At 40.4% G+C, this 92,568-nt stretch carries 76 protein-coding genes, 2 pseudogenes and 1 riboswitch (1 of these 79 cut by a window edge); of the genes and pseudogenes, 21 read left to right on the top strand and 57 right to left on the bottom strand.

Translation table 11 applies throughout. The features are described from left to right. The 7 genes from ACQKEZ_RS16865 to ACQKEZ_RS16835 form a co-directional block, all read right to left on the bottom strand. Positions 1–7,913, bottom strand: a 7,913-nt coding sequence (locus ACQKEZ_RS16865; RefSeq protein WP_427302744.1) for an amino acid adenylation domain-containing protein, incomplete at its 3' end; no start/stop codon positions are given. Positions 7,914–8,055: 142 nt separating this feature from the next. Beyond that, positions 8,056–8,140: riboswitch (cyclic di-GMP riboswitch) on the bottom strand. A 370-nt stretch (positions 8,141–8,510) separates the two neighbouring features. Continuing rightward, positions 8,511–9,314, bottom strand: a complete 804-nt coding sequence (locus ACQKEZ_RS16860; protein WP_427302742.1) for an ABC transporter permease — start codon at positions 9,312–9,314, stop codon at positions 8,511–8,513. Beyond that, positions 9,307–10,176, bottom strand: a complete 870-nt coding sequence (locus tag ACQKEZ_RS16855; protein ID WP_427302772.1) for an ABC transporter permease — start codon at positions 10,174–10,176, stop codon at positions 9,307–9,309. The genes ACQKEZ_RS16860 and ACQKEZ_RS16855 overlap by 8 nt, the downstream gene beginning before the upstream one ends. Continuing rightward, positions 10,176–11,273, bottom strand: a complete 1,098-nt coding sequence (locus ACQKEZ_RS16850) for an ABC transporter ATP-binding protein (protein ID WP_427302740.1) — start codon at positions 11,271–11,273, stop codon at positions 10,176–10,178. The genes ACQKEZ_RS16855 and ACQKEZ_RS16850 overlap by 1 nt, the downstream gene beginning before the upstream one ends. Before the next feature lie 8 nt (positions 11,274–11,281). Next, a complete protein-coding gene (locus ACQKEZ_RS16845) occupies positions 11,282–12,367 on the bottom strand; it encodes an ABC transporter substrate-binding protein (protein ID WP_427302770.1) in 1,086 nt (361 codons plus the stop codon). A 3-nt stretch (positions 12,368–12,370) separates the two neighbouring features. Beyond that, on the bottom strand, positions 12,371–14,356 hold the full coding sequence (locus ACQKEZ_RS16840; protein ID WP_427302738.1) for a hydantoinase B/oxoprolinase family protein: 1,986 nt from the start codon (positions 14,354–14,356) through the stop codon (positions 12,371–12,373). Next, positions 14,346–16,415 (bottom strand): hydantoinase/oxoprolinase family protein, encoded by a 2,070-nt coding sequence (locus tag ACQKEZ_RS16835; RefSeq protein WP_427302737.1) that lies wholly within the window; start codon positions 16,413–16,415, stop codon positions 14,346–14,348. The genes ACQKEZ_RS16840 and ACQKEZ_RS16835 overlap by 11 nt, the downstream gene beginning before the upstream one ends. A gap of 376 nt (positions 16,416–16,791) precedes the next feature. On the opposite strand from ACQKEZ_RS16835, the gene ACQKEZ_RS16830 reads away from it, so the two are divergent. The 3 genes from ACQKEZ_RS16830 to comJ all read left to right on the top strand — a co-directional run bounded on the left by ACQKEZ_RS16830 (position 16,792) and on the right by comJ (position 19,544). After that, positions 16,792–17,217 carry a NucA/NucB deoxyribonuclease domain-containing protein gene (locus ACQKEZ_RS16830; protein ID WP_427302735.1) on the top strand — a complete coding sequence of 142 codons (426 nt, stop codon included), beginning with the start codon at positions 16,792–16,794 and terminating at the stop codon, positions 17,215–17,217. Positions 17,218–17,341: 124 nt separating this feature from the next. Continuing rightward, the gene (locus ACQKEZ_RS16825) at positions 17,342–19,039 is read left to right on the top strand and encodes a methyl-accepting chemotaxis protein (RefSeq protein WP_427302733.1); all 1,698 of its coding nucleotides are present in this window, start codon (positions 17,342–17,344) and stop codon (positions 19,037–19,039) included. Between the two features lie 118 nt (positions 19,040–19,157). Then, the gene (comJ, locus tag ACQKEZ_RS16820; RefSeq protein ID WP_427302731.1) at positions 19,158–19,544 is read left to right on the top strand and encodes a competence protein ComJ; all 387 of its coding nucleotides are present in this window, start codon (positions 19,158–19,160) and stop codon (positions 19,542–19,544) included. 30 nt (positions 19,545–19,574) lie between these two features. Here the strand turns inward: comJ and ACQKEZ_RS16815 are convergent, their stop codons facing one another. Continuing rightward, complete coding sequence (locus ACQKEZ_RS16815; RefSeq protein ID WP_427302729.1) at positions 19,575–20,381, bottom strand: aminoglycoside N(3)-acetyltransferase; 807 nt, start codon at positions 20,379–20,381, stop codon at positions 19,575–19,577. Positions 20,382–20,411: 30 nt separating this feature from the next. Then, the gene (locus ACQKEZ_RS16810; protein ID WP_427302727.1) at positions 20,412–20,828 is read right to left on the bottom strand and encodes an Lrp/AsnC family transcriptional regulator; all 417 of its coding nucleotides are present in this window, start codon (positions 20,826–20,828) and stop codon (positions 20,412–20,414) included. Positions 20,829–20,946: 118 nt separating this feature from the next. On the opposite strand from ACQKEZ_RS16810, the gene ACQKEZ_RS16805 reads away from it, so the two are divergent. Then, positions 20,947–21,711, top strand: a complete 765-nt coding sequence (locus ACQKEZ_RS16805; protein WP_427302725.1) for an MBL fold metallo-hydrolase — start codon at positions 20,947–20,949, stop codon at positions 21,709–21,711. A gap of 146 nt (positions 21,712–21,857) precedes the next feature. On the opposite strand, the gene ACQKEZ_RS16800 is transcribed toward ACQKEZ_RS16805, so the two are convergent. After that, a complete protein-coding gene (locus ACQKEZ_RS16800; protein WP_427302769.1) occupies positions 21,858–22,169 on the bottom strand; it encodes a YckD family protein in 312 nt (103 codons plus the stop codon). Positions 22,170–22,432: 263 nt separating this feature from the next. On the opposite strand from ACQKEZ_RS16800, the gene ACQKEZ_RS16795 reads away from it, so the two are divergent. Then, positions 22,433–23,251, top strand: a complete 819-nt coding sequence (locus ACQKEZ_RS16795) for a transporter substrate-binding domain-containing protein (RefSeq protein ID WP_427302767.1) — start codon at positions 22,433–22,435, stop codon at positions 23,249–23,251. 11 nt (positions 23,252–23,262) lie between these two features. Continuing rightward, positions 23,263–23,940 (top strand): amino acid ABC transporter permease, encoded by a 678-nt coding sequence (locus ACQKEZ_RS16790; protein ID WP_427302723.1) that lies wholly within the window; start codon positions 23,263–23,265, stop codon positions 23,938–23,940. Between the two features lie 163 nt (positions 23,941–24,103). Here ACQKEZ_RS16790 and ACQKEZ_RS16785 read toward each other — a convergent pair whose 3' ends face one another. The 4 genes from ACQKEZ_RS16785 to ACQKEZ_RS16770 form a co-directional block, all read right to left on the bottom strand. Continuing rightward, positions 24,104–25,336 (bottom strand): PucR family transcriptional regulator, encoded by a 1,233-nt coding sequence (locus ACQKEZ_RS16785; RefSeq protein ID WP_427302721.1) that lies wholly within the window; start codon positions 25,334–25,336, stop codon positions 24,104–24,106. A gap of 392 nt (positions 25,337–25,728) precedes the next feature. Then, entirely contained in the window at positions 25,729–27,276 is a 1,548-nt protein-coding gene (gene pruA / locus ACQKEZ_RS16780) for an L-glutamate gamma-semialdehyde dehydrogenase (protein WP_427302719.1), read from the bottom strand. Between the two features lie 23 nt (positions 27,277–27,299). Then, positions 27,300–28,217: a proline dehydrogenase family protein gene (locus ACQKEZ_RS16775; protein WP_427302717.1), complete on the bottom strand. Its 918-nt coding sequence runs from the start codon at positions 28,215–28,217 to the stop codon at positions 27,300–27,302. A gap of 160 nt (positions 28,218–28,377) precedes the next feature. Beyond that, positions 28,378–29,148 (bottom strand): nucleotidyltransferase domain-containing protein, encoded by a 771-nt coding sequence (locus tag ACQKEZ_RS16770; RefSeq protein ID WP_427302715.1) that lies wholly within the window; start codon positions 29,146–29,148, stop codon positions 28,378–28,380. A 92-nt stretch (positions 29,149–29,240) separates the two neighbouring features. On the opposite strand from ACQKEZ_RS16770, the gene ACQKEZ_RS16765 reads away from it, so the two are divergent. After that, the gene (locus ACQKEZ_RS16765; protein ID WP_427302713.1) at positions 29,241–29,555 is read left to right on the top strand and encodes a hypothetical protein; all 315 of its coding nucleotides are present in this window, start codon (positions 29,241–29,243) and stop codon (positions 29,553–29,555) included. Positions 29,556–29,592: 37 nt separating this feature from the next. On the opposite strand, the gene ACQKEZ_RS16760 is transcribed toward ACQKEZ_RS16765, so the two are convergent. Then, the gene (locus ACQKEZ_RS16760) at positions 29,593–30,549 is read right to left on the bottom strand and encodes an acetylxylan esterase (RefSeq protein WP_427302711.1); all 957 of its coding nucleotides are present in this window, start codon (positions 30,547–30,549) and stop codon (positions 29,593–29,595) included. Positions 30,550–30,827: 278 nt separating this feature from the next. Here ACQKEZ_RS16760 and ACQKEZ_RS16755 point away from each other — a divergent pair, with 278 nt between their 5' ends. Further along, the gene (locus ACQKEZ_RS16755) at positions 30,828–31,613 is read left to right on the top strand and encodes a carbon-nitrogen family hydrolase (RefSeq protein ID WP_427302709.1); all 786 of its coding nucleotides are present in this window, start codon (positions 30,828–30,830) and stop codon (positions 31,611–31,613) included. A 58-nt stretch (positions 31,614–31,671) separates the two neighbouring features. Here ACQKEZ_RS16755 and ACQKEZ_RS16750 read toward each other — a convergent pair whose 3' ends face one another. The 3 genes from ACQKEZ_RS16750 to ACQKEZ_RS16740 form a co-directional block, all read right to left on the bottom strand. Then, complete coding sequence (locus ACQKEZ_RS16750; protein WP_427302766.1) at positions 31,672–31,908, bottom strand: LysR family transcriptional regulator substrate-binding protein; 237 nt, start codon at positions 31,906–31,908, stop codon at positions 31,672–31,674. Between the two features lie 70 nt (positions 31,909–31,978). Further along, positions 31,979–32,536, bottom strand: a complete 558-nt coding sequence (locus ACQKEZ_RS16745) for a shikimate kinase (RefSeq protein WP_427302707.1) — start codon at positions 32,534–32,536, stop codon at positions 31,979–31,981. 85 nt (positions 32,537–32,621) lie between these two features. Further along, entirely contained in the window at positions 32,622–33,395 is a 774-nt protein-coding gene (locus ACQKEZ_RS16740; protein WP_427302705.1) for an IclR family transcriptional regulator, read from the bottom strand. A gap of 186 nt (positions 33,396–33,581) precedes the next feature. Between ACQKEZ_RS16740 and ACQKEZ_RS16735 the strand changes: the two genes are divergently transcribed. After that, positions 33,582–34,940, top strand: coding sequence for a hypothetical protein (locus ACQKEZ_RS16735; RefSeq protein ID WP_427302703.1), 1,359 nt, complete (start codon positions 33,582–33,584; stop codon positions 34,938–34,940). A gap of 40 nt (positions 34,941–34,980) precedes the next feature. On the opposite strand, the gene ACQKEZ_RS16730 is transcribed toward ACQKEZ_RS16735, so the two are convergent. From ACQKEZ_RS16730 to ACQKEZ_RS16690, 9 genes are all read right to left on the bottom strand, one after another. Continuing rightward, the gene (locus ACQKEZ_RS16730; RefSeq protein WP_427302702.1) at positions 34,981–36,294 is read right to left on the bottom strand and encodes an MFS transporter; all 1,314 of its coding nucleotides are present in this window, start codon (positions 36,292–36,294) and stop codon (positions 34,981–34,983) included. A gap of 97 nt (positions 36,295–36,391) precedes the next feature. Beyond that, complete coding sequence (locus tag ACQKEZ_RS16725) at positions 36,392–37,591, bottom strand: CaiB/BaiF CoA transferase family protein (RefSeq protein ID WP_427302700.1); 1,200 nt, start codon at positions 37,589–37,591, stop codon at positions 36,392–36,394. 66 nt (positions 37,592–37,657) lie between these two features. After that, positions 37,658–38,038, bottom strand: a complete 381-nt coding sequence (locus tag ACQKEZ_RS16720; protein WP_427302699.1) for a cupin domain-containing protein — start codon at positions 38,036–38,038, stop codon at positions 37,658–37,660. A gap of 20 nt (positions 38,039–38,058) precedes the next feature. Continuing rightward, complete coding sequence (locus tag ACQKEZ_RS16715; RefSeq protein ID WP_427302697.1) at positions 38,059–39,819, bottom strand: thiamine pyrophosphate-binding protein; 1,761 nt, start codon at positions 39,817–39,819, stop codon at positions 38,059–38,061. Positions 39,820–39,981: 162 nt separating this feature from the next. After that, a complete protein-coding gene (gene aroD / locus ACQKEZ_RS16710) occupies positions 39,982–40,761 on the bottom strand; it encodes a type I 3-dehydroquinate dehydratase (RefSeq protein ID WP_427302695.1) in 780 nt (259 codons plus the stop codon). Positions 40,762–40,774: 13 nt separating this feature from the next. Further along, positions 40,775–42,208 (bottom strand): aldehyde dehydrogenase family protein, encoded by a 1,434-nt coding sequence (locus ACQKEZ_RS16705; RefSeq protein ID WP_427302693.1) that lies wholly within the window; start codon positions 42,206–42,208, stop codon positions 40,775–40,777. Next, positions 42,205–43,062, bottom strand: coding sequence for a citryl-CoA lyase (locus ACQKEZ_RS16700; protein ID WP_427302691.1), 858 nt, complete (start codon positions 43,060–43,062; stop codon positions 42,205–42,207). The genes ACQKEZ_RS16705 and ACQKEZ_RS16700 overlap by 4 nt, the downstream gene beginning before the upstream one ends. Positions 43,063–43,382: 320 nt before the next feature. Next, positions 43,383–44,204 carry an ammonia-dependent NAD(+) synthetase gene (gene nadE / locus ACQKEZ_RS16695; RefSeq protein ID WP_427302689.1) on the bottom strand — a complete coding sequence of 274 codons (822 nt, stop codon included), beginning with the start codon at positions 44,202–44,204 and terminating at the stop codon, positions 43,383–43,385. 223 nt (positions 44,205–44,427) lie between these two features. Beyond that, on the bottom strand, positions 44,428–45,024 hold the full coding sequence (locus ACQKEZ_RS16690; RefSeq protein WP_427302687.1) for a DUF1989 domain-containing protein: 597 nt from the start codon (positions 45,022–45,024) through the stop codon (positions 44,428–44,430). 78 nt (positions 45,025–45,102) lie between these two features. Here ACQKEZ_RS16690 and ACQKEZ_RS16685 point away from each other — a divergent pair, with 78 nt between their 5' ends. Continuing rightward, entirely contained in the window at positions 45,103–46,446 is a 1,344-nt protein-coding gene (locus ACQKEZ_RS16685; RefSeq protein WP_427302686.1) for an amino acid permease, read from the top strand. Here ACQKEZ_RS16685 and ACQKEZ_RS16680 read toward each other — a convergent pair. The 3 genes from ACQKEZ_RS16680 to ACQKEZ_RS16670 form a co-directional block, all read right to left on the bottom strand. Then, positions 46,441–47,199, bottom strand: coding sequence for a YqcI/YcgG family protein (locus ACQKEZ_RS16680; protein ID WP_427302684.1), 759 nt, complete (start codon positions 47,197–47,199; stop codon positions 46,441–46,443). The two genes, ACQKEZ_RS16685 and ACQKEZ_RS16680, sit on opposite strands and share 6 nt — an antisense overlap. Positions 47,200–47,273: 74 nt before the next feature. Then, complete coding sequence (locus ACQKEZ_RS16675) at positions 47,274–47,903, bottom strand: LysE family translocator (protein WP_427302682.1); 630 nt, start codon at positions 47,901–47,903, stop codon at positions 47,274–47,276. Between the two features lie 157 nt (positions 47,904–48,060). Then, positions 48,061–48,582: a hypothetical protein gene (locus tag ACQKEZ_RS16670; RefSeq protein ID WP_427302680.1), complete on the bottom strand. Its 522-nt coding sequence runs from the start codon at positions 48,580–48,582 to the stop codon at positions 48,061–48,063. 398 nt (positions 48,583–48,980) lie between these two features. Here ACQKEZ_RS16670 and ACQKEZ_RS16665 point away from each other — a divergent pair, with 398 nt between their 5' ends. Further along, positions 48,981–49,970, top strand: a complete 990-nt coding sequence (locus ACQKEZ_RS16665; RefSeq protein WP_427302679.1) for a LacI family DNA-binding transcriptional regulator — start codon at positions 48,981–48,983, stop codon at positions 49,968–49,970. Positions 49,971–50,123: 153 nt separating this feature from the next. Here the strand turns inward: ACQKEZ_RS16665 and ACQKEZ_RS16660 are convergent, their stop codons facing one another. The 16 genes from ACQKEZ_RS16660 to ACQKEZ_RS16585 all read right to left on the bottom strand — a co-directional run bounded on the left by ACQKEZ_RS16660 (position 50,124) and on the right by ACQKEZ_RS16585 (position 67,415). Further along, positions 50,124–51,743, bottom strand: coding sequence for an L-lactate permease (locus ACQKEZ_RS16660; RefSeq protein WP_427302678.1), 1,620 nt, complete (start codon positions 51,741–51,743; stop codon positions 50,124–50,126). A 45-nt stretch (positions 51,744–51,788) separates the two neighbouring features. Then, on the bottom strand, positions 51,789–52,736 hold the full coding sequence (locus ACQKEZ_RS16655; RefSeq protein WP_427302676.1) for an L-lactate dehydrogenase: 948 nt from the start codon (positions 52,734–52,736) through the stop codon (positions 51,789–51,791). A 292-nt stretch (positions 52,737–53,028) separates the two neighbouring features. Then, complete coding sequence (locus tag ACQKEZ_RS16650) at positions 53,029–53,790, bottom strand: alpha/beta fold hydrolase (protein WP_427302674.1); 762 nt, start codon at positions 53,788–53,790, stop codon at positions 53,029–53,031. A gap of 106 nt (positions 53,791–53,896) precedes the next feature. Next, a complete protein-coding gene (locus ACQKEZ_RS16645) occupies positions 53,897–54,778 on the bottom strand; it encodes a glycine betaine ABC transporter substrate-binding protein (RefSeq protein ID WP_427302672.1) in 882 nt (293 codons plus the stop codon). Beyond that, positions 54,778–55,623, bottom strand: a complete 846-nt coding sequence (opuAB, locus tag ACQKEZ_RS16640) for a glycine/proline betaine ABC transporter permease subunit OpuAB (protein WP_427302764.1) — start codon at positions 55,621–55,623, stop codon at positions 54,778–54,780. The genes ACQKEZ_RS16645 and opuAB overlap by 1 nt, the downstream gene beginning before the upstream one ends. A gap of 10 nt (positions 55,624–55,633) precedes the next feature. Continuing rightward, the gene (gene opuAA / locus ACQKEZ_RS16635; RefSeq protein WP_427302670.1) at positions 55,634–56,899 is read right to left on the bottom strand and encodes a glycine/proline betaine ABC transporter ATP-binding protein OpuAA; all 1,266 of its coding nucleotides are present in this window, start codon (positions 56,897–56,899) and stop codon (positions 55,634–55,636) included. A 418-nt stretch (positions 56,900–57,317) separates the two neighbouring features. After that, positions 57,318–58,412, bottom strand: coding sequence for a toxic anion resistance protein (locus ACQKEZ_RS16630; protein ID WP_427302669.1), 1,095 nt, complete (start codon positions 58,410–58,412; stop codon positions 57,318–57,320). Between the two features lie 14 nt (positions 58,413–58,426). Next, entirely contained in the window at positions 58,427–60,043 is a 1,617-nt protein-coding gene (locus tag ACQKEZ_RS16625; RefSeq protein ID WP_427302667.1) for a YceG family protein, read from the bottom strand. A gap of 106 nt (positions 60,044–60,149) precedes the next feature. Next, positions 60,150–60,953 carry an HAD family hydrolase gene (locus tag ACQKEZ_RS16620; protein WP_427302665.1) on the bottom strand — a complete coding sequence of 268 codons (804 nt, stop codon included), beginning with the start codon at positions 60,951–60,953 and terminating at the stop codon, positions 60,150–60,152. Next, a complete protein-coding gene (locus tag ACQKEZ_RS16615; protein ID WP_427302663.1) occupies positions 60,950–62,059 on the bottom strand; it encodes a cysteine protease StiP family protein in 1,110 nt (369 codons plus the stop codon). Before ACQKEZ_RS16615 ends, ACQKEZ_RS16620 begins: the two co-directional genes overlap by 4 nt. Next, complete coding sequence (locus ACQKEZ_RS16610; protein ID WP_427302762.1) at positions 62,052–63,383, bottom strand: phosphoribosyltransferase family protein; 1,332 nt, start codon at positions 63,381–63,383, stop codon at positions 62,052–62,054. Before ACQKEZ_RS16610 ends, ACQKEZ_RS16615 begins: the two co-directional genes overlap by 8 nt. Then, positions 63,373–64,554 (bottom strand): HpcH/HpaI aldolase/citrate lyase family protein, encoded by a 1,182-nt coding sequence (locus tag ACQKEZ_RS16605; protein WP_427302661.1) that lies wholly within the window; start codon positions 64,552–64,554, stop codon positions 63,373–63,375. The genes ACQKEZ_RS16610 and ACQKEZ_RS16605 overlap by 11 nt, the downstream gene beginning before the upstream one ends. Positions 64,555–64,674: 120 nt before the next feature. After that, the gene (locus ACQKEZ_RS16600; RefSeq protein ID WP_427302760.1) at positions 64,675–65,436 is read right to left on the bottom strand and encodes a TerC family protein; all 762 of its coding nucleotides are present in this window, start codon (positions 65,434–65,436) and stop codon (positions 64,675–64,677) included. Between the two features lie 156 nt (positions 65,437–65,592). Then, positions 65,593–66,171, bottom strand: coding sequence for a TerD family protein (locus ACQKEZ_RS16595; RefSeq protein ID WP_427302758.1), 579 nt, complete (start codon positions 66,169–66,171; stop codon positions 65,593–65,595). Positions 66,172–66,213: 42 nt separating this feature from the next. Next, positions 66,214–66,795: a TerD family protein gene (locus ACQKEZ_RS16590; RefSeq protein ID WP_427302659.1), complete on the bottom strand. Its 582-nt coding sequence runs from the start codon at positions 66,793–66,795 to the stop codon at positions 66,214–66,216. A gap of 20 nt (positions 66,796–66,815) precedes the next feature. Beyond that, positions 66,816–67,415 carry a TerD family protein gene (locus ACQKEZ_RS16585; RefSeq protein WP_427302657.1) on the bottom strand — a complete coding sequence of 200 codons (600 nt, stop codon included), beginning with the start codon at positions 67,413–67,415 and terminating at the stop codon, positions 66,816–66,818. Between the two features lie 452 nt (positions 67,416–67,867). Here ACQKEZ_RS16585 and ACQKEZ_RS16580 point away from each other — a divergent pair, with 452 nt between their 5' ends. Beyond that, entirely contained in the window at positions 67,868–68,863 is a 996-nt protein-coding gene (locus tag ACQKEZ_RS16580) for an LLM class flavin-dependent oxidoreductase (RefSeq protein WP_427302655.1), read from the top strand. A gap of 214 nt (positions 68,864–69,077) precedes the next feature. After that, the gene (locus ACQKEZ_RS16575) at positions 69,078–70,112 is read left to right on the top strand and encodes an acyltransferase family protein (RefSeq protein ID WP_427302654.1); all 1,035 of its coding nucleotides are present in this window, start codon (positions 69,078–69,080) and stop codon (positions 70,110–70,112) included. A 29-nt stretch (positions 70,113–70,141) separates the two neighbouring features. Here ACQKEZ_RS16575 and ACQKEZ_RS16570 read toward each other — a convergent pair. From ACQKEZ_RS16570 to ACQKEZ_RS16560, 3 genes and pseudogenes are all read right to left on the bottom strand, one after another. Further along, positions 70,142–70,234, bottom strand: a pseudogene (locus ACQKEZ_RS16570) (glucose-1-dehydrogenase); the annotation flags it as partial. A 260-nt stretch (positions 70,235–70,494) separates the two neighbouring features. After that, positions 70,495–70,815 carry a hypothetical protein gene (locus ACQKEZ_RS16565; RefSeq protein WP_427302652.1) on the bottom strand — a complete coding sequence of 107 codons (321 nt, stop codon included), beginning with the start codon at positions 70,813–70,815 and terminating at the stop codon, positions 70,495–70,497. An 838-nt stretch (positions 70,816–71,653) separates the two neighbouring features. Next, entirely contained in the window at positions 71,654–72,082 is a 429-nt protein-coding gene (locus tag ACQKEZ_RS16560) for a cell wall hydrolase (RefSeq protein ID WP_427302650.1), read from the bottom strand. Between the two features lie 585 nt (positions 72,083–72,667). On the opposite strand from ACQKEZ_RS16560, the gene ACQKEZ_RS16555 reads away from it, so the two are divergent. Next, entirely contained in the window at positions 72,668–73,729 is a 1,062-nt protein-coding gene (locus ACQKEZ_RS16555; RefSeq protein ID WP_427302648.1) for a DUF5105 domain-containing protein, read from the top strand. A 28-nt stretch (positions 73,730–73,757) separates the two neighbouring features. Here the strand turns inward: ACQKEZ_RS16555 and ACQKEZ_RS16550 are convergent, their stop codons facing one another. Next, complete coding sequence (locus tag ACQKEZ_RS16550) at positions 73,758–74,924, bottom strand: ABC transporter permease (protein WP_427302647.1); 1,167 nt, start codon at positions 74,922–74,924, stop codon at positions 73,758–73,760. Then, on the bottom strand, positions 74,924–75,664 hold the full coding sequence (locus tag ACQKEZ_RS16545) for an ATP-binding cassette domain-containing protein (protein ID WP_427302645.1): 741 nt from the start codon (positions 75,662–75,664) through the stop codon (positions 74,924–74,926). The genes ACQKEZ_RS16550 and ACQKEZ_RS16545 overlap by 1 nt, the downstream gene beginning before the upstream one ends. Before the next feature lie 162 nt (positions 75,665–75,826). Between ACQKEZ_RS16545 and ACQKEZ_RS16540 the strand changes: the two genes are divergently transcribed. The 4 genes from ACQKEZ_RS16540 to ACQKEZ_RS16525 all read left to right on the top strand — a co-directional run bounded on the left by ACQKEZ_RS16540 (position 75,827) and on the right by ACQKEZ_RS16525 (position 81,171). After that, entirely contained in the window at positions 75,827–76,528 is a 702-nt protein-coding gene (locus ACQKEZ_RS16540) for a LytR/AlgR family response regulator transcription factor (protein ID WP_427302643.1), read from the top strand. A gap of 12 nt (positions 76,529–76,540) precedes the next feature. Further along, positions 76,541–77,506 carry a sensor histidine kinase gene (locus tag ACQKEZ_RS16535; RefSeq protein WP_427302641.1) on the top strand — a complete coding sequence of 322 codons (966 nt, stop codon included), beginning with the start codon at positions 76,541–76,543 and terminating at the stop codon, positions 77,504–77,506. Between the two features lie 793 nt (positions 77,507–78,299). Next, entirely contained in the window at positions 78,300–79,838 is a 1,539-nt protein-coding gene (locus ACQKEZ_RS16530) for a glycoside hydrolase family 43 protein (protein ID WP_427302639.1), read from the top strand. Between the two features lie 61 nt (positions 79,839–79,899). Beyond that, entirely contained in the window at positions 79,900–81,171 is a 1,272-nt protein-coding gene (locus ACQKEZ_RS16525) for a glucuronoxylanase (protein WP_427302637.1), read from the top strand. 642 nt (positions 81,172–81,813) lie between these two features. On the opposite strand, the gene ACQKEZ_RS16520 is transcribed toward ACQKEZ_RS16525, so the two are convergent. Next, a complete protein-coding gene (locus ACQKEZ_RS16520) occupies positions 81,814–82,752 on the bottom strand; it encodes an aldo/keto reductase (RefSeq protein ID WP_427302636.1) in 939 nt (312 codons plus the stop codon). 447 nt (positions 82,753–83,199) lie between these two features. Here ACQKEZ_RS16520 and ACQKEZ_RS16515 point away from each other — a divergent pair, with 447 nt between their 5' ends. Beyond that, positions 83,200–84,270 (top strand): DUF5105 domain-containing protein, encoded by a 1,071-nt coding sequence (locus tag ACQKEZ_RS16515; protein ID WP_427302634.1) that lies wholly within the window; start codon positions 83,200–83,202, stop codon positions 84,268–84,270. An 83-nt stretch (positions 84,271–84,353) separates the two neighbouring features. Here the strand turns inward: ACQKEZ_RS16515 and ACQKEZ_RS16510 are convergent, their stop codons facing one another. The 3 genes from ACQKEZ_RS16510 to ACQKEZ_RS16500 form a co-directional block, all read right to left on the bottom strand. Next, positions 84,354–85,439, bottom strand: a complete 1,086-nt coding sequence (locus tag ACQKEZ_RS16510; RefSeq protein ID WP_427302632.1) for an SEC-C metal-binding domain-containing protein — start codon at positions 85,437–85,439, stop codon at positions 84,354–84,356. Between the two features lie 204 nt (positions 85,440–85,643). Beyond that, complete coding sequence (locus ACQKEZ_RS16505) at positions 85,644–86,582, bottom strand: response regulator (protein WP_427302630.1); 939 nt, start codon at positions 86,580–86,582, stop codon at positions 85,644–85,646. A 4-nt stretch (positions 86,583–86,586) separates the two neighbouring features. Beyond that, complete coding sequence (locus tag ACQKEZ_RS16500; RefSeq protein ID WP_427302628.1) at positions 86,587–87,873, bottom strand: ATP-binding protein; 1,287 nt, start codon at positions 87,871–87,873, stop codon at positions 86,587–86,589. Between the two features lie 520 nt (positions 87,874–88,393). Between ACQKEZ_RS16500 and ACQKEZ_RS16495 the strand changes: the two genes are divergently transcribed. Beyond that, positions 88,394–89,374 carry a glutaminase gene (locus ACQKEZ_RS16495; protein ID WP_427302627.1) on the top strand — a complete coding sequence of 327 codons (981 nt, stop codon included), beginning with the start codon at positions 88,394–88,396 and terminating at the stop codon, positions 89,372–89,374. Positions 89,375–89,437: 63 nt separating this feature from the next. After that, positions 89,438–90,850 (top strand): alanine/glycine:cation symporter family protein, encoded by a 1,413-nt coding sequence (locus ACQKEZ_RS16490; protein ID WP_427302756.1) that lies wholly within the window; start codon positions 89,438–89,440, stop codon positions 90,848–90,850. Between the two features lie 490 nt (positions 90,851–91,340). On the opposite strand, the pseudogene arr reads toward ACQKEZ_RS16490, so the two are convergent. Beyond that, a pseudogene (gene arr / locus ACQKEZ_RS16485) lies at positions 91,341–91,668 on the bottom strand (NAD(+)--rifampin ADP-ribosyltransferase); the annotation flags it as partial. 399 nt (positions 91,669–92,067) lie between these two features. Continuing rightward, a protein-coding gene (locus ACQKEZ_RS16480) for an FtsW/RodA/SpoVE family cell cycle protein (RefSeq protein WP_427302625.1) crosses the window boundary here: on the bottom strand, positions 92,068–92,568 show its 3' end. It continues 759 nt past the right edge of the window; the window shows 501 of its 1,260 coding nt (coding positions 760–1,260); the start codon falls outside the window, past its right edge; its stop codon occupies positions 92,068–92,070.

Genomic DNA, 92,568 nt, shown 5'->3' with positions numbered 1-92,568 from the left:
CCGCAGTCTTCTAGTATATAAGCGATACGTTGTTCCGGATAATCAGGATCAATGGGCACAAATGCCGCGCCAGCTTTTAGCACACCTAGCACAGCAGCGGTCATTTCAAGGGATGGATGTGTGAGGATTCCTACACGATCTCCCTGCGTGATGCCGAGTGTGAGTAACTGATTCGCTATTTGATTTGCCTTCGCATTTAGCTCCTCATAGGACCAACTGATGCCATTGAAGGAAACAGCTTTGCCAAATGGTGCACGGGCAACCTGTTGTTCAAAGAGGGCATGAACTGTTTCGGTTGTTGGGACGTCAAGCACAGGTCCATTCCATTCAGCAAGGAGATGAGCCTGTTTTTCTTTCGGTAATAATTGCGCTTCCGCCAATTTCACATGAGGATCAGTGAGAACTTGCGCTAGCAAGTGAAGAAAATACGCTTTCCATCTCATCACCGTCTCTTTTTTGAAAATGGACGTATTAAAATCAAAGACAAACTCAATTTGATCCGTTGTCTCCAAACCTGTTAAGGTCAAATCAAACTTAGCTGTTTTTTCTTCGTACAACTGAGGCAGGATTTGAAGCCCATCCATCTTCACATCTCGCAAATCAGCATTTTCCATCGAGAACACAACATCAAAGATGGGGTTTCGACTTGTATCTCGTACCGTTTGAACCTGATCTACAAGCTGTTCAAATGGATACGACTGATTTTCATAAGCTTCTAACACGATTTGTTTCACATGTTCTACAAAACCAGCAAACGTTGCACTGCCTTTTGGTTTTGTTCGGATCGCTAATGTATTCACAAACATGCCAATCACAGGTTGGACTTGCGAATGTACTCGTCCAACAATTGGTGAACCAATGATAATATCCTCTTGTCTGCTCAGCTTACTTAATAACGTACTGTAGCAAGCGAGTAGCAATGTATATGCCGTACTATTTAAAGATCGCGCCACATGATCCAAGCGTTGTTTTAACTCACCATCAATGGCGAACTGGAGACGATCTCCTTCAAACGTTTGAACACTTGGTCTCGGTTTATCTTCTGGTAATGCAAGCACAGGCAGCTCACCATTCAAATGCTCCAGCCAAAATGCCTCTTGTTTCTTTTGCTGGGCAAACTGTTCACCGTTATTTGTCCAAACAGCATAATCCTTATATTGAATCGGTAAAGACGGTAGCTGTTTCCCGCTATAAAGCTCTGATAGCTCATCAATTAAAATGCTGACAGAAGCACCATCAGAAATAATATGGTGCATATCAATGAACAAGTAATGGACCTCCGCTGATTTCCGCATAAGACCGATTCGGATTAGAGGCGCTTTTGCTAAATCAAATGGGCGTATAAATTGCGCCATCAGTTGATCAATGTCTGCATCTACTTGTGTGATATGCTCAATTTCAACCTTGACTTGCTCTTCAATACGTTGAACAATTTCACCGTCTATTAAATCAAAGGATGTACGCAAAGCTTCGTGTCGCTTCACAAGCTGATCCAACACTCCAGCAAATCGATGTTCATCAAATAATCCTTCAAGTCTCAAAATAGCTGGCATATTATAGCTCTTTTGTGCATGCTCTAATTGCTGAAGAACAAACAATCTTTTCTGCCCAGATGTGACAGGATAAAATGCTTGCTTAGGCACTTGTGGAATGGTCGAGACTTCTCCTTGCTCTGCTCGATCAATGAGTTTAGCAAAAGCCTCCAACGTTGGTGCCTGGAACAAGGCTTTTAAAGACAATTCCACTTGAAGTTGCTCATACAGCATATTCAACATCTTCATTCCACTTAACGAGTGACCCCCACTGTCAAAGAAATGATCATGTTTGCTGATCTTCGGTATTTCAAGAACCTCCGTCCAAATTGAAGCTAACACCCGTTCTGTCTCTGTTTGCGGTGCTTTATATTCCTTTTGATTCAATAAATTGTGATCTGGTGCAGGCAGTGCACGCCTGTCTACCTTTCCATTCCCTGTCAATGGAAGCTCCTCCAATTGTATAAACACAGATGGAACCATATATGACGGTAAATCAAGGGATGTATGCTCACGTAATTCACTATGTGACAACTCCCGATCTGCTGTTACATAAGCACAAAGAGCATCAAGTGAAATAGCTAGAACGACAGCTTCTTTTATATGTGGATGACGCAATAACTGATGCTCAATTTCACCAAGCTCAATACGCTGTCCACGAATCTTCACCTGATGATCCAATCTCCCAATAAATTCAATCCGTCCATCTAACAGCCACCTTGCCAAATCACCCGTTCTATACATTTTCTCACCTGGACGGAAAGGATGATCGACAAATTTCTCTTCTGTCAGCTCAGGCTGTCCATAGTAGCCTTTGACAAGTCCCTCTCCTGAAACACATAGTTCACCTGCTACACCCGGTGGCTGAACATGCCCAGCTTCATTTAAAATATAAACAGCCGTTTGGCTGACTGGCTTTCCAATTGGAATAGATACAGTATTTTCCTCTATATCATCTACCGGATAATAGGTAGTAAAAATAGTACTCTCAGACGGCCCATACATATGAAGCAGTCTGCCTTTTCCTATCTCAGAAAGTGCCGTTGTCACATGGGGAACAGAAGCACGCTCTCCACCAAAAAGAACCTTTCTCACGTTCTTGAGGCTATCCTTTTTCATATCAATTAATAAATGGAAAAGTGCCGTTGTAATCATTAGGATACTTACTTGCTCTTCCTCAATCGCATGAGTCAGTACATTCATATTCAGTACATCATCTTTAGGCAAGACGACGAGCTTCGCCCCATTCAATAAAGCACCAAAGAGATCAAACATAAAAGCATCAAACACATAATTGGATATACTCATCACCGTATCGTCTTTTGTGATGGTTAAATAATTAGACTGCTTGACTGTTCTTATAATGTTGCGATGAGTGACCATGTTGCCTTTTGGCATTCCTGTAGTACCCGACGTATACGTTAAATTCGCCAGATCTTCAGAGAAAAGATTTACATCTATATTGGTCATCGCTTCTTGAGAAATAGCTAATGACCCCGTCTCAATTATGGTGCCATGAAATGCCGCTAATACCGAGCGCTGACGTAGTGGTTCATGAGTAAGCAAGAACTGCGCACCACTATCAGTGAAAAAGTGTTTCACACGCTCTTCAGGGTAATCAGGATCAATCGGTACATATGCACCTCCTGCTTTGAGAGCCGCGAGAACAGAAATGACCATGTCTTCAGATCGTTCGAAGAATAAGGCTGCCTTCATCCCTTTTTCAAATCCAGCCGCTTGTAAATGTCTTGCTAGCTGATTCACGCGTTGATTCAGCTCTTGATAGGAGAGTACCGTACTCTTGAATTGAAGAGCTGGCTCAGTCAAATGCTGTTCAACCTGTGCTTCAAATTGCTGGACGATGGTCTCTTCCTTCGGATAAGGGGTAGGTAACGGATTCCACAACTGTAATTGTGCCGTTGCATCCTCTTCAGATAACAATCGATAAGAACGAAGCATTTCATTTGGCGCTGTCGCAATTTGCTCTAACAAATAAACATAATGTGATAGGATTTGCTCCGCAGTACCACGCTTAAACAGTGCTGTACTGTAATCTAGCATGAAGGACAGATGATCGCTTGATTCTACTGCTTGCAGGGTTAAATCAAATTTGGCAATATGAAAATTTGTTTCTTCCACCGCCACTTTCATATCGCCAATATACTGAACAGGCTGATCATCACTCATTATCGTAAACACAGTGTCGAAAAGTGGATTTCGACTAAAGTCTCTCTGAACATGTAGTTGTTCAATTAATCGCTCAAATGGATATTGCTGATTGTCAAATGCCTGCACGGTCGTTTCTTTCACTTGATCCAATAACTGGACAAAAGATGCATCCTGATGGACCTGTGACCGAAGTGCCAGTGTATTCACAAACATCCCTAGCATCTCATGTAAATCTGGATGAACACGTCCCGCTACAGGTGTACCAACAACAAAGTCTTCTTGTCCCGTGTATTTCGCGAGCAAGGTATAGTAGGCAGACAGTAATACCGTATAAAGCGTGGTATGTTGCCGTTTAGCGAGCTCTTGCAACCGTTGTTTAAGTGCACCGTCCACCATTTCTGTTACACGGTCTCCTTCAAAGGATTGAACTGCTGGACGCTGGAAATCTGTTAACAACTGCAAAACAGGTATTTCCCCAGAAAATTGATCGATCCAATACGTTTCCTCTTTTTTATAGCCCCCATCAGCCTGTTGCTGTTGCCATACCGCATAATCTTGATATTGCAATGGCGGTGCTTTTCTCTGATGACCTTGATAATCATCTGAAAGCTCACTTAACATGAGATCAATCGACATGCCATCTGAGATCAAATGGTGCATATCAAAAAATAACAGATGCTCTTGGTCAGACATTTGTCTCATCCCAATACGAAGAAGAGGCGCTCTCTCAAGGTCAAATGGACGGACAAATTGGGTCATGCTTTCTTCTATCGTGCCCCCCTGCATCAATTCCATCTCAAATTGGACGGATTGAGCCACACGCTGACGAGGAATTCCCTTGATCGTCAAAAATGATGTTCGCAACACATCGTGACGGGCAATCAGCTGATGGAAAGCATGAGCAAGCTGTTCATGCTGTAATTCACCCTCAATACGTACAACAGCAGGCATATTGTATGCAGTACTATGATCAAATTGACTCACCATGTATACTCGCTGTTGAGCAGGTGATAATGGATAATCATTGGCATTCGGCGCCTTTTCAATCTGATTATCACTTATAGAATCAGCATGATCGATATAGTCAGCAAGTGCTGCAACCGTCTGCTGTTCAAATAAAAATGATAGTGGGACATCTATATGAAACGTACGCTGAATGCTCGTCAGTAATTTCATTGCCTTTAACGAATGTCCACCAAGATCAAAAAACGAGTCATATACGCCAATTCGTTCATGATCAAGCACCTCTGTCCATATATGAATGAGCTGTGCTTCTGTCTCATTTCTCGGTGCAACATATGCAGTGGTAGATATTTTCTCTACTTTTAGTGTAGCAAGCGCATGCCGATCCACTTTCCCACTGATGGTTAGCGGAAACGTATCAACCTCTGTAAAATACAGTGGCATCATATATTCTGGAAGCTGGCTTTTCACCTGTGCTTGTAAGGTTTGAACAGAGACACCTTGGTCGTTTGCTTGGTAATAAGCACGAATCGCTTTTTCACCATCAGCCTCATCCAACACAAGTACAATTGCCTTCTCAACCCCATCCACTTGCTCAAGCACCGCTTCAATTTCACCCGTTTCAATCCGGTAGCCTCTCACCTTGACTTGATCATCTTTTCTCCCGAGATAATCAATCGTTCCATCTGGAAGCCACCTCGCGAGGTCACCCGTTCGATACATCCGTTCATTTGATACAAACGGATCAGTAGTGAAAGCCTCTTTTGTCAAATCAGGCTGATGTAAATATCCGCGCCCAACCCCTTTACCTGCAATGCATAATTCCCCAACTACCCCTTCTGCTTGCAATTGATCATATTCATTAAGGATATAAATGCGATGATGACCAAGAGGCTGACCAATAGACACATAACGTTGCTCTGACGCCTGCTGAAGCTCATTCAAATCAACGCGATGAACAGTTGCATCTACACATGTTTCTGTCGGACCGTACACATTGAATAATGTAAAGTTAGGCTGTTTTACATGAACTGCCTCAATGAGAGAGCACGCAGCTTTTTTCGGCAAAGCCTCTCCACCAATGAGCATATGCGTCAAAGCAAGACCTTCAAAGCTTTCTGCCGCTAGTAACAGCTGTACATGTGCTGGTGTGCCATCAGTTGCTTCAATTTGATGCTCTCTGAAATATGCCGCAAGATGAACACCATTTTTTGTTACCTCCCTTGGCACAATGTATAAAGTGTGTCCATACAAAAGAGCAACAAAAATTTGTTTAACAGAAGCATCAAAATGGAATGGTGCCAAAACTGCCATGTTTAGATGACTTGCCCCTGCATACACTTCATGATGTAACGCATGAACAAGATGATGAAGCTGACAATGCTCAATCATGACCCCCTTCGGCTTACCAGTTGTACCAGATGTATAAATCATATAAGCCAAGTCATGATGAGACACGTCATGTGTCAGCTCTGGAAGTGACAGCTCTGTGGTCAGCACATCTTCTAACACAAGGGCTTTATTTGCTAGAAATGGGTAACGACGAGCCGTTAACCCATCTGTCAAGACAGCAAGAGCACCTGAATCCTGTAAAATATACTGAATTCGCTCTTCAGGTAATGCCGGATCAATTGGCACGTAGGCTCCACCTGCTTTTAATACACCGAAAATGGCGATCATCGCATCCACACTTCTGTCCGTTAAAATAGCGACTGGTACGCCTGGGGCAACCCCTTTTGACTGAAGAAGACGAGCCAGCATCGTTGCATCTGCATGTAATTGACCGTATGTCCGTTTACCGTCATCAGCAACTACTGCCAAACGGTCCGAATGCTGAGCTGCAATATCATCAAACAAATGATGGACAACTTGCGTTGGCGGAAGTGAAAATGGTTGTTTCTTTGAAAAATGTAAAACCTGAGCTTTTTCATTCTCTGTTAAAAATGACAATGTTCCAATGGATCGATTCGGATGGGCCACTGCATCCTCCATCAGAAGGGTTAATCGCTCAAACATGAGGGCCATCTCTTCATGACTGAAAAGATCCGTTCGATAATCAAGATCAATCGTTAAAGTGTCCGTATCCCAGCGATCCTTCACATGAATCGATATATCATTCATTCCACTGCCACCGAAAATGGGCTCAGTGATAAACGACAAATTCTCTTTCTTCTGCCATTGCATCACCTGATATTCTAAAGAAATATCGAATAGTCGACTCGTATATCCCTCTCTTTCACGTAAATCATTCATAAGCAGGTTATACGGATATTTCTGATGACGAAGCACCCTCATTTGATCTGCCATGACCTCTTTCACAAAGCTGATAAAACAGTTTGAACCATCAAGTTTCGCCCGCATCGGAATCGTCGAAACAAACATGCCAACCATTTTCTTCTCCTTGGCATTTGTCCGATTTCCCATGAACGTCCCAAGCACAACATCATCTCGACCAGTCAAACGATATAAATAGATATACAGAGCTGACAAAAAGAATGCCAACATACTGATGTTCTGCTCCTCACAAAAATCTCGAAGCCTTTCTTTAAGAGAAGTTGATATATTTTTGGAAAATCTCTCTGCATTCAGACTCAGTTGATAGTCTTGATGTGGTTTCAAAGATGAATTTTCTGGTATTTCTGCAAATTGACGATTCCAAAAAGCTTTATCCTTTTGGAATCGTTTAGAAGACTCATAGGTCTCTTCGCTCACAATATGATCAACAAAAGAGATTTGTTCTAATTCAGAGACTTCAACGCCATGTAGCATCTCATGATATAAATTCATTAAGTTATTGCCCATGAGGATAATAGAAATGCCATCGGCAATAATATGATGAGCCTTGCAGAACAACCAGCACTCCTCATCGCTCATTTGGAAGACAGTGAATTCAATGAGACAGCTCTCGATTAATTCCATAGGCTGGCGAATTTGTTCATTCGCCCAAGCTGTGACATCGTCTTTGCTCCATCCTTTAACAATTTGAATGGGCATCTTTTCATATGCCTTAATATATTGAACAGGTTCCTCTTCAGCATCGCGATAGACGAGCCTCAAACGAAGAGAGTCAGTTCGGCGAACATACTCCTGAAAAACGTCAACGATCAGGGAAGGCTTTAGACCAGATTCTGACCTTAATTTCGCAAATCCACCTAAATTGGAAACGCTCGTACCAGGGTAAAATCTTTCTGTATAGAATACTCGTTTTTGTGCATGTGTTAAGGGATAATAAACAGTATCCATTCTCATCCTCCTGCCTCTTCTATGTTTTCTGCACCCCTGACGCCCAACACCCTCTATTCCAAAAGAACCAAGTCTATTTCATTAAAATAGACGAGACATTACCAAAAGAAGCCCACCCCGAATAAAACGGAGGGACTCCTGTTTCATATTCGGTAGCCTGCCGACCTTAGCAAATTTCACCTTAGGACATGGCTTTGCGTCTCTATGTTTCCATAGATTTGCCTTTTTCTTCTTTTCTTTTAGATATTTTCTATTTACGTTCACTTTATATGAAATTATTGTTTTTTTCACCGAAAAATGGGTGTAAAGATTCATGCGTTATCCCGAAATTATACTGGGTATATTTATGACAATTACCGAAAATAACTAAAAATAGTTGCGTTCAACCGAAATAAAACGACGAAATACCGCAAAAATTGCATGTTTTTTCTCTATTTACTTTATTTAGGCAAAGTATTTAGGCAAGAGGTCTCCTTTAAAAGACATCAAATTCTTAAATCTTTAGAACTATATTCCACGCCTTCTTGATATTTTTACCATTATTTTTTTATAAAAAAAGTGCCATCATTTAAAAATGATGGCACCTAGTTTCTTCATTATAATTTATATAACCTTAGACAAACCTATGGTCTTTTCAATAATAAGCAACGCAATGATAGAAATGATGATAAATATGACAGATATCGCATTGACACTTGGGTCAAATGTCTGCTCGATGTAATGAAATGTCCGCACAGGGATGGTGACCGTTTGCGGTGAAGAGACAAACAAGCTGATTGAAATTTCACCAAATGACGTAACCGCAGAAAACACACCCCCTGCAATAATACCTGGCTTTATCAAAGGAAGGGTCACACGGAAAAACGTCCGTATTGGTCCTGCACCAAGATTCATGGAAGCAAGCTCAAGCCGTGGATCCAAATTTGAAACACTCACGCCAACTGTGCGGACAACATACGGAAAGCCAATGATCATATGACCTATCACAAGTGCCCACAGTGACCCTGTAAAGCCCATGGCAGTAAACAAATAAAGCATCGCAATACCAAGAACAACTTGTGGAATCATTAAAGGCGATAGAATAAAGGCTTGAATCGCTTCTTTTCCTTTAAAAGAAAGTCGAGCCAACGCATAAGAAGCCATCGTTCCCAAGATCACTGTGAAAGGTGTAACGATGAAAAGCAGAATTAGACTAATTCGCAAAGATTCCATCCACTCAGGATTTGCCACAACTTCACTGAACCAACGAAATGACATAGAAGTTGGCGGGAATTCCGGAAAAGCATGAGGACTAAAAGCAGACAGCATGATGACCAAAACAGGGATGGTCAAAAATAGATAAACGAGTGAACCAGAAGTCCAGATTACAAACGAAAGCAAGCGGTCACTCAGCGATCGTTTACGCATGCATTCTCGCCTCCCATCTCTTCAAGAGATAACTAAGAATACTAACCACAACTAGAACACAAAGAAGCAACGTAAAGGACATGGCCGCTGCCAAAGGCAAATTATACACTTGCATCACTTGCTGATAAATAGAGAGTGGGAGCAGAGGTTGCATACGCCCCCCTACTAATAACGGTGTAATATAACTCCCTGCTGCTAAGGAAAAAACGATAATGGCACCAGTAATCATTCCCGGAATCGTTAACGGCAACGTAACACAGAAAAAAGTACGCACCCTCCCTGCTCCAAGACTCATTGATGCCTGTCTTAGATTCCGATTCATATCAGTTAAGCTAGTCGCAATAGGCAGGACTGCAAAAGGCAGCATTACCTGAACATAAGCGATGATCACTGCATTCATGTTCCATAGCATAGATAGTGGTTCTTGAATGAAATGAAGGTCTAATAAGATTCCATTAATCAAACCGTTTTGTGATAGAAGAACAATCCACGCAAACGTTCTGATGACCACACTTGTCAGTAAGGGAGAGACGAGCAAAATATATAAAAAAGCCCGCAATCGTCTACTCGGCGCCCTTACAAGTAGGTAGGCGGCAGGATACGCCATTAATAAGCAAAGCACTGTCGTCTGAATAGCAACCCATATCGTACTCCCAATCGCCTTCACATAAGCACCTGTTGTAAACACATGAACATATTGCGACAAGCTATACGACTGTAACGTGTTCATCATAGAATCCACATCTCGAAAACTAAGCACAAACACCATCACCAATGGAACAAGCAAAAAGACAATGAGAAATAGCAATGCTGGCAGCAACATAAACCAATGAAAGCGACGATTGCTTTTTCTAGAGCGCATCATGTACACTCCTTTGAATCAAGGAATACTAAGTCCTCAGACTTCCACTTTACATGAAGAGTGTCACCTATCGTAGGCAATTTCGAGAAAGCCGAATCAGACGCATGCACCACTAGTTCACCTACATCAAAACCCACAGTTAATCTTAAAGAATGACCAATGTAACTAACATCCTTTAACATCCCTGTAGCATGATTCACCTGTTTTTTGTTTGACTCTGTTAAAATTTCAACCCGCTCAGGACGTAGCATCAATAACACTTTCTGCCCTTCTTCTTTTATTCTTTTTTCTTGAGCCTGCAACTGAATCGCTTGACCATTTGCTTGTTTGAGCTGCGGGACACTCCACTGATCTGTTGATGAATCATACTCAGCCTCAAACAAATTCACTTGTCCAATAAATTCGGCAACAAACCGATTTCTTGGCTGACGATATACTTCAAGCGGTGTTCCAATCTGCTGGATCTTTCCTTCACCAAGGATGCCAATGCGATCAGAAAGACTCAACGCCTCTTCTTGATCATGTGTGACCAGAACAGTCGTAATCCCAACACTTTTTTGAATATTGCGGAGTTCTGTCTGCATATTTTTTCTTAACTTTGCATCGAGATTGCTTAACGGTTCATCAAGTAAAAGGACGGTAGGTTGAATAGCCAATGCTCTTGCAATCGCAACTCTCTGCTGTTGTCCTCCACTCAGTTGATGGGGCATACGCTTTGCATACCCCTCTAATTGAACAAGTGAAAGACTCTCCATGACTCGCGTCTCAATCTCTGCTTTTTTCTTTTTTTTCACCTTTAAACCATAGGCAACATTATCGAACACTGTCAAATGAGGAAACAGCGCATAGTTTTGGAAAACCATTCCCGTTTTTCTATGGTATGGAGGCAAACTCGTTACATTTTTTTCTCCTATATATACAACGCCAGCCGTCGGTTCTAGAAAACCCCCAATGATATTTAATAATGTTGATTTACCACAACCACTTGGGCCAAGGAGAGAGAAAAACTCTCCCTCCTTAACGATTAAGCTGACATCATCAATAGCAATATGTTCTCCAAAATGCTGACTGATATGATCTAGTTTAATTCCACTCATGTGATCACCTAGTTCCCTCCACCTAACACTTCATTCCATCGGTTTGTCCAACTACCGAGCTCCGAAGCTGCAGTTTCATAATCGACCCAAGTTAGTTTGCTATAATAATTTTCTCCAACCTTTACCTTTCCTTTGATTTTGTCATTATATTTTACGTCTGAATTCGACATTCCATAATAAGATTTTTCAGAGAATGCCTCCTGTGCTTCCTTGCCACTTAAATAGTTTAATAGTTCATAAGCAGTGTCTTGATGCTCACTGCCTTTTGTGAGAGTCCAGCTAGCAACTGCAGCAACTGCACCTTCTTTTGGATAGGCAAAACCAATATCTAGTCCTTCCTCTTCAAGTGCAAATACACGACCATCCCAATATGGAACTGCTAAAACATCGCCCCGTTCTAGCAATGTTTGAATAGAACCCGAATTGTCAGGAAAAGCGGCCACTTGTCCTTTTAACTGGGCAAGGCTCTTAAATGCTTTCTCTATATCTTTTGGATTTGACTCCGTGCCTCCTTGTGCATGAACAAGTGCAGAGAAAAATTGAAGTCCAGCAGAGTATGTCGGAGAAGAAATGGCAACTTTCCCTTTCAGCTGTTTACTCCATAAATCTGTCCAACTATTTGGCTCCTGTTTGATAAGATCCTTTCTATAAGCAATCCCAAGCTGTCCCATACTGAATCCTGCTGCGTATTGTTTTCCATCAACTGTTAATTTCTTTTGTACAGAGGAGTATAGATTTTTTACGTTCGGCGCTTTTTCTTCATTGATCGGCTCAATGACATTTGCAGCAATTCCTCTTTGAATCGTGTCAGGCTGTAAAATTAATAAATCGTAAGGTGGATTTTTTCCATTCGATGCTTTCAATTTTGTAAACCACTCAGAATCAGCTCCTGATACAGTTTGCACTTTAATTCCTGTGTCTTTTTCAAATTTTTGCAGGATAGGTTTAATGTTTTTCTCCCAATCGCCTCCATACACTCCAACGACAACCGTTTTCTGTTGTTTTTTGCTATCCTGTCCGTTTCCTCCGCACGCAGTAAGTAAAAGCACTGCCGATACAACGGTCATAAAAATTGCCAATAATCTTTTTTTCATCATTCATTTCCCCCTTTTTTTGATTTCAATTGCTCGAAGTGCCTCAGTTACATCTTCTCTCGTTAATGGGTCAACTCTTTTGATAAAATAAGCATGAACGGCATGTTTATAATGTGAACGCTCACTTGCTGGGTATGTTCTTAGACGAACCGCAAGCTCACTGCTGGCCTCGTCAGTCCATATCTTTTCATAAGCTTCTCTTTCATCACCAAAATCCCAAAATGAGGAAAAATCCATTTTCTCCTTTCCCTGTCGCATTTCATCTGTCTTCTCAACATCAATGAAAAATCCATCATCACTATTTCCATTTATAACGACTCCGTATTGTTGCAAGGCTCTCTTTTGACTTAGAAGTCCCGCCTCAACTTCATGAAGAACAAGTTCTTTCTGTCTAAGAAATGGGTCACCCCAACCTCCCCCACTAGGTGAAATGATTTTAACAACATCACCCTTTTCAAGACGAAGGACATCTATTTTAGGCTGCCTCTCTTCTTTTCCAAGTGCATCTAACCGACTCACCTGTCCAACCGTACCAGCTTTTCCACCATTCAGTCCCCAAGGTTGAAATCTCAAACGCTCCATACCACGTGCCGTTACCATTGATTCTGGCTTTAAAATTTCAAATGCCAAACCAATTGCATGTCCGCCTCTTTTTTTTCCAGCGCCTCCGGTATCAGGGATTATTTCATATCGATGTACATAAATATCAATATGCTGTTCCAAGCTTTCAATCGGTGTATTTTTTAAAAAACCTGATGCATGATCAATTCCATCAACACCATCCATATCCATTTGGGCACCGCCACCGCCACCCAAAGGTTCAACAACAGACATTTTTCTTCCGCCAGTTTGATCATCTGGCACTGATAGCACAACAATTGCTGATTGACCTGCACCTGCGGCTGGAACAGCATCAGGCAACAGTTTTCCAATCGCCCCGAGCACAACATTATAAAGCCTCATAGTAATCGAATGTCGAATTCCCACAGATGCTGGATATTCCGGATGTACAAGTGTTCCTTTTGGCGATATTACTTGTATTGGTGCAGTTATCCCTCCATTTATCGGGATAAATGGGTCTTTACTGATGATGTAGTTGATTAATCCTTGATATAAAAAAGAATGTTTAGAACCATTTGTCACAAGATTAAAAGCGGTTTTCACTTGTGGATCACATTCAGAGAAATCCAATATCAGCTCTCTTCCCTTTACAGTTAAAGCTACTTTGAGCCTAATTGGGACATTGGAAATCATGTCATCATCTAAATAATCAGCAAACTCGCTCGTACCATCTGGAATAGCGTCAATTACCTTTCCAGCACGATCTTCCGCTTGTTTCATTAGGTCATTCATCCCTTGCCTTACTTCACTTTTCCCAAACTTCCCAATCATTTCTTTCAAACGGGTTTCAGCAGTATTAACAGCAGCTATCATTGCATTGATATCTCCATCATTCAAATGACTTGCCCGGCTGTTTGCTCTGATTAAAGTACGAACTACTTTGTTTTCTTGACCTGCCTCGTAAATTTTTACAGGTGGTATTCTTAGACCTTCTTGATGAACATCTGTGGCAGTTGGTGAGATACTAGATGGCACAAGTCCGCCAACATCGCTCACATGCACAAATGCCCATGCGTAACTGATAATCTCTCCATCCATAAAAATCGGTTTGAATACATGAACATCGGGAAGATGTGTCGCCAAGCCATCTGTTGAATAAGGATCATTCGTAATGATGATGTCACCAGGTTGCATTGAACCGCTCTCTTCAATTGCTTTCTTTAAACTAAGACCTAAAAAAATCGTCACTCCAACGGACTTAGGATAAACATAGAAATCCCCTGTTGGTGTCGCCAATGCTGTTGCAAAATCAGCTGACTCTTTTACAAATGTCGTGAATGAAGTACGCTCAATCACATGACCCATTCCTGAAGCAATCGCATTAAAGTAACTGCGCATGATCTCAAGCTTTGCCGGATCAGTTGTCATAAGATCCCTCCTTTCGAGAAATGATCAGATTACCTGATGAGTCTATCTCACCATACCAATTCGGTAATACCAAAATGGTTGTATCACCTTGTTCAACAATCGCTGGACCTTCAAAATAAGAACCAAATGATAAGTCATTACGATGATAAATAGATGCTTCATATTGTTCTTCCTCTATGAATATCCTTCTTTTATGAGATGGAATTGCTTGTTGAATGATTGTCTCAGCAGATTCTTCGAATGGTAGCTGCGGCGTTTCACCTATCACTCGAACTCGTAAATGAGTAAACTCAATTTGTGCTTGATCATCTCTATGACCATATTGCCGTTGATGAACATGATGAAACGCATCTATGATTTTTTTTACATCTTTTTCATGTTGAAGCCAATCTACTGATAAAGGCAGCTCGATCTCAAAAGCCTGTCCTTGATAACGTGCATCTGCCAAAAATAAAATCGATGTCTTTTGAATAGGATGAACATCTTGATTGTTTAACCAATCACTCGCTTTTTTCGAGAGAGCATCAAAATCTTGTTTTAATTGTTCAATTGAGTATTCTTGAAGTAATATTTTTTTAGATAATACAGCATCATGTATGAAGTCAGCTGTTAATGCACCTAAAGCACATAATGTTCCAGGACTCGGTGGGATCACGATATTTTTTGCATGTATTTCTCTAGCAAGAAAGTTCGCAACGACAGGACCCGCCCCGCCAAATGCCAACAAACTAAAGTCTCTAGGATCAAAACCTTGTTGTTCCATTACATTACTAAGTTCAGTATACATATTCGCAACAGCGACTTGAATGAGTCGATCAGCAGATTCTTGAACTGATTTTTCAAGTTGTTCAGCTATCGGATGAAATGCCTTCTCAGCATTAGTGATGTGAAGTCTCAAATGTCCACCTGCAAAACTTTCTTCATTTAAGTATCCACAAAGTAGAAAAGCGTCTGTTAGCGCTGCTTTTGTTCCCCTTCCATACGATGCTGGGCCAGGATGTGATCCGACTGATTCAGGACCTGCCTTTAATAGACCACCCTGATCAATCCAAGCAACCGATCCGCCACCAGCCCCTATTGAGTACATAGCAACGGAAGGCAGAATAAGTGGGAAACCTGATAATTGATTAGACTGTGCCATTGAAGGCTTCCCACCTTGGATAATAGAAATATCAGCACTCGTTCCACCTACATCAAAAGTGATCATATTTGATTCTTTTGCAGATGCTGCAATTCTCGCTGCACCAATTACACCTGCAGCGGGTCCGGAAAAAAGCGTTTTAACTGGTGCTGAAGCAGCACTTTCAACATCCATTAATCCACCATTTGATTGCGTAATGTATGGTGCAATGTGTACACCCTCTTTTTCCAATCTACTTCTCAGTGTTTGAAGATACTGTTTCACCTTTGGCTGTATATATAGATTAACGACAGCCATAATCGTCCGCTCGTACTCTCGCATTTGTGGCCATAACTCAGATGATGTGATCACTACAAGGTGTGGATATTTGCTTTTTATATAAGCTTTTGCTTGTAATTCATGATGAGGATTTTGATAGCTATGTAAAAAAGAAATAACGATACCTTCTAACTTTTGTGATACTACCTGTTGAACGGCTTGATCTAATTGCTGAAGTTGGAGGCTTTTTTTCACACTGCCATCATGCAACATTCTTTCTGCAATTGGAAAGACATGCTTTCGTTCAATCAATGGCTCTGGTAAACGTGATTGAAAATCGTAAGGAACGGGAAGACGCAATCGTTGCAATGACAAAATATCTTGAAACCCTTCAGTAACAAAAAGTGCTATATATGCACCTTTTCTTTGCAATAATGTGTTAAGGCCTATTGTCATACCATGAACAAGATATTGGATCTGCCCTGGGTTTATACCTCTTTGTTTCAATACAGATAAACCATTGATAATTCCTTGAGCTGGATCGTCTGTAATAGTAGGTGTTTTTAGCTCTATTAATTCCCCAGTTGCTTCGTTTATTAATGATAAGTCGGTAAATGTCCCACCTATATCTATTCCGAGTCGATAAGAGACATCCGTCATTTGTACTTCCTCCCCACAGTGTAAAATGGCTCATATTTTGATAATTTACGACAATTTTTGATATTTTACTCCATATTAATAAAGCATATCGGTTTAGTCAATTTTATTTTTTCGAATTTTCTGTGTGTTAAAATCTCGAAATTAGCTAATTAAGCTGATAAACACTTATTTCCTTAGACTATCTTGTGTTTTTGAAACCTTAAAATGCAATTTTTTATTATTTTATAAAAATGATCAGGAAAACATAAATCTCGCATTTCACTTAAAATATGATTTTCATATTTTAAAATGCAATTTTTCAAATTCAGGGGAAATTGGCAAGTAATTCTGCTATACTTCTTTTTACTAACGCAACAAGAAAGAGAGCGAAACTTCAATGAAATTTCTCAAAACCATTCTAGTGCTTCTATTAATTATCATCGGTTTGGCTACTGGATACATTCAATTAGATAACAGTAAGAAAGAGGCGAATCCTTCCTATGATGAAACACTTCATTTTCCATCTGATCGTTATCCTGAAACAGCAAAACATATAGAGGGAGCCATAACTGAAGGTCATTCTTCGGTTTGCACGATTGATCGAAAAAATGCTGATAACCAACGTGATCAATCTCTACAGAGTATTCCGACTAAAAGAGGTTATGATCGTGATGAATGGCCTATGGCGATGTGTGAAGAAGGAGGAAAAGGAGCTTCAATAGAGTATATTAGTCCATCTGATAATAGAGGAGCTGGTTCATGGGTCAGCCATCAACTAACCGACTATCCTGATGGAACTAGAGTGAAATTTATCATTGAGTAAAGGTGCTTTCCTTTATTTAATTAAAAATCTATCCAACAGTCTCAAGCTATTTCAAACACTTTTTTCACGCCGATAATCTCATAGGAGGGATGACCCTACCTTAAATCTAAAAGGAGAGAAGAGCATGAAAAAAAGGTGGAAACTGAGGCTTGGTGCAAAAATTTTACTCATTTTTCTATTTGTACTTATCGTCTTTTCAACCATTGTTGGCTTTGTCGTCAATAATGAGATGACGAATAATATAAAGTCGATGGCGACGGAAAAGGCAAAAGGTGACTTGAAGCTAGGCTACATCTATATTGAAGAAGCGATTAATGGTACATGGCAAGTGAAAGATGGGAAACTGTACAAGGGTGACACGTTAATTAATAATAATTCAACTTTGGTTGATAAAATTGCTAAGCAAACTGGCGATACGATCACGATTTTTCAAGGTAATGTGCGTGTAGCCACAAATGTAGTATTAAATGGAAAACGCGCTGTTGGAACTGAAGTTTCACCTGAGGTAAAGTCTACTGTTCTGGATGAAAGTAAAAATTATTATGGAACTGCGAATGTGGCGGGGAAAGATTATCAAACAGCTTATATGCCTATTAAAAATAAATCTGGTGAAACGATTGGTATTTTTTATACAGGTGCAAACCAAAGCATGATCACTAGTATGCTACAATCCTTCTTTATACAATTTGCTATTGTCCTTACATTGAGTTTACTGGTTTCAGTTATTATCATTTCTATTTTTACAAAGCGACTTCAAAATCGGCTCAATCACATTGCTTCTGCCATTAAGAACGCTGGTGACGGTGACCTTACCGTTGTCGTGTCAGATCACAAAGGTGATGAGCTTTCAGATCTTGCAGAACACTTCAATAAAATGCGGGAGAAATTAAATCAAACCATTCATAATGTAATGGATACCGCTGATCTAGTAGCTACTTCTTCTGATCAATTATCATCAAGTGCAGAAGAAACAAGTGCAGCATCAGAAAGAATCACAGATTCCATTCAGCAAGTCGCACAATCTTCAGAACAACAATCATCTCAAATGATTGTTAGTAAACAAAAGATGGTACAAGTATCACAGGAGCTCACAAACATTTCCGAAAATGCTCAAAGCATGACTGAAGAAAGCCATTTTGCACAAGAAAAAGCAAGAAAAGGTATGCAAAATATCGAAGAAGTCAATCATCAAATGGGTTCCATCACACGCTCTATAGAAGAGAACGGAGCAGCCATTCAAGCTCTTGATACCCGCTCACAAGAAATTGATCACATTTCAAAAGTGATTACAGACATTGCAAATCAAACAAACCTTCTTGCTCTTAATGCAGCAATTGAGGCAGCACGTGCAGGTGAGCATGGCAAAGGCTTTGCTGTTGTAGCAGATGAAGTAAGGAAACTAGCAGAAGAGTCTCAAAAATCTTCTCACATGATTTCGCATCTTATTTCAGAAATTCAAAAAGAGATGGTCCATTCTACAAAAGCAATTAAACATGTGAAAGAAGAGGCGTTTCAAGGAACTGTTTTAATTGCAAATACTGAAGAAACATTTTTGGATATTCAACAATCAATGGAAGAAATCGCAAATGGCATCAAACATTTATCAAATGCATCGCAGAAAATCACTGCTTACACCGATGATACAAAACAATCATTTAGTTCCATCACAGAAGATGTTAAGCTCACAACAGAGAATTCCCAGCAAGTAGCAGGCTTAACTGAGGAACAATTTGCTGCAATGGAAGAAGTCACCGCATCATCTGCTTCTCTTGCGAAACTAGCAGGAGACTTAAAGGAAATGGTTGCACAATTTAAAATTTAGAAACCTCTCACATCTTAAGCAAGACGATGAAAATCGTCTTGCTGTCAATAACATCGTTTACAACTAGGACACAAAGCAAATAACCCCAATCAACTTAACTAAGGAAGGAGTTTTTTCATTGAATGATTTACAGATACCTCACCTTCTATCAATTTCTTATCATCAATTAACTGTCTATCCAGAGAATTCTGCTCCACCAATTCTCGATTGGACAGATGAAGCCATTAAACAAGGTTTTGCTGTCGCTGAAGATGGTGTTTCGTTCGAAGGAGTTCGCAATGGCAAAGCAGTAATTGTTGTGATGCTCAACGGTCAAAAACCTGTTCAAACAGCTAATCGAATCGTGAGTGTTCCTTTCACAAATACCAAACAACATATTCATATCACAAGTGTCATGTCTCAAATACTTACTTTTCCAATCCCTAAAGGAAACTATGAATTAACTTGCTCTACCTTACTTCAAGATGAACAGGATATGTATCTTCTTCACTTTAAAAACATTTGAAAACTTTATGCAATAGAGGGCTTTTTCGCTTTATTGCTCATCATATGCCTCCAGCCACTTCCCAGCATAATCTACCGAATCTTTCATGGAAAACAAAAATGAGATAGCTGAACCAATGTTTCCAGACTGATATGTATATCCTGCTTTCAAGAAATCTGATCCAATAAGGTGAAATAGCTCTTCTCTTGTAATGATATCTTGATACTCTTTCCAAATCCGCCATCCGTTTTCTAAAATCGGAGCTCCTCTTGTCATCAAATCACGATTAGGGATTTGATATTCCGCCAAATGAAAGGCAGTGTTGCTATCAAATTGTGTGCCCAGAAGGAGGACATAAGCATTTTTTTCATACATCCTTCCAAGTGGAGAATGTTCACCAAGGCCAAAAGAAAGAGCATGATGCCGGATAATTTCTTCTCTATTCTTTCCCCATGCAGTGAAAGAAAAATTCGGATGACTGCTTCGAATGACATCAGGAAAATTCCAAAATGTTTCGGCAATTTTACCCATAGCCGTTGGAGGTGTATACGCAGGATCATAGGCAGGCATCGTATCCTTGATAGGTTTCCACCATGACTTTGGCACAGATGGATTAATCCAATCAGCTGGGTCTGAGAGCTCTAGTGATTGTGCAGGCATGACAATCGTTCCGTCTTCAGTGATCACTTCCATTAATGCTTGAATAACAGCAACAGCCCCACCGTTCACCCAGCCAATAGATGAAAGAGACGAATGCACACATAGTGTCATCCCCTTTTTCACACCTAGTAGAATCAATTCTTCTTTTATTTGTTCCTTTGTTACCGGTTCAGTTTGTCCATGCATTAATTTTTGCATTTGCCTGTTTTCCCCTACAATCCATAGATTTTATTCATGTATGATACGCTTTACAACAATCGATAATTTATAATTTGCATACTGGCTCAAATCTGTTAAAAAATGATCCAGCTCATCGTGTGATGAAAAATAGCATTCCGCCATATAACAGCCTTCACCACTTATTTTATACAATTTTTTCATTTCTTCTGCTCCATCTAGAAAAGAAAGGAGTGGCTTGTGGTTATAGCTCGTTGTAAAAATGTGAATAAATGTTTGAATGAGTTGTTCAGCATGCCAATCAATAGAAATCGTATACTTTTGAATAATGCCTTCATCTTCTAATTTCATCACACGGTTCGCGGCTGCTTGTCCTGTTAAATGCACTTTCTCTCCGAGCGCTTTCATTGTCATTCTGCTATTTTTAGATAGCTCTTTTAAAATGTTCATATCTGTCTGATCAAGCAATTGCCCCACCTCTTTCAAAAATCAACTCATTGCTCATAAATACTTTCATTATTCTCTGTAGCTCGAATCTCTTTTAATATACTGTATACGTACCGAGAAAAAAAGGAGGAGTTTTTCTATGCATATGACTCTCATTCGCAATGCTACCCTTACCCTTCACTATGGCGGCGTACAATTTTTAATCGACCCTTTTCTTGCAGATAAAGGAACATATCCGCCGTTTCCAAATTCAGAAAATCAGCATCTTAAAAACCCACTTGTTTCTCTCCCTTCTCAGATCAATATGAAGGATGTTTTGAATCCAGATGTGGTATTACTCACACACTTACATTTAGATCACTTTGATGATACGGCAAAAAAGCAACTAGATCATAGCATACCAGTGTTCACCCAATCTGATCATGACGCAAAAGCTGTAATTGAAGCGGGTTTTAATCATGTCACTGCAATTCATGAGGTGGTTGAAATTCAAGGAGTTCGTATCCACCGAACAAGCGGTCAACATGGTACAGGTGAGATTGCGAAACAAATGGGACAAGTAAGCGGCCTTGTCTTTTCTCATCCAGATGAACCAGTTCTTTATTTAGCAGGAGATACAATTTGGTGTGATGATCCTAAAATGGCAATTCATCAGTATAAACCAGATGTCATTGTTGTGAATAGTGGTAGTGCACAGTTTTTACAAGGTGATCCGATTACCATGACAAAAGAAGATGTACTGGCTGTCCATCATGCAAGAAAACAAGCAAAAATTGTCGCCTGCCACATGGAAGCAGTTAATCATTGTCTGTTAACAAGGGATGAACTAAAAAAATATATACGTGAACATCATGTAGAAGATCAAATATACGTCCCTCATGATGGAGACACCCTTTCTTTTTGATTATAAAAAAGAGAGGGGCATCCCCCTCTCGCTCTTCACTCAAACAAACACTTCAACTTTAATTTCCCAATTCCCCCTTGTTACACTGTTATTCTCCTTTAAAAACAGAAAAAAACGACGTTAATCTGCTGCCGGTTTTTTCGTTATCATGGATGGGTATGCTGTGGCTTTTTTAGTAGCGGAACGAATCCATTATTTTTTAATTGATTGTAATGTTCATCCATGCGTTTGGTAATATGAACTCCTTGCCCTTTCGTTAACACACCATACTGCACATATTTTTGAATGACTTCTTTTCGTTTTGTGAGAATTTGTTGCTCAAGCATTTCAATTTGTTTTTGTTGCTCAGTCGGCAGCTTGACTTGGTGTGTGACGGGACGCTTTTCCATTTGAGGAGTCTCTGCATGAATCGGTGTTACAGCTAGACTAAAAAGTGTGATCATCATCAACATGATCATGTTACGCCATTTGTTCGTCATCATATTGTTGCCTCCTTTTTTGTTTCCATTTTATTCTTTGTGACCTCTCCTTTTTTATGCATCATTTCACTATTTGAATTGTACACAAAATTCTTACTTTTTTACTTTTCTTCTGAAACCGTTGTCCGAACATGAAAAGCGTGCTATGTTTTGTTTTGTATAAAAAATAGAGGAGGATTCTTTCAATGAGTCGTTTTTATCATAGAAAACCATTATGGATGATGGTTGTTATTACTGCTTTGATGCTTGTGATTTCAGCTTGCAGTCAATCTGGGTCATCCACATCATCTGATGTCACTGCATGGGACAAAATAAAAAAGAAAGGTAAAATCGTCGTAGCAACTTCAGGTACCCTTTACCCTACTTCTTATCACGACACGTCAAATGGGAAAGATCAATTGACTGGATATGAAGTTGAAATTGTCAAAGAAGCCTTCAAACGTCTTGACCTAAAAGTAGAATTTAAAGAAATGGGCTATGACGGAATGCTAAGCGCTATCAATTCTGGTCAAGTTGATGCTGCTGCAAATGACATTGACATTACAGATGATCGAAAAGATAAGTTTGCTTTCTCTACCCCTTACAAATACTCGTATGGAACAGCAATCGTTCGTAAAGGTGATTTATCTGGCATTAAGACATTAAAAGATTTAAAAGGCAAAAAAGCCGCTGGTGCTGCAACAACTATCTATATGGACGTGGCTCGTAAATTTGGTGCAAAGGAAGTCATCTACGATAATGCAACAAATGAGCAGTATTTAAAGGATGTGGCAAACGGTCGAACTGATGTCATTTTAAATGACTATTACTTGCAAACGCTGGCACTTGCTGCTTTCCCTAAATTAAACATCACCATCCACCCTGACCTGAAATACATGCCAAACGAACAAGGATTTGTCATGAAAAGGGATAATACCGGGCTTCAAAAAGAGCTAAATCATGTGCTTAAAGAAATGAAGAAAGACGGAACGACTAAAAAGATTTCCAAGAAGTTCTTTAATCAAGCGGACGTTTCAAAAAAAATTGATGTTGATGTCGAAGACGTCGACATTTCGAAATAAGGAGACGTCCTGTGGGAGATATTCATTTAGAATATATTTTTAATCCTGCACTCGCAAAGGCATCGTTCCCCTTTGTCATCAAGGGCATTTGGCTGACCCTTCTTATTTCCTTTGTCAGCATGTTTTTTGGAACGATCCTCGGCTTCTTTATTGCGCTTGCAAGAATGGCACATTCATGGGCTCTCCGTTTTCCAGCAAGGCTTTATATCTCGTTTATGCGTGGTGTTCCCATCCTTGTCATCTTGTTTATTCTGTATTTTGGTTTTCCTTATGTCGGAATTGAATTCACCGCTGTCACTGCTGCGATTATTGGATTTAGTTTCAACAGTGCCGCTTATATTGCAGAAATTAATCGTGCGGCGCTTTCTTCAGTTCCAAATGGGCAACTCGAAGCGGCGAAGTCTCTTGGTCTTAGCTACTGGCAAACGATGCGTGGTGTGATTTTGCCTCAATCTGTGCGAATTGCTCTTCCGCCACTCACAAATGTCATGCTGGATTTAATTAAAGCTTCTTCACTCGCAGCAATGATTACGGTTCCAGAGCTATTTCAACAAGCTAAAATTGTAGGCGGACGGGAATTTGATTACATGACCATGTATATTTTGGTCGCCCTCATTTATTGGGGAATTTGTAGTGTCGTCTCCTTATTTCAAGACTATTTGGAAAAGCGATACGCCAAATACTTATGAAAAAAGAGCAGATCAAGGAGTCTGCTCTTTTTCTTAAAGTCAGTTGGAATTGTTCTTCTAAAATATGTCCACAACCTACAACAAAAGCAAGAGTTGTATGCATACATGATATGCTGACATCACAAAAGCCGCAGATGCTCAAAGGCCACTGCGGATTGTTCAATTATGAATCCTTTTTCATGAGCATCAATTCAATAAATAACTGACAGCGTTGACTAAAATCATTCAAATTGATTGATGTCATGTCGAGAATTTGTTTCATTCGATAGTTTAGCGTATTTTGGTGAATAAACAATTGTTCAGCGGAAGGCTTTAATTTACAGTTATTCATTAAGTACACTTCAAGGGTTTTTAAAAACGATGTTTGACTGTCTCTATCCTTTTCTCTTAACAGCAAAAGGTCTTGGTTCACATCATTTTTCTTTTTTTGATGACTGTAAATGCTATCCAAATACCGAAAGACACCTAGTTTGTCATATTCGTATGGGATCAGCTCCCCGCTTCCAACGATTTTGGCAGCTTTGACTACTTCAATCGCTTCAAATCGACTTGTGCTCATTTTCAAGACATCGCGGTACTCTCGCCCAATCCCAATAAAGAGTGGGGTCTGATTTGAATGCGTTTTCATCATAAGGTGGTCAATGACATCTCTCGCTGTTGCCTTTGCAGAATGTCTATCTGAAAGACTACCCAGAATGACCACAATATCTGCTTGGACGGAATATACATGATTGACTTTGTCCTCTAGCTGCAAGTATGTTCTGATCAAGTCCTTTACGTCTTCTGCTGTCTCACTTTTGTTATCTGCGGCATGTACCACCATAACGGTAAAGACGGCTGGCAGCGGGATACTTAAATTTTCAGCCTCCCACTTCAGTTCCTCTTCCGTATAAAAGTGATCATCCATGACCTTTTTGAAGAACTCTTCAATCTTGCCTTCTTTCTTCTCTAGCTGCTTTTTGTTCTTATAAATGACCTTTCCAACTTGAAAGGACGCTTCATGCAGAAATATCAGCTCATCCTCTGAAAGGGATTCCTCAATATCTTGCACCCAAATGAAACCTACCACTTCTTGTTTGTGTTTGGCACTGACCGCAACACGCCTGTTAAACCCCATATCTTTATGACCTTCCACATAAAATGGATTCACATCCGTATTGAGTCTTTCAATGACACCTGTTTTCTTTAACCAATCTACAACTGCACCTGGACATTCCTTCGAGAAGATGGTCTGCTGATTGACTGGATCAAATTGTTGAATACTGTATGAATTGTAGGCAAGCAATTGACACTCTGTGCTTTCTAAAATGACTGGCTTTTTCAAATAGCCGCTAATAAACGCGATCAATTTGTCGACATCAAAAAATGTGTGAAGCTTTTCTAATATCTCTTCCATCCTGATTGCTCCCTGCATTAGAATACTTTTATCATACTGCTTTCAAGTGAGCTTTGTATAGAAACAAGCATTTGACTCACATCAAAAAGAGCAGGGATCTGTCCTGCTCCTATTGCTGTACATATTTGTCCTTATGGAGATGAGTAATGAGCGGGCATGTGGTGAGCAAAAGAAAATATGCGTACTTGGCAGAATGAGATGTAAACGTACGAAGAACATCATGACAGAAAACAGGCAATATAGATGTAGCACACTCTTCGCTTGTCAAAAAGGCATCATGCAAGGTCACTATATTGGACAACAACTCTTTGAATTAAAATCGCATCGTTGGTGCCACTGACAAACAAAAAAGACATGAATCCGGATCAATACCGGATTCATGCTTTTTTCTATTAAAACATTTCACTAATCGTTTTTGCTTGCATATGAAGTGCAAGGTAATCCGGGCCACCTGCTTTAGAGTTTGTTCCAGACATTTTAAACCCGCCAAATGGATGATACCCAACAATTGCACCCGTACAGTTACGGTTAAAATATAGGTTACCGACATGGAATTCATGTTTTGCACGATTAATATGATCACGATTGTTTGTAATCACTGCTCCTGTCAAGCCATACTCTGTATTGTTTGCGACTTCAAGCGCCTCATCAAAGTTCGCCACTTTAGAAAATGCAAGCACAGGACCAAAGATCTCTTCCTGCATCAAACGGGAGGTTGGCGCAAGATCTGCAAAAATGGTAGGCGCAATGAAATATCCTTCTGAATCATCACTAGTGCCTCCAATTACTAAGCGTCCTTCTAGTTTTCCCACTTCAATATATTCTGTGATTTTGTTGAAAGAAGCCTGATCAATGACAGGTCCCATATATACATCTGCTGATAGTGGATTTGCTGTTGTTTTTGTTTCAGTGATTTCTTTTACACGCTGAACCACTTGATCATATACTTTCTCATGTACAACTGCACGTGAGCCAGCTGAGCATTTTTGTCCTGCAAATCCAAACGCTGATGCGAAAATTGATTGTGCGGCAAGCTCAATATCTGCATCCTCATCTACAACCACGGTATCCTTACCACCCATCTCTGCAATGACACGCTTCAAATGCTGTTGACCAGGCTGTACCTTCGCTGCACGTTCAAAAATACGTGTGCCAACTTCTCTTGAACCAGTGAACGTAATGAGACTTGTTTTCGGATGATCCACTAAGTAGTCACCGACCTCTGCTCCGCTTCCTGGCACAAAGTTTACGACACCCTTTGGCAGTCCCGCTTGTTCAAGCTCCTCAACAAAACGAGCAGCGATAATCGGTGTTGCACTTGCAGGTTTTAAAACAACTGTATTTCCTGTCACAATTGGTGCAACCGTCGTTCCTGCCATGATTGCAAATAAGAAGTTCCAAGGCGGAATGACGAGTGTCACACCAGTTGGCGTATAAATATATTGGTTTCGTTCACCCTCACGGCTATTCACAGGCTTTCCTTTGGCAAGCTCTAGCATTTGGCGTGCATAGTATTCAAGGAAATCAATCGCTTCAGCTGTATCTGCATCGGCTTCATTCCAAGGCTTACCTGCTTCTTTTACAAGTAGAGCAGAATACTCATGCTTTTTGCGGCGAATACTTGCAGCAGCGCGGAATAAAACTCCTGCTCTTTCCTCTGGAGACGTGTAACGCCATGTTTCAAATGCGTTTGCTGCAGCTTGAATTGCTTTTTCCGCTTCCTCTTTGCCTGCTTTTGATACAATGCCCACTACTTCATCTTTTTTTGCCGGGTTGATCGATACAATTTTTTGTTCTGTCTCAACTCTCTCGCCATTGATTACAAGCGGATAAGTTTGACCGAGTGATTCTGTTACTTTTGCTAACGCTTGTTCAAATGCTTTGCAATTTTTCTCGATTGTAAAGTCTGTGAATGGTTCATGTTTGTAAGGTGTTGTCATGAATGTCACGCTCCCGTTTTAAATTATTTTTTCGTCATCCCTTTTAAGGCAAAGGCAATATTCGCCGGTCGTTCTGCAAGTCGTCTCATGTAGTAGCCGTACCACTCTCTTCCGTACGGTGTATAGACTCTCATTTGATAGCCTTCTTTCACAAGAGTGGTTTGAGTTTCAGATCTCATCCCATATAGCATTTGAAACTCAAATTGACTCGTCTTAATATGATGTTTTTTCACAATATTTTTTGTGAATTCAATCATCTGGTCATCATGTGTTGCGATTCCTGTATAATTCCCTGTCAGAAGTTGTTTTTCAATCAGCTTTTTGTAGTTGTCATCCACATCTTTCTTGTTTGGATATGCCACTTCTGCTGATTCCTTATAGGCACCCTTTACAAGCCGTAAAAACGGCTGGAATTGATTCAGGTCATCAAGATCCTTCTCTGTTCTGTACAGATAAGCCTGAAGAACCGTACTCACATACTCATATTGTGATTTCACTTCTTTAAAGAGATCCAGCGTTTTTTGACAGCGCTGTTCGTCTTCCATATCAATCGTGACCATAATTTTATGCTTTTCAGCAGTATCAAGAATTCGTCTCATATTCCGATACACAAGGTCATCATCAATATCGAGACCAAGTGAAGTCATCTTGAGTGAAACGTGAGAATTCAGCTTTTCCTCTGCAATGCGCTCAATTGTTTTTACGCATTCATCTGTCCGTTCGTTAGCGATTTCAGCCTTTGTGACAAACTCGCCGAGATGGTCGACTGTGACTGCCATTCCTTGATCATTCAGACGCTGAATGACAGGGATGGCACTCTCAAAGTCTTTCCCTCCTATGATTTTCTTTGATGCAACAGAACTTCCCCAATTGCGAGCAATATGGTTCAGAAGATTGCTTTTAGACAAAAATAAGAAAAAATTTCTTGTGACCGATTCCATAAAGGGCACCCCCCACTCTTTGTAAGCTATGTCTTTATTGTATAGGTCATGAGCTGTCCGCTACAATATTTGAAGATGACAAAAATTTAGACTTTTTTTGTGGTTTTATCACAATCAGGTAAAAATAAAAACCAACCGATCATCGGTTGGCATCATCCCTCTACGCCCATACCTCATCAAGGGTAACCCTTAATAAGTGATTCAGCTCAAGGTTTAAATTCTCTTTTGCTTGATTGTAGTTTTTCACCAATACGTTCATTCGATCGAGTTCTTTTTCAATAAATAGATGAATATGAGTCAGTCGTGGCTCCATATCCATCTCCGCTCCACTGATTTTCCACTCTAGTAAATCGTTTATTTCAGCTAAAAGAGCGCCTTCTTCTACAAGTTTACCGAGCAGTTCGTGAAAGTCCATAGGCGGCACTGTGCAATACCGTTCGATCCACTGACAAGCAAGTAAAGGACGGAGCACGTAGAAATATTTCTTGATACGTATTTGATTTCCTTTTAAATATTGGTCTTTATTTCGCTTCGCCATGTTTAAATAATGGTATATTAAGGCAACTGGCGAAAATGCGCGGTCTTTTAGCTCCCGAAGCTGCCCTGCAAGTGAAAATGCTTCATAATAAACAATGTCAGATGATAGCCATTCAAGGATGGAAGGGTTGGACTTGCTAAATAAGCGTAGCGCTTTTCTCATTTCCCATCCACTTATGTCTAGCTCGTCGTCAATTGGTCTTTCAATAACATCACGATGGTCCTCAATAGATAAATACCATTCCTTTCTTGGCACGTATAAGAATCTTACGTCATAATCACTGTCTGTTGAGGGAAAACCCCATGCACGACTGCCTGATTCCACCGCATAGCAAATCTTCACATCATACGCATCTTCAATCGCTTTTAACTCATGTACGATTCTCTCTTTCATCAGACATCAGCTCTTTCTATTTTATTTCTGCATGACTTCGACTTCTTTAGGGAAAATACTGATAAGCCACTTTTACAAAGGAGATGACCAACTTGTCGATATCTCGCATTCTCAAATGGATTACAGGTATTTTTGAAGCATGTCTCGCCATCCCAGTGATAGGAGGGATTTTCGTCATCAGTCATGGGTACTCACCGCTCATGTTCATGCTCATTTTGCATATTATAACATTGATTTTATCTAAAAAAGACACCGGATTTTCCATCGGAAGTATTTTTGGCATTGTGACTTCCTGTCTTGCTTGGATTCCTATTCTTGGGTTTATCCTTCATATTGTGACCGCCGTTACGCTCATTCTGACTGCTGCCATTCCTGATGAAGAAACAAGGCGACATACCAGCTACTAAAAAAAAGCGCAGGCTCATGTGTAAGAGCCTGCGCTTTTTATACTTGTAGATGCTTTTGTAAAAATGCCAACTTCTCCATTTGAAAAGCTGGAATGAATTCGTGCCCGAAATATCGATACACTTTGATTTCTTTTTCCGTTTCTAAATGATTGTATGTCGCAAAGACTGTAGAAGGCGGTGTAACCTCATCCACAAGTCCAATGGCAATCAGTGTCGGTTGTTTGACCCATGCTGCCAAGTTGATTAAATCGAAATAGCTCAATGTCTCTAGCGCCATCTTCTCTACTTGCGGATCGCTATTTCTTCTAAAATAAGAGTTAATCTCTAAATAAGGCTCCTGCAAGGCGACATCAATCGCACGTTCAAAGTTTGACAAGTATGGATAATCTGCAACAACGACTTTCGGAATATCGGACAATGCCGCAGCAGCAAGAGCTAACGCTCCACCTTGGCTACCGCCAATCACACCGATGCGACCGTTATCAGTTTCAGAAAAAGAGCGAATAACTTCTAATGCACGAACCGCGTCTAAATATACACCTCGATAGTAATACGTTTCTTTGGAAAGGATTCCTTTCGTCATCCAGCCGAGCGCATGGCCTCCTGGTGTCACCGTCGTGTCTTCACTTCCACCCTGTCCGCGCACGAGCATACCAAATGTGGCGTAACCATGAAGTGCCCAATTCACAATGTCGTGAATGGCTCCATCATAGCTTCCATCATAGCCATGAAATCTCACAAGTGCAGGGTGTGGGCCTTCTTGATCAGGCACCGCATACCAGCCTTCAATCCGTGAATCGCCATAGCTTTTATAGGTTAACCGATATACGTTTACACCTTTTGCTGGATATGGAAAAGGATCAAGTATAGGCTCAGCTTCTACCTCAGCAAGTGCTTCAAGTGATTTTCTCCAAAATTCAGAAAAATCACGGCGTGCTGTTTTCTCTGGTTTGTATGTTTTGAGTTGTTCAAGTGGCAAGTCGAATAACGGCATATCATATTATTCCCCTTTGATTTGTATGTTATAACTTAAATTCCTTCTATCATATCACTTTTTTCCTTTTGGAGAAAGGCGTTTTGCCCTGTCATGAAAAATGACAGATGTATCCCTTGTCAGTTTTACGATAAACCTTTTTTTGCTCTACATTCATAGAATTGATAGAATGAGAGAAATCGTTTGGAATATCCATACATGGATATGGTGACTTTTCAGATGAGAATAACTGAATCAACCAAAAAAATGCTTATCTTTAAGAAAAGGAGGCAAGTCAAGTGAAAATAGCCCTTGTTCAAATGGATGTCGAGATCGGAAATCCAGATGTGAATTTTGCAAAAGCAGCAGGTTTTTTAGAAGAAGCCATAAAAGAAAGCCCTGATTTGATCATCCTCCCCGAAATGTGGAATACAGGATATGCCTTAGCAGAAGCTGACCAACTCGCTGACCGAGATGGTGAACGTACAAAGCAGCTCTTCTCTTCATTTGCTAAAAAGCATGGCGTGTCCTTAATTGCTGGGAGTGTGCTAAATAAACGATCAGAAAACAATGCCACCACAAATACAATGTACGTGTTTAATCAACAAGGCGAGCTTGTCCTTAGCTACGATAAGATTCATTTGTTTCGTTTGATGGATGAGGATCAATATTTAACCGCTGGTCATCAATTTGGACTATTCAACTACGATGACGAGCTAATAATTGGCACAATGATTTGCTATGACCTACGCTTCCCGCAGTTATCAAGAGCCCTTGTGAACAAAGGTGCGAAGATACTTGTAAACACAGCACAATGGCCGACAACAAGGCGAGATCATTGGCGTAGTCTGTTAATTGCCAGAGCCATTGAGAACCAATCTTTTGTCATTGCTGTGAATCGTACTGGTGAAAGCAAAGGGACAGACTTCCCCGGCAATTCAATGGTGATTGATCCACTTGGCAACATTTTGTTAGAAACAAATGAAGACGAAAAAATTTATTATGCCGACATAGACATCAACACTGTTGAAGAGGTAAGAAAGCAAATACCAGTGATCACAGATCAACGCTTAGACTTATATTAAAATTAACTCATTGCTTTTCTTAAATATAGACATTGTTCAGGCTTGATTAAACGTTTGTTTAAGAAGGACTTTCTCCTATGGCTGTTGCCATCTCCATGAATACTTGTGCGGTTCTACTTAAATACCTTTCCTCGATGTAGGCAAACACAAGTATACGTGTCGAGGACGAATCTAAGCCTAAATAGATGAGATGGTTGGCTTCTTCTCTGTCAATCATTTTGGGCACAACCGTCACACCAAACCCATGTTTCACCAATGACTGAGCAGTTTGAATATGGCTTGTTTGAAACGCAATATTCGGCTAAAAGAGGAAAGAGGCTGTCGAGATTTCCTCGGCAGCCTAAGTCTGTTCATGATTAGTAGACTTATTTCGTATATAGGTCCCATCCAAGCTTTAGCGTATCCACAATATAATCTGCAACTTCTTCTGCCTCAAGATGATCTGTTTCCACTCTTGAATTATGGAGCGCATAAATTTCTCTCCGTTCTTCAAATAGCTCCTTCATCTGATCAATGGTTCTATTATGGAGAACAGGGCGACTTTCAATCAAGATATCGAGTCTTTGCTTCCAGTTTTCCCATGCTAAGTCCAGAAAAAGAACAGTACAGTGCTTCAAGCATTTGCGTTTAATTTCCTCTTGTTTAAATGCACCGCCGCCAAGGGAGACAATCTTCAGCTGTGTATTTTCGCATAAATCTACGATATAGTCTTTTTCTGCTTGCCTGAAGAAATCTTCTCCCTTTTGCTGAAACATTTCTGGAATGGTCATGCCATACTCTTTTTCGATTTCTTGGTCGACATCAATGAAGTCTCTATATAATTTTTTGGCAACCAGTTGCCCGATTGTCGTTTTTCCAACCCCCATAAATCCAATGAGGACAATATTTCTCTGTCTTACAGGAATTTCTCTATTCATCATCATTTTCGTGACAAGTCCTCCTTACACCAAGGAATGATACATAATGTTTTTATTATATGACAAATCGGTTGCCAAAAGATAGCGATTCCTAAAAATTATGCTTACTGATATACCCTAGCTTTTCTGAAAGGTGCATTGCATATTGCCTGACCTGTTGCTCCAGTTTTGGAATCACATCGTCTGTAAAGCGGTGAGTTGGCCCTGATATAGAAAGACAAGCTTTGACTTCTCCATGTATGTTAAATATAGGTGAAGCGACAGCGGCAGATCCAACCTCACGTTCATCAACACTGATCGCAATATAGGTCTCAAGCGTCTTTTGTAATTCTTCCTCTAATTTCACTCTTGATACCTTGTCCGCCATTTGTTCCAGCACAATTCCCCTGAAATCTTCCTTCTGAAAGGCAAGCAACACCTTACCACCTGCACCTGCATACAACGGAAGTTTTTCACCGATTTTGACAAGATGTCTGATGGATTGCAAACCCTCTGCCTGCTCAATACAGATGCGACTCGTTTGATCAATGACATATAGGTTTACGGTTTCCTTTGTTTCATCACGTAGCTTGTACATCAGCGGCTTCGCAATTTCTCTCAATTGAATTGACTTTCCTGCAATATGTCCGAGCAAATATATTTTTTGCCCGAGTCTGTATTTTAATGTTTCTTGATTTTTCTCAATAAAATCATTCGTTTCTAGTGCTTTGAGTAGTCTCGTTGTTGTCGACATTGCTAAATTCATTTCCTTTGATATTTCAGTCAACGTCAATTCCTGTCTTTCTTCACTAAAACAATAGAGGATGTCTAAAGCCCGCTGAACGGTTCGTAAACCAGATTCTTCTTTCGACTTTTTTTCAGCCATGTTCATGCTCTCCTTTTTCATTTGATATTCGCTCATCTCGTATCGACATAAGTATTCAACTTTGCTATAATTCACCATGATTATTCCATTAAAAGAAAATATATTCCACCTGACGGAAACTGTGTTGTATCTTATTATTCTTACAAATCACATTCGCTGTCAATTGTTTGAAGAGGAGATGGAGTTATGTACTTGGTTGTTTTTACACTTCTTATTTGTTTTTACATCATCAATCAATTATTTCCTGCAATGATGTTCTCTTATATTGTTGGTTTACTGGCAACGTTTGCGCTTATCATCTCGATTAAACGAACGACTGGCTTATATCGCAAAACTGGGATCGTTTTTTTCTCGGTTGGTATGATCTTATTCTTTCTGTCTGATCAACCAATACACACATTTTTTCTTCATTTTCATTCGATGCTTGGGTTGCTTTCTCTATTTTTCATGTTGCCATTTATTAATTCTCTCATACATGTTGGACATTTTGATACACAATTAAATAAACTACTCACCCTACATACGTCGACTGTGAATCAACTCTATCGAAAGAGTTCGTTTGTTACACATACGCTCGGCATGTTTTTAAACATCGCAACCATTCCTTTATTGTTTACATCATTGAAGCCCTCTCTTGCTTCTATCACTGAGCGGTTGAGGCAGCAAATTTACACAAGGAATCTTTTAAGATCGTATGCTCTTTGTTTAAGCTGGAGTCCTGTTGAAGTGCTCGTTAGCGTCACCATTGATGCGACGAAGCTGAAATACTATCATATCGCCCCTGTTACCTTTGGTATCATGGTGATTGTTCTCATGACAGATTGGGTACTCTTTTCTCGAAAAAGCCGGCACATGCCGAACATTGACCAGCCTATGCATACGCATACAAATCCAAAAAGAATTCGTCGCAAAACGCTACAACTTGCATTGATGCTACTTAGCTTTGTAACGATTGTCTCTATTGTAGATACGTTCATTGGAAAAGGATACTTATTTTCTGTCGTACTGACAATTATCCCATTCTCTCTATTATTCTCTTACTCTATAAAAAAACGAAAGCAATATGTATCAATTGCCGTCCCTCATTGGAAGGAACGGACAAATAGCTTATCTAATTATATGTTTTTATTTTTAAGTGCTGGTTTCTTTGTAGATATGTTACTTGAAACAAACAGCATGAATAGGGTTCAAGCGCTGATGATCGATACCGCTGATCATACAGTATGGTTTTATTGTGTGATCGGGCTATATTTCTTGGTGACTGCCTTGTGCGGCTTTCATCCACTCATCTCACTCGCCCTGCTAATCAGCATCATCACACCAGTCATTCATGAGATTCCTGCTCTACCTTTAGCCATGGTACTCATATCGGCAGGTACAGCAACTGTCATGTATAGCCCATTTAATGTCTCTGTGTCTATTTTAGCCGACCTAATGAAAGTGAACCCTTATCGTATCACCGGCTGGAACATCCTGTTTGCCGCATTCTATATGGGGATTAGCATCTCACTTGCGTCAATCATCACGATGCTGTTCTATCCGTAAACAAAGAGAACTCATTCGCAGGGGAATGAGTTCTAGCTGTTTATGGTTTCAATTGAATTCGTTCAATTTTCCCAACAATAAAGATATACGACATTGCACCAACTAACGCGACAAGCCCCACAAATAAGATGCCACCGTTATAAGAGCCAGTTGCAGACACGATAAAGCCGATAATGAGCGGTGTAATAATACCTGACAGATTCGCAAAGAAGTTGAATACCCCTCCGGCTAACCCGACCATCTCACGTGGTGCCACTTCTGACAGCATCGTCCAAGAAATATTCGAAAGTCCCTGTGCAAAAGATGCAATGGATAAAATGGTCAACACAAGCGGAATGTTTGATGTAAAGTTTGCAAAGACGATCGTGCTTGTCAGAAGTAGACCCACAACAACTGGCAGCTTTCTCGCAATATTAACGGATACCCCTTTCTTCAAAAGCCAGTCTGAGATATAGCCTCCGAATAATACCCCAAAAAAGGCAGCGATATATGGCAATGATGCAGCAAATCCGACCTTGAGAAAGGCCATGTTTTTTGCCTCAGCTAAGTAAGTTGGAAACCATGTCAAAAAGAAAAAAAGTGTCGACGCTACAGAAAATTGGCCAATATATAGCCCGATTAATTTTCGATACTTAAGCAATGCAGCAAAATCCGCCCATTTCAGCTTTTCCTGTGTTGCAACGTTTAGACCTTCTCCTTTTCTAATCAGCTCTAGCTCATCTTCATTCACATTCGGATGTTCTTTTGGCTCGTGATAATACTTATACCAAAAGAAGGAAAACACAATACCAAGTGCACCTGCGGTGATAAAAACCGTTCTCCAGTCGAAAGTGGTCATGATCCAAAAAAGAAGTGGTGTCGCAAACGCAAGCCCTACATATTCACCAGCAGTATACACACCTGTCGCAAACGCCCTTTCTCTTCTTGGAAACCATGTGGTGACAATGCGATTATTCGCTGGAAAAGCAGGGGATTCTGTGATTCCAATAAACAAGCGACAGCCGAATAAAAAAGCGAAACTATTTGCAAACGCTTGCAATCCAGTGAATAACGACCATGTAATTAAAGATATACCATACGTCACTTTAGAACCAAACTTATCCAGAATAAGTCCCCCTGGAATTTGCATTGCTGTATATGTCCAGCTAAATGCAGAAAATATGATGCCAAGTAGTGCAGGATTTAACTGTAATGATGATTGGATAGCTGGTGCAACAATCGACACGCTGGCCCTGTCGATATAATTAATAGCCGTAATAAAAAACAAGAGAATCAATATGCCAAAACGTGCTTTTGTTGGTTTGGTGAGTGTAGGTTGTAGCTCATTTCCCTTCATTTCTGATTGCAGTTTCATAACCATCCTCCTTTGTGTTCGCAGCTTGCGGAGCGGTTCAGTAAAAAAACCCGTCAGAAAAGACGGGTTTCATTGCCTCCTCCAATGAGTAGACTATTTAGATGACCCCTTTTTCTTCTAACTGCTTGCATTCTTCCTCTGTCATGCCAAGCATGTTCGTTAAAATATCATAATTATGCTGGCCTAAATCAGGCGCAATTCTTCTAATACTGCCTGGTGTTTTCTCAAACTTCGGTATGATTCCTGGTACCTTCAACTTTCCTAAACGAGGGTGACGAACCTCCACAATATTCTCCCGTTCTTTGAAATGAGGATGCTCAAATATATCCTTAATGCTCAGAATTGGACTCACGGGTACACCATGCTCATCAAGAATCTCCAATACTTCCTCGCGCGTCAGCGACGCAATCCATGAAGACACGATCTCATCCATTTCATCATTGTGCTTCAGCCTCGCCGCATTCACACTGAATTTCTCGTCTTCAAGTAAATCCAATCGATTCATCGCCTTTGCCAAACGGTTGAAGGTCGAATCTGTACTTGTCACAAGAACAAGATAATGCTCATCCTTCGTTTCATATGTTCCTGCTGGGCTTGAATGGCCGCTTAACCCTGGAGATCGTTCACGCACTTTACCCAGCTTGTCATATTCGGCTACTAAAAACTCAAGCATGCGGAATACAGACTCATATAAAGCAAGATCAACCATTTGTCCCGTTCCTTCAGGATGCGTATCTCGGTAATACATCGCTGTCACCGCTGCAAATGCAACGTAAATTCCTGCGATATAATCCGTTAAGGAAAAGGACGGGCTGACAGGATGACGATCTCGGAAGCCTTGGAGATACGTAAAACCACTAAACGCTGTGGCCGGTGTTCCAAATCCAGCTTTATCTTTAAATGGGCCTGTTTGTCCATAGCCAGACACCCTAATCATGATGAGATTCGGATTGATTTCCTTTAATATATCGTATCCGACGTCCCATTTTTCAAGAGTACCAGGACGGAAGTTTTCAATGATGATATCAACCTGCCCTGCAAGTTTTTTAAAAATTTCTTTTGCTTCTGGTTTGTGTAGATCAAGTGTAAGAGATCTTTTGTTTCTTGAAAGCCCTGACCAGCGAAGCGGTTCATCCTCTGCAAAAGGGCCAACGTGCCTTAGCGTATCCCCTTTTCCAGGGATCTCAACTTTGATGACATCCGCTCCGAAATCCCCAAGCAATACTGCGCCATAGGGTGCAGCAATCATAGTGGAGACATCTAGTATTTTGATTCCTTCAAGCGGTGTGTTATTCAATTTGCCACTCCCTTTCTACAAATGTGATAAAAGGCGGCTTGATGCCGCCATTTCCCATCAGTTCATTTAGTCTTTTGGCAGTTGCCCTTGTGGAGTATATAACCAAATGAGCCACAATGGTTCATCCCCTGTATTCACATGCTGATGGGAGACACCATCTGGAATAAACATAAAATCATTTTGCTTAAAGGACTGTCTCTCTCCATCACAAATGACTTCACCTGATCCTCGAATGACATAATCAAACTCTTCTGAGCCAGGATGGTTATGAACAGAACTTGCTTCACCCGGTTCAAAAATCGTCAATCCTGCCATCATGTGCTCAGATCCAACTGTTTCAGGTGTAATAGTTTGAAATACCTTTCTGATCATTTGTTCTTCCGGCTTGTCCAAACCTAACCATAGTGGATTCCCATCTTTAAACGGATTCAATACTTTAATTTTCATTTCAAATTCCTCCCTTATTTTTAGTTCACACTAACATGTGAGCGTTTTGTATTTGGTGAATAAATATCATTAATATTCCAGTGACCATCGGTTGGGACAGGATCATTCTTCATCGCCACATCAATGACACATGGCTTGCCTGATGCGACAGCTTTTGTTAAAGCTTCTTTAAACTCATCGGCTTTGGTGATCTTTATTCCTTCAATTCCATATCCTCGCGCAATTGCCGCAAAATCAGGAGAATAACTTTCTCCGTTTTTCTTGAAGACGGTTCCGTATGTGGTTTCGTAGTGCGCCATTTGTAAACCAGCGATGGTTCCAAACGCACTGTTGTTCATCACAACCCACACAACCGGAATATTTTCCTCAACGGCTGTTGCCAGAACCGATGGGTTTTGACCGAATCCACCATCTCCTACAAGCGAGACAACGACACGATCTGGCTGAGCAACCTTTGCCCCAAGCGCTGCCGGTGCACCAAACCCCATTGTCGCGAAACCGCCAGGCGTTAATATTGTACCTGGTGTGAGAACTGGGAATTGCTGTCCTACCCCGTTCTTATTCCAGCCGACATCGGTTGTAATAAACGCATCCGCTGGCAGAACCTCGCGTACCTCCTGCAAAATACGCTGAGGTTTCATCGGGAATGATGCATCTTCTACCTTGGATTGATTGCTTTTGACAAACGCTTCTCGTTCAGCCAAAATCTCTTTCTTTAACTGCGGGCGATCCAAACCTTCCGGCAAATACTCCTTAGCGACCCGATTTAAAACCGTTAACGCCTGCTTCAAATCAGCAACAGCACCAATTTCTACGGGGTAGTTACGTCCAATCTCATTCGGATCAATATCAATATGAATCAGCTTCGTTGGCGGGAAGTTAAATGTATATTCTGATTCCCAAGAGCTAGCATCTGCCTCAGCAAAACGAGTACCAAGAGCAAGAATATAATCCGCCGCTTTACATTGATCATTAATAAATTTTGTTCCCCAGAAACCTGTCATGCCTAATGTCATTGGATGGTCATCCGGCATGGCTCCTTTTCCCATTAAGGAATGAGCAACAGGGATACTTAAATGTTCAGATAGCGCTCTCAATTCTTCAGTGGCATCTGCCAATATCACGCCACCACCTACATAGAGCAGCGGTTTTTCCGCCTGTAGCAGTAATTCAATCATTCGTTTCGCTGTATGATCATCAATTGAAGGCTTTTGAATCGCCTGCGTGTGATGTTCAATTTGTTCAAACAAGGCAACATCTAAATCCTTAGAAAAGACATCCATCGGAACAGATATGAGCACCGGGCCGGGACGACCACTCTCTGCTAATTGAAAGGCTTTTGATAAAATTTCAGGAAATAGTTCAGGAATATCTACGCGCCACGCTCTTTTGACAAACGGTCTGTAAATTTCATATTGTGACGCATCGGAATGAAGGTTAATTTCTTGGTGTGGATGCTTTCCGTAGTAGTGACTTGGTACATCTCCAGCAATGACAACCATCGGAATAGAGTCAAGCGCTGCATTGGCAACACCTGTTGCTGCATTTGTGAGACCAGGTCCTAGATGACTGAGAACAACAGCAGTTTTCTTCTTCGCCCTTGCATACCCATCAGCAGCATGTGCGGCGATTTGTTCATGTCTGACATTAATAAACTGAATACGACTTTTCTCAAGTGCTGATAGAAAGGCGATGTTTGTGTGACCACAAAGCCCAAAAATATGCTCGACCCCTCGTTTTTCTAAGTATTCAATGACTTGCTTTGAAATATTTTTCTTCATATTGCTCTCCCTCCCAAAGCTCTTGAACATCTTTCTTTCATTCATTAACTAGCTGATTCTCGCAAGATCTACCATCGAGAAATTTGTTCTACTGAAATCTTCAGTTTCATCTCAATTCAACCCATCCGGTTTTTACAATGGGAGATGAGCTATATCCGATTCTCAATCTATGTTTTTAGAATGAACAACTGACAAGACTGCATGTAAGTCCGTTAATTCAACCTGCCCAGGTGCAGAGCTTTCTTTCCCTATTGCAAAAGTCATCACCGAACCAAATAATCCTCCAACCATTCTTGTGAAAGCACCATACTCTCCCATTGCCATTGAAATAATTGGAACATCTATCTGCTTTTTCGCTTGTAATGTTGCAGACAATAGTCTTAAGGCATCCTCAAGTGATTGTGGCATGACAGCAATTTTTGCGATATCGGCTCCTACTGATTCAGCATTTGTCAGAATGCGAACCATCTTTTCGTTGTCTGGTGTTTCCTGAAAATGATGATAAGATACGATCAGGCTCAATCCATTTGCCTTGGCTGCGGTACTTACTTGCTTCATATGTTTTAAATCATTCATCAGCTCATAATCAATGGCTTCGACACTCTTTTTTTCACACAAGGTAATGAGCAGTTTTACTTTCTCATCCTCTGAGAGCGAGATGACTTCGCCCCCTTCTCTTTCGGAGCGTATGGTAAACAACAAAGGAATTCCTACAGCCTTTTCCTTCAACAACTGCGCTGTTTCCAGAACTTTTTCCGTCTCTGAAAGCCTTGCATAAAAGTCTGCGCGCCACTCGATGACATCTGGTTGCTTCTCTACAAGAATCTCAATCTCGTTTATAAGCTCTTGTGTGTCTCTCCCGATCAATGGTGTACAGACTAAGGGCTTTCCACCATTATTAGAGATCGCTTGAACGTTTGTTTGCAATTTATTTACTGCCAACAGCTTTCCCTCCTCACGATTCGCTTGGGATGACTACCATCTTCGTTTCGGTCATTTCATCGACAGAAAAACGTGGACCTTCTCTGCCAATTCCGCTTCGTTTAATACCACCATATGGCCAATGGTCTAAGCGGAAATTAGATGTTCCATTTAAAATGACACCACCGACTTCTAACTCTTTTGTAGCCTTTATGGCCAAATCGAGTTTGTTTGTGAAAAGACCTGCTTGCAATCCGTATCGACTATCGTTTGCTTCCTTGATCGCCTCGTTCATATCTTGATATGGAATGATACTAACGACCGGCCCAAACACCTCTTCACAGATGACCTTTGCCTGCTTTGGCGGATTCAGCAAGACTGTTGGCTTCACACAAGCACCCTCTATCGTTCCACCGCTGATGATTTGTGCCCCAAGCTTTTCAGCCTCCTGAATCCAAGCGTGCACACGCTGGGCTGCTTGTTCATCAACCATACAACCAATGTCACTATTACTGGAAAGCGGGTCTCCTGTGATTAGCTGCTCTACTTTTTCTTTCAGTTTGGCTGTAAATGCATCAAGGATTTGCTCATGTACGTAAATCCGTTGCACAGAAATACAACTTTGTCCCGAGTTACTAAATCCTGTTTTTGCACATAGCGTTACTGCCTTCTCTACATCTGCATCATGATGGACAATCGTCGCTCCATTTCCCCCAAGCTCAAGAAGAACCTTTTTTAACCCAGCCGTTTTCGAAATACTTTCTCCACCTGCTGCTCCACCCGTAAATGAAATAAGGTTGGTTCTCTCATCGACGACCAGTTGTTTCCCTGCTTCCACACCGCCAATAATCATTTGCAATCCGTCTGCTGGGTATCCCGCTTCAAGAAGCAGCTTCACAAGCGCTGTTGCAATAGCAGACGTTTGAGGGGCTGGCTTTAGAATGACGACATTTCCCGCTGCAAAGGCAGGGCCGATTTTATGGCAAATTAAGTTGAGTGGCGCATTAAAGGGAGTAATCGCAAGTACTACACCAACAGGAACTTTGAATGTCATAGCCATCGCATTTTGTCCTCGTGATGATACATCCCCCGGAATAGTCTCTCCAATCAATCGATTGGCTTCCTCGGCTGACTGCTCTAACGTTTCAATAGAACGAGATACCTCATCCAACGTATTTTTCATCGGTTTTCCTAGTTCTAAGGATATGATTTGGGCAAAATGTTGTTTTTGTTCTTGCAGTAATATCGCTGCTTTTTTCAAAATGGTGGAGCGTTCGAGTGCTGTGTAAGTTGCGACTTGCTTTTTTGCTTGATGAGCGATAGAGAGAGCCTCTTCAATATCCTCACTTGTCGCATTCCAATTCCACCCAATCTCTTCTCTCGAATAAGGATTAATGATTGCTGTCTTCTCACGATCTCCTTCTAACCATTTCCCGCCAACGTATGACAACGCTTTCAACTCACTCAAACTTCTTCACCTTCCTTCACATGACGCGTCTCCTTTCCAATGTAACGGACAAGCCTTTCTTCATTTGGACAAGGGCCTTTAACAAGAGCTCCTTTGGTGAGTTCCTCATAGGCATGTGCAACGATGCCCATCCCTCTTGATAAGGAGAATATCCCTTTTGCCGCTTCAGCTGGTATGTCTAATTCACATTGGATGGCTGCAGATACCCCATCTATATTCATTGTAATTTTTCTATCTTTCATTGTTTCCAGTTCATGTCTGATCGCCTCAGCTAGACGTAAATAAATGCCGCTGATGTCTCCACTTTGTACATATGCTTGGCTTAGCTCATACAACCTGTTTACCCTTGGATCATCATCATGGAGCTGATGACCAATCCCTGGAATTTTTTCTTTTCGCTGTAGCCATTTTTCGCAAATTTGTTTTGCTACTGCTTTGACATCCTGAAGCTCATCGTAGATGGCTTTTGCATCGTACAGCATGCCCATTGCCTTTTCCCCTGCGCCTCCGTGAATATCTCCTAGCAAATTCACACCAGTTGCAACAGATGAGTTAAACGAAATGCCGCAGGTGACAGACATTCTAGCGGCTGCGATCGAAGGTGCTCTTGGACCATGATCCGCTCCAGCCACAAGCACACTTTCAAACAGCTTCGCTTTTGGTTCATCAAGTAATTCACCCACAAGCAATAAATACAGCATTTGCGGGTAAGTTATTTGCCCAATCAATTCTTCAATTGGGTATCCACGCAGTTGGATGGTGTTTTTCTCGATGTGGCTGATCTCCGTTTCCCACCAAGCGCCTCCTTCTTTATACATTTCCAGTGCACTCCTGTTTTTCATCTTGCATATCATCCCTTTAACATCATTTTTGAGATTGAGCTAAACACCGCATAAATTCCGTTAGGTGGAATTGAATTTCACTTTTTGGAATTTGATTTCATTGTAAGCGCATTCTATTTCTGCGTCAATATTATTTCTGAAAATACTGTCATTTTATCTTAAATTAAGTGTATTGAACTAAATATTGCTGGCAAAAAACCGCATAAAATCGTTGATTTAGGTCAACAGACTCATGTCACTATCCCCAACCGTTTCACTCTCACAACATTGTAAACATCAAAAAACCCCACCAATCATCATAATGGAGGGGATTTCATTCCTTTACACTTCTCTTATTTCCACCAATCATCAAACATAGAAGCAGGCACTTGACGTTTATGCGCTGACTGTATATAGCGCTTCTCAATTGCTTCTGCTGCTTGCTCTGATACTGGTTTTCCTTCTAAATAATCATCAATTTCATTGTACGTAATGCCGAGCTCTGTCTCGTCCGTTTGTTGCGGCTTGTGATCTAGCAAATCCGCAGTTGGCTTTTTTAAATAGAGGCGTTCTGGTGTGCCAAGCACTTTGAGTAAATCTCTTCCTTGTCGTTTCGTCAAACCCGTCAATGGCAGGACATCTGCTCCACCATCACCATACTTTGTAAAAAATCCTGTTACCGCTTCAGCAGCATGATCCGTACCGATGACAAGCAGTCCTTCTTGTCCACCGATAGCATACTGGGTGATCATTCTTGTTCTTGCTTTGACATTCCCTTTATTAAAGTCGCTTAATGTATCACCTGTGTCCTTCGTATACTGCTCACTAAAAGCCGTAACAGCAGGGGCAATATCATATCGCCATGACTTGTCCGGTTGAATAAAGGAAAGGGCAAGTTGTGCATCCTCTTCATCTTGCTGCGTTCCGTGCGGGAGACGCACAGCAATAAAGAGCGCGTCTGCCTTTCCTTCTTTACGCAACTCTTCTACGGCAAGCTGTGCCAAACGACCAGCTAGTGTTGAATCTTGTCCTCCACTAATGCCGAGGACGAAACCTTTTGCACCTGTTTTTTTCAAGTATTCTTTTAGAAATCCAACCCGCTTTTGAATTTCTTGCTTCGGGTCTATTGAGGGCTGCACATGCAACTCTTGGCTGATTTTCTTTTGCAAACTCATTCATTATTCCTCCTAAGCATCCTTTGTACGTGAAAGACAGGTTTTTCACTAAAACAGCATCAACCTAAACTATGGAAACTTCATTATATCACGTTTTTGTTATTTAATATTTCTTAGACCTTTACCCGTTTTATTCATTTGCAACATAAAAAGACCTCGTCTATGTACAGATAGGTCTTCCACTTTTATTCCTTAAAAGCAGGACAATCCACCAAACTGACCATCACTCAATTTCCACACGAATTGATGTACAGCTCGTCCCATTGCATTTCCCAATGTCTGCTGGACACGCTGAAACAGCAACGATCATGTCCATCTCAGCTCTAAGCCGGATGTAATCACCTGGTAACGAGAGAGGTGTTTCAACAGACAGCTTTCCATGTTGATCTATGACCGTATTCATAAAAGCATTAAACGGATAATACATATCTGCTTTTGGTATCTCAAAAGATTCAAAAGCCATATGTAAATTATCATAGCAATTATGCATCACCTCTAAATGGCGACGACCATATAAAAGCTGATACATTTCTGGTCGGCAGGCTGGCATATAGAGATCATGACATTCCACCGTATCTTCAATGACTGTAAACATTGGTTTGTATAGATTGGAATAAAGCTTGTCACCTTTTTTCACCTTTGCCGAAAATAGACTGTCCATGGTTGCTCCTTGATCAAATCTTTCAGAAAAATCTTTTTCATGATATGCCATGACATCTGCCACCTGCTGTCCCTCTACATCCACGATTTTGATGCATTGTCCCTTTGCCAATCTGAAGCCTTGTCCTGCCTTCGGCAAAATCACAAATTCTCCATTCACCAACAACACCCCTTTCTTTATAGTATGCCCTGAAGATTGCCCTGATCATGTATAAAAAAAACAAGTGATCATAAGCTAATGGCATCGAATTTGAAAGGTGTTGCAGCAATGAAAGCACAATCTTTATCTTGGTGGCAGCTTTCCTTAATTGGTGTTGGCTGTACGATTGGTACGGGCTTTTTCCTTGGATCGAGCATTGCCATTACGAAGTCCGGCTATTCGGTTTGCATTTCGTTTCTACTAGCAGCAGTGGGAACATATCTTGTGTTTAAACATTTAGCAGCCATGACCGCCGATCATCCAGATAAGGGTTCATTTTGTTCGTATGCACGTAAAGCGTATGGCAGATGGGCAGGCTTTAGCAATGGCTGGATGTATTGGTTTTCAGAAATGCTCATAACAGGAAGCCAACTCACTGCCATCTCTTTGTTTACCCGGCACTGGTTTCCAGCAATACCGCTGTGGGTATTTTCAGCCATTTATTCAGCACTCGCTTTACTTGTCATTATCGTCGGTCTCTCCTCATTTCAGAAAACAGAGAATGTACTGGCTGTGTTAAAAACAGCCGCAATCCTGATATTTATGGTACTCGCTGTCCTTGTATTGTGCGGAATACTTACTGATGAAAAGCCAACGCTTCATTTACCTAACGAAGACCATGAATGGCTTCCCCTTGGACCTCTTGGTTTATGGAATGGTCTCATCTATGCCTTTTATGCATTTGGTGGAATTGAAGTCATGGGATTAATGGCAGTTCATTTAAAAGATCCGAAAGATGCGGCAAAATCAGGAAGAGTCATGCTGATGATCTTGGCTATTATCTACATCGTTTCAATCGGACTCGCTTTATTACTCGTACCTGTCGGCGAATTTAATGAGAATAACAGTCCGTTTATCACGTCCTTAGAGCCGTTTCATCTGTCTTTTTTTCTCCATGTGTTTAATGGCATTTTTATTATTGCAGGCTTCTCTACACTGGTTGCCTCACTTTTTGCGGTCACCACCCTGCTTGGCACAATGTCTGAACACCATGATGCACCTGCTTGCTTTCAGCAAAAAGATCCATCACATGTGCGATGGACCTCTATTATCTTAACAGCGGCTGGCTTACTTGTTTCAATTTTACTTGCGCTGTTTTTATCCAAGCATATATATGAGCACCTGACAACCGCAGCGGGGCTCATGCTTCTCTATACTTGGGCATTCATCCTCTTCTCAAGTAAAAAGCTATCGAAGCGATCGAGACGGCAAACAATCGAAATGTTCCTCGCCCTTTTCCTGATTGGAGCTGCTGTCTCTGGCACATTAACCGAAGCAAGTGGACGACCCGGTTTTTTTATTAGTATTGGGCTCATCGGTGTCATCGGTGTGATGGTATTGTTCATGAGAAAGAAATGGCATCAAGATCAGACCGCATCATAATTTCATTCTGTTTTTTATCGCAGTAAATGGACATTTGGCGGAGGGTGGTTTCTCCGCCTCATCATCTGACAGAAAATATTGCTTCCACTCATGGTTCGTTTTGTCCCCATACCATTTCAATGAAGGATGAATATCCACTTGATCATACGCTTTGAGCCGCTTTCGAATAAGTTGGCTCATTTTTTGACCAAAGGAGGTCGAACCATTCAACTTTTCAAACACCCATCTAGGCTGAAGAGCCATCAAAAAATATGGAAAAGACCTACTTTTTCTTAACTGATGGGCAGGCGTAGAGCAGAGTAAAAAGTACGGCTCTCCATTAAAACAAAATTCCCACTGGTGATGCTCAGGATCATTCGGTACATCCTCAGGCCATGCCGCTTCATCCTGATGATGCAAACGTTTGACAAGATCCCAAAACAATTCTTCATACGATGTAACAGACATTGACCGTAAATCATCTGGAGTCTCAAACATTAGAATCAATGAGGCATACTGTCCCGTTTCGCGTGAACAGTCTTGGTACACTTTCAGCAATTCAGCTATCTCATCTACGGTTTCTTGTCTTCGCGGATCACCAACAAACCCATAGCGAAGGTGATCTAGAAAAAAACCCTGTCTTCCCGGCACACAGGGGAATGTATCTGCCTCATCACCAACAATTTCCCCAAATTGCTGAAAGGCATCTTTTTTCCACTTTTTTAAATCTGCTAGGTTTTGATCAAGGAAACTTTTTGCATAAAGCTGGATCATTACCTTTCACCTCCAACATCTACCCATAGCCTATGAGAAAGACGCACAAAGGTGACTGCCCTGCTATTCCCTTTTTAACCGAAAAGCGCCATGATTCCTTGATAACCAAAGTATACGCCAAAACCAAGTAGAGATAAGCCTGCAAGCACAGACATACTGTGTAGCACACGTTCACTCAAATACCTTCTAAACGTGCTCGCCAAGAGTGCCATACAAACATCCCACAAAAGCATACCGATAAAAATCCCGATACTAAAAATAAACATTTGTGATGCCCCATACTTTTCCATCGTATTTGCAAGGATACTTCCATAGATTCCTAGCCAAAACAAAATACTAAGCGGATTGGAAAGTGAAATAAAAAAACCTGTCATAAACGAGTGAGAGATGGATGATTCGCCGCCATTATCCTTTGCACTTTCTTGAAAATTGACTTTTCGCAAGCTTTCAATCCCCGTATAGGTCAGGACAAAGAAACCAAAAAGCCATAAAAATGTTTTAATTAAAGGGGCGGTGAGCAATTGCGCTACGCCAAAATAAATGAGGAGCATATACACAACATCTGCCGCCATTGCTCCAACACCAAAAATCCACGCATGCCAAAACCCACTTTTGATCCCTCTGTCGATCTGCGCTGCATTGACCGGCCCTACAGGCGCTGAAAGTGACAAACCCAGAAAGATATAGCCAAAAAACACAGTCACATGCACGTCCTCCTTTTGATGCTAACTTGTACATGTTATTCTGCGTGTCTGGACAATATGTCGTAAACTTCTATTGTTTTTTGTAGAATAACTTCCGAAACATAGATCAGGAAATGATGACCACCCGCGATAGATAACGGTTGGTCAAATGAGATCATCAATCTATTTTCTCAGAAGAAGGTACATCCGAGACAGCCTTCTTTTTTTGTGTGTGATTGATTTGTAAAGCTGTAGCAACAAGAAGAATAGCATGTAGCGAGAATACAAGAATTGCAGCAGTGGCCCCTGACCATTCGAGGCTAAAGTCAATAAGAAAGGAAAGACTAGCACCTCCCAAGCTAGCAGCCGCAATAAAATAGCTCGTCGCCTCATCAATGGCATTTTCAATCATAAGCGCTGATGCGGTTAATGCGATAGGAAACATTCCATCAGCACATAAGCCAATGAAGAAAATCAATACAAGCTGAATCCCAGTTTGTTCAACAAACGCAAAAGCCAGCATCAGTATCACCATAGCAACTGAACTCTGCTTCAAAAAACGCATTGGACTAAGTTGATCCGTTTGTTGTACATCGTAGCCCAAAATAGATGCCATGTTAGAAATACTAAATGAAAAGGGAATTGTGCTTACCCGCCAAACACAGAGAGTGAGGGCGGATAGCTGTAGACGTGTAAACAATCTCAGTTCCTCCAGCTTAGTGCAACTATATCTATGCTGATCATCCTTCATCATCTGAAATGAGTTTATCTACTGGTAAAAACGGTATCTTTTTTTCCTTATTTTGCTTATAATCAAAGGGATTTTTCCCATCTCAATATGCCCAATATCCTGTTGCAAAAATGACATGAGCTTTTGGTTTGCTAGGCTCTTTTCAAAGGCACTGTCCTTGAACTTGACACCACTTTTATCATGTCTAGCAAAGGCTTATGATCCTTGCTTTTTCCCAATATCTTCGTCAATATTTGCATTCTATTCCATCCAATTATCATTCCATCTGTTAATATTTAACTTATTTCACATTGTAAATGATGGTATCGATTACAGAACAATAACTTTGTGTAAAGGATTTGTTAAAAATGTGTACAATTTATGAAATTGCTAAGCGTTGTGGTGTATCAACAACGACCGTATCCCGTGTATTAAACAATCATCCATATGTAGCTGATGAAAAACGTCAGCACATTCTAGAGGTGATAAAGGAAATGGAATATACACCAAGCTCGGTAGCACGGACACTTCGGTCACATCAAACGAACACCATCGCTGTGTCTGTGCCGGCAGTGGATCACCCTTTTTTTGCCCAACTGATTAAAGGTATTTCAAAAGAAGCTCTTACACAAGGATATAAAGCCATTGTTTTGCAAACATTCTATCAAGCATCATTGGAGCTAGAAGGGCTTGAACTATTGAAACGAAAAGAAGTGGATGGTGTCATACTCGGAGCGCTTGAAAATGATTGGAAAGAGATTCAACCGTTTCTTTCTATCGGACCGATCGTGATGGCAAATGAACATCACAAAACGGCGGACATCCCAATTATTGGGTATGACGAACGTGAAGCCACGTATCGTGCCGTCCATTATTTAATTCAATCAGGTCGTCGATCTATTGGTTTTTGTTTTGATACAGAAAGCAGTGAGGCACAAAAGCAAAGAATGCTAGGTTATATAGATGCGCTGAAAGAGCATCACCTAGAATTAAATGAGAATTGGTTATTTGGTGAGGCTTTTACAATTGAAGATGGCTTTCGTTTAATGGATTGCATTCATTTGATGGCAGAACCACCAGATGCCATATTTACTGGGAATGATCAGGTTGCAGCAGGATTGATTAAGCGAGCCATCATGTGTGGCTATCAAATTCCACAAGACTTAGCAGTCATCGGTTATGATAACCAGTTCATTTGTGAGGTAACACAACCGACAATTACAACAATTGATATCCCCATTGTTGAACTCGGTCAACAATCCGTACAACAGATGATGAAACTGCTCAAACATAAAAAAACGCTCAAACGAGAGTATATTCAGCTTCCAACAAAGCTAGTGATTCGAGAATCTACATAATAGTGCACAATGATCTCATCATATGACAGGAAATCACCACTCTATCATTTTCAGTCAAACTAAAAAGAAAGAAAGACTGAGGGGGGCTCTCAGTCTTTCTTTTCAGAAAAATACCTGGCAAGAAGTTGTCATGAATCACAATCATTCAATGACTTAAAATTGAGCAAGAACAAATGTCCAAATACACACGATACCAAGCAGGATTAAACTGTATTTCACCGTTTGTTTAAATAGCTCTGATTCCTTCCCTGTTTCACCTACCGCTGCTGTTGCAATCGCAATGGATTGCGGAGATATGAGCTTCGCCATCACACCGCCTGTCGTATTGGCACCAAGTAAAAGACTCGCCTGTGTACCAATTTGTGAAGCTGTAACTGCCTGCAAGTTACCAAACAAGGCATTATTACTAACAACAGATCCAGTAATAAATACACCGATCCAACCAAGCACTGGGCTAGCAAGTGGGAATAAATCGCCTGTCTTCGCAAGAGCAAGGCCGATGGCTGAGCTTAAACCCGCGAAGTTAGCTAAGTTGGCAAACCCCATGACAAAACAGATGGTGAGAACAGGTACCCATAACTCCTGTACAGATGCTTTTAAACACGCCACTCCTTGCTTTAAATTAATATGACGGCTAAACAGTCCTGTTAGCATGACAGCTAAGAGGATAGCTGTTCCTGTTGCACTGATGATGTCAATTTTAAATATCGCATCAATCGGTGTTTCTGTTGACGCAATTGGCGGGAGCTTCATAATTTGCTGATGAAGAAATGGCATTTTCACTAAAATGGTCGTCCAATTTAGTACCCCTCCCTCAGCAAAGAGCGCCTTAAATGCTGGCAGACTCCAAACAGTAATGACACCCGTTAAAATGTAGAATGGAGACCATGCTTTCAATATCTCAACACCACGATAACTTTGCTTATTTTCAATGGCTGGAGCGCTTTCTTCACGATAAATGCGTTTCGGCTGCCATTTACGAAGAAACAAAGAAAGTAGTCCCATGCTTGCTAAAGCAGAAATAATATTGGCAAGCTCTGGTCCTATCGTCACCATGGTGACAGCTTGAATGAGCGTGTAGCTTCCACTTACAACAAGCAAGGCAGGAAGTGTCTCTTTCACACCTTTAAAGCCATCCATGATCATAATCAATAGGAATGGAATACTGAAAGAGATCAGTGGAATCGTATAAACTAGTGTTTGGGAAAGAGATAATGGCGTCATATTCCCCATTTGGGCACCTGTAATGACTGGGATTCCAACAGCACCAAATGCACCGGATGCAGCATTAGCAATTAAGCAAAGCATCGCTGCTTTCAGTGGTTTAAATCCTAATTCTGTCAATAAAGCCGCACTAATGGCAATCGGGACACCAAAACCAGCCGCGCCTTCAAGGAACGCGTTAAAGCTAAAACCTATTAATAAGAGCTGGAGACGCTGGTCCTGAGAAATTCCTGCAATACTTGAACGAATGACATCAAACTTCCCTGATTTCACAGATATTTTATAGAGCCACACCGCCATGATGACGATATATCCAATCGGCCACAGTCCATTAGATATACCAAGTACGACGGCTGACAATGCTTTTTCAACTGGCATATGAAAGAAGACAACTGCTGTCACAAAGCTCACGATCAGTGTGAAACACGCGGCAAGAATGCCTTTTAATTTAAATACCGTTAACGCTAACAGAAAAAACAAAATTGGGAGCATTGCCACAAACGCACTGACAAACTCATTACCAAACGGATCATATATTTGCTGCCACATTGTGATTCATCCTTTTCTACTCAAAATGATGGTCTACTTCGTTGTTTAAAAGTGTGGTGCCAGAATGCCCTTCAACACATCTACACTGTGAGCAAATTGCTCTTTTTCTGTGTCATTTAGTGCCAGCTCCATGATTTCTGTTGCACCATTTCGATTCATAAGTGCAGGTACGCCAATGTAGACATCTTCTGCTCCATACTCTCCATCTAAATACGTGCTGACAGTCAAAATACTATTTTCATTGTGTAAAATGGCTCTCGTGATCCGTGCCAAACTCATCGCCACGCCATAGTACGTTGCTCCTTTTTTCTCAATAATTTGATAAGCGGCATTGCGAACATTTTCCATGATGTCATCTAAATCTTCTTGTTTATATTGATCATGCTTCTTCATTAATTCAGCTATCGGGACACTCCCGATGTTGGCATGACTCCATACTGGCAGTTCAGTATCACCATGTTCACCAATGATATACGCATGCACATTATGAGCCGCTGCATCAAAGTATTCACTTAGTAGATATCTAAATCTTGCTGTATCAAGCGTTGTTCCACTACCAATTACTCGTTCTTTTGGCAGACCGCTGAATTTCCAAGTAGCATAGGTCAAAATATCAACTGGGTTAGTCGCTACTAAGAAAATACCATCAAATCCACTTTTCATGACATTTTCGACAATTCCTTTGAAAATGTTGAGGTTCTTTTCAACGAGATCAAGTCTTGTTTCACCAGGCTTTTGGTTTGCCCCAGCACAGATACATACAATATCTGCATCACTGCAATCTTTATAATCTCCGTACCATGTATTCACTGGATGCGGGGCAAACGCCTTACCATGATTCAAATCCATTACATCACCCATCGCTTTATCCTGATTCAAATCAATCAACACTAGTTCATCCGTAATCACTTGATTTATTAAAGTAAAGGCATAACTACTGCCGACGAAACCTGCTCCGATTAATGCAACTTTATTGACCTTATCGTTTGTCATATCCGTCATCCTTCCGATTAAAACCTCTGTTGTTTGTGAAGTATTTCACATTATTATTGTGCAATATTTCACAAACTTTTTCAAGGGGCTTTTCAAAAAAAATAAAAAAGATTGCGAATTGTTTTCAGTTTGTATCAAACCTTTTAGACGCATACATGACAACTCAAGAAAAAGCCTGTACAAAAAGCAAGCTCATCATCAATTGATCGCTTCCCAATTTAAACGCCTTGTATATAAATAAAAAAGACTATCGAGAAAATTTCGATAGCCTGAAACCATGATATAACAAGTCCTATGCTTTTGTGATGACGATCAATTCTTCTGGCAATGCTTTTTCGTCTATCCAGCTTTTGACCATGTCATAAAAGAGTTCTGCCTTTTCAAATGTAAAGGAGTGTCCGACGCTTGGAACGATGACACCGACTGCTTGAGGGTGTGCCTCCGTCAAATGTTGGGCAGAGCGTTTCATGATGTTTTTTTCTAAATCACCGACTGTAATGAGTATACGGGTTGACGCTTGCTGAAAGGTGTTTGGTAGCCGATAATGTAAATTTTCTTTAAACATTGATTGCAGCGTCCTCTTTTGAAGGCTTTTGGAGCCATCGGCATAATCGGCGACATCTTCCTTCGGGATACCTATCTTTTCAGCTTGAAGTTGAATAAACCAATCTTTTTTTAGTAGTGGATACATAAGAGGCAATATTGGTTTTACTAAAAGGTACAGCCATGGCAAAGGAATGACGAGTGCACTATTGATAATGGCAAAGTCTACTCGATTCGGCTTTCTAGACAAAATCTCAACAGCAATTTGTGCACCGAGAGAAAAACCGATGAGGATGATCGAACGATCGTGTGCATGTTCATCCATCCACTCTAGCACCTCAATGGCACTTTCTTTCATGGAAAAAGGCTGTTCGTTTGCTCTTTTTCCATGACCTAGCAAATCGGGCGTATAGCAATCATAATCATTGCTAAACATCTCAATTTGCCTTTTCCACATCCAGCTACTTACTCCTCCACCATGTAGGAGAATCATGATTGGCTTTTGATTCATCGACAAAACTTCCACCATCCTTATATGTAGAAAAAAGCAGCCTACATGAGCAGACTGCTTTTTTCATACGCTCTCTTCCATTATAAGGGATTTTCGACGATGTTGGCTATTTTTTCAAATCTTCAATCGAATTAACATCCTTCATATAAGTCGGAACGACAAGACCCATACGAAGACCCTTCATACTCGTACCAATATCATCATATTTACCTTTAAACTTTGCCGCATACGTTTTATGTGTATTTGGAAGCCATGCAGATAGAGATGCATCCGCACTACCTGTTGCAATTGCTGTCCACATTGGACCAGCTTCAACTTGTGTTAACGTAACTTTAAAGCCAAGGTCACGAAGCACTTCTGCCGCAACATTTGTACTGGCAATTTCACTGTCCCATGCAACATAAGCAAGATTGATTTTTTCACCATTAGACTTTTTGACACCTTTGATCCACTTCGATACTTGATCTTTATGCTTTTTCACATATTTCGTCGCTGCGTCCTTTGGCTTGATACCGTCTTGGATATCAATCATCACTTCACCCATGTCATCCTGAGACCATTGAAACTGACTGAGCATTTTGGCAGCATCAGGATGATCTTTTTTAAACCCTTTACGGGAGATTGTATGAATCTCCTCAGCTTCTCCATAAGATTTTTTTGGATCTTCCAAATATTTTAAATCATAACGAGAAAACATCCAGTGCGGGTTCCAGCCTGTCACAATGATCGGCTTCTTACGGTCATACGACTTTTTTAACGTAGCGGTCATCGCTGCACTAGATGCAGAGACAACCGTCCAGCCCTCTAAGTCATAATCTTTTTCAGCTTGATCTGTCAGCGCCATAATCCCTGAACCTGGATCAATACCAATAATCGTTTTATTCACTTGCTTTGCAGCGGATGCATGAGAATCAGACTGCGAACCACAAGCTGCAAGCAGGAAGACGAGCAAGGCGGTCATCCCAATGTAGAGTGATTTTTTCCACATTAAGCATTCCCCCTGATTTTTTTCGTTCTTATGTTTTGTGTAATACGGTCAAGAGTAATTGCCACAATAACAATCGCAATCCCTGCTTCAAACCCAATACCTGTTTTTAACTGCGTAACTGCGCTGTATACTTCAGAACCAAGCCCTGGTGCACCAACCATAGCCGCAATAACAACCATTGATAGGGCAAGCATGATACTTTGATTGATTCCAGCGAGAATCGTTTTTGTTGCAAGGGGTAATTGTACTTTGAACAAGCGTTGGAATGTCGTTGAACCGAATGCTTCCGTCGCTTCAATCAAATCAGCAGGCACTTGCTTAATACCAAGAATCGTCATCCGAATCGTTGGTGGCATTGAGAAAATAACAGATGCCACAACTCCAGGGACAACCCCGATATTAAAGAAGAAGATCGCTGGTAATAGGTAAACGAATGCAGGCATTGTCTGCATCAAATCTAAAATCGGTGTGACAATTTTACGCACAGTCTCTTGCTGTGATGCCCAAATCCCAATCGGAACACCAATGACAATGGAGATGATCACTGCTGTCAACACAAGGGCTAGCGTCTGAAGCATTGGTTGCCAGTAGCCTAAATAATCGATCAGCAAAAACCCGATAAGTGTAAAAATAGCAACTCCTCTAGTGCTGATCCACCAAGCAAGCCCTGCAAAAATCAATGTGAGTAAAATTGATGGAAAGATGCCAAGTGCTGCAACAATTCCGTTCACTGTACCTGCTAAACCATTCGTGATCCCATCAAAGAAACCACCAAAGGTTAAAGTTAACCAGTCAACAAATTGATCAATATAATCTGCAAATGGAATTCTAGGCAAATCGCTCATACTAAACATCTTATTCTACCTCCTGTACAGAAGGCTTTTGTGTTTCTTTTACTTCAGCTGGATTGACCGACATATTGATATATTCATCATTACCTGATAATGCACCAATCAATGCACCTCTTACCACAATACCCTTCATTCTATTTTTCTCATCTATGACCGCAATTGGAATATTGGCATCTGAAACAGCGTCAAAAATCTCTGTCAGATACGTTGATTCAAGTACCGTTGTAAATTCTGTATCAAGAACGCTTTGAAGCGACTCACCTGATTCTGCCGCTTTTTTCGCTGCTTGTGCAGAAATAACTCCTAATAGATGCTTCTTCTTATCAACTGCATAGATAGACGAGATTCCAAGGTTCTTCATTAATGTAAGAGCAACTCGTGCCCCTTTATCAAGTTGTACGGTTTCAGCACGTTTCATAATATGACCTGCTGTTAGTACTTTTGATAAATCAACATCTTCAACGAAGCGTTCTACATATTCGTTAGATGGGCTCATCAGAATCTCTTCTGGTGTTCCGATTTGAACAATGTTACCATCCTTCATGAGGACGATTCGATCGCCAATACGTAAGGCTTCATCTAAGTCATGTGTAATAAATACAATCGTTTTACCAACAGATGTATGCAATTCAAGCAATTCATCCTGCATGTCTTTACGAATTAATGGATCAAGTGCACTAAATGCTTCATCCATTAATAAAATGTCAGGATCGTTAGCAAGGGCACGTGCCAAACCAACACGTTGCTGCATCCCACCACTAAGCTGTTTCGGATACTGCTCTTCAAAGCCTTCAAGACCAACAAGCTTGAGTGCCTCCATTGCCTTTTGCTTACGCTCTTCTTTTTCCACACCTTGTAGTTCCAACCCGTATACTGTGTTATCCAGTATCGTGCGGTGTGGGAATAGGGCAAAGTTTTGGAAAACCATACTGATTTTCTTCCGTCTGACCTCACGCAATTGATCCTTTGACATATTTGTTATCATATCCCCATCAATATAAATTTCTCCGGAGGTTGGTTCAATTAACCGATTCAGCAACCGCACAAGTGTGGATTTCCCGCTCCCTGATAGCCCCATGATGACAAATATCTCGCCGTCATATACATCAAAATTTGCTCGGTTGACACCAACTGTAGCGCCAGTCTCTTTCAGGATCTCTCTCTTTGTTTTCCCTTTCTCAAGCAATTGAGATGCTTTTTTTGCATTTTTCCCAAAAATTTTAGATACGTTATTTATCTTGATTTTAATATTCTTATCTTCAGAATTCATTTTTTCCCTCCAAATTAGCATCTTTATAACCGTAACATAAGCGTAATGATGCGAACAATCTTTAGAATTCGCTTATTTCAGCACAATATGTATGAATTCCATATAGAGGTCTGAAGTATAGAGAAAATACTCCTTATTGCTCTTAAATCCTATAGAATGCTTCAAAAACTCTATATTTTTCGGGGCACATTCTCTCATCAGTCAATATTTTACTGAAAATTCCTCATTCTGCTAAAAATAAACTTAGATTCCTTTACACCGCACTTGCTCTCATTTTAGTTAAGCTACATAACTATCTCCCAAAAGAGATTTACCCGAAAATGGTTAGATAAAAACCTATTTCGTTAAAATTTTCATGATTTTCATAAAAAACTGCCCGCAACATTCGTTACAGGCAGTGTCAAAAGCCTTCGTACTCTTATGATTCCAGTGTTGCACGCTTAATGTTATCTTGAAGTTCTAACATCCGTTTTGTTCCTTCTTCACGTAGACGTTTGTTTTCTTCTTCAATTTGTTTCGTCTCTTTCATTCCTTGCACAATTGTATTAAAAGAGGATTCAATTGTTTCAATATCAATGCTTGGTCTACCAGAAAGCTTCGCAATTTCAACACTTTGACTTGAAATATTCTCAGCATTGCGTTTCAGCATTTCATTTGTTCTTCTATCGAGCTCGCTCATTGAGTCAGCCACAAGCTTCTGTCTTTTTGCCGTAACTGCTTGAATAATCCCGTTTTTAAAAATCGGAATGGTAATAATAAACGCTGAGTTGATTTTCCCAATCAATTTCGTATTCCCACGTTGAAGCAAACGAATTTGCGGAGCCGTTTGCAATGCGACCATGCGTGCCATATCAAGATCATACACACGTTCTTCTAGCGCTTGAATACCATTGCGAAGCGTATCAAGCTCCATTTGTGCTAGCTGATTGCCGCCCGCTACTTTTTCCTCATACGCTGGGACCAATTGCTGTAATTCTTCGATTTTCATTTGCCCTGCTACAACATACTTTTCAAGTTGCACATAGTATTGGACGTTGTGATCATACATTTCATCAAGCGTCATCGTTGATTTCGTCATCTCATCTTTATATTTGTTGATTTCAACATTGATTTTTTCAATCTCTGCACCAAGCGATTGGTACTTGCTAAAGACTTTTTCAATCATACTGCCGCCACGTTTAAAGATTTTAGATAAGAGTCCGCCCTTTGGTTCGTCAAAATCATTTTTGTCAAAGCGATCCATGATTTTTCCTAGCTGCGTAAGCATCGTCCCTGAATCAGTGACACTTGTTGACCGCATCATAGATAGGATGCGATCAGAGAATTTGGAAATCTCCACTGCTGGCTGTTTCCCGTATTCAAGAAGCTCAAGTTGATTTTTTACATCAATTTGCTTCGCAAGATTTTGCACTTCCGGTTCGCTGCGAAGTTGCAAACGGATATCATCCGCCTTCTCTATTGAAATTTCTTCTTTATCAATTGAAATGATGTCATTCCCATTTGTATTTGTCATACGCTTCGATCTCCTTATCTATTCTTAATTGATTTAAATATCTTTCTGACGATTGATGGTTCTTTGAATTCTTGATTCATCACCATCTCATCTAGCCAATGTATATCAAATAACTGATCATCTATGAAACGTTCTATACATTGATAACCTGACGGATGATAAACGAAAAGATCTACACCTATTTCATTTAGAAAAATAAGAGCAGCCGCATCAGACCGAGTCAGCTCTCCATTATATTCGGTATGATACAAAATAAGCTTCGGCACGGTTTGCGCATAATCGAACATTTGAATGAGTCCAATGAATTCACCAGATAAGTGTAGCGTTTGCTTAAACAAATAAATTTGGACATCACGTTCTGTTTCATTTCCTTCACGAAGAAGCTTCGGATTCTTACACATACGTGCAATGGCTTCAGCAATGGCGCGCTGCGTACCCTCATATAAATGAGAAAACTGCCATACGTTGCTTTTTATCAACAGCTCAGGATCAATTTCTCCCTCAGGCGAGAGTGCATGACTGTAATGAAATTGATAATTCGAGGTTACCTCTTGTGTAAACGGAAAATGGCGAACGGTTTTTGATTCCTTCCATTCTGTGAGGGTGTGAAGCCGATCCCAATATTCACGCTTATCTCTCGAAACCCCCATCATTTTGGCGAAAATGTTGGGTATCTGTACGGTATGTCGATCTGCTTTAAAATTAGGTCTGATAAATGCTCGTTCTTTTGCAATTAAAAATAGCTCATCATACGTCGTCTTTAGCGTAATTGATTGCGGGGTATGATCTCTGAATTGCCATGGTTTATATAACATAGAATCTTCCGTATGAAGAACCTCTTCAAGTTCTCTAGTTGAACGGTACGCAACGGTCGACTTCCTCTCTGGCTTTTCTGTCGGAAAAGGCTCAAGCTCTGACGTACCTGGGTATTGATAAATAAAAGTCAGCTCTTCTTCTGCGTCTAACTCCTTCAATTGGTCGATGCCTTTCGGATGAAAAAGGATGACGTCACAGCCTGTCAGCATCAAATAATAGAGAAAATAAAGCTGACTTTTACTTGCCTCCCCGTACCAAACAACAACGGGCATTTTCTCTTCAATGTTTACTTCTTTCAGCCAAGGCTCTAAATGGTTTTTTGTGAATTTCACTACATCAAGCAATACTCGGCGAAAATCAGGATGGTTGAAGCCACCCTCATGCTTCATTTTAAAATGTTCAAATACTTTGATAAGCGAAAGACGCAAATGGCGATTCATCACTGGATTTGGATGACGCACAATGAGATGTTCGCCATCTAAGAACGCAACAAAACGATTGACAGATAGCCCCTTTTCTTCCTGATTAACAAGGTGAATCCGTTGGAGTGCTTGAAATCGTTCTGGCTCAATGGTCTTATCAAGTGTTTCGCTTAATATATGAACGCCTTCTGTTTCATACAATTCGTGTAAATAAATATAGTAATCGGTTTCATCATGCGGGGTACCAAGTATACGGGCGGCGAGACGGCTGAAGGAAAGTGTTTGATCATCTTTCACATATTGGTCTCGTTCAGGCAGCGGCTTTTTTATCAGCTCTTTCCAGGTTTCCTGATCTGCCCATGCTTTCAATACATTGATTTCTGTATAGCTCACGCCGCTCCTTCCTTTCTCCGTTTTCGTATTTTTCATCATGACATGCTTTATTAATAGGTCATTTCTATCATATCATTCCGTCCTACTCTTCTGCCATTCCATTCTGTTACGACTTCCTTGCTACAGCCACCTGATCCGCTACATATGTGCTGATTTCATCAGCGGCAGCCATGCCAAAGGCAGTCGTTGCACGAAGGGATGGATGGTGCTCAAGAACTTCTCCATGAGCGGGCGCAAACCCGACATCTGCTTGCTGAATCAGGTCGTAATCAAGCAGTGAATCGCCAGCGGAATAAACTTTATCGAGCTGGAGCTGTTCTTTGATATATGCGACGGCTGTCCACTTATTTAATGGTTGTGGAATAAAATAAAGCTTTCTCCCTTGAAGTGATACTTGCCAGCCTCTCTCATTCCCCCACTTTATCAACTCAGTAAGCGGAATATGAGGAACATGTTCATCCTCCATAATGAGGTAAAGAAACCGGCCATCTGCTGTTCGTGTGCGCTTCACCCATCTTGATACAGGCAGCTCTGAAATAGCACGGAGCATCTCTCGTATGGGCATACAACCTGCTAATCTCTGATCAATAAGCGCCTCCCATTCTTTCAGCGGCTCACCATTTTGCAAAATACAACCGCCATTTGTTGTGACAGCAAATTCAGGTCTTAGCTCGTTTTGCAAAAAAGTAATCCGTTTATACTGTGCCGTCGTCCGTGTTGTCACTGGAATAAACCAGCCTGCTTGATGAATGGTTAATAAATGTTTTTTCGTTTGAGTCGAAATATAGGACAAGGCACGTCCATCTAGCATTTCTATCAACTCATACGTCCCTTGTGATACATATTGATTGAGCATCCGATGCGAGAAGATAAGCGTCCGGTCTAAATCGCTTGCAAATGCCTGTCTCATATGGATTTCTCCAACGGACGGATTAAACCACAACAAGTATAAGACATCTTGTCATATTCAATGACCGGCACACCACGATCCTCTGCTAAGAGCAAAATATGCTTTAGCGCCTCTCTCGAACCTGGCTTGATCAGGATTTTCCAAGGAATTCTACGCAGTAACACACGTGTTGTTTCTCCTACACCCGGCTTAATTAAATGCGTATTGTCGATTTGAAACTCTTTCCCGATGGCTTCAATTGAAGCCATGCCCCGCCAATCAGCAGTGCTGTTTTCAGCCAGAAGTGTTTCTGCCTGCTGACGAGCATTTGCTTGAATGGACGCAAATTCTGCTTCAATCGTATCCACATACATATTGGATACATCCTCTGCTAATAATTCATCGTAATACTTCGCCCCATGGAAATCATCGGCATGAATCCAGCGGTTGTTTAGTACCGTTCGACTGACAAGACCTGAAACCGTTGAATTTAAACAAGCACTCGGAATGAGGAAATCTTCCCTAGTTCCATATACGTCCGTACAAAATCCAGGATCTGCAAGTACCGCTAGCTCATCTGACAATTGAATGCCATGCGTCTTTTCAAATTGGACGACTGCACGTCTTAACTCGTTTGAAATTGCACCTTTTCCCGTCCAGCCATCAATAAACGCAATCTCAAATTCTGGATGCTGTGAAAGGATATATTTCAATGCATTTTCATCAATTCCACGATCACGAATGATAGATATACTGTAATGAGGCAGCTCAATGCCATACTTAAAACGAATGTATCTTTTAATGAGCACGCCAATTGGTGTACCAGCACGCGCCAAACTGCAAAGAACGGTTTGAAAACCACGTTTTTTGACAATTTGTTCTGCGACAATAGCAACTGCCTCCGCCACTTTTTGCTTGCTTTCTTCAAGAGATTGATAGAATAAATCCATATAAGCAATCGTTGGTTTATACTCAATCGGTAGCATTTCAGAATAGTGTGCCCCACTTTGAATGGAACGCTCTCGTTCTTCTGTGCTCTTCTCGATCTCAATGGAAGATAGATCTTTTAGCAAAAAGGTGACATCCTGTTCTGGATAGCTTCCCATTTTTGTGTACACATTAGCCATTTGCATTCACCTCATCTGATAAAGTTACAATATGCACATGCTTCACACGTCGCTCCGCAAAAATGTGCATGAGCGGAAGGAGTGCATCATAAGACACCTTTTTCTCGAAAAATAAAAAGACGTCGTCGTAGCCTTCTAGTGGTAGGTTATACACGTAATGCTGAATGTTTTGATCCTCTGGATTCGCGAACGAAAAGCCATTTTTGACTGCATATCCATCCTGATCGACTGGATGAATTGGACTTCTTGTGGTTGAGTGGAACCGCACACCTTCACCCATATGCGCTGACAGCCGCATTGGCAAATACATCAGCTCACCAGTTCCTAAACAAAGTGTACGTTCTCCCATTCGCATGTTCTTTAACTGCCCACCCGCATGACGAACCGCTTCATCAATGACGATTGAATCGTCTGCTCCCAGTCCAAATCTTCCTGTTTCATATATATAAGGCGTAACCCCTGACGATTTCGTCACATACTCGGGTGTATAAGGCACACCCTGAAAGAATGAGCTGAGTGAGGCATGTGATAGAGTTGGTAGATGCTGTGATTCTTCAACCTGATAGGAATATGAAGGCTCATCTAATGTTTTTCCTCGGAACGCCATATTTCCTTTTAATAGTGAAAGTGATTCTACTTGTATTCCAAGTTCTTGCTCCAATAAAGTTAGCTCTTCTTGATGCACCTCTGTACGCCAGTCTAAAATGGATAGAATGGTATACGTTTGACGCGGGAATTTAGCATGAAGATCACGGATGATGTTCATATTCGTTCGTCCCGTTGTCACCTCGTCATCTACTAAAATAATTGGACGATCTGATTGAAGAAGCTGTGCATCTGCATAGCATAGTTGATCTGTTGCATGTGAATGCTCCTCTTCAAACACAAGCGAGGGCTCAAGATTCGCTAGCTTTTCTCGTGTTGTATGGATGTAGGATGCATCCGCAAGTACATCATAGACACCATGCCCAAGAGCTGTCGCTGTCTCAGCAAAACCAATGACAATCGGCTTCGTACTTGACTGTAGCTTGTCTGATTTCAACGTTTTATACGTAGCGGAAAGCAGGCGATGATCGTCTGATGATAACGCTTCAGCCAACTGATCTTGAATTGCTGGGGCAACACCTGTCTTTTCCTTCACATACGCCATAGCGAGGAGACCTGAGACGATCAACGGTTTCACTGGATGAACAGGGATATGCTTGCCGAGCACCTTGCTCACAAACAAAAATGCCCTTTTTTTATTCACCCTCGCTGCCATTTCAAACAAATGCTCCTTTGGTACGTAAACTGACGCTTGATCAAAGGATAGGTCAACCTCCATATGTTCCAAGATTTTCAGCGTATGTGTATTCGGTAAGTATGTCGATGTAGCTTCTGTTTTCATGAAACACCCCGTAAATGTCTGACTTTAGCATAATGTTCTCCGCCCATTTCAGGTGCGGTTTCGTTTCATTCATCTTATTAGAAAAAGTACTTTTCAGCACACCAACTGTCCCATCTGTATGCTCTAAAATACTGCATGCATCCAAATATTCTTCCTTTGTGACAACGCATAGACTTTGCACTAGTTTCAGGTGTGTTGGGTGTATGACCGTTTTCCCATGAATCCCATTGGCCAAATCGAGCTGAGCCTCTTTCAGCAAACCACTTAAATAGCTACTTTCAACATCATGAAGCTCACTCCCATAAGGCAATGCCTTCAGATAAGGTTTTGCTTCTTTGCGTGCTGGCTCAAAATATTCCCAGACCGGTCCTGACACAACAAACAATCTCCCAAAATAATTTAGCACATCTGTCATGAAATCGGCGATGAGCCTGATCTCATAGATTGTCGTTCGATGATTTCGCCTGATTCCATATAAACCACAAAGGTCTGTCGCCCCAATACGAATATTCAACACATACTCTTCATACTCAAGTATAATCTGCTTCAATTCAGAAAGAGCAGCAGTTCTCGTTTCCTTATCTAATAGGTCTGGTGTTTCAAGAATTGGCATACCATAAAGGTGAATGTTCACTTGAGTTGAAATGAATCGCAGGTTAGTCAAATACTGCTTAGCATTATATGTGGAGCATTTCGGAAAGACAAAGCCTGTCAGCAAATGGATGGAGCGATCAAGCATACCAGCGAGGCGTAAGAGCTGCTCAGGTGAGCGTACCCTAACGAATAAAAGTGGGAGTCGATTGGCCAAATCGGGTGAATGAACCAGCTCTTCTTTTAAATATGCTAGCTGCTTCACCAGCATGTGTTCAGCTGCTTCAACCTCATGGTCACCAATCGCATCCTCCAAACAAAACACAACTGAGCATAGCTCTTCATACTTTTGTTTGACTAAAAGATCGGCTAAATCTTGCCGCGTTGCGGGCATGTACAAAGTGGCACCTAATGCATACGCAAGGACACGCTTTGAAGCATGTTTGTCAATAACTGTTGGTTTTTTAAAAAAGATATCATGCTGCCTTGCATCTGATAAAAAATGAAAATAACGCATGGTTTGCCACCCTCCTGTCGTTAAAAATGAATGCACGCTGACAGAAATTTTCTAACGATTGACCTGTTGATTCAAAAAAGGATGGAGTCGTTTTTCAACTCCATTCCTCTTTCACGATCTCTATTCTTCTTTTGAAGCTGCCGCTTGCTCAGTTAAATCTTTATGTTTGTTTTTATTGATCTTATGGATAATAAATGTACCGACAAATGCTAGGATGATAATGGCAAAGAACACGAGATGCGGAATCTCTATGTGAATCACACTTAACGCCATTTTTGCAGCAATGATTCCAATAAGAATAAACGCTGTATTCTCTAATTCCGGCACACGGTCAATAAGAACAAGGAAGAATTGTGCCACAGTACGCATCATCAAAATACCAAGCATTCCGCCAAGTAGGAGAATCCATACCTCTTCAGATACTGCAAAAGCTGCGAGAATACTATCAACCGAGAAGGCAAGGTCCATAATTTCAACGGAAATTACTGTCGCCCAGAAGACACCAAATACACGGATCAGCCAGCCTTCTTTTTTCATTTCCTTCGCTTCATCGTCGCCTTCACCTAACCAGAAGTGCTTAATAACGAGCCAAGCCAAGTAAGCCGCTCCAAGAACCTTTACCCATGCAAATTTGATTAACAGCATCCCTACCCCAATAAAGATAAAACGGAAGAAATAAGCGCCAATTAATCCGTAGGTTAGTGCTCTTTTTCGCTGTTTTTCCGGTAAATGCTTGACCATCACGGCCAAGACAAGTGCGTTATCCGCTGATAATAATCCCTCAAGGACAACCAAAGTACCAATCAATCCCCATGAAACAGGATTGGTCAACACCTCTGCCCACATATGCCAATCAAAAAATGATGCATACGTGTCCAACATATGTTTAAGAATCTCCAATTGTTTTCCTCCTATAAAGTGTAGAAGCTTCGAGCAGGCACATACCTGCTGTTATTCTTGATCGCTGTTACTTTCTCACTTTGAAAAAGGCTTTTCATCTGAGCAATTGGCAGCGCCTTGAACATTTTTAAGACTCTATTACACTTCTAAACCATAATTTTTGCAAAGAGAAGCAAGTCCGCCAGAGAAACCACTTCCGATTGCATTGAACTTCCACTCGGCACCATGTCGATACAACTCACACACGACAACAGCCGTTTCAATAGAAAAGTCCTCCCCTAGATCGAAACGGATCAATTCTTCCCCGCCCTCTTCATTTACAACACGAACAAATGCATTAGACACTTGTCCAAAGTTTTGGCTACGCGCTTCTGCATCATGAATCGTAACTGTAATTCCGATACGATCAATGTTAGCAGGAATTTTGGAGAAATCAACGAGAATTTGCTCGTCATCTCCGTCTCCTTCTCCTGTACGGTTGTCACCTGTATGTGTTACGCCACCGCTTGGATGTTGAAGGTTGTTATAGAAAACAAAATCCGTGTCATTCTGACAACGATTGTTTGCATCTACTAAAAATGCTGAAGCATCAAGGTCAAAATCTGCTCCGCCTGAATATTTATTCGTATCCCAGCCGAGACCAATAATACATTTCGTCAGTCCAGGATTCGTTTTTGTTAAATCTACACGTTGCCCTTTAGAAAGCTGAATTGCCATCATTTGTCCTCCCCTGTCTCATTAAAATTTACGAAAAATGATTTATCCTATATCTAAGCCAAAATCTGTTGCAATCCGAGAAAGCCCACCTTGGTATCCTGATCCAACTGCCGAGAATTTCCATTCACCTGCATGTCGATACAACTCTCCAACGATGATGGCTGTTTCAATAGAGAAATCTTCCGCCAAGTCATAGCGAATGAGCTCTTCATTTGATGCCGCATTGAGAATACGAACATACGCATTAGACACTTGTCCGAAATTTTGGTTGCGCGCTTCTGCATCATGAATTGTAATGACAAAAGAGATTTTTTCAATGCTAGCAGGAACGCTTGATAGGTCGATGTTTACCTGTTCATCATCACCATCTCCTGCACCAGTGCGGTTGTCGCCTGTATGTACGACAGAGCCAGCTCCACCTGTCGTCTGATTGTAAAAGATGAAGTCAGATGGAGAAGTCGTTTTACCAGTTGCATCTAATAAAAACACGCTAGCATCTAAATCAAAGTCCTGTCCACCATCATATTTATTGACATCCCATCCTAGTCCAACAACAACCTTTGTTAAGCCTGGATTTGTTTTTGTTAAATCTACCTTTTGACCTTTAGATAAAGAAATTGCCATTTGAGAAATCCTCCTTCAAATTAACTATAGTTTTTAGTGATGTCTGCTAGCTTTGCATCATTTGTGCCATCACCAATCGCAGCAAATTCCCACTCGTTTCCTTGGCGGTAAATCTCTCCTACAATCAATGATGTTTTCCCCGCATATTCATCTTTCAAATTATATCTTAGTAACTCTTGGTTGTTTGAGCGATCGACGACGCGGATATATGCATTTTGGATCATACCGAAGTGCTGTTTTCTTCTAAGTGCATCATAGATGTTGACGACAAAAACGAGCTTATTCACTTGACTAGGAACCTTGTTCAGATCGACGAGAATTTGTTCGTCATCTCCTTCCCCTTCTCCTGTCAGGTTATCGCCAGTATGTTCAACACTTGCACATCTGCTTTTCAAGTTACCAAAATAGACCAAGTCTTTATTCTCTGTGAAGCGATCATTTTTTAACATGAGAACCGATGCATCACAATCAATATCAGCTCCGCCTCCACCAAATAGTTTCCCTAAAAATCCGCCTCCTTGAGACACTGGGTCCCAACCAAGACCGACAAGAATATTTGATAATCCGGCCTTTCCTTTTGTTAAATCAATACGTTGACCTTTTTCTAATGAAATCGCCAAGCCACTCACTCCTCCAACATAATGAAATTCTGTTTATCTAGCGTCGACTGTATACAAACATCATACATGAAAAATCGACAAAATTCATGAATGACTATTAGTCTTTCGCCCACTTTTCTATTTACTAGTATATACGAACCATGAATATACAAGGTTTCAAGTTCTAAAAATTTTCTTAAGGAAAATATGTCAGCCACTAACTATTATTTTTGCGAAAGTATGTTTCATGTGAAACATTGTCGAATAAAAGCGATTTCATATAGATCAATACAGCATCCACTGCTTGAACGTTTCTATTTTTATATACTAATCTTTCAATTAAATTGTGCATAGAATTCCGTCGATGTTTCATTCACGTGCAGTTCATTTCCATCCCGCTCTTCATTTCTTTATACTTGTTCATATACGTTTTTTGAACGTGAATCAGCCTTTGAAGAAAGGATGTAAGGTCGATGCCTTCAATAAATATTTTGGATCAGGTTGCCATTCCAAAAGGGAAAACAGCACAAGAGACACTTGAACATACAACAAAGTTGGCGATATTTGCTGAAGAACTCGGCTATGAACGTTATTGGTTTGCTGAGCATCATAGTACAAGAGGACTCGCCAGCACAGCTCCCGAAATTCTAATGGCACATATTGCGTCACATACAACAAAGCTTCGGACAGGTTCTGGCGGGATATTACTACCACAGTACAGTCCCTTTAAAGTCGCAGAACTGACGAGACAACTCGAATCGCTTTATCCTGGGCGAATAGAATTAGGGATCGGAAAATCGCCAGGAGGCACTGCAAAAACAAGACTGGCTTTAACAGACGGAGTTGATAAAGGACTAATGCAGTTTGACAGACAGCTTGATGATCTTATTCACTACTTAACAGACCGCCTGCCCTCTAATCATCCATATGCAGGATTAAAAGCGGCACCAAAAGTAGAAAACCTTTCGCCGCTCTGGTTGCTCGGCTTAGGAGAAAATAGTGCCAAACAAGCAGCACAGCTTGGAATTCAATATATTTTTGGTCACTTTATTCAACCCACACGTGGTCAGCAAGCTTTCGAAACATATCGCCAACATTTTTCACCATCTCTCTTTACAGCTCAGCCTAAGTCCATGTTCGCTGTTTTTGTCATCTGTGGTGAAACCGACGATGAAGCAGAACAAATTGCCTCAAGCACAGATTTATGGCTACTTCGAGTGGAAAAAGGATTGGATAGCCGAGTACCCTCAATTGAAGAGGCCGCTCATTATTCCTACACTGAGCAAGAAAAGAAAAAGGTGGAGCAAAACCGAAAAAGAATGGTTATCGGCTCCAAGCAAACGGTCAGAGATCAGCTTCTCTACTTAACAGAACGCTATGGGACAGATCAAATTATGATGCTCAACAACACATTTGATCCGCTTGAAAAACAACGATCATTTGAACGCATTGCCGACATATTTTATTAATCTATTTTGAAGCCGATAACGGCTTTTTTTACATTGTTATAAAAAATGGGATATGTAACACGCTCATTTCAAAAAATCGCCAGCTGTCATCTTCGTGCAAACTAGTCTTCTGATCGTTAGGGAAATGTAAACGCATAAGGAGGCTTCCTTTTATCATAGTAGGAGTAAGACGAAAAAGGACGGCGTTTCTACTACTAGAAAAGGAGTGGTTTGTATGAAGATGAGATTAGAATGGGTGGATGCAGCAAAGGGCATCGGCATCCTTCTCGTCGTTATGGCACATGTACCAACATCTGATACCTTTAAACAATTCATCTATTCATTTCATATACCTCTCTTCTTCTTATTATCAGGCATGATGTTTCAACCAAAGTCATTATCAGCGATCGCCTTTATTCAAAAGAAAGCGAAAAGTTTGTTGCTTCCCTACCTTTATTTTTCGATCATTACATATGTCTTCTGGTTTTCAGTTACACGGTTTTTCGCATTTAAACACCAGACAGATATTGATCCTTTTGTTCCGTTTACAGGCATCTTTCTCTCGAATGCAGATCATTCAAGACTCACACACAATCCTGCCATCTGGTTTTTAACCACACTCTTTATAGTTGAAGTCTTATTTTTCTTCCTGCATCGATTGGCAAAAGGGAAGACAAGCGCCTTGCTGAGTTTGACCATTTTATGCGGAGGAATCGGTTATGTCACCACTCTTTATTTACATCAAAGCCTGCCGTGGAATGTAAATGTGACGTTTACAGCGGTTGTTTTTTATTCTATCGGCTATCTTGCAAAGCATGTATTTGTCGAATTGAAATCTGATCCGACTTTGTTACTGTGTACTGGATTACTTATGACCAGCGGCTACATCCAAAGCTTTAACACAAGAATTGACATGCGTGTCAATGACCTTGGACATATCTTCATCTTTTATTTATGTGCGCTACTCGGCTCAGCAGCTGTCATTTATATGAGCTTTAAGCTCAAGCAATCAAGTATTTTGACATATCTCGGGCGAAATTCTATTGTCATTCTTGTCCTTCAATTTGTTGGGATCGACATCGTTAAAGCGTTTGTTTATTATGGACTCGGCATCGACATATCCGATACAAAACAGCTTTCTTGGATGCTGTTTTATACAATCGCCACATTGCTTCTGATGGTTCCATGTATTACCTTTTTCAAAAAGTATCCGATGCTGCTCGGAAAAACAACCAGACCACGCTATCAACAAAAAACATCCGCCGGTTAATCCCGCGGATGTTTTAAGCGAATTAGATTCTATGCTAACTGGGATGGGTATAGTGTCATGCCTCCATCCACAAATAGTGTAGCGCCAGTGATATATGAGGCTTCATTAGAGATGAGGGATGCTTTATCACCTTTTAATTATTTTTTCTTTTTAAATCTGTTGTCCGTTAGAAGTTTTTTAGCTGTTCTTGCTTTATTAATCCCTTTTTTTGCGTCTTTATTAATTTGTTCAGAGGATGGATATCTGATCAGAATTGAAGAGATGATGATGTAGCGAATGAGACCTTTGAGGTCATGACACATTGGCATGTTGGCATTAAGAATTACATAATCACTTAGAAAAACAGGCTGATAAGAGCCTGCTTTTTTTTACTCCCTGTTTTTTACGGAGCTGTTCCACAATTAACCTTGTATTCACCTTCTGTTACTTTTTTAGAATTGCAGAGATATGGAGTTCCAGTTTCACTTTTCCATGCGTTGAATAGCATTAAATAGTAAAGGTTCCCTGATGAATCACTGTATTCTCTTTTTTGAAGTATGGTGAAATAACTTTGGTATGGGTATCCTTGTTTATAGATTTCATGCCTTATTGCGCCTTTTTCTGAAGAGTTATTGAAGAAGACTGGTGAAAGAGGTGGCATTAATATGAATACAATTATTAATCCTGTTAGGATAAATAAGATAATTTTGATTCTCTTTCTCATTTTTTCCTCCTATAGTACTTTTATGTATATTAGGTTATATTAAAATTTATGTAAATGATAAATGTTACCTATATTATAAACAAATGGAGTCGAAGACTACAAAAAAGTTGAGTAGTACAGAATTAAAAGCGTCAGCTTCTTCTGTCAAAAGATATAACCGTTGTTTAGGAACATATGAATTTCTGCTTGTGTCATTTGTCCAATTGGTGGATATTGATTTTTTGTTTGCGCAGTATTTGGTTTTGCTAACATAGAATTAGGATGGAAAATTGAAGCTATCATTGCCATAGCCAACAAAAGCAAAGTAATCTTTGTGTATCTTTTTTAGTCAAGGTTGTTTTCTCCTTTATCTTCAGTTTTTTTATTAAACTTGTTAAAAATGAATAATATGATGGCGGATGCCATCAAACTTATAATTAAGGATTGTGAATTTATGTGGAAAATATTCTTTATCCCGTAATTAGCAGTGTCCATAATACGTAGATTGTTACAGCAGTAAGAATAAACATTCTGAACCATTTCGGGTTGACGGTATGGGGGATTTCTACTCTGCTTAAATTGGTAAAGCCTAAATGCCCTCTTTTTTTGAAACATCCGCTTGCACTTTGATAGCTTGTCCACCGTGTTGCTCAATCGTCTGTACTGTCTGATCTGCTCCACCTATATCGCCTCTATCATTCACAATCGCTGTTGTCCCCCTTTAAACCTTGATACATCTATCTCTTTCCTCCAATCGTGTCCTATGCATAAGCTGATACACGACTGTTACCCTTTCTGAAATAAAGAAAAACACACCCTTCTCGCTCCCCGCCTTGAAAAGGTTGTGTTTTTCTTCGTGTTAAAAAGTGTTATACACATTTTCGCATGTTTCAGCGGTCGGCTGATAAAAGCAATGTGATTTGTACCGTGCAACAAACGGTTGATTGTACCAAGTAGATGGACAACCTCCTGGTGGTTTGAAATACCAGAGACTATATTTCGCAGGCCAAAAACGTTCTCCATTCACATTCCTACGCGCAAGTGACTTTTCAGTTTCACGTGCTCGTTGATAAAAATAGCCATGTGTCACAGCTTCAAATGCATGCTCCTGATAGATTACTTGTGGAATCGTACGCAGTCCTTTAAAGTCAGAGCAGTTGGCACGTAAACGATTGATGCCCACATTACCAACAAGTAGCATTCCCTGTTTTCCTTCTCCCTCAGCTTCGGCTCTAAGCAGTCTGGCCAGCAAATCAATATCAGAGCTTGTCGCTCTTACCACTGCCATACATCCACCTCCAAATCATCTCCTTTTTATCATATGTTGTGATTCTGTGCAGATGACTGCCATTTTCCCATGAAAAAACACACCAACTGTCGTTAGCATGTCTCTTCTGAAGCAAAATCTTTAATGCATAGCCATAACAGGTACGCATTCTTCGTTTTACATCCAGAATCAAAACACAGTTCTTGCCAAACAGGAAGAAATATTCATTACCATAGACTCATTTACAGACCATTAAAAACTTTCTATTTGTAACATCTTCTTCAAAAACAGTCATTTGAACCTATTCAATAATCAGACTCAACACCTTAAAATAAAAAATGTTGAGTTTTTACAGGAGAATTCAAACGATAAATACAAAATTACCCTCTTAATTTAGTGTCAATTTTACTATTTATCGCCTTTCAGCTAAGACAATTGCACTTTGGTATTGACAGTACTTTCGCTTCATTCTACAGTTAGTAAAACATACATTATTTTTCTTTTTGTGCAAAAAGAATGATACGAACTAAGATTTCCCATAAAAAAAGAGGATGATCGACGCTTGTCTCTCATCGAATTCGTTCTAATCTAAGGAGGAAGTAATTCATGTCAGTAAAGAAATTATCTCTATTTTTCCTACTTTTGAGTTTGACAGTCCTTATCGCAGCTTGTGGAGGCGGTAAAGACAAAACAACGACCAAAGAAAATGATACAAAGAAATCACTTGATACAGCAGAAGTAAAAGTCGAAAGTGCAGAATATACACTACCACCTCAGTATGATACATCTGTACAAGATGACCAATATGTACTGAAAGTCAATGTTGCAGTGAAGAACATCAGCAAAGAGCCTTTAAACGTTGACAAAAGTAACTTCACTCTTTATCAAGACGATGCTCAAGTATCCACCATTTCTCCTGATGACTACAATGAAGTGTTATCATCTAGTTCATTAAATGCTGGGAAAATTTCAAAAGGTGGACTCTTCTACGTTGTAGATCAAAACAAAGATTATCAGCTTGTGTATACAGAACCATCAACCGGCACTAAAAAAGACAACACTACACTTGAATTCAACATTAAAGGCAAAGACTTAATGAAAAAAGCAGACTCTCTTCAAGCCTCATCGAAAGCACTATCTGCTTATTTGGATGTCATGATTTTCGGTAAGAAAAACGAGGACTTTGAAAAACTAACAGGCGACAACACATCAACTGTTGTGAATGATTTTGACAAATCATTTAAGCAAGGATACATTTCTTCTTCTGGTATTTCATCAAGCGCTGCAAAAGATGAAAACCTTGATAAATTATTGAAGGCTGTCAAAGAAACACTTGCTGAGAAGTCAAAAGTTTCAGCAAAAACCAAATCCATTAGTGGTGATAAAGCTGTTGTCACAGTAACCGTTACACCAATTGATGCTAGCCCGCTAGTAGAACGTTTGAAGGAAAGAGCAAACGAATTTTACAGCAAAAATCGTACGGCTTCTTACGATGATGCACAGAAGTATTTACTCTCTGTCTATCCAGAGGAGTTCAAAAAATTAGGTCCATCTTCTAGTGAAGAAACGGTTGAAGTCAACATGAAGAAAAACGAAATCGACCAATGGAAGCTTGATTTAAGTGATTATAAAACAAGCAGTCTTATCGAAACATTTATTAAGAACTAATACAAAACCCCCGATATCGGGGGTTTTATTATTTGGCAAGCATCCACTTTTCTTTCATAAACAGGCTTCTTGTGATGATGAACAACACAATGACTGTTAGTGCAGATGAACCAAGGGTTAAGGCAATGGACAATGGGTCCATGATGCCAAACATCATTTGCTTAAATAATGCATGTATATTTAAGAAAGGTACTGCAAAGTAGTACGTATCTAACTGCGTCGCACCTGCTCTCATTGTAAAAAACATTGGAATGATACCGAGTGTAATGATCATCGACATGTACGATTGAGCTTCCTTGACAGAGCTAGAAACGACACTAATGACAAGCTCTAAAATAGAGACCATGAGTGAAAAAATGATTAATGCAGCAAGCGTTACCCCGATGACCATCCACATTTGATCACCAAATTGTAAAGCTTGTTTTAACTTCTCTGTAAAAAGCAATGTGGACACAAGGAGCATCCCAATGGCGACGACACCACTTAAAATCCCAAACATGGATACCGCAAGCCATTTCCCAATAAGAATTTGCAACCGACTGGCTGGAGTTAAAAATAACGCCTCAATGGACTTGCGATCTTTTTCCCCTGCCACAATATCAAGTGCTGCTGGTAATGCGCCAGAAATGACTGACGTCACAAAAATCATCGGCAATAGGATCGACAGAAGCATTGCTGTCGTACTCTCCTTCCCATCCTCTAAGTCTAGTGACTGTACTTCAAATGGATGAATCAAAGAGCTTGTGACATTCTCATCAGCCAAACGATTTTCTACAATTTGATTTTGGTATTGTTCAAATGTAGATTGGAGCATCTGAATAGTAAGTGCAGAATCTGAGTCTGTTGTTGATCCATACACTTTAATCGCAAACGGCTTCTGCTCCTGAAGAAACTCTTCCGCTTTTTGCGGCACTTCAAGGTACGCGTTCGCTTCGCCATCCTTGACTGCTTTTTTCGGATCGGTAAACGTTTGAACCTTTATATTCTCAACGCCCGCTAACAGTTGATTCATACTGTCTGGAAGCTTTTCTCTCACGGCAACCGTATATTCTTTATCAACTGGATCAGCAATCATACTTTCATAAAAAAATACGAGTCCAAGCATCGTAATGAGCGGAATGAGGATCGTTAACAGCAAGGTTTTTCTGTCTCTCATGGCATCTGTCATTTCTTTGATAAAAACCGTTTTCCACATTATGATATCCCCCTGACGAGCTTCGACATAAAGATGTAATTCAAATCCTCACTCTTCTCTTCTATATATAATTCCTGCAACGTCCCTTTATAGACCATCTCGCCTTGATGAATCATGATGACGCTATCACACAGGAGACTGACCTCTTCCATAATGTGACTTGAGAACAGAATGGTCTTATTTTGCTGCTTCAATTGCTGAATAAACTCTCTAAAAATATTACTCGACGTAATATCAAGACCTGTTGTAGGCTCGTCAAATAAAATAATATCTGGGTCATGAATCAATGTTCGAGAAATAGCCACTTTTTGCTTCATCCCTCTAGAAAATCCCTTCACTTTACGATCCATGTACTCTCTCATGCCGAAGCGCTTTGATAAATCTTCAATTCTTGCTTTGATTTCGTGTTGGTTCAAACCATACAATTTACCGAAGTATTCAAGATTCTCTCTTGCAGTCAATCGATCATAAAGCCCTGTCTCTCCACCAAACAAAACACCGACTCTTTTTTTCACCTCTGTTGCATCTTTCACTGTATCTAAACCAGCTATCTCTACACTACCACTAGTTGGTTGAAGCAATGTCGCAATCGTTCGCAAAAGCGTCGTTTTCCCCGCACCGTTTTCTCCTAGAATACCAACGACTTCCCCCTCACCCACAGAGAATGTCATATGCTTTACGGCTTTCACAACCTTTTTCTTATCTGCAAACCAACAATGACAATCGGTTAAATTGATCATATCTCTCGCTCCCTTCTCTTTTATCTACCTTTATGATAGAAAAAAGACAGAATGTCCGTAACAAAAATGTCGCGAAATGTCCTTTTTCTGTCTTGAATGAGTCATTTCTAAAAATCTAATGATAAAATAGATAAATAACATGAATTGTAATAGGTGATTATTATGGTAAAAGTGGGACTTGTAGATGATTATCGCATCGATTTAGAAAAACTAAGTGCCATCGTGGGCAGAATAGAAGAAGCTGAGATCGTCTTTGCCACTCAATCGGCAGAAGAGGCTTACGACCAGGTCAAAAAAGGCAGTGTTGATGTATTGCTTGCTGACATTGAAATGCCTGGGATGTCTGGCTATGAGCTAGCAGACTTAATTCATTCTCACGCATTGAATGTTGATGTCGTGTTTGTCACAGGCAATAGCGGATACGCTGTCCATGCATTTGATCTCAATGTTCACGACTATATCATGAAGCCATATAGCGCCGATCGCATCGCCGCTTCCTTTCAACGCTACTTAGCGAACAAACGAGAGAAAAGCGTCAATGGCAGACTGCTCATCAAGCAACAATCAGACATACATGTTTTACAAAAGAAAGATGTTATTTTCGTTGAACGAACAGGACGCTCCACAACCATTGTCACGACTTCTGGAGACATTCAGACGTATCAAACGTTAACAGAACTAAAGGGAGATTTAGTGGAAAAGGACTTCATCCGTTCCCACCGCTCTTTTATTATTAATATACACTACATTAAAAACTTTTCAGCGTACGCCAAGAACTCTTTCGTTGTCTCTTTTGAAGGAACAGACAAAAAGGCAATGATGACAAAACAGCAATTGGACTACTTTAAGAAATATTATTTTTGAGGAGAACCGAACGTGAACGTTTTACAAATTGGATTTCGCATTTATATCCTTTTATGGATCGGGATCGCCATTCACACAACACTTTCTTCATATCTATCTTTTGCAGAAACTGCTTTATGGCTCATCACTGCAGGCACAGTCATCAGCTATGGCATGTTTACTCATCGTCGCTTTCTTTCTGGCTTAGATTTATCTATTAATGTTGGGACATTCATTGTACTCACATGCTCAGGTACTTCAATGATCCTCATTGGCAATAATCAGCTTGTCAGCCCTATGATACTCGCAGTCTTGGTTGCAGCAGATTATATCTTCTTAAGCACAGTTCAAATGAAGCGCCACCTGACCAATCAGCTCAAGGATTTAACGCTTGCCGAGTCACAGACAAATGATTTGCTCATTGAGCTCCGCAGTAAAAATCATGAGACAGCAAGACACTTAAACGCGCTATCCATTTCAAAAGAGGCAGACTATCTCCAAGATTGGATCAATCAATTCGCAAAGTATTATCCGAATATTAAGGGAGAAAACGCCTATTTGGCAGGGACTCTTCACACCTTTTTCGAAAGAGCGGACAAGGCGAAGATCGAGCTAAACCTTGATCTTCAAGTCCCCTTTTCCTCACTTCCCTTTTCAAAAGCAGAACAAGTCAGTTTAACAGGTAATCTACTAGAAAATGCTCTCGACAGCGCAATTGAAGCGAAGAACTACGGAAATAAAGGGGTCATCCATGTGACCACCTCTATTCGCAGTGGATTATTTCTTATCACATGTGAAAACAGTACAAAAGGAATGGAGCTACACATATTAGATAACCTCTTTCAAACATTTGGCCACTCCACAAAAGGTGGCGATCACCAAGGAATGGGGACGTATATTCTCCAGCAACTCATCAAGAAATCAAACGGGACACTTGATTTCACGTATCGCACGCCTATGTTCAAACTTGAATTGAAGATTCCGATGGCACCTCAATAACCAAACGGTGCTTCAATCAGCACCTTCAGGCTGTCGAGAAAATTTCGACAGCTTCATTTTTACCTTAAGCTCCCCACCTTCTCATGTTCCACACTCACCTTGCCTGTCTATACACCATGTGGACGAAAGCAGCAGTAAAAGGCCATGCTAATGATGTAGCATCTAGCACTTGGACTAAATGGCTCTAATCATTAAAGAAGAGGATAGTAACAGGCGAATACCTAAGCATCCAGCTAAAGAAAAGGCTCTATGACATTCATTGTCATAGAGTCTTTCTTTATCACGAATATTCTTATTTGATGAAAACAGTTGATACGATGTACTCAAACTCCTCGTCTTGTTTCTCACTTAATGTCGTTCAATCAATTTTATGTTTGGCTAGCTGAAGCTACTTAGAGCTTCGTTATGCTCCAGCAGAATAAACTTCATGGCTGCCTTTTATAGGTTGGCTTTTTTTGCGGAAGTTCATTTTTTGAACTTCCGTATTTGTACAAGGACATAAACATATATCCAATAGTAATGAGTTCTCGGTACAACAGGTGCTCGCTATACATGGATATAAACATAGATCCAATGTAAAGGTATTGAATGGGGCTCTCTTATAAGAATGGATCACTTTTGCGTCATTTCGCAGAAGCTAAACCTGAATCCAATACGAGGCAACAGTTTACTCTAGAAATAGTCCATTCTATGCATTCTTCATGACCAGTTGTCATCATATTTTAAAAGAACACCATCCATTATAAGGAAATGGATGGTGTTCAGTTATAAGGAAAAAGGAGGATTTTAAGCTATGAGGAGAAAGTTTGGCGTATGTTTAGTAATGCTTGGTTTATTATTGAGTTGTTTATCTGGGGAATATGCGAGTGCTGTAAGTAATCCAATTGCAAAACAAGTAGGAAATTCAAACCCGTTGATAGACCATCATTTGGGAGCAGATCCGTTTGTGCTGACCTATAACGGAAGAGTCTACATCTATATGTCAAGTGATGACTATGAATATAATAGCAACGGAACGATTAAGGATAATTCATTTGCCAATTTGAATAGAGTATTCGTCATATCTTCAGCGGATATGGTGAACTGGACAGACCATGGAGCCATTCCAGTAGCAGGTGCCAATGGGGCTAATGGCGGTCAAGGGATTGCAAAATGGGCAGGTGCGTCTTGGGCCCCGTCAGCCGCTGTTAAAAAGATCAATGGTAAGGATAAATTCTTCCTTTATTTCGCAAACAGTGGCGGAGGTATCGGGGTTCTCACTGCAGACAGCCCGATCGGTCCATGGACTGATCCGATTGGAAAAGCGTTGGTTACACCAAGTACACCAGGAATGTCCGGTGTTGTGTGGCTTTTTGATCCGGCAGTATTCGTAGATGACGACGGTACCGGCTACCTGTATGCTGGTGGAGGTGTCCCTGGCGGCTCAAATCCAACGCAGGGGCAATGGGCCAATCCTAAAACAGCAAGAGTCATAAAATTGGGTGCTGATATGACCAGTGTTGTTGGAAGTGCATCTACGATTGATGCGCCTTTTATGTTTGAAGATTCGGGAATGCATAAGCATAACGGAACATATTACTATTCCTATTGCATTAATTTCGGTGGCATGCACCCCGCTGATAAACCCCCAGGTGAGATCGGCTACATGACCAGCTCAAGTCCTATGGGTCCCTTTACGTATAGAGGGCACTTCCTGAAAAATCCGGGTGCATTTTTCGGAGGTGGTGGAAACAACCATCATGCTGTTTTCAATTTTAAAAATGAGTGGTATGTGGTGTATCATGCTCAAACTGTCAGTTCCGCTCTGTTCGGAGCCGGCAAAGGATACCGTTCTCCCCATATTAATAAGTTGGTGCATAATGCAGATGGATCCATTCAACAGGTAGCGGCAAATTATACAGGCGTAACACAACTTTCCAATTTGAACCCATATAATCGGGTAGAAGCTGAAACCTTTGCCTGGAATGGACGCATTTTGACAGAGAAATCCTCAGCACCCGGCGGGCCGGTGAATAATCAACATATAACAAACATTCATAACGGAGACTGGATTGCTGTTGGAAATGCAGACTTCGGGGCGGGCGGTGCCAGATCGTTTAAAGCAAATGTAGCATCCACTGTAGGTGGGAAAATAGAAGTGCGCCTCGACAGTGCAAACGGTCAGCTTGTAGGAACCCTGAATGTACCTTCTACAGGTGGAGCACAAAACTGGAGAGAAATAGAAACTGCGGTAAGTGGCGCAACTGGTGTACACAAAGTATTCTTTGTCTTTACCGGAACAGGTGCAGGGAACTTGTTTAATTTTGATTCCTGGCAGTTTACGCAAAGATAGCAAAGGGAGACAACAACAGATGCTTCAAAATCCATAAAAGTTTGATGGAGGAGAGGTAAAAATGATGTCATGTGTAAAAAAACCAATTTGTGCTTTATTGGTATGTTTCACCATGCTGTCAGTCATGTTCATAGGACCTGGAGTGACTGAAGTTTCAGCAGCAAGTGATGCAACAGTGAATATAAATGCGGAAAGACAAGTGATTCGCGGTTTTGGAGGAATGAACCACCCCGCTTGGATTGGAGATTTGACGGCGCCTCAAAGGGAAACCGCTTTTGGCAATGGACAGAATCAGTTAGGTTTTTCTATTCTCAGAATCTATGTAGACGATAACAGAAATAATTGGCACAGAGAAGTCGCCACTGCAAAAAGAGCGATAGAACACGGAGCATTAGTCATCGCTTCGCCATGGAACCCCCCAGGTGACATGGTAGAGACCTTCAATCGTCATGGTATTACATCGTCAAAGCGGCTCAAATACGATAAGTACGCTGCGTATGCCCAGCACCTTAACGACTTTGTGACTTACATGAAGAATAATGGTGTGAATCTTTATGCGATTTCTGTTCAAAACGAGCCTGATTATGCACACGACTGGACGTGGTGGACGCCACAAGAAATACTTCGTTTCATGAGAGAAAATGCCGGTTCCATTAATGCCCGTGTTATTGCGCCAGAATCGTTTCAATATCTGAAAAATATATCGGATCCCATTTTGAACGATTCACAGGCGCTTAGGAATATGGATATTCTCGGCGCTCACCTGTACGGTACCCAGATCAGTCAGTTTCCTTATCCTCTTTTCAAACAAAGAGGGGGAGGGAAAGAGCTATGGATGACGGAAGTATACTATCCTAATAGTGACAACAATTCAGCGGATCGCTGGCCCGAGGCATTGGGTGTTTCAGAGCATATTCACCATTCAATGGTAGAGGGAGATTTTCAAGCTTATGTTTGGTGGTACATCCGCAGATCATATGGTCCTATGAAAGAAGACGGTATGATCAGCAAACGCGGATACAATATGGCTCATTTCTCAAAGTTTGTGCGTCCTGGTTATGTAAGGATTGATGCAACAAAAAATCCTGAAACGAATGTTTACGTGTCAGCCTATAAAGGTGACAACAAGGTCGTTATTGTTGCCATTAACAAAAGTAACACAGGGGTCAACCAAAACTTTGTTTTGCAGAATGGATCTGCTTCCCAAGTATCTAGATGGATCACGAGCAGCAACAGCAATCTTCAACCTGGAACGGATCTCAATGTAACGGGCAATAATTTTTGGGCCCACCTTCCAGCTCAAAGCGTGACAACATTTGTTGTAAAGCGTTAAGGGCACCTCAGGCAAGTGGTACCGCATTGAAGCGGATTCGCGTCGGAGACCGGGGGTGCCGATTTTGCACCTTTCTGTTCTCTTGTAACAGGAGCCCTCGGCACGTTGAAGCCTGTATGGGAATGGAAGAAGTCGAAGAACAGGGTGCCTGCCGATCTCTGACGATGATCCAAAAGACCCTTGAACGCTACTTTACTTCTTATTGGTCGTTTATCTATGAATGGCGCCACAATTTCTCACGCAACATCAATTAACAAAAACGAAGTGATCATCAATGGCGTCATTTCATGGCACGTCTGGGGATAATAAAGAAAAGGTCAGACAAAATCGTTTGATCTGCCGTCAGAAAAGATCGCTATAAAAAAGGAAAAACAGGGCGAAGCTTTGCAGGTTCAAAACTACTGCACAGGCTTCGCTACTGCCGATTGAGGGAAAAACAAAATGTGAGCAAGTAAGCTCTTATCAACAGATGCTTGCCTGAATATGAAGAAGATTGCCACAAACCAAGCAAAGCTCAGTTAGGTGTGTGCGAGACCTTTTTCTGTTTACTTTATAGAACATAATTAAAAATAAAAAAGCTTGTAGAAAAACATGAGTTTCTCCACAAGCTGAAGGTGCTTCAATCAGCACCTTTTTGATCTATTAAGAAAAGATTCGACCAATCTCTTCAATTTCTTCTGTTGTTAAGTGAACATCATTTGTAAGGAGATTTTTCTGAACCTGCTCTGCCCGTTTGGCACCCGGGATGATGGCATCAATTCCATCTCTTGCAAGCAGCCACGCAAGTGCCACATGTGCAGTCTCCACTTGTTTCTTCTTGGCAATCGCCCCGAGCTTATCCACCTTTTCAAGGTTTAGCACAAAAGTTTCTCCTTGGAACAGCGGATCTTTGGCACGGATGTCGTCAAAGGTTGCATCCTTGGTAAATTTACCTGTCAGCAAACCAGATGCTAGCGGGAAGTATGGAATAAAAGAGATACCATTTTCTACGCAGTACGGGAGAAGGTCCTGCTCCGCCTGACGCTTCAATAATGAATACTCAGATTGAAGTACATCTAAATATCCGTCCTTATTAAATGTCTGAAGCTGATCAAAATCAAGATTGGATGCACCGATCGCCTTAATTTTCCCTTCATCCTTCAGTTCTTTCAATGTACCCGCCACTTCATCAAGCGGTGTTTTCCCGTCAGGAAAATGCAGGTAGTATAAGTCAATGTAATCGGTTCGCAGTCGTTTGAGACTGTCTTCTACCTGTTGACGCAAAAAGTCACGGCTGTTATCAAGCTCAATCTTGCCGCCCACTTCTTTATGTGCACCTTTTGTTGCTATGACAAGATTTTGCCGATTTCCTCGTTTGGTAATGATTTCACCTAGAATTTCTTCTGAACGCCCAAGACCATAAATAAATGCAGAGTCTAAAAAATTCACTCCTTGGTCAAGAGCCGTCTCTACTAGCTCTCGTCCTGCATCCTCACTAAGGTTCGGAAATAAATTATGTCCACCTACAGCGTTTGTGCCTAGACCTATTGGATTGACATGCAAATCAGTTCGTCCAAGCGTCACTTTTTTCAAAAAACTCATCTCCCTTGTCTGCGTAATCACCTTATTTTCCCATGACTCACATGTTAAATTCAAGCTTCCTGCTCTCTATATCAATGAACGCATTCTCGTTGCCAGCTCAAACCTACATTCCTTGTCTTTTCCAAAAGCTACATGTACAGAGTCAGCCGTCATCAAATTGACCAGTCATCTTGTCTTGTTTCGAGATTTTTTTATGAAAAATATCTGTAATTAAGGATTTTTTACAAATTAAAGCTTTTTAACTAGTTATATTTACTTATGAATGTCCTCTTTTTCTACTAAACTATGTAAAAACTTATTAAAAACAGTAAATTAAACCTATTCAGAACATGTCTGTAAATCTTTAGAATGAAGAAGTGCATATCGAACTTAGGATAATATCCCCTCTCTATTCTTTCTAAATGACCCTTTTTACTTAGATATATATAGGGACCAAGAGGATAACGAATGAAAAACAAAGGAGAATTGATCGTGAATTTCAAAAAAATAAGTTTCGTATTGTTAATGACTGTCATGATGGTTTTCACAGCAGCTTGTCAAAGCTCTGGAAAAAAAGCGGATGCAGATAACAACAAGTCCAAAGCCAACAAAACAACAGAAGTAAAAGTAGAAAGCTATGAATATGTATTGCCTGAAAGCTCTACAACAACACTTCGTGAGGAAGAATTGGTCCTAAAAGTCAATGTATCCGTTAAAAACAAAGGGAACGAACCACTTTCATTCTCAAACTTAGATTTCACACTCTATCAAAATGATTCTAAAGTCTCTGATCTTTCTTTTTATGGCAACAATGATCGCTTACAATCTGGTTCTTTAAACAAAGACAAATCAGCAAAAGGAGCACTTTATTATCTTGTTGATAAAGGCAAGACCTATCAACTCTCCTACAAAAAAAGAATTAGTGATAAAAATGAAGACCCTATCGAATTTGATATTGATGGTAAAAAAATCTTAGAAACTGCTGACAAACTCCAAGACCCAGCAAAAGCTCTCCTCGCATACACGGATGTCGTCGTATACGGAGAAGAAAATGAAAATTTCGTCACTTTAACTGGTGACAATAAGTCAGATATCGTTAATAAATACAATGAAGCATTTATTAAAGGGTTTAAAAGATCTGCAGGCCTTTATAGCACTGAGATCAATGATAGCGACATTAAAGCCCTGCTAGACCGCATGAAAAAAGCAATGAAAGAAAAAACAAAAGTCGAAGCAACTGTACAATACGCATCTAAAGATGAAGCAACTGTAATGGCAAAGGTCACACCAATCGACGCTTCATCCATTCAAGATAAAATGAGATCACGCAAAGCTGAGTTAAGCTCAGGAAATGATTCTCAAGCTGAAATCATGAAAAAAGCATTAAAAATTTATTCAGATGAGTTTGACAAGCTATCACCTGCATCAAGTGCAGAAGAGATCAAAGTCACAATGAAGCGTAAAAATGATGACCAATGGCAATTGGATATGAATCATTACTCTTCAACAAAATTTATGGATGCTTTTATTAAAAACTAACATCTAACGTGGAGCGACGACGTTTCACTATTTTGAATAAAAGAAAGACGCAACACCTAATACCGGTGTTGCGTCTTTTTGTATTACATGCTTGCTTCCTGTTCTTCTTTTACTGCTTTTTCAATATCCTTAAAGCGGCTTGAAACAGTTGAAGCACTGATGCCGTATTTCTTTGCAATCTGCGCCTGGGAAAGTGAAGCATCACTGGCAAGAGAATGAATATAATATTCAATACCTGCCGCAAATGATTCTGGTTTGCGAATGACTGGTGATTTTTGATCACAGTATGCTTTCCAAACGGTTAAAGCACCATCTGTCAGCTCCTGATCACCGTGTTCCTTCATTCCACTCTCAATCAATTTGGCGGTTTCTAACTGTGCATCGTTAGCCCAGTTCATACGTTCCGTCGACAACCAAACACTGTTCTCAGCGTTATTAGATTCTGCCAATTCTTCGACTTCTTGCTTAGCAAACATGATGTGTAATACGTCTGGGAAGGATTCTCTCATAAAGGTGTGACGTTCCCCACCTTTTTCCTCAAAATGCTGAACAAGTTTACGCACTTGAAGAAGTAATGCATCTGTGAACTCTTGTGCAAACATCGTATACTGGATAAAAAACTCTGCCTTTTTCTCAAATTGGACAGGGAATCCAAGCACAAGACTACCCGTTTCAGGAAGGACCGTTTGATCTGGCTTCACGTCCACTTCGACTTTTTCTGCTGTTACCATGTTTTCAAAGTGAAGTGATTCGGTCGTTTTTTCCTTAAGCAATAACAAAGATGGTTCCATCTCTGTCCATGATTGAACAACCTGTTTTGTTTTTGGACGTGTAATATCTTCTGCTTTTTTCACAAGAAATTCACTAAAAATCGTTTCACCTTCATCTGTCAGTGGACGGAAGAAAATTCCCCACACACTTAAATGAAACACCGAGATTTGCTGTGTTTCCTTGTCCATATCTGCCAGAAATGAAAATTCGTTAATGAATTGATTGATGGCACGTTGATGTTTAGAGAATGCATAGTTCATCAAATCCTTTTGGACTTGTACAGCTTCCTTAAAAACAAGCTCAGACGTTTGTTCTCCACCTGATTTTTGACCACAGCAATGTTTATATTTTTTTCCGCTTCCGCATGGGCAGAGCGCATTTCGTTTAATTTTTCCCAAAATAAAACCTCCGACATTCTAGTCTAACCTCACTATTTTAACAAACGATTGCACCAGAGAGTTTTATTTTCAAGAAAAAAGAAAAATCAGAATGATCAGAAAAACAATAAGAACGCTACTAAAGTGTCAACACTTAAAGAAAAATCATGTAGTCGCTCCCCTTATTTCCCTTCAATACCAAATAATTTTTACTCTATGGCATTTCTAGTCCATGCCATTATAAAGCTGATTTGCTTCAAAATAAAAGATTTGTACAAACTTCTTCGTATTCACTCGACCGGTTGAGGATGACGAGGAAGATGTTTTTTGCATTTCTTTCATTCTTTGACTGACATCTGTAAAATCGAAGAATTTGGATGCGTAATGTTCAAACTTCGGATTTGAAAAATCAGTTAAACCTAGTGATGCAAAATGATTGAGAGAGTGATGAATCGCCCTTCTGATTCTTTGCTCCGCAGCCTTTACCTCTCTCATAATCTCCACCTCTGCTGCTTGTCTTCCCAGCTTCCTTTCTGCCGTTTTTATAAACAACTGCTTGAGCGGCGGAAAATTCGCCTCTGACGAATTGGAGGTCTTTGTTTCATGTAAGTAGACCAATATCTCAAGCAAATCCTTAGAACCACTCTCACCGACAATCCCCAGTTCTGATAAAAGAAACTCGCCCGCCTCTTTGATAGACTTCTGCTTGGATGACGTTGTTCTGTCACGGATCGTTGCTGGCTGGAGAGGTAGCACATGACGAAGCGAAGCCTGAATGTCGAAAATGGATTTCTCTAGTTTTAATCGCTCGATGACCTTACGAATCACGCTCACAATTTCAATGCGATTCACTGGTTTATGGATATAATACTCAATGCCAAGCGCATAGGCTTCTGCCATCATCTCTTTGGCTTCTACCTGTGAAATCATAATGATTTTCCCCTTAAATTCATCCTTAATATGACGGATGGTCTGAATTCCATCACGAACAGGCATTAATAAATCAATGAGCAGAATATCAATTTTCTTTAAATTCAACGAATGCGCTTCTAATAAGTGTCCGTCATCGGCTTCATCCGACACTTCTCCTAAATCCTCGTCTTCAATGATTTGACCTAAAATCGAGCGTATTGCACGATCATCATCTGCAATGAAAAACCGCATACACTCATCCTCTCTGTATCAATTTTTGAATCGGCAATATAAGCGTAAAGGCTGTGCCTTTTGTTTTTTTACGTTCAATACGAATTTTGCCGTCAAGCTCATGAACGAGCTCTCGAACATATGATAAACCGATGCCTGTAGATGGCGTACCAAGTGCATCAAATTTTGACGTATACCCTGGATCAAATACAACTTCTTCTAGTTTTTCAGGAATACCTGGTCCATCGTCTTCAATCCGAACCTCTATTTTATCATGAATCCCTTTGAGAATGAGTCTGATTGTCCCTGTCTCTTCAATGGCTTCAACAGCATTTGCCATCAAATTATTGACGAGTGATAGGAAAATAAAGACATGATAATCGTGTAAATGAAGCCCCCGTACCTCTGCATGAAATACAATCTGCTTACCGAGAGATTGGGCGTATTTCTCATTAATGCCAATCACAATTTGAATAAGCTCCTCTGCTTTCATATAGTCCTGCATATTTTCCTTTGAGATGAGCTTCGATAGACCTGCATATATACGCTGATTATCCTTTTTGACTTCATGAATCTCACCTGCTAGCTTAAGCAACTCCTGGCTTACCTTTTGACCATCCTCATGTTCATTCAACGTTCGATAAAGCCGATACGATTCCTGTGTAATATGCTCCGTATGCTTTAATGTTTTTTTCAAATGAACCGTTTCTTCATATAAATTAGCAATCATCATCATCATATGTTCATTTTGTTTTGTGATTTGCTTTTCTCTCGATTGAGCTTCATACAATTTCATCATGTTAAAAAAACTGATCACCACAAAGCTATGAGCAAACGCAATCATCACCATATCACTTAGTTTTGCAGGTGTAATAGACGTGCCGAACATGAAAAATTGGACAGATAGCTCTGCAAAATCAGCGAGCAATTCAATCACAAGACCAACCAATCCGATGATGATTGAACGTCGCTTGAACCTGCCTGTTCGTGCCATATAAAACAGCAATGCATACATAAAGTAAAAAATGAAACTTGGGCATTGTCTGTATAATGACTCAGCGAGTTCGGCCTGACTCTGAATCAAATCAAGCCCCACACGAAAAACAACGATGGCGAGTCCTGTGAGTAATCCAGGGAGAATCGGCCTCGACTTTCTGAGAAGCAATAGACAAAAGAAAAATGCAGGTGCACCAAAGCTGATCCGAAATGTCTCATTGACAGGGTAAAATTTCAGCTCACCTGCAATTGGCACAATCACAATCATAAAAAGTAAAATGAAAGCATCCTTTTTGACAAGCTGGTTTAAACTCAAAATGTTTTGCATCCCTTTCTCACTTTGCTTAGCCACAGTATACAGTGAGACTTCACTCTTCACAATGAACGAAAAAAATTTTTCCGCCTTTCTTTTTGCTTAAAAAATGGATTTTTCAAGACTTTCCTCCGTCTCAAAAAAATGACTTATCAGCTATTACTTTTTTCGGGAAATTGTGTATATTTCCTGGAACATTTTACACAAAAATAGCACAGGTGATTTTTATTTGTAAATTTTCATGTAGTTTTTCATAAGATCATGTAGTTTTCATTATAAATTGAATGAACAATTTTAGTGAAACTATATGTAAGCGTTTTCTGAATTTTCACTAAAAACCCTTTTTGTTTTTTCACTGCCACCATAATTATGTCACATTCATTTAGGTGAAAAGGAGTGGTACAAGCAGCGCATGACAAGACAATTAAAGATGTGTAACATGTCATTCGTGCCTATTTGATCGCATTTTTTGTCATCCGCCAATTCAATAGGGTACTTTGTCATTTTTGATTGGAGGAATCGTATGAAAACAGCCATTTCTAACTATACACAACACGCTTGCCAGCCTTCTGTCAACCAATGGGCAGAGAGCATCCGACCTTACTCAGAAACAGGTCAAAACGCAGGCTACATTCCAGCACTCGGAAAAGTGAATTCCTCTCAACTCGGCATCAGCGTCATAAGCCCAGATGGACTAGCGGTTCAATATGGTGAATGGGATGTTCCCTTTACACTACAAAGCATATCAAAGGTGATCAGCTTTATAGCTGCCTGTTTAGGAAAAGGCGTACCTTACGTCTTGGATCGGGTAGATGTAGAGCCGACTGGTGATGCATTTAATTCAATCATCCGCCTTGAGATGCATAAACCGGGCAAACCATTCAACCCAATGATCAATGCTGGAGCCATCACTGTATCATCTATTCTTCCCGGACAGACTTCTGCGGAAAAGCTAGCATATATTTTCGATTTAATCGAAAACTTAATAGGTAAGCGGCCTTCTGTAAATGAAGAGGTATATCAATCAGAATGGGAAACTGCCCACAGAAACCGTGCACTTGCTTATTACTTAAAAGAAACAAATTACTTAGAATCAGATGTTGAGGAAACACTAGAGGTATATTTAAAGCAATGTTCAATCGAAGTCACAACTGAGGACATCGCCTTAATAGGATTGATTATCTCAAACGATGGCTTTCATCCCTTTAAACAAATCCAAGTGATCCCAAAGGATATTGCCAAATTAACAAAAGCTCTCATGCTCACATGTGGCATGTACAATGCTTCAGGGAATTTTGCTGCATTTGTTGGGGTTCCTGCCAAAAGTGGGGTATCTGGTGGAATTATGGCGTGTGTGCCGCCAAGTGCTAGAAGAGAATTCCCATTTAAAGATGGCTGCGGCATTGGAATCTACGGCCCCGCCATTGACGAATGCGGTAATAGTATTACCGGTGTCATGATGCTTAAAAAGCTCGCAAAAGAGTGGGAATTGAGCATCTTTTAAAAAGAACAGTGATGAATTAGAAGAGGTGATGTTATGAATGATAATAAAAATTCTTTTGACTTTATGAGTTATTTACTAACGACCAGCAACTTTTTATGGTCTTATATTATTGTTGCTTTGCTAATTGGTGTCGGTCTTTATTTCACTTTTAGATCCCGATTCCTTCAAGTACGTATGATTAAAGAAATGATTCGTGTACTCAAAGAAGGAACCAACAAACAAAAATCTGGTGTGACACCTTTCCAAGCCTTTGCAATTAGTATGGCTGCACGTGTCGGAACAGGAAACATCACTGGAATCGCCATTGCGATTGCGATGGGTGGACCAGGTGCTATTTTTTGGATGTGGGTACTTGCAGTGATCGGCTCAGCATCAAGTTTTGTTGAAAGCACTCTTGCACAGGTTTATAAAGTAAAAGATGAGACAGGCTTCCGTGGTGGCCCTGCTTATTACATTGAAAAAGGTCTAAAGAAACGTTGGATGGGGATTCTATTCGCAATTTTAATCACCATTTCTTTTGGAATTGTCTTTAACGCAGTACAGTCAAACACAATTACCGTGGCATTTGAGAATTCTTTTGGAACCGATCGTTTAACAATGGGTATTATTATGGCTATCGGCTTCAGTGCAATTATTTTTGGTGGTGTCAAAGCCATTGCAAAAATGTCTGAGTATATTGTCGTCGTGCTTGCTGTAGTCTATATTGGCGTAGCCTTCTTTATTATGATTACTAATATTACTGAACTTCCAGGCGTGATCAGCACGATTTTCACACATGCATTCGGTATTGAGCAATTTGCTGGCGGAACAATAGGGGTCGTCATTATGGAAGGGATTAAAAGAGGACTCTTCTCCAATGAGGCTGGGATGGGTAGTGCCCCAAATGCCGCTGCGGCAGCCGTTACAAGTCACCCAGTGAAACAAGGTTTAATTCAAGCGTTTGGTGTCTTAACGGATACGTTGATTATCTGTACAAGCACAGCATTCATTGTTCTGTTTTCTGATGCATATAAAACGACCAATCTAACTGGGATTGCACTGACACAGGCTTCCTTGAGTGAACATATCGGTTCATGGGCATCTGGATTCTTAGCAATCATGGTTTTCTTATTTGCATTCAGTACGTTAATTGGAAATTATTACTACGGCGAAACAAATATTGATTTCTTGAACTCAAGCAAAGGCTGGCTGATTGTGTACCGAATCGTCGTCATCGGTATGGTGTTATTTGGTGCAGTTGCAAGCGTACCTCTTGTATGGAACTTGGCTGACTTATTCATGGGACTAATGGTCATTGTCAACTTAATTGCCATTACCATGTTATCCAAGGTCGCCTTCGCTGCCTTAAAAGATTATATGAAACAAAAGCAAGAGGGCAAGGACCCTGTTTTCTATAAAAATACGGTTCCACTTAATGAAAACATCGAATGCTGGGATGAAGATCATGTTTCATTGAAAAAGGATCAAAGCAGTTAACTCGATTTCAAAAAGAACTTGTCATAAGGGACTGACCCCATAAAGTGAGACAAATAAAAAAACACCTTTAAGTTGAAAATCGGGTATAGAATACCTGCAACCAATTTGGAGGTGTTTTCTATTGAAGAGATTTCAAAGAAAGCCATCAAAAGATATTTTCGACATTAGTTATTTGACCCTTGATATGGTGAAACAAGGTGATGCGTAAAAAGTCGAAAGCACCGCATACAATCAAATCCATAATTTGTTACATGTTCATGAAAAAATTACAAATTTCTCTATTAATCTTTTTGGTACAAGCCAAAGATGTTGGGCAATGCTCAAACTCTAACTTTTGCAAATCTTGGTGTGTTTCGACAACCGAAACGAAAACCAATGGTACAAACAAAATTCTTTTTGATTTTTTCAGTCATGACTTTATAGATGTTGAAGATTAATCGTATATTACTGCTTTTCCTTGTTCACGTAACTTTTTTAAAGATGTAAGCATTTAATTTATTTCTTCATCGGAATGTCTTCCCATAAACTTAATTCAGCTATAATTTTCAAAGGCGATTTAGATCTATAAGAACGGGTTGGATTTCCAGGGTATTTTTGTCAGTTAAGTTTGAGTCATTTTCAAAATCGCCTAATGGTTTTACAATATAAATTCTTTCTTTTGATTTAGATGTTGCTAATTCAGCACACCATTTAGCAGCTTCTAATGTTGCAGTGAAATATATATGGTTCGATTTTTTGTTTTGGTAATTTGATAAGTGTTGCGGTTCTAATAGATCTCCAATTGTTAGTTCTGCTTTAGTACCATGAAAGAAAGGACCATTATCTAAGACATCTTTTTTTCATTCATACTTATACGCCTCTTAAATTTTTAAAATTATATACAAAAGTATAGAACAGAGACTACAAAAAAGAGTAGTCTATAAATAATTTGTAATTAGGAGTACAATGTAAGTAGAGTGAATGATGCCGAACGACAATTACCTTTTACTTGCGTTTTAACAGAGAAATTAAAAAGTCCAAATTCTCAATTTTAATAATAAGAATTTAGACTTTTTTTATTCCCCTTAAATTTGTAAATGTGTATTTTCCTGACCCTACCAAGAGAAAATAATTTTGTTCATATTGCGATCATGTGAAGATACATCGCTTAACACTAAGAACATAGATCGACTTTAGCGTTCAGCTATGAAGGGATTTTAAAGATGGCAGTTATGGATTTAGGAATTGTACTTCATATCTTGCCAAAAAATATCCCCTATTCGTCGTCTTCTATAAATACTTAAGAACAGCCCTACAGCCATCATTTCTAGTAGAATGTGTGAACCTCCAAAGCTCATGAAAGGTATCGATACACCTAGTAGAAAAGGAAATAAGCCAAGGTTTGTTAGAATACTTAGAATAAACTTAGTTGCAAAGGTTGCTGCCAACCCTGTAATCAACATTCTTCCATAAGCTAATTTCACACTTTTTGCTGTGCTTAGTACTCTACAAATAAAAAATACAAATAACATGAAAATAGTGATTCCTGCCACCCAGCCAAATGAATAGATGATATACGCAAAGATTAAATCTGTGTGAACGTCAGGAATTAACTCTGAAGTTACATGAAGACCCTCTGTAGTGCCCAACCCGGGAGCAATATAAAGGCTAAATAGCGTATACTCTTGAGAATGAAACAACAAATTCACAATAGGATATATTGAAGCTACTACTGAAAA

It is taken from the genome of Bacillus sp. NPDC077027 (assembly GCF_050269555.1).
Taxonomy (GTDB): Bacteria; Bacillota; Bacilli; order Bacillales; family Bacillaceae; genus Bacillus.
Note: the sequence above shows the minus strand (reverse complement) of the source record. Positions and strands in the feature narration are given on the sequence as shown.

Excerpts from the sequence above, each read along its gene's own strand:
- ACQKEZ_RS16555 (WP_427302648.1), top strand. The coding sequence starts at position 72,668 with ATGTCAGTAAAGAAATTATCTCTATTTTTCCTACTTTTGAGTTTGACA.
- ACQKEZ_RS16855 (WP_427302772.1), bottom strand. The coding sequence starts at position 10,176 with ATGCGCTCTAGAAAAAGCAATCGTCGCTTTCATTGGTTTATGTTGCTG.
- ACQKEZ_RS16540 (WP_427302643.1), top strand. The coding sequence starts at position 75,827 with ATGGTAAAAGTGGGACTTGTAGATGATTATCGCATCGATTTAGAAAAA.
- ACQKEZ_RS16740 (WP_427302705.1), bottom strand. The coding sequence starts at position 33,395 with ATGGCTGAAAAAAAGTCGAAAGAAGAATCTGGTTTACGAACCGTTCAG.
- ACQKEZ_RS16770 (WP_427302715.1), bottom strand. The coding sequence starts at position 29,148 with ATGAAAGAGAGAATCGTACATGAGTTAAAAGCGATTGAAGATGCGTAT.
- ACQKEZ_RS16575 (WP_427302654.1), top strand. The coding sequence starts at position 69,078 with ATGAAGATGAGATTAGAATGGGTGGATGCAGCAAAGGGCATCGGCATC.
- ACQKEZ_RS16700 (WP_427302691.1), bottom strand. The coding sequence starts at position 43,062 with ATGATATGCAAGATGAAAAACAGGAGTGCACTGGAAATGTATAAAGAA.
- ACQKEZ_RS16785 (WP_427302721.1), bottom strand. The coding sequence starts at position 25,336 with ATGGAAGAGATATTAGAAAAGCTTCACACATTTTTTGATGTCGACAAA.
- ACQKEZ_RS16860 (WP_427302742.1), bottom strand. The coding sequence starts at position 9,314 with ATGCGTAAACGATCGCTGAGTGACCGCTTGCTTTCGTTTGTAATCTGG.
- ACQKEZ_RS16730 (WP_427302702.1), bottom strand. The coding sequence starts at position 36,294 with ATGAAACTGCAATCAGAAATGAAGGGAAATGAGCTACAACCTACACTC.
- pruA (WP_427302719.1), bottom strand. The coding sequence starts at position 27,276 with ATGACAACACCTTACAAACATGAACCATTCACAGACTTTACAATCGAG.
- ACQKEZ_RS16495 (WP_427302627.1), top strand. The coding sequence starts at position 88,394 with ATGAAAACAGCCATTTCTAACTATACACAACACGCTTGCCAGCCTTCT.
- ACQKEZ_RS16845 (WP_427302770.1), bottom strand. The coding sequence starts at position 12,367 with ATGAAAAAAAGATTATTGGCAATTTTTATGACCGTTGTATCGGCAGTG.
- nadE (WP_427302689.1), bottom strand. The coding sequence starts at position 44,204 with ATGAGTTTGCAAAAGAAAATCAGCCAAGAGTTGCATGTGCAGCCCTCA.
- ACQKEZ_RS16835 (WP_427302737.1), bottom strand. The coding sequence starts at position 16,415 with ATGACGGATGTCTCTTATCGACTCGGAATAGATATAGGTGGGACATTT.
- ACQKEZ_RS16550 (WP_427302647.1), bottom strand. The coding sequence starts at position 74,924 with ATGTGGAAAACGGTTTTTATCAAAGAAATGACAGATGCCATGAGAGAC.
- ACQKEZ_RS16830 (WP_427302735.1), top strand. The coding sequence starts at position 16,792 with ATGAAATTTCTCAAAACCATTCTAGTGCTTCTATTAATTATCATCGGT.
- ACQKEZ_RS16735 (WP_427302703.1), top strand. The coding sequence starts at position 33,582 with ATGTACTTGGTTGTTTTTACACTTCTTATTTGTTTTTACATCATCAAT.
- ACQKEZ_RS16615 (WP_427302663.1), bottom strand. The coding sequence starts at position 62,059 with ATGGCTAATGTGTACACAAAAATGGGAAGCTATCCAGAACAGGATGTC.
- ACQKEZ_RS16850 (WP_427302740.1), bottom strand. The coding sequence starts at position 11,273 with ATGAGTGGAATTAAACTAGATCATATCAGTCAGCATTTTGGAGAACAT.
- ACQKEZ_RS16685 (WP_427302686.1), top strand. The coding sequence starts at position 45,103 with ATGGCATCGAATTTGAAAGGTGTTGCAGCAATGAAAGCACAATCTTTA.
- ACQKEZ_RS16665 (WP_427302679.1), top strand. The coding sequence starts at position 48,981 with ATGTGTACAATTTATGAAATTGCTAAGCGTTGTGGTGTATCAACAACG.
- ACQKEZ_RS16840 (WP_427302738.1), bottom strand. The coding sequence starts at position 14,356 with ATGACAACTGATCCGGCAAAGCTTGAGATCATGCGCAGTTACTTTAAT.
- ACQKEZ_RS16715 (WP_427302697.1), bottom strand. The coding sequence starts at position 39,819 with ATGAAGAAAAATATTTCAAAGCAAGTCATTGAATACTTAGAAAAACGA.
- ACQKEZ_RS16645 (WP_427302672.1), bottom strand. The coding sequence starts at position 54,778 with ATGTGGAAAAAATCACTCTACATTGGGATGACCGCCTTGCTCGTCTTC.
- ACQKEZ_RS16530 (WP_427302639.1), top strand. The coding sequence starts at position 78,300 with ATGAGGAGAAAGTTTGGCGTATGTTTAGTAATGCTTGGTTTATTATTG.
- ACQKEZ_RS16525 (WP_427302637.1), top strand. The coding sequence starts at position 79,900 with ATGATGTCATGTGTAAAAAAACCAATTTGTGCTTTATTGGTATGTTTC.
- ACQKEZ_RS16590 (WP_427302659.1), bottom strand. The coding sequence starts at position 66,795 with ATGGCAATTTCTTTATCTAAAGGTCAAAAGGTAGATTTAACAAAAACA.
- ACQKEZ_RS16775 (WP_427302717.1), bottom strand. The coding sequence starts at position 28,217 with ATGGAATCGGTCACAAGAAATTTTTTCTTATTTTTGTCTAAAAGCAAT.
- ACQKEZ_RS16660 (WP_427302678.1), bottom strand. The coding sequence starts at position 51,743 with ATGTGGCAGCAAATATATGATCCGTTTGGTAATGAGTTTGTCAGTGCG.
- ACQKEZ_RS16760 (WP_427302711.1), bottom strand. The coding sequence starts at position 30,549 with ATGCCGTTATTCGACTTGCCACTTGAACAACTCAAAACATACAAACCA.
- ACQKEZ_RS16620 (WP_427302665.1), bottom strand. The coding sequence starts at position 60,953 with ATGAGACAGGCATTTGCAAGCGATTTAGACCGGACGCTTATCTTCTCG.
- ACQKEZ_RS16655 (WP_427302676.1), bottom strand. The coding sequence starts at position 52,736 with ATGACAAACGATAAGGTCAATAAAGTTGCATTAATCGGAGCAGGTTTC.
- ACQKEZ_RS16490 (WP_427302756.1), top strand. The coding sequence starts at position 89,438 with ATGAGTTATTTACTAACGACCAGCAACTTTTTATGGTCTTATATTATT.
- ACQKEZ_RS16560 (WP_427302650.1), bottom strand. The coding sequence starts at position 72,082 with ATGGCAGTGGTAAGAGCGACAAGCTCTGATATTGATTTGCTGGCCAGA.
- ACQKEZ_RS16520 (WP_427302636.1), bottom strand. The coding sequence starts at position 82,752 with ATGAGTTTTTTGAAAAAAGTGACGCTTGGACGAACTGATTTGCATGTC.
- opuAA (WP_427302670.1), bottom strand. The coding sequence starts at position 56,899 with ATGAATTCTGAAGATAAGAATATTAAAATCAAGATAAATAACGTATCT.
- ACQKEZ_RS16795 (WP_427302767.1), top strand. The coding sequence starts at position 22,433 with ATGCTTGTGATTTCAGCTTGCAGTCAATCTGGGTCATCCACATCATCT.
- ACQKEZ_RS16515 (WP_427302634.1), top strand. The coding sequence starts at position 83,200 with ATGAAAAACAAAGGAGAATTGATCGTGAATTTCAAAAAAATAAGTTTC.
- ACQKEZ_RS16600 (WP_427302760.1), bottom strand. The coding sequence starts at position 65,436 with ATGTTGGACACGTATGCATCATTTTTTGATTGGCATATGTGGGCAGAG.
- ACQKEZ_RS16815 (WP_427302729.1), bottom strand. The coding sequence starts at position 20,381 with ATGCAAAAATTAATGCATGGACAAACTGAACCGGTAACAAAGGAACAA.
- ACQKEZ_RS16745 (WP_427302707.1), bottom strand. The coding sequence starts at position 32,536 with ATGATGATGAATAGAGAAATTCCTGTAAGACAGAGAAATATTGTCCTC.
- opuAB (WP_427302764.1), bottom strand. The coding sequence starts at position 55,623 with ATGAGCGATTTGCCTAGAATTCCATTTGCAGATTATATTGATCAATTT.
- ACQKEZ_RS16595 (WP_427302758.1), bottom strand. The coding sequence starts at position 66,171 with ATGGCAATTCAGCTTTCTAAAGGGCAACGTGTAGATTTAACAAAAACG.
- ACQKEZ_RS16800 (WP_427302769.1), bottom strand. The coding sequence starts at position 22,169 with ATGATCATGTTGATGATGATCACACTTTTTAGTCTAGCTGTAACACCG.
- ACQKEZ_RS16610 (WP_427302762.1), bottom strand. The coding sequence starts at position 63,383 with ATGGAGGTTGACCTATCCTTTGATCAAGCGTCAGTTTACGTACCAAAG.
- ACQKEZ_RS16605 (WP_427302661.1), bottom strand. The coding sequence starts at position 64,554 with ATGCGTTATTTTCATTTTTTATCAGATGCAAGGCAGCATGATATCTTT.
- ACQKEZ_RS16580 (WP_427302655.1), top strand. The coding sequence starts at position 67,868 with ATGCCTTCAATAAATATTTTGGATCAGGTTGCCATTCCAAAAGGGAAA.
- ACQKEZ_RS16720 (WP_427302699.1), bottom strand. The coding sequence starts at position 38,038 with ATGAAAATTAAAGTATTGAATCCGTTTAAAGATGGGAATCCACTATGG.
- ACQKEZ_RS16565 (WP_427302652.1), bottom strand. The coding sequence starts at position 70,815 with ATGAGAAAGAGAATCAAAATTATCTTATTTATCCTAACAGGATTAATA.
- ACQKEZ_RS16630 (WP_427302669.1), bottom strand. The coding sequence starts at position 58,412 with ATGACAAATACAAATGGGAATGACATCATTTCAATTGATAAAGAAGAA.
- ACQKEZ_RS16680 (WP_427302684.1), bottom strand. The coding sequence starts at position 47,199 with ATGATCCAGCTTTATGCAAAAAGTTTCCTTGATCAAAACCTAGCAGAT.
- ACQKEZ_RS16650 (WP_427302674.1), bottom strand. The coding sequence starts at position 53,790 with ATGAATCAAAAGCCAATCATGATTCTCCTACATGGTGGAGGAGTAAGT.
- ACQKEZ_RS16825 (WP_427302733.1), top strand. The coding sequence starts at position 17,342 with ATGAAAAAAAGGTGGAAACTGAGGCTTGGTGCAAAAATTTTACTCATT.
- ACQKEZ_RS16805 (WP_427302725.1), top strand. The coding sequence starts at position 20,947 with ATGCATATGACTCTCATTCGCAATGCTACCCTTACCCTTCACTATGGC.
- ACQKEZ_RS16545 (WP_427302645.1), bottom strand. The coding sequence starts at position 75,664 with ATGATCAATTTAACCGATTGTCATTGTTGGTTTGCAGATAAGAAAAAG.
- ACQKEZ_RS16505 (WP_427302630.1), bottom strand. The coding sequence starts at position 86,582 with ATGCGGTTTTTCATTGCAGATGATGATCGTGCAATACGCTCGATTTTA.